Genomic DNA, 115,343 nt, shown 5'->3' with positions numbered 1-115,343 from the left:
AGTTGCTGCCCATCTCGCTGGGACTCTGCACCACCTCCTGGATTTGGGCTTCCAGAGTGTCCGCGCGACCATTCCAGAACTGTCGGAAATTCAGGCTGGCGTTGAACACGCTGGGGGTGTTGAGCGGCACCGGAGCGCCGGCGAATCCGATTGAAAAGGCTTTGTCATCGGCGCCGCCTTTGGCCAGGTGATGGCAGCTGGCACAGGACAGGGTGCCGTTGACCGACAGACGCGTTTCGTTGAACAGTTGGCGACCCAGTTCAACCCGCTGTGGATCTTGTTGGGGCCGCGGAGGCAGTGGTTTGAGCGGTTCGTCCAGGGGCGCTGCGCCAAGGCTCAAGCCCAGCCCGAGCATGGGCAGCAGCAACAGGTATGGAAGGCGGGATGACATCTGAGTGTTCCTTAGTGCGCGGCCAGGGTGTCGTTTAACTTTGTTCACGGGGTAACGGACCAGGAGGGCTTGAGCGACTGCATGTATTGAACGAATACCTCGGGCTCCACCGCTTTGCTGAAGTAGTAGCCCTGGCCTTCCTCGCAGTGCTGAGCCTTGAGAAAGTCCAGTTGCTCGGCGGTTTCCACGCCTTCGGCAATGATGGTCAGCCTGAGGCTGCGCCCCAGGCTGATGATGGCACTGACCAGGGCTGCGTCTTTGCTGTCGCTGCTCAAGCCGCGAATGAATGACTGGTCGATTTTCAGCACGTCGACGGGAAAACGCCGCAAGTAACTGAGGCTCGAATAACCGGTACCGAAATCATCGATGGCCAGGCGCACGCCTAATGCCTTGATCCGGTGCAGCGACGTGATCGTGGACTCGATGTTTTGCATCAGCACGCTTTCGGTAATTTCCAGCTCCAGGAGCGCAGGCTCCATACCTGTTTGTGCGAGGATCTGTTCGATGCCGTCGACAAAATCCCGCTGGCGGAAATCGATGGCCGACATGTTCACTGACATGCAGATCGATGGCAGCCCGGCGGCCCGCCACGCACAGCTTTGTCGACAGGCTTCGGCTAGCACCCATTTGCTCAAGGGGACGATCAGGCCACTGTCTTCGGCGACCTCAATGAATGCCGATGGGTAAACCAGCCCTTGCCCCGGTTTCTGCCAGCGGACCAACGCCTCGGCACCGACCACCTGGCCACTGCCAAGGTCGAGCTTGGGTTGGTAATGCAGGACAAATTCGTTGTGCGCCAGTGCCAGGCGGATACCGGTCTCGATGCTTTGCTGGTCCCGTGCGCGCTGGTTCATTTCGTCGATGAAAAAGCAGTAGTTGCCCGGTCCGCTTTCCTTGACGTTGCGCATCGCGGTTTCAGCTTTCTTGATCAGCGATAAGGCATCGAAGCCGTCGTCCGGATAGATGCTGATACCCAGGCTGGCGGTCACGCTCAGGTCGTGACCGGCAATATGTTGGGGCGCGCGAATAGCCTCAAGGAGCTTATCGGCGATGCCTTTGGTTTGCTGGGGGTGACGGATATCGGCGAGGATCACCACGAACTCGTCCGCGCCATAGCGAAACACGGAGTCGGACTCACGCACCGATGCCACCACATTGCGCCCCACGAGCCTGAGCATCTCGTCACCTGCCGGGTGGCCCAGGGCGTTGTTGATGCGTTTGAAGCGGTCCAGCCCGAAAAACATCACGGCCAGTTGTTTGTCATGGCGTCGGGACAGGGCCAGCGACTGGTTCAGCCGGTCTCCCAGTAATGTACTGTTGGGCAATTCGGTCAGGACGTCGTATTGCAGCAGATGTGAGACCTTAAGCAGTTCATGAACCCGCGCTTCGATGGTCTGCTCCAGGCTCAAGACTTTCAATGCCGCGTCCTGGGCCATCTGCCATTTCCAGGTCATGGTGCTGGCCATCTGGCGGATTTCCAGGCTGTCGAAAGGCTTTTTCAGCACGAGCAACTGGTCGCCGAACTCCAGTCGCTCTGCCATGTCTTCCCAGCTGTAGTCGGAATAAGCGGTGCACAGGGCGATTTGCAGTTGCGGGTCGGCCTTCCATAAATGCTCTATGGTTTCCAGGCCGTCCCAGCCCGGTGGCATGCGCATGTCGATGAACGCCATGGCATACGGGCGGCCCTCTGCCAGAGCGCACCGGACCCGCTCAAGCGCTTCCTGACCCTGGTAGGCCGAGTCGAGCTGGAACGTCAGGCGGTCGACCGGCGACGTGCCGAACAGGGCCTCTTCCGTGTCGGCCAGGGCCAGTTCAGTGTCGATGTCGGGGGCGAGGATCTTACGAAAGTCCTCGTGGATCGATGGCGCATCATCGATGATCAGAATGCGCCGGTTGGTCCGCGCTGCAGTCTTGATTGGCACGCGGGAGCCAGCACCGATCTGAGGAGGCGTATTCATAGGAGTGGCATCCTTTCCCTGATCACCTGGCGGACGTAAATAATGGATCCGAGTCCCGTGAGCATAGACCTCTGGCCAGTCTTTCGCTCAGGCGCGACGAAATCATTACCCGGGATGGGCGCAGTTTCATATAGCCTGTACGCCAGACCCCGGCAATATCGGACGCGCATCCGGCCCAGACGCGGCCAGATAGTCGTTTCAGTTGAGGTGACGCTATGGAAGAGCAAATGCCCACGACTTTGAGCCATAGACCCCAAGTGCTGCTGGTCGATGATGAGGAGTCCATCCTTAATAGCCTGCGGCGCCTGATGCGCGGCCAACCCTATGACGTGCTGCTCGCCACCAGCGGGGCCCAGGCCCTGGCGATCATGGCGTTGCAGCCGATCGATCTGGTGATGAGCGATGCGCGCATGCCCGATATGGACGGCGCCACGCTGCTGGCCTACGTCCATGAGCACTATCCCCACACCACGCGAATCATGCTCACCGGTTACGCCGACCCTTCTCCGATCATCAAGGCGATCAACGAAGGGCAGATTCATCGTTACCTCAGCAAACCCTGGCACGACGAAGAGTTGCTGCTGACGTTGCGCCAGTCATTGGCCTACCAGTATTCCGAGCGGGAGCGCCTGCGCCTGGAGCAGGAAACTCGGGAGCAGAACGAGCAACTGAAACGACTCAATGCGTCTCTGGAGCAGCACGTCGCGTCCCGCACGGCTGAACTGCAGCAGACCGCCGACATGCTGGATCTGGCCTACGAAGAGCTCAAGCACAGCTACGTTACCGGCACCGAGGTCTTTTCGCTGCTGGCCAACCTGCGGCTGCCTATCGCCAAGCAGACCAATCGGCAGATCATCGAACTGGTGCGCGTCTACTGCAAACGCCATGGTGTGGATGAAAGCAGCGGGCGCGACCTGACGATGGCCGCCGCGCTCTACAACATTGGCAAACTGAGCTGGACCGACAGCATGATGACGGCACCGGCAGACCTGCTGCATCATAACGATCGCGAGCGTTATCGCGGTTATCCGAAACAGAGCGAGACCCTGTTGATGACCCTCGATCCGATGAAGGATGCCGCCCGGCTGATTCTTCATCACCAGGAACGCTGGGATGGCAATGGGTTTCCGGACCGACTCAAAGGTGACGCCATTCCCTTCGGTTCGCGCCTGCTGAAACTGGCGGTGGATTTCATCGAGTTGCAACGTGGGCTGATTCTTGAGCGGCAGATGAACAGCGATGAGGCGCTGGTTTATATCCGCAACTATGCCGGGCGGCTCTACGATCCCGGGATGGTGGAAGATTTCGTCCAGGTCTGTGCCGCTTACCTGAGCGATGTCTCTTTGGCCGATCCTTTGGTCAAGGTACTGACGACTCGCGACGTGGCCGCGGGCATGATCCTTGCGCGTAACCTCAATGCCGACAATGGCATGCTGCTGCTCAATGCCGGGAAGGTGTTGAATGCGGCGCTGGTGGAAAAGCTGATCACTTTCGAAGCCATGGAAGGGGCGAAGTACAGCATTTTTGTGAAAGTGCCGCAGGCGCTGGCTGAGCCTCCCGCCATGTCGGACGGTGCCAAGTCGCAGCACTGATCCCATGTGAAAATTTACTGGCGCAGCGGTATCCTTGCGTTTTTTTTCAGGTCAGGAATTCATCCATGACGGTTACACCAGACTCTTCAACTCGCACCATCCACATCGCTGCAGCGCTGTTGATCGGCCCGGACGGGCGCACGCTACTAGTACGTAAGCGCGGCACCAACGCCTTCATGCAACCCGGCGGAAAGATCGAAGCCCATGAGAAGCCGATACATGCGCTGGCGCGAGAGCTGGAGGAGGAGTTGGGACTGGTGATTGATCCGACGCATGCCGCCTACCTCGGCCAGTTCAGCGCCCCTGCGGCCAATGAGCCAGGTTATGTTGTGCAGGCGGAGTTGTTTCAGCTGTCGATCAAGGCAGATGTGTCGCCGGCTGCGGAGATCGAGGAGGTGATCTGGATCGACCCTGCCACCGATGGCAAGGTCATGTTGGCGCCATTGACACGGGACCTGATCCTACCGTTTTATCGTGCCTCGATTGTTGCGCCTGCCTGATCGTTTACGAACAAAGGATTGGCCATGATTCCACTTCAAGACCTGCTGATTTTCGCCGCCGCGGCATTGCTGATGGTGCTCACGCCCGGGCCGAACATGATCTATCTGATCTCCCGTTCCATCTGCCAGGGGCGCAAGGCCGGCGTGGTTTCATTGCTGGGGGTGGTGGCGGGGTTCTTCGTGCACCTGTTCGCTGCCGCAGCGGGTCTGACTGCGGTATTCCTCGCAGTTCCCTTGGCTTATGAAGTGCTTAAGTGGGCTGGCGCTCTGTACCTGCTGTGGCTGGGCTGGCAAGCGGTCCGGCCCGGCGCGCGGTCACCGTTTGAAGCGCAGCAACTGCCGCCGGATTCTGCGCGCAAACTGGTGACGATGGGGTTTCTGACCAGCGCCCTTAACCCGAAGATCGCGGTGTTCTATCTCTCGGTGTTCCCGCAGTTCATCTCTCCTGAACATGGCTCGGTGTTCACTCAAAGTATCGTGCTGGGGCTGACTCAGATCAGTGTGAGTTTTTGCGTCAACCTGCTGATTGCGTTATTCGCGGCGGGCATCGCGTCCTGGTTCGTGCACAACCCGGGCTGGCTGGCGGTGCAGCGGTATTTCATGGGGTTTGTGCTGGCGGCGCTGGCAGTGCGGTTGATGCTGGAGCAGCGTAAGGTCGCCTGAAAAGCCCGCGGAAAGCGCCAGAACACTGTGGGCAGTCAGGCTTCCCGCGTCATCGTTGACGCCCATCGCGAGCTCGCTCCGTCAGGGGGGGGCGATTGTACTAACGAGCTGCGCTGACACCATCCAGGGTCGAGAACGAGGTGTCTTTTGCGGTTAGCAAAAAATCGCGCATGTAGGGCGCATCCAGCATGTCCGCACGAATCCCTGCATACAGCGTCGCGAACAATCCTTTCTCGCCAAGCCGCTTGGCCTTCACATAACCCCGTGAGCTGTATTCATGCAACGCCCAATGGGGCATGCCGCACACGCCACGACCGCTGGCCACCAGTTGCATCATCATCACCGTAAGTTCTGAGGTGCGGACCTGCGCCGGTTCGATGTCCGCCGGCTCCAGGAAGCGGGTGAAGATGTCCAGCCGGTCACGCTCCACGGGGTAGGTGATCAGGGTCTCAGTGAGCAGGTCTTCGGGAACGATATAAGCCTTGCTGGCCAGACGATGCTGGTTGGCCACTGCGAGCATTGCTTCGTAGGTGAACAGCGGGACATAGGTGATACCCGCCAGCTCCAGCGGGTCCGAAGTCACCACCAGGTCCAGATCGCCGCGCGCCAGGGCCGGCAGCGGTGCAAAGGAAAAACCCGAAGCCAGGTCCAGTTCGACTTCCGGCCACGCGTCGCGAAACTGGTCGATGGTTGGCATCAGCCACTGGAAGCAACTATGGCATTCGATTGCCATGTGCAAGCGTCCCGCAGTGCCGCCGGCCAGCCGGGCGATGTCGCGCTCGGCGCCACGCAACAGCGGCAGTGTGGCGTCAGCCAGTTGCAGCAGGCGCAGGCCCGCGCTGGTAAAGCGCACAGGCTTGGTTTTGCGTACGAACAACGGCATGCCCATGCGTTCTTCCAGCTCCTTGAACTGGTGGGACAGGGCCGACTGAGTCAGGTGCAGGCGATCGGCCGCATCGACCAGGCTGTCAGCTTCGCGCAAGGCGTGCAGGGTTTTCAGGTGGCGGATTTCAAGCACCGGGGGCTCCATGAGAAAAACTTGTGATCAACACGAAAAGGTTGAGTTTGTCTCATGTTGCTCTGTCTGTCGACAATAGCGCCATGTTTCACGTCCCCTTTTGATTGAGAGCATTCCCCATGGCGTTGGCCCACACACTTGGTTTTCCCCGCATCGGCGCAGACCGCGAACTGAAAAAAGCCCTTGAAGCCTACTGGAAGGGCGACCTTGATCTGGCTGCGCTGCAGAGCGTCGGCCGCCAGTTGCGCGCCACCCACTGGCAACTGCAGAAAGACGCCGGCATCGACTTGCTGCCGGTCGGCGACTTCGCCTGGTATGACCAGGTGCTGGCCCATTCCCTGACCTTTGGGGTGATCCCGCAGCGTTTCGACAGCGCCAAAGACGAGAACGGACTGCCGACCCTCGACACTCTGTTCGCCATGGCCCGAGGCGCCACTGCCACCTGCTGCGGCGGCGAGCATGGCAAGGCGCAATACGCCCAGGAACTGACCAAGTGGTTCGACACCAACTACCACTACCTGGTGCCTGAATTCAGCGCCGATCAGCAGTTCAAGCTCAGCTGGGAGCAGCTGTTCGATGAGGTCGACGAAGCCTTGGCGCTCGGCCACACCGTCAAGCCGGTGATCATCGGCCCGCTGACTTACCTGTGGCTGGGCAAGGCTAAAGGTGACGACTTCGACAGGCTCGATCTGCTCGAACGCCTGTTGCCGGTCTACAACGAAATCCTCAGTCGGCTTGCCGCGCAAGGCGTGGAATGGGTACAGATCGACGAACCGATTCTGACCCTGGACCTGCCCCAGGCATGGAAAAGTGCGTTCGAACGCGCTTACCACATCCTCCAGTACTCGCCGCTGAAAAAGCTGCTGGCGACCTATTTCAGCGGCCTGCAAGACAACCTCGGCCTGGCAGTCGGCCTGCCGGTGCAAGGCCTGCACATCGACGCCGTGCGTGCGCCGGATCAGCTGGGTCAGGTGCTGGATCGCCTGCCGACCTACAAGATTCTGTCCGTCGGCCTGGTGAACGGGCGCAATGTGTGGCGCTGCGAACTGGAGTCGGTGCTGGCGCAATTGCAACCGGCTAAGGAACGCTTCGGCGACAATCTGTGGGTCAGCAGTTCCTGCTCGCTCCTGCACAGCCCGGTGGACGTCGATCGCGAAGACAAGCTTGATCCGGAACTGAAAAGCTGGCTGGCGTTTGCCGTGCAAAAGTGCGGCGAGATCGCCGTGCTGCGTGACGCACTTAACGATCCACAAGCGCCCAAGGTGCGAGCGGCGCTGGCTGAAAGCAATGCGATTGAGGCCTGTCGTGCCAAGTCGCCGCGTATTCACAAAGCCGCCGTGCAGGCCCGTGTTGCGGCAGTAAATGCCGCTGACAGCCAGCGCCAATCACCGTTTGCCCAGCGTATTGAACAACAGCGTGCTCGCCTGCAGTTGCCGGCGTTCCCTACGACCACTATTGGCTCGTTCCCGCAGACTGGATCGATACGCCTGGCGCGTCAGGCATTCAAGCAAGGCAAGCTGTCGGCCAACGACTATACCGATGCCATGCACACTGAAATCCGGCAAGCCGTGCAAGTCCAGGAGCGCCTGGGGCTGGACGTGCTGGTACACGGTGAAGCCGAACGCAACGACATGGTCGAATACTTCGCCGAGCAGTTGGAAGGTTATGCCTTTACCCGGTTCGGTTGGGTGCAGAGTTATGGTTCACGTTGCGTGAAACCAGCGATCATCTATGGCGACCTCAGCCGCCCCCAGGCCATGACGGTGGACTGGATCACTTATGCCCAAAGCCTGACCGACAAGGTGATGAAGGGCATGCTGACCGGTCCCGTGACCATGTTGATGTGGTCGTTCCCCCGGGAAGATGTCTCGCGCAAAGTACAGGCGCAACAACTGGCCCTGGCCCTGCGTGATGAGGTGGTGGACCTGGAAAACGCCGGCATCAAAATCGTGCAGATTGATGAGGCCGCGTTCCGCGAAGGCCTGCCCCTGCGCCGCGCGCAATGGCAGGAGTACCTCGACTGGGCGGTGGAAGCATTCCGGCTGACCGCCTCGGGAGTGCGCGACGAAACCCAGATCCACACCCATATGTGCTACAGCGAATTCAACGACGTGATCCAGGCAATCGCGGCGATGGACGCCGACGTGATCACCATCGAAACTTCGCGTTCGGACATGGAGTTGCTGGAAGCCTTTGAAGCGTTCGACTACCCGAATGATATCGGCCCGGGTGTGTATGACATTCACTCGCCGCGAGTACCGGACACCGTTGAGATGATCAACTTACTGCGCAAGGCCGCCAAGCGGATCCCGGCCGAGCGCCTGTGGGTCAATCCCGATTGCGGACTGAAGACCAGGGCGTGGCCGGAGACTGAGGCAGCGCTGGTCAACATGGTGGCGGCGGCGCGACAGTTGCGCAGTCAGTTGGCGTAAACCTTCAAAGAGCGGGACCCTCACCACAGGGTTTGTGCATGCAGGTTAATCGGCGTCGGCTGGTTAATTGCGCGGTCGCCGGGCGGCTACTCTCTTCAAAGCCACCCCCAACCCGTGGCGAGGGAGCTTGCTCCCGCTGGGCTGCGCAGCGGCCCCAAACCGCTGCCCACCGTCTTCCAGACTCAACACGACCGAAGAAGCCGGAGGGCCGCTTCGCGCCCCAGCGGGAGCAAGCTCCCTCGCCACAGGGTTTGTGCATGCAGGTTAATCGGCGTCGGCTGTGTCACTGCGCGGTCGCCGGGCGGCCACCCCCTTCAAAGCCACCCCCAGCTCGTGGCGAGGGAGCTTGCTCCTTGAAGGGGTCAAAGGTTTTCGAAATGCTCAAGCGCAGTCGATCGTTTGCCGATGTCAGAGTAGGGGAGCTCGGCGTCGTCGGCGTGGGTCAGGAACCGGTGCTCCGGTAACTTCAAATGGGCTTTTTCGAACTCGGCGAAAACCGGCGCAGCTCTGGTGTAATGGAAGTGCGCATACCACAACAATGTCGGCGGCGTTTGTGTCAGGTCCCGGACTTCGTACTCCTGCATGTAGTCGTTACGACCGTCGCGACGTTTGCCCAGATGTTTGATCGGATTGGTTTTGCGAATATCCACTGCGTTGTTGCGCACCAGATCGTCGAGCATGCCATCGGTGGGTTTTTTACTGCGCAGTGACTGCCGGGTGCGTATCGAGCGACCGGTGATTTTCAGCTCGCCGGCCTTGTTGCGCAAATGCTGGATCAGCTCGTTGCCCGGGGCAATTGCCTCGATTGCAGTTGCACGGTGAGCAAGTTCCTCGGCCTCGCTGAGCATCATGTGTTCAAGGTCTACCGGCAGCATGTCCCTGTCTGCATAAGACTGCACCCTGGTTTGATAGGTCGCCTGGGATTGCAGGCGGTTGCGGGCGTCGGTCGCCAGCGACTCCAGATCCATGGGCGCAGAATGAGATGTCGGCGGCGGTGGGTTCAGCAGGCGGAATTTGCCGGGGCTGGATTGTTCCCAGATTTCCACGTGCCCACCCAACCCGGTCAGGGTGTATTGATGCCTCTGGGTGGTGGCTTCCCAGCGTTCGACCCCGATCAGCAACTGGTCGTCTTCGGTGGTGAAGATTTTCTTGGTGTTCTGGCCGGCAGGTCGTTCGGCTACGGGTTTGCCTATGCCTTTGCGAGCGCGCTCGGCAAGTTTCTCGATGTTGTTCAGCAACGGCTCGACGACGTTCAAATGGAAATGCTGGGGATATCCGCTGGTCCACGCCTGCATGCCACGTCGGAACTGAGTGTAGGACTCCAGGCAATCGGCGAGTATCTGGTTACGCTGGGCGCGGGAGGCGGCAGCTTCTGTCAACCCGTACTGTGCCAGCAGGGCACGCTCAAAACGGCTGCGAAGAGGGCGTGTCTGGCGCTGCAGGTCAATCCAGGACAGGTCGCTGGTGGTGCCAACGCGCTTGACCATCTCCAACAGATGTCCGGTTTTTACAATCAGCACCTTGGCTTCGCTGGAACGCTGGTTGATGGATTCGACAGACTTTTTCAGTTCGGCGAAAAGAGTCTCGTCATGTGCTGCGTTGACGCGGTTTTTTTTGGGCGGGATGATTTCGCCCAGCCATTGATTCATCTTGATCATCAATTCTTCGATGTGATCCATTTCGCGCACGATCTGCACCCGCACATTGCGCAACTCCTCCAGAATGCCCAAATATTCGTCGAGGCTACCCTGGGGTAATTCGTCCAGGCGGATCGAGAGCGCATCAGCTTTATCCACCCATGCGGAGATTCGGCCGCCGGCGAGGTGGACGCGGTTTACAAATCGGTCAGTCACCAGCCAGGCACAATCGCTTTGCATCTGCAGGGCGCTGGCTTTCTTGTTGCCGCTGCTCAGGCCGCGCAGTTCCGCCAGCGTCTCGTACCGCTGGATACCCAGTTCTATATCGTCAATGCACGCCGTTTCCGCCGCCCGCCCGAACTCGGGACGCTGTTCTGGTCTGCCTTCCCTGTAACGCTCAAGCGCCGCTTCGGTTTGTTTGCACTGTGCATTGAAACGACGCGCAAGGTTGTCGGCAGTGTCTTCCAATTGACCTTGCCGGCGATAAGCCTGGTCCACCCACCAGCGTGGCAGCCGTTGACGAATAACTCGAGGCCAGAGAGGATCGAGGGTCTCGGCCAGGTGCCCGAAAACCTGTCCGCCACCCAGGCCGCCGCCTTCGAACGTGACGCCGTAGACCCCGTAGTAAGTATCCCAGCGACCCTCTTCATCGAGCGCAAGGGGCTGCTTGTAGGTTTTCTGACGGTTGCCGCTCAAGCGCCAATTACGAGAATCTGCGCTGCGCTCTACCTTGAAGATTCGCCCTTGGCGCACGATGAAATCACCATCGCCATGACGATAGATGTTGCGATAGATCCCATGGGTTGCCGGTTGTAGGCCAGACAGTGATATTGGCTTTTCATACTCGTAATCGGCAAAGCGTTGCACGACCTGTTCAGCGTGGCGAAGGGAGGTGCTCTTGAGTGCGCCGGCATGTCGGGCCAGTCTTTTTAGCTGGCGCGCTCGCGTAAAAGAGCGTGCCGTTCGGGACAGCCCCGACGATATCGCTTCACCGGGCAGCAGGTCCATGGTGGCGTCGACCAGTGACGTCAGTACCGATTCGAGATCTGTCAGACCATCGGCCACTTCTCCGCGCAAGAGCGCGGCCACCGCCTTGTTGGCATCGGTCCAGGCATCATGAATGGAAATGACGGTGCCGACGTAGGGCACCACGCCCAGGGCCATTTTTATAAAATTGAAAGCACGCGGACCCTGCAGGGCGTAGCGCTCCATGTACAAGGCGTCATTGGAGCGGGAGGTGCCTCGGTGCGCTTCGATCAGGCGTCCCATGTGTGCATTGAGCAGGTGGGCCGCCAGCGAAGTGGTCGGCGGCCAGCGGGTGCCGACTCCGATCAAGCCATCGAAGTTGTTGAGCAGGCTCTGCGTGATGCGGCTTTTATGTGAGGCGACATCACCCAGAATTGCCCGGTCCGCCAGGTAGTTGGCCCACTTGTCATGCAGGCACAGGTTGAACAGGGCCCTGCGGGCTTCTTCCAGGCTGTCGTACCGGCGCAGGAACTGGCCATCGGGACTATCGGGGGCATATAGCAAAGTCGCCTTGCTGACTTGCTCCTCGATGAAGGTCACGCCTGACAGGGTAACGGGTCCTTCGCCAGGTGTGTCTCCTCCGCCTGGGGTCAGGCTAGCTGGCAACAGAACGATAGACTTACCTTCGGCTCTCCAGGCCTCGGCGGTGTTGGCGTCGATGGCGATTTTCAACACCTGCAAGTCGTCAGCAGTGATGTGCTTTTGCAAACGCGCAGCGTCGCCTTGTAGTTGCAGCATCAGGCTCCAGGGCTCAATGAGGCTTTCGCGGCGATGCTCAACCACGAATGCGGACTCGCTGGCCCCGCCATGGAACGCGTCGCGGATCAGCGTTTCGTAAGTCTTGGGCAGGTCGAGCTCCGGCAACACCCGTTTCAGGTAGGCCAGGGTGATGCCGTTTTTCAGCGTCTGGCGTTCGCTATCATCCTGCGCCGTCACTTCCACTTGCATGAAGCCCAGTCTCAGGAGCAGAGGTTCCAGGCTCATCGACGGGGTGTTATCAATGTTGTGCTGGGCCAGGTCCTCGAGGGGCATTTTGCTGCGTGCGGCACTTGGGACCAGCACCAGTTTCTTCGGAGTTCCCGGCGCTCCGGGAGCTTGCATGAAGTGATACTCCTGGCGCACCGAATCAGGCAGGTCGAGGGTCACGCTGAAACGGCCCCGCACGCTAAAATCCTTGCGCAGGCGTTCGTACAAATGTTTACGGGTGAAGTCGTCCCGAGGTTCAAGCGCCACCGTCATCAGTTCGTGGCTGCGATGCATTGACTGGATGTACGCTTCAATCAGGCTTTTGAGTCGATGGCGATCAACCTCGCTCAGGTTATTTAGCCAGTCGGGAATATTGGAGGTGAGGGCGCCGCTGCGGTCCTGCTCCTGCAGGTGGGTAAACGCCAGGCTTCTGGCGGCGTGCACCGGTACCTGCAAAAGGGCGCGGGTTTGTTTGCGCAGGATATCCAACTGTTCCGCACGCTGGGTAGCCTGCGCAGGATCGGCATGGCGTTGGCGTATCCCCGCAGCCTTCTCTTCAAATTCGCTGGTGAGTTGGTTCAGGCCATACAGGAGCGCGTCACCGTTGATTTTGTTCAGCGCCAGCGTCATCCCGGAACCTGATTTTGGAATGCGCAATAAGTCCCGTTCAAGCTCTCGACGGTTGGCAAAGCGCTGCAGGCCCCCACCGCTGCCTGGCCAGTAGAGCAGCACGCTGTGGGGTGAGTCGGCATCGGCAAGGGTTTCGGCCCGTGCCACCAGAATCACGCCTCGCAAGGCCTGGGCGGTGGTTTGGTCTGCAACTTGTTCAGTCAACGTCAGGGTAAGGCTGGCCGCAACCGGTTCAGTGCCGGGGGCGTCGGGAGTCTCCAGCAGGGCCTGGAGCAGGGCGTGTTCATCACTGTTCAACTGCTTGAGGGCTACTTGCATTGCGGCTTCAGCGTGCAGGCCGGCCTTGTGGGCGGAGTGCAGGGCGGTAAATGCCTGCTGGAAGGTGACAAGGTCCAGCGTCCGTGACCTATGTAGCAAGTCAGACGCCGCCAGGTCGGCGGCCTTTTCGGCGCTTTCCAGTGCGTTGAGCGGGTCTTTGAAAGGTTGCAGGCCTGCGCCGTCGCCCACGTCTTCAATCAATTTTTCGAGCGACTCGCGCTGGTGGGCCAGTGCGGCCTGACGCATCTCCCACAGGATATCGGGATACAGATTGCCGAACAGCGGCTGCTCGGCGTCCGTGATTTCTTCTGGGGACTCGATCGGTTTGGGCGGCAAGGCGACGAAGCTGGCGATGCGCATCTGTTGCTCGACCTGTTCCACTTGAACCAGCGATTGAGCGCCATATTCCGCCAGCCCGGGCTTGCCCCGCGTGCCATGACGCAGTGCGCTGACCTGGGCCTGTTGGCGAGCGGCCAGCAGATCGCTGGCTCCCTGCGTTATGGGGTCGGTCTGCGCGCTGTATTCGAACTGCAGATTGTCGGCGGACAGCCCGATAGGAATCAATGCCTGCTGCGCCAGCCAATCCTCCATGTCGCTGCGCTGGCTGAACGCCTGGATCGCTACCGGTCGACTGGGCAGGTACAGCAGGTTGGTGACGCTCGCCGGATCACCCACGGTAATGACCCATGCGCCGGTTAATTTCACGCGACTCTGGTTGCTCAGCACCAGTGCCAGCTGTTCGGTATGGATGGGCATACCGTTTAGCGTCAAGGCTCCGCCGGGCGGATCGATGATCAACAGAAGGGGCGCGAGTTGGTCTTTCGTGAGGGTTTTTTCAGCAAATGCCAGTTGGGCGGCGGCCTCGAAATGGTCGCGATAGTGCCGGGTGGTCCATGCCTGCCGCGATAGCGCGGTCCCGGTGGCACGCGCTTGCCAAAAAGCGCCCCAGCGCTCGGCCTGTGCCTGCACTGGGTTAAGGGTCTTGAGCCGCTCGAGCATTTGCAGGGGTGTCAGGCTCGCCAGTGGGTGTGTGCTCTCGAGGCCGCTGACCTGACACTGCTGATCCAGCGTGGTGTCCAGCGTCGGGTGCTGCACAACAAAAGCACAGGCATCGGTGAAGCTGACGAAGCTTTGTTGACGCCCTTGCGACGGTCCGAACAGCAGGCCGGCCTTCTGCCCATCCAGGCTCAGTTGGCTTTTGAACAACTGCTCAATCGTGTCCCTTACCCCTGGACTCGCGGTCAGCAACTCACGCCAGCCCTTGCTACTTTCGCGCCAGCGGGCCAACGCGCTGAGAATCAGGCTGGTGTCGCGCAAAGGAGGTAATGGCGATGAAGAGGGTATGAAGCTGGGGGGTACAGCAGTGAGGTCGAAATCGAGTTTTTCAGTCATGGAAACAGGGCTCGGTATGAGGAAGCGGTTGATCCACTTCAGGAGCAGGTCATTTAAAGAAAATTCTGCCTGGCCCTGGCACTACATAGTTACCGCATCGACCGCTCGGCGATGTTCATCAAACTGTCACGCAACTGTGGCAGCGCGCAGGCACAAATATCATCAAACTCGCGTCCTACTGGGGTTCTGCGTTTTGGTGTTTTTTCATGCGTGTATTGTGTTTTCTGGCTGTGTTGTTGTTTGGCCTGCCGTCTTTTGCGGCCGCTCGTTGCGATGTCAATGTTCCGACCGAACGGGTCAACCTGGCCCAGGTGAGCCTGGCGTATCAGAGCATCGGCCGTACGTCGGACCCAGCGCTGTTGCTGGTCATGGGGCTGGGCGGGCAGTTGATTCACTGGCCGGACGAGGTGGTCGTTGCGTTGTGTCAGCAGGGCTTTCGGGTGATCCGTTATGACAACCGCGATGTCGGTCTTTCGACGTGGCGGCAAGCGCCAGTGGATGCCAACCTGACCTTCGAAGTACTGCGCTACAAACTGGGCTTGCCGGTCGCGGCGCCGTACACCCTGACTGACATGGCGGACGATGGCTTCGGTCTGATGGACGCCCTGCACGTCGAGCAATTCCACGTGCTGGGTGCCAGCATGGGCGGAATGATCGCCCAGCATATGGCGGCCATGGCGCCGCAACGGGTGGAAAGCCTGACGCTGATCATGACCAGTTCCGGCGCTGAAGGATTGCCGGCACCGAATGCCGCATTGGTACAGCTGCTGTCGCGCCGCGGGGCACCCGATCGCCAGGCGGCGCTGGAGCAACAAGCCGATCTGCTGGCGGCGCTGGGCAGCCCGACGGTCAGCGATGATCGCCAGGCCCTGCTGCAACAGGCGGCCCAGTCCTATGACCGGGCCTTCAACCCCGAGGGCGTGAAGCGCCAGATCATGGCGATACTCGCCGAGCCGAGCCGGGTGGCGCTGCTCAATCAGCTGCGGGTGCCGACCCTGGTGGTGCATGGCACGGCGGATCCGCTGCTACCGGTCATGCATGGCGTACACCTGGCCGCGCACATTCGCGGCAGTCAGCTGAAGCTGATCCCGGGCCTGGCTCATCGCTTCCAGGAAGCGTTCAAGGCTCCATTGCTGGCGGCGGTGTTGCCCTACTTGCAGGCCCACCGCGAAGACACCTCGCATTGGGCGCAGATTGATCCGGTGGTTGAACACAACCTTCTGTAGGGGTGTATCTTTCTCACTTTCCGGCGCGTTCCAGTCTGTGAGGTGAGTGATGACTACCCCCCTGAAAATCGATTTCGTCAGCGATGTATCCTGCCCCTGGTGTGTCGTCGGTCTGTACGGCCTGACCCAAGCGCTGGATAGGCTGGGTGACGAGGTCCAGGCCGAGATACGTTTCCAGCCGTTCGAGCTGAACCCGAAGATGGGACCTGAAGGGCAGAACATCACCGAGCACATCACCGAGAAATACGGGTCCACGCCTGAGCAGTCGCAGAAGAATCGCGAGATGATCCGCGAGCGCGGCGCCGAGGTCGGCTTTGCCTTTCGCACTGACGGCAACAGCCGCATCTACAACACGTTCGATGCCCACCGCCTGCTGTATTGGGCAGGGCTGGAAGGGTTACAGTTCAACTTGAAAGAGGCGCTGTTCAAGGCGTATTTTACCGACGGAGGTAACCCGTCCGATCATCAGCAACTGGCGCAGATTGCCGCTGATGTCGGGCTCGATCGGCAGCGGGCCGAGGCGATCCTGGCATCGGACGAGTTCGCCCGGGAAGTTCGGGAAGAAGAACAGCTGTGGTTGTCCCGCGGAGTGAGTTCAGTACCGACTGTGGTGTTCAACGGTCAGTATGCGATCAGCGGCGGTCAACCTGTGGATACGTTCGTTGGCGCCATTCGGCAGATCATGAGTGAGGCCAAGGGCGGCACGGTGAATCAATAGATCAGGTTTGAAAGCGCACCCACACGCTGACCAACACGGTGGCCGCAATCAGCCAGGCCACCGCTGCCACCGCCAGTGAAGCCTCCAGCCGCATCTTGTCCACCATCACGTACAACGTGGCCAGGTAGATGAAGTAGGGGATGATCGACCACATGCCAAACACGATGGTGGTTTTCAGATCATCCAGCGAGCGGCCTTTGCCGACGATGTAATGCGCGATCAGGGCAAAGGTCGGGAACAGCGGTACCAACCCGGCGATGTAATAGTTTTTGGTCCTGGCCAGCGCGGCGAGGATCAGCACCACCGCCGCGCCCAGGCCCGCCTTGAGAATCAGATCCATCAGTGGCTCAACCCGTACTTCTTCACTTTGTCGAACAGCGTGGTCTTGGCCATGCCCAGCTCCTGGCTCGCCTGGGTCAGATTGCCGCCGCTGCGCTGCAAGGCATCCACCAGCAAATTGCGCTCGAAGGCCTCGACCGCTTCGGCGAACGCCAGGCCCTGATTGCTGCCGCTGGCGCCGGATTTCTTGAAGGCAGGCAGGCCGAGGGCGAAGCGCTCGGCGACGTTGCGCAATTCGCGCACATTCCCCGGCCAGTCATGGCTCATCAGGTTCGACAGGGTCTGGTTGTCCAGGTCCGGCACCGCACGGTCGAAGCGCAGGGATGATTGCTGCAGGAAGTGCTCGAACAGCTGCAGGATGTCCTCGCGGCGTTCTCGCAGCGGCGGCAGTTCCAGGGTGACCACATTGAGGCGGTAATACAGGTCGCTGCGGAACTCACCGGCTTTGCTCGATTCGTCCAGATCGGATTTGGTCGCTGCGATGACCCGGCAGTCCACCGCCACGCTCTGGTTCGAACCGAGGCGTTCCAGGGTACGTTCCTGCAGTACCCGCAGCAGTTTGATTTGCAGAGGCAACGGCATGCTTTCCACTTCATCAAGGAACAGCGTGCCGCCGTCGGCGTGTTCGATCTTGCCGATCCGTCGTTTGCCCGCTCCGGTAAAGGCATTGGCTTCGTGACCGAAGATCTCGCTTTCGAACAGATTCTCCGGCAGACCGCCGCAGTTCAACGCGACAAACTGCCTGGCGTGGCGCCGACTGAAATCGTGCAGGCAGCGCGCGACCAGCTCTTTGCCGGTGCCAGTCTCACCTTCGATCAGCACGTTGGCAGAGGTGTCGGCAACGTTGGCGATCAATTCCCGCAGATTCTGCATGGCAGGCGAGCGGCCGATGATTCGGCCTTCCAGAGAGTCACGTTCGGCCAGTTGGCGTCGTAGCGAGGAGACTTCCCGCGCAAGGCTGCGTTGCTCCAGCGCGCGACGGGCGACGTCGACCAGGCGCTCCGGAGAGAAGGGTTTCTCCATGAAGTCATAGGCGCCTTTTTGCATGGCGCCGACGGCCATGGAAATGTCGCCATGACCGGTAATTAACACCACCGGCAGGCTGCGATCACGGGCCTTGAGTCGGGTCAGCAGTTCCAGGCCGTCGATGCCTGGCAGGCGAATGTCGCTTATGACAATTCCGGCAAAGTTATCGCCGACCCGCTCCAGCGCTTCCTCGGCGCTGCCCACGCCTTCGCAGGGAATGTCTTCCAGGGTCAGCGCCTGCTGGCAGCCCAGCAGCACATGAGGGTCGTCTTCGACGATCAGCACACTAAGTTCGTGGTTCATATTGGCTCGGCGTGAAGGGGGCTTACCAGCGGTAAACTGAGGACGAAGGAGGTACCACCGTTGGCCGGGTGTTCGACACCCAGGTGCCCGCCGGTGGCGGCGGCCAGGCTGGCGGATAGAGTCAGGCCGAGGCCCAGGCCGTGTTCGCCGGGTTTGGTGGTGAAGAAGGGTTCGAATAGATGTTTGCGCGCCTCGGCGTCTATGCCGTGGCCGTTGTCACGCACTCTCAGGTGATACTTGCCATCGTGCAACTGACCTTCGAGCCACAACTGCGGCAGTGGCTGGGCCTGCATGGCATCCAGGGCATTGCCGATCAGGTTGACCAGAATCTGCTCAAGGCGCGTTTGGTCGATCTGTACCTGGACATCGGTGAACTCGCGGTGCAATTGCAGGTGCGCGCTTTCCAACCGGGCGCCGAGCAGTTGCAATGCTGCGTCCACCGCCTTGCCGAGGCTGGCCTGGCCCTTGTCGTCACCACGACGGGCAAAAGAGCGCAGGCTGGCAGTGATCCTACCCATGCGATCGATCAGCTCATTGATGGTCTTGAGGTTGGTACTGGCGACGTCAAGTTGGCCGCGCTCAAGGAAGCGCACGGTATTGCCGGACAAGGTCCGCAGCGCCGCGAGCGGCTGGTTCAGTTCGTGGGCGATGCTGGTGGACATCTGGCCGATGGCGGCCAGTTTGCCCGCCTGCACCAGTTCATCCTGGGCGCGGCGCAAGGTTTCTTCAGCCTGGCGTCTTTCGCGGATCTGGCCCTTGAGTCTTTCATTGCTGGCACGCAGGTCGCTGGTGCGTTCGGTAATCCGACGTTCGAGTTGATTGTTCGCTTCCTGCAGTGCCTCCCGGGCGGCGAGGCGGGTGGCGATGACTTTACGCCGTTCATTCCAGGCGATCAGCAGGAACGCCACGAGTGCAAACGCGACCGCCACCAGGATCCCCTGGTTGATCGCTTCGCGGCGCAAGTCCTGCAGGGGCGTGAGCAGGGTGAAATTCCACGGCGTGTCGCTGAGCGGGCGGGTTTGTGACAGGTAACTGATGTCCTCCTGGTCGGACTCCACCTCGCTGTTGGCGGGGAAGGTCAGTTTTTCCTCACCCTCGGCCAGCTTTTCCCGCGCCAAGGGTTGCAACTCATTCAATGGAAACCAGTAGTACTGCAGGCTGCGGGCGAGCTTTTCCTTGGTTTCGTCGCTTAGCGGGATGACAGACTTGAGCCGCCGTGCCGGGTCACTGGACAGGATGATAATGCCGTTCTCATCACTGACGAAGGCTTCCAGGCGTGCGCGCTGCCAGCGTTCTTCCATGGCTTCGAGCCGCACCTTGACCACGGCGACGCCGATGACCTTGCCCTGCTCTTCGAGGCCGTGGGCCAGGTAATAACCGGGTTCGCCGCTGGTGCTGCCAATTCCATAGAAGCGCCCCGGCTGGCCCCGCACCGCGTGCTGGAAATAGGCGCGGAAGGAGAGGTCTTCGCCCAAATAACTGTCGACATCGCGCCAGTTGCTGGAGGCCACGACGCGGCCAGTGGTGTCCATGACATAGATGGCCCGGCTGCGGCTGCGCCGGTTCAGGCCTTCAAGGTATTCATTGACAGTTTGCCGGTGTTCCGGTGATGGGTCGTCCAGCAGCTTTGACACACTGGATTCGAGTTCCAGCAGGCTGGGCAGGTAGGTGTACTTGCTGATCTCGCTCTCGACGGCACGGGCATGCAGTTCCAGCTGACGCTGGCCGTTATCGCTGAGGCTGCGGATGCCGAAATGTTCACTGACCCAGAAGCCGAGGTAACCCAGTCCGATCATCAGGGCGATGACCAGCGGCGGCAGGAACAGATGGCGAATCAGACGGGGTTTCACGGCGAGTGATGGCGGCGCGGCGCGATAGAGAGTGGGGTCGCATTTCATCACAGATGCCTTGGGTCAACCAGTGTGGCAACAGGCTTACTCTGGTTACCAGTCGAACGCGGACCTGTGGCGAGGGAGCTTGCTCCCGCACGGCTGCGAAGCAGCCGTAAAACCGACCAATGCGGTGTGTCAGACGGCAGGCATTTGCAGGTTTTGGGGCCGCTGCGCGACCCAGCGGGAGCAAGCTCCCTCGCCACAGAGTTCGCAGTGCTTCTTAGTGCTGCAGAATCTTGTTGAGGAAGTGCTGTGTACGCTCGGCACGGTGGCTGATGTCGCCGAAGAACTCCTCTTTCTTGCAGTCTTCGATAATTTTCCCCGCGTCCATGAAGATCACCCGATCCGCCACTTTGCGGGCAAAACCCATTTCGTGGGTCACGCACATCATGGTCATGCCTTCGTGGGCCAGTTGCACCATCACGTCGAGCACTTCGTTGACCATTTCTGGATCCAGCGCCGAGGTCGGTTCGTCGAACAGCATGACGATCGGGTCCATCGCCAGCGCGCGGGCAATCGCCACGCGCTGTTGCTGTCCACCGGAAAGCTGCCCCGGGTGCTTGTGCGCGTGGGCAGACAAGCCGACCCGCTCAAGCAGTTGCAGGCCCTTCTTCGTGGCTTCTTCCTTGCTGCGGCCCAGCACCTTGATCTGCGCGATGGTCAGGTTTTCGGTGATGGTCAGGTGCGGGAACAGTTCGAAATGCTGGAACACCATGCCAACGCGCGAACGCAGTTTTGGCAGGTTAGTCTTCGGATCGGCGATGGACGTGCCATCGACTACCACGTCACCTTTCTGGAACGGTTCCAGGGCGTTTACGCATTTGATCAGGGTGGATTTGCCGGAGCCGGAAGGCCCGCACACCACGATCACTTCGCCTTTCTTGACCTCGGTGCTGCAGTCAGTCAGTACCTGGAAGTCGCCATACCACTTGTTGACATTCTTGATAGAGATCATACGGCAAACCTTTTTTGCAGACGCTTGACCAGCAGCGAGGCGGCAAAGCTGATTGTGAAGTACACGAGACCTGCGAAGATCAGGAACTCATTGGAGCGGCCGATGATGTCGCCACTGGCGCGCGAAGCATTGAGGAAATCCACCAGGCCGACGGCGTAGACCAGCGAGGTGTCCTGAAACAGAATGATGCTCTGTTGCAGCAGCAGCGGGGTCATCTTGCGGAACGCCTGGGGCAGGATGATCAACCGCATCATCTGAGCGTACGTCATGCCCAGGGCCTGGGCCGCGCCCATTTGTCCCTTGGGAATCGACTGCACGCCGGCCCGGACGATTTCGCAGAAGTACGCCGCTTCAAACATCATGAATGCCACGATGCACGAGGCGAACGCGCCGATCGGGGTGTCTTCGCCGGTGATCCAGCGCAGCACGAATGGCACCGCCAGGTAGAACCAGGTGATGACCAGCAGCAGCGGGATCGAACGGAAGTAGTTAACGTAGGCGCCGGCAATGTTCGACAGCAGTTTGCTGTGGGACAGACGCATCAGCGCGAGGAGGGTGCCCAGAATGATCCCGCCGATGACGCCCAGCGCCATCAGTTGCAGGGTCATGACCATGCCGTTCCACAAGCCCGGCAGGGACGGGATGATGCCCGAGAAGTCCAATTCCATCATTTACCCCCTACGGAGATCAGGCCCGGCACGGCAACTTTCTTCTCGACCAGGCGCATCAGCAACATCAGGCTCATGTTCAGGGTGAAGTAGATCAGCGTCGCCAGGGTGAAGGCTTCGAACAGGTTGGCGGAGAACTCGGCGGTCTGCTTGGTCTGCGCGAGCAACTCCATCAGGCCGATCAGCGAGGCAACGGAGGTGTTCTTGAAGACGTTGAGAAATTCCGAGGTGAGCGGTGGAATGATGATCCGGTAAGCCTGGGGCAGCAGCACGTTCCAGTAGATCTGCGGCAGCTTGAAGCCCATGGCGCGGGCAGCGGCTTCCTGGCCACGGGGCAACGCCTGGATGCCGGTACGCACCTGTTCGCAAACGCGAGCAGTGGTGAACAGGCCCAGGCACACGACGACGCTCAGAAAGGCCGAAGTGGTCGGGTTGAGATCCTGCTTGTACCAGTCCTGCAGGTTCTGCGGCAGCAGGTCGGGCACCAGGAAGTACCAGATGAACAGCTGCACCAAAAGCGGCACATTACGGAAGAGTTCGACGTAGCAGGTGGCGATGCCCGATACGAAGCGGTTTGGTACGGTGCGCATGACACCCAGGATCGAGCCCAGTGTCAGGGCAATGATCCACGCCACGATGGCGATGGCAATGGTCCAGCCCAGGCCGGTGATGTACCAGTCGAGATAGATCTCGCTGCCCACACCGGTGGACTTGAAGAACACGCTCCAGTCCCAGTTGTAATTCATTCGGGTCTCCCCTCAGATCGATCGATGTACAAGTGCCCGCTTGGGGAAGCTCCGTTCCCGCCCTGACCATGATAGTCAGGCACACACGAGCGGCTCGACAACCACCGGTTCGAGTGTTTCCAGAAAATGCCAGCAGGGAGTGACAACCTCCTGAAGGGTTTTGGGCCCGTCAGGAGGTAAGGTTAGTCAGAAATCAGGATTTCTTGTCGTCAGCCGCTTTATCGGTCGGATTGGCGATCAGGGCCTTGAGTTCGTTGCTCATAGGGAAGTTCAAGTTCAGGTTTTTTGGCGGGATTGGCTGCATGAACCATTTTTCGTAGATCTTGTTGATCTCGCCCGACTTGTAAGTCGCCACGATGGCATCGTCTACAGCCTTCTTGAACGGCTCGTCGCCCTTGCGGACCATGCAGCCGTAGATTTCGTAGGACTGTGGAGTACCGGTGACTTCCCAGTCAGTTGCCTTCTTCGCCTTGGCTGCTTCACCGGCCAGCAGCGCATCGTCCATCATGAACGCAACGGCACGGCCCGATTCCAGCATCTGGAAGGATTCGCCGTGGTCTTTGGCGGAGATGATGTTCATGCCCATCTGCTTGTCAGCGTTCATCGACTTGATCAGGCGCTCGGACGTTGTGCCTGCGGTGGTCACGACGTTCTTGCCCTTGAGGTCGCCGAAGTCTTTGTACTTGGAGTCTTTCTTGGAGAGAAGACGAGTACCGATTTCGAAGATGCCAACGGAGAAGTCAACTTGCTGCTGGCGCTCTACGTTGTTGGTGGTGGAGCCGCACTCGAGGTCGACAGTGCCGTTCTGCACCAATGGGATACGGGTTTGCGAGGTCACCAGGTTGTACTTGACCTTCAGGTCCGGGAGGTCCAGGTCTTTTTTCAGCGCTTCGACGACTTTCATCTGGACGTCGTGGGAGTAGCCGATCGGTTTGCCGGAAGCGTCCGCGATGTAGGAAAACGGAATGGAAGCGTCACGATGCCCAAGGGTGATGGTGCCGGACTCTTTGATCTTCTTCAGTGTGCCGGTGAGTTCGGCGGCGAAAACTGGAGTGCTAATCAGAGCAGCAGCAATGGCTGCGCCCAGGAGGTGGGGAACGATACGCATCAAATTTTCCTCGACATTGTTTTTTTTATGGAGCCAGTTCATCGGCCTTTTTTGTGCTTCGAATGCCTGACGGCGAATGGTATAGCGGCACAACAGGCATTCGTCCAAGAGTGTAGAGCATGACTCGTGCCAGGCCAGGTTAAATAGATCAAACTATTGATTTATAAGGATATTAATTATTTATTGCGAATTTTCTGGAGCGCAATGATCCGGTTAACCGAATAGACCGACAGGTCTCGTTCGGAAAACCGAATGAGGTGCAGGGATTTACTGTGGTGCATGGCAGAATGCAAAAAGCCCCTGGATCTTTCGATCCAGGGGCTTTTGTTAAATCCAAATTGCGATCAGGCCGCTTCAATCTTGCTGCGGTTCTGCTCGACCTTGCTCAGATAGTCCGCCAGCTTCTGCTGCTCCGCCGGCGTCGTGAACAACCCCAGCTTGCTGCGGCGCCACAGGATGTCGTGCGCGGTGGTTGCCCATTCTTCGCTGCACAGGTAGTCCACTTCGCGGGTGTAGAGCCCCCCGCCAATGTGTTCGCCGAGGTCGTTCAGGTCGTGCACGCCTTCGAGCATGCGCCAGGTGCGGCTGCCGTAGGTGGTGGCCCAGCGGCGGGCGATCTCGGTGGGAACCCAGTCAAACTTGTCGCGGATCAAGGTGCACAGCGCCTGCGGGGTGCTCATGTCTTCGCCACCGGGCAGAGTTGCATGGGCGGTCCAGCTTGGCTTTATGTGCGTGAAATACGGGGTCAGTTGCGCCAGGGCCGACTCGGCCAGTTTGCGATAGGTGGTCAGCTTGCCGCCGAACACCGACAGCAATGGCGCTTCTTCGCCGCTGCCAGATAACGCCAGGGTGTAATCGCGGGTGACTGCCGACGGGTTGTCGGATTCGTCATTGCACAACGGGCGCACGCCCGAGTAGCTGTGCAGGATGTCGTCGCGGCCGACCTGCTTCTTGAAGTGCGCGTTGACCACTTTGAGCAGGTAGTCTGTCTCGCCTTCGGTAATCGCCACCGCAGCCGGATCGCCGGTGTACTCCCGGTCGGTGGTCCCGATCAGGGTGAAATGGTTCAGGTACGGAATGGTGAACACGATACGCTGGTCTTCGTTTTGCAGAATGTGCGCATGTTCGCCTTCATACAGTTTCGGCACGATCAGGTGACTGCCCTGGATCAGGCGGATGCCGTAGGGCGACTCCATCTTCAAGTCGTCACGAATGAACTTTGCGACCCATGGCCCGGCAGCATTCACCAGTGCCTTGGCGCGAATCGAAAACAGACTGCCGTCGGTGCGTTCCAGGTGCAGATGCCACAGGCCTTTGGTGCGACGCGCGCTGACGCAGCGGGTCTGGGTGTGAACGTGGGCGCCTTTCTCGCGAGCGGCCATGGCATTCAGCACCACCAGGCGAGCATCGTCGACCCAGCAATCGGAATATTCGAAGCCTTTGGTGATTTCGCTTTTCAGCGGGCTGTCGGGACCAAACTTCAGGCTTTTTGAGCCTGCCAGTTTTTCCCGTTTGCCGAGGTTGTCATAAAGGAACAGGCCCGCTCGGATCATCCACGCCGGACGCAGGTGCGGGCGGTGGGGTAGTACAAAGCGCATCTGCTTGACGATGTGCGGCGCCTTGGCCAGCAGCACTTCGCGTTCGGCCAGGGCTTCGCGTACCAAGCGGAATTCGTAATGTTCGAGATAGCGCAAGCCGCCGTGGATCAGCTTGCTGCTGGCCGAGGAGGTGTGGCTGGCCAGGTCGTCCTTTTCGCAAAGGAACACAGACAGGCCGCGACCGGCCGCATCCGCTGCGATCCCCACGCCATTGATGCCGCCACCGATGACGGCAACATCGTAGACCTCGGAGAGTGGGGGCGTAGGCAAGGTAGAAGTGGGCATCGGCTGGCCTCGGGCTTTTAATTATCTATATTTGAATTCGAACATTAATGTTCATTTGCGAAAATGGTAGCCCATAAAGACGCGCACAGCCAGTCAACTTCGATTGAAAATACTGATCGAAGGGCTGGGAAAGGAAAATTTACGAACATTTAAGCGCGCGATTAAGTCGCAAGAGGTGTGTTGCATGGGCGATCGTCAGCGCGGGCAAGCCCGCTCCCACAGGATTTGTGCATGACCTGTGGGAGTGGGCTTGCCCGCGATGGCGTCGGTACAGCCGATGAAGATGAAGGGGTTAAACGACTTCGAGTCGAATCTTGTGCTGACTCAGCAATTGCGCCAACGCCGGCACTGGCGGCTGATCCGTCACCAGGCAATCGATCAGGCTGATCGGCCCCAGGCGAATCATGGCATTACGCCCGAATTTGCTGGAGTCCGCTGCAAGTATTACCTGCCGCGCATTGGCAATGATCGCCTGGGACACCCGCACTTCCTGGTAATCAAAATCCAGCAGGCTGCCATCTTCATCAATGCCGCTGATCCCGACCAAGGCAAAGTCGACCTTGAACTGATTGATGAAGTCGACGCTGGCCTGGCCAACCACGCCCCCGTCTCGCCGAACGTTGCCACCGGTCAGCAGCACGTCGAAATCGTCCTTGGCGCTGAGCATCGAGGCCACGTGCAGGTTGTTGGTGATGATCTTCAGGTGGCTGTGATTGAGCAGGGCCCTGGCAATCGATTCGGTGGTGGTACCGATGTTGATAAACAGCGAGGCGTGATCGGGGATCTGTGCGGCAATGGCTTCGCCGATACGCTGTTTTTCATCGCGCATCTGGTCGGCGCGCATGGCGTAGGCGGTGTTTTCGACGCTGGAGTCGTAGGCTGCACCACCATGGTAGCGGCGCAATAAGTTGGCCTCCGCGAGCTGATTGATGTCGCGGCGGATAGTCTGCGGTGTGACGACGAACAGCGTAGCCATTTCCTCGATACTCACGTAGCCGCGTTCGCGGACCAGTTCGAGGATTTGCTGCTGACGGGGAGGCAGATTCATGGGGCTTCCTTTGGGCTGCCGGGCAAAATTTGCCCATGATGCCGCAGGAATCTGCTCCCGACCAGTTACATGCCGATACGGAGTACCTGGCCTGGTTTATTCATCGCCTTCGTGGGGTTCCCAATCGCGGGTGCGGCTCACGGCTTTTTTCCAGCCAGCGTAGAGTTTTTCCTTGGCCGCTTCGTCCAAGGTCGGCTCGAATTCACGCTCGATTACCGCCTTGCCGCGCAGCTCATCGAGGCTGCCCCAGAACCCGCATGCCAGGCCTGCCAGGTACGCAGCACCGAGCGCCGTGGTTTCGCGCATTTGCGGACGCTCGACCTGAGTGCCGAGGATGTCGGCCTGGAACTGCATCAGGAAATTGTTCGCTACCGCGCCGCCGTCTACTCGCAGGGCTTTGAGGCGTTCGCCGGAATCCTGTTGCATGGCGTCCAGAACGTCGCGGGTCTGGTAGGCAATCGACTCCAGCGCGGCACGGATTATGTGATCCACGCGCACGCCACGGGTCAGGCCGAACAACGCGCCACGGGCATACGGGTCCCAATACGGAGCGCCCAGGCCGGTGAAGGCCGGGACCAAGTACACGCCATTGCTGTCCTTGACCTTGTTGGCGAAGTATTCGGTGTCGTGGGCGTCATTGATGATTTTCAGTTCGTCACGCAGCCATTGAACAGTCGAGCCGCCGTTGAACACGGCGCCTTCCAGGGCGTAAGCGACTTCGCCGCGCGGGCCACAGGCGACGGTGGTCAGCATGCCGTGCTTGGATTTCACCGCCTTGTCGCCGGTATTCATCAGCAGGAAGCAGCCGGTGCCGTAGGTGTTTTTCGCCTGGCCGGGCTCGACGCACATCTGGCCGAACAGGGCCGCCTGCTGGTCACCGGCGATGCCACCAATGGCGATGCCGCTTTTGGTGTGGCCATAGATTTCGGAAGATGACTTAACTTGCGGCAGCATCTCGCGCGGAATATCCAGCACCTCCAGCATTTTCGCATCCCACTCCAGGGTGTGGATGTTGAAAAGCATGGTGCGCGAGGCGTTGGTGTAGTCGGTGACGTGCACTTTGCCGCCGGTAAATTTCCAGATCAGCCAGCTGTCGACAGTACCGAATAGCAATTCACCATTGCGCGCACGCTCGCGGCTGCCTTCGACGTTGTCGAGGATCCACTTGAGCTTGGTGCCGGAGAAGTAAGGGTCGGTGACCAGGCCGGTGGTGTCGCTGATGTATTGCTCGTGGCCGTCGCGCTTGAGCTGCTGGCAGATCTCGGTGCTGCGGCGGCATTGCCAGACGATTGCGTTGTAGATCGGCCGGCCAGTGGTCTTGTCCCAGACCACCGTGGTTTCGCGCTGGTTGGTAATGCCGATGGCGGCGACCTGGTCATGATGCAGGCCGGCTTGCGCCAGCGCCTCGACCATCACGGCGCTCTGGGTGGCGAAGATTTCCATGGGGTCATGTTCGACCCAACCGGCTTGCGGGTAATGCTGCACGAATTCGCGCTGGGCGGTGCACACCACGTTCGCATCACGGTCGAAAATGATCGCGCGCGAGCTGGTCGTACCCTGATCAAGGGCAATGATGTAGTTCTTATTCTGAATGTCGGTCATGTCGATTGCCTTGGGACGAAAATAAGGGAGTGAGTTCAGGCGCGAGACCAGATTGGCAGGATCACGCGCCTACGGTATCAAGAAGTGCGCGGTTTGCCGTCAATGGCCGGTGATGCATCCGTTGTCTCGGACACGGCACTGGGCAGATGACGGGCAATCAGCCCGCGATAAGCAGCAGCGCCGAGGCACGCACCGACAATCGGTGCAAATATCGGAATCAGGAAATAGGGGATGTCACGCCCTCCGGTGAGCGAAATTTCACCCCAGCCGGTGAAAAAAGTCATCAGTTTGGGACCGAAGTCTCGGGCCGGATTCATCGCAAAACCGGTGAGGGGGCCCATCGAGCTGCCGATCACCGCGATCAGCAAGCCGATCAGCAGTGGCGCCAACGGGCCTTTGGGCAAGCCATTGTTGTCGTCGGTCAAGGACATGATCACGCCCATCAGGATGGCGGTGATGATCACTTCAACCAGAAACGCCTGGGCCGTGGACAGGGCCGGATGCGGGAAGGTCGAGAAGACCGAGGCCAGTTCCAGGCTCGCTTGAGTGCCGCGAACCATATGGTGTGTCTGTTCGTAATCGAAGAACAGGTTGCTGTAGAGCGTGTAAACCAACAAAGCGCCACAGAAGGCGCCGGCTACCTGGGCGAGGATGTAAAAGGGCAGTTTGCGCTTTTCGAAGTCGGTAAAAATGCACAGCGCGATGCTGACGGCAGGATTGAGGTGAGCCCCGGAAACTCCGGCGGTCATGTAGATCGCCATGCTCACGCCTACACCCCAGATGATGCTGATTTCCCACAAACCGAAGCTGGCACCCGCGACCTTAAGCGCAGCTACGGAACCGGTGCCGAAAAAGATAAGCAGGGCAGTGCCCAGAAATTCGGCCATGCATTGGCTCGAGAGCGGCGGTTGTTGTAAAGCAGTTGTCATTGAAACCTCGTTGTTGTTTTTGTCTGGGTGTGGCGAAGGACTATTCGTACAGTATTCGTATTCGAAAAAATATAGACAAGAAACACTGCTGTCAAAGGTCGAAAGTGAACCGTCAGTCACATTTTAACTATTAGTCATGTGAATGATCCTATTGTTCACCGCTAGGGTTGAATGCGGACGAGTGGTAAAAAGCTGCACAACCCCTATGAAACAGTGGCGCAATAGAGCCTTTTAGGGGGCAATGGCCTAGAATTCGTCAGAGGATTTTTCTGCTGCTGCTCAGTCTGGAGCTGTTATGACCCCCGCATTGGATTTGTTGAAAAAAGTTCGAGCCGAACATCGTGTGCACAGTTACGAACATGATCCCAAGGCCGCTTCTTATGGTTTGGAGGCCGCAGAGAAGCTCGGCCTCGATCCGGCACAGGTGTTCAAGACCTTGCTGGCGGCCAGTGAAAAAGGCGAACTGTTGGTGGCCGTGGTGCCGGTCGTCGGAAGTCTTGACCTGAAGGGTTTGGCCCAGGCTGCGGGGGTGAAGAAAGTGGAGATGGCGGATCCGGCTGCGGCGCAGCGCTCAACCGGGTATTTGCTGGGGGGGATCAGTCCGCTGGGACAGAAGAAGCGCTTGCGCACTTTTATTGATAATTCAGCTCAGCCCTTTGCCAGCATCTTTGTCAGTGCGGGGCGCAGGGGGCTGGAGGTGGAGTTGACGCCGGCGGTGTTGGCCGAACACACCCAGGGCACGTTCGCCGATATAGGGCGCGCCTGATCCCTGTGGGAGCTCGCTCGCGATGGTCGCCAACGATGACGCGGGAAGTCTGGCAACCCGCGGTGTACTCAAGTGCATCGCGAGCGAGCTCGCTCCTACAGTATTGAGATGTACTTAAAGGGCTCAGCTAGCTGTGCTGTACCGGCGCACGCCGGTCTCCGTTGCCGGAATCTGCGCCGCCGTGCTGCCGGATGCCTGGAATAACACCAAGTGTTCCGCCGCGACACGAATGCCAACCTCGGTACCGACCAGATGATCAGCATGGCTGGGGAAAATCGACTCCAGCTGCGCGCCAGTCGACAACTGCAGGCGATACAAGGTCGATGCCCCCTGGAACGACTTGCCAACAATCCGCGCTTTCAAGCTACTGTCCGGTGCATAAACGATATCGTCCGGACGCAATAGCACATCCACCGCGCCCCCCACTGGCCAGGTATAAGCCCGGTTGCCGCGCAGCTCTCCCAGCTCGGTCTGCACCGACTCAGGACTGTCCATCCTGCCGCGGATGAAATAACCCTGGCCGATGAAGCTCGCGACATAAGGCGTCAGCGGTTCGTGATACAGATTGTAGGGCGTATCCCACTGCTCCAGGCGCCCCTCTTTGAACACCCCGACATGATCGCTTACAGCGAAGGCTTCTTCCTGGTCGTGGGTCACCAGAATCGCGCTGGTGCCACGGGCCTTGAGAATGTCGCGCACCTCGTGGCTGAGCTTGCGTCGCAACTCGCCGTCAAGGTTGGAAAACGGTTCATCGAGCAGCAGCAATTGCGGCTCCGGCGCCAGGGCGCGGGCCAGCGCGACACGCTGCTGCTGACCACCGGAAAGCTCGTGCGGGAAACGTTTGCCGAGGTTTTTCAGGTTGACCAATTCCAGCAGCTCTTCGGTCACTCGGTCCTTTTGCGGATGCTTGCGAATGCCGAAAGCGATGTTCTCGGCGACGCTCAGATGCGGAAACAGCGCGTAATCCTGGAACACCATGCCGATCCGGCGTTTCTCCGGCGCAAGGGTGAACCCGGCGCTGGAGATCGTCTCGCCAGCCAGGGTTATTTCCCCTTCGTGCACCGGTTCGAAGCCGGCGATGGCGCGCAGGGTGGTGGTCTTGCCGCAGCCCGAAGAGCCCAGCAGACAGCCAATGTCACCGGCATTCAAATGCAGGTTGAGGTTCTGCACGACTCGCTGGTCTTGATAGCCGCAGGCGAGGTTGCGCAGGTTTAGCAGTAATGGCTGGCTCATGCGTGGTGGTACGCCGGTTCGACGAGAAATTCGAGCAGGGCCTTCTGTGCGTGAAGACGGTTTTCTGCCTGATCCCAGGCGACGGAGCGCTTGTCATCAAGCAGGTCGAGGCTGATTTCCTCACCACGGTGGGCCGGCAGGCAGTGCATGAACAGCACATCCTCAGCGGCCAGATCGAGCAGCGCCCGGTTGACCTGGAAAGGGGCGAACAGCTTGAGGCGCTTGGCGGTTTCTTCTTCCTGGCCCATAGAGGTCCAGACGTCGGTGCTTACCAGGTGCGCGCCGCGTACGGCGTCTTGCGGATCGCGGACGATGGTCACTCGATCGCCGGCCTTGGCCACGAACTCAGGGTTGGGCTCGTAGCTTTCCGGACAGGCAATGCGCAGCTGGAAGTCGAACTGGATCGCCGCTTCTATATAGCTGTTGCACATATTGTTACCGTCGCCGATCCAGGCCACGGTCTTGCCCTGGATCGAGCCGCGGTGTTCGAGGAAGGTTTGCATGTCGGCCAGCAACTGGCACGGGTGCAGGTCATCGGACAGGCCATTGATGACCGGCACGCGGGAGTTGGCGGCGAATTCGGTCAGGGTGCTGTGGGCGAAGGTGCGGATCATGACCGCATCGAGCATGCTCGACATGACGATCGCACAGTCACTGATCGGTTCGCCGCGGCCCAGTTGGGTGTCGCGCGGCGACAGGAAGATCGCCTGCCCGCCAAGCTGGATCATGCCGGCTTCGAACGAGATACGGGTGCGCGTCGAGGACTTCTCGAAAATCATCCCGAGTACGCGGTTTTTCAGAGGCTCGAACAGTACGCCGCGGTTACGCAGGTCCTTGAGCTCAACGCCTCGACGGATCACGCTGACCAGCTCTTCGGGCGTGCAATCCATCAGGGAGAGAAAGTGCCTTGCGCTCATCATTGACTACCTTTTTGCAACAGACCGCAGATACTCAAAGCCTTGTTTAACTGAAAAACGGGCGAGACCTGCGGCGTAAGCCGCACGGGGCGACGAAATAGGGGAAGGCGCGATCTTATAATTAAATGTCGCGTCTTACCAATAGGGCTACGGTGTTTAGGGGATTCGGAGGGGCTACGGGATAACCGCAGTAGCGCTTTTGAAGCCTGTTTCCTGACAGCAGCGAACCATTTGTACACTGCGGCCCCGGGGCTTTGCAATCAAACCGGGAGGGCCTGGTCGATTTTCGACCTTTCATCCAGCTGCAATAAGACGCCTGTTTGTGCTCCGAAAGATTTGATAATACAAAGTGCTGGGTTATAACTATGCCACGAACGACGCAGGAAGCCCTTCGGAATGGAATCGAAAGAAAAGCAACTCATGGAACTGCTTGGCCTCACGGCCCGCTCCCTCACTCACCTCACTGCGTCCATGACTTCAATGTCCTTTGAACTGCTGCGCAGCAATGACGAGGTCACCAAGGCCGCCGGCCGACGCATGATCGACCGCATGGCCACCATCAGCAGCGGCCTGGACGAACACTGGCGCCTGATAGGCGAGCTCACCGGCGTGCATGTTGCCCATGAGCAGATTGAAACCGTGCAGGAAATCCAGCTGCAACTGCCGCCCAAGCTCCCGTCGAACTGAGCCCCAGGGTGCATCGGCTGACCTGATGGCGGCCGATTCACAAAACGAACGTCGCTGGCGCAGAGGCGGGGCAGGCGCCATAGTTTTGTTCCCGCGGTCGCTATTGCCCGCCCAGAACAAGACAGAGACTGGCCATGACCAAGACTCTCCACCACCGTGCGTGCCACCTGTGCGAGGCCATCTGCGGCCTGACCATCGAGACCACTGAAGTCGAAGGCATGGACGTGCAGATCACCTCGATCAAAGGCGATGCTCAGGATACGTTCAGTCGCGGCCACATCTGCCCAAAGGCGGTGGCGTTGCAGGATATCCAGAATGATCCGGACCGCCTGCATCGGCCGATGCTGAGAGTGGGCAGCGAATGGCAGCCGATCGAGTGGGATGCGGCGTTCAGTCTGGTGGCCGAGCGCCTGGCGGTGATTCAGGAGCGTCACGGACAGAACTCGGTGGCGGTCTATCAGGGCAACCCCAGTGTGCATAACTACGGGTTGATGACCCACAGCAACTACTTCCTCGGCCTGCTGAAAACCCGCAACCGTTTTTCCGCGACCTCGGTCGACCAGCTTCCCCATCACCTGACCAGCCACCTGATGTACGGCCACGGTTTGCTGTTGCCGATTCCGGATATCGATCACACCGACTTCATGCTGATCCTCGGCGCGAACCCCCTGGCCTCCAACGGCAGCATCATGACGGTGCCGGACGTGGAAAAACGCTTGAAGGCGATTCAGGCCCGAGGCGGCAAAGTGGTGGTGGTCGATCCGCGGCGCAGTGAAACGGCGGCGATTGCCGACCAGCATCTTTTCGTGCGTCCCGGGGGCGATGCGGCGCTGCTGTTCGGCTTGCTCAACACCTTGTTCGCTGAAGGCCTGGCCCAGGGCAGTCACTTGCCGGTGGATGGCCTGGACGAAGTGCGTGCGGCGGTTGCACCTTTCACGGCCGAAACCATGAGCCCGCTGTGCGCGGTGCCGGCCGAATCCATCCGCCAACTGGCACGGGACTTCGCAGGCGCGCCAACGGCTGTTTGCTACGGGCGCATGGGGGTGTCGACGCAGGCGTTCGGCACACTGTGCCATTGGCTGGTGCAGTTGATTAACCTGGTCACCGGCAACCTTGATCGGGTGGGTGGGGCGTTGTGCACCGAGCCCGCAGTGGACCTGGTGGCGTCGACTTCCGGTGGGCATTTCAACTTGTGGCAGAGCCGCGTGTCCGGCCGTCCAGAGTACGCCGGGGAGCTGCCGGTATCGGCGCTGGCCGAAGAAATGCTCACCGAGGGCGAAGGGCAGGTGCGGGCGCTGATTACGGTGGCGGGCAATCCGGTGTTGTCCACGCCTAACGGCCGTCAGCTTGAGCAGGCGCTGGACGGCCTGGAGTTCATGGTCAGTGTCGACCTGTATATCAACGAGACCACACGTTATGCCGACCTGATCCTGCCGTCGACCTCGGCCCTGGAAAACGATCACTACGACACCACGTTCAACCTGTTTGCGGTGCGCAACGTCAGCCGCTTCAACCGGGCCATTCTTGCCAAGCCCGAAGGCGCGCTGCACGATTGGGAGATCTTCGTGGGCCTGGCCCAGGCCTTTGCCGCCAGGGCCGGCAAGGAGCTCAAGCCGACGATCGCGCCCGCGCAGATGATCGACCGCGGTTTACGCATGGGCGCCTATGGCGACGCTTCTGAGCACAAATTGTCCTTGGCCACCTTGTTCGATCATCCCCATGGTGTCGACCTGGGGGCGTTGAAACCCAACCTGGCGCCGCGCCTGAAAACCGCCAACCAGCGAATTCAGGCGGCGCCAGCCGTGATCCTCGCTGACCTGGTGCGTTTCGCCGCTCTGCAGGCGCCGGCCGCCGACGAGCTGCTGATGATTGGCCGCCGCCATGTGCGCAGCAACAACTCCTGGATGCACAACTATCACCGGTTGGTGAAAGGCAAGCCGCGCCATCAGTTGCTGATGCACCCTGAAGACCTGAGCAAGCGCGGGCTGATTGATGGGCAGCGCGTGCGCGTGAGTTCGCGAGTGGGGGTGATTGAAGTCGAGGTGTCTGCAAGCCTGGACATGATGCTAGGCGTGGTCAGCCTGCCTCACGGTTGGGGCCATGCGCGCCCTGGCGTACAGATGACAATCGCCAGTGGCCAGCCTGGCTCCAGCGCCAATGACCTGACCGATGAATGTCAGCTCGACGAACTTTCAGGTAACGCGGCATTGAACGGCGTGCCGGTGACGGTGGCGGCGGCTTGATCGTGTCTGTCGGGGAGACCGAGCATGGCGCTCAGGTTTCCGTTACAATGCGCCACCGTGCCGACCCTTGAGTCGGAAAGTTCAGCCGAGGTGCTCCATGGATATCATCGAAACGATTAAAGAGCAGATTGCTAACAACACCATTCTGCTTTACATGAAAGGCTCGCCGAATGCCCCCCAGTGTGGCTTCTCCGCAAAAGCTGCGCAGGCTGTGATGGCGTGTGGTGAAAAGTTCGCCTACGTGGACATCCTGCAGAACCCGGAAATTCGCGCTAACCTGCCAAAATACGCCAACTGGCCAACGTTCCCCCAACTGTGGGTCGGTGGTGAACTGGTCGGCGGTAGCGACATCATGACCGAGATGGCTACTGACGGTTCGTTGCAGACCACGATCAAGGCTGCTGTCGAAGCGGCTGCTGCGACCAAGACCGAAGCCTGATTGGTCTGGAGATGGCGTCAACGCTGATGCCGCTGTACGTTGTAGGAGCGAGCTTGCTCGCGATGGAGGATAACGATAACCCGTGCTGCCTGGGTTTACGCGTTGTCTGAGCGTTTCTCGCGAGCAAGCTCGCTCCTACAGTTTGTTTGCGCAGTTCTGCCGGCGCAGGCAAGACCAGTGTTCGGTAACAAAAAAGCCCCGCCTCTGGAAAGAGAGCGGGGCTTTTTAACGTTTCGTGTTCAGCAGGCGCCGAATTATTCTTCGCCCATTTGCGACTGCAGATAATTCTCAAGGCCAATCTTGTCGATCAGGCCCAACTGCGTTTCCAGCCAGTCGATATGTTCTTCTTCAGATTCAAGAATATCTTCAAGCAGTTCGCGGCTGCCGAAGTCGGCAACGGTTTCGCAATGAGCGATTGCCACCTTGAGATCCGCATGCCCGGTGCGTTCGATGCGCAGGTCGCACTCAAGCATTTCCCGGGTGTGCTCGCCGATCTGCAGTTTGCCCAGATCCTGGACGTTCGGCAGGCCTTCAAGGAACAGGATGCGCTTGATCAGCTTGTCGGCGTGCTTCATCTCGTCGATGGATTCTTTGTACTCGTGCTTGCCAAGCTTGTTCAGGCCCCAATCTTCGTACATGCGCGCATGCAGAAAATACTGATTGATCGCGACCAGCTCATTGGCAAGGATCTTGTTGAGATGCTGGATGACTGTAATGTCGCCTTTCATGATGGGGTCCTGCCCTATATTAACTGTCTATAAGGGCGAGTTTGAGCTGCACAACTAAGAGTGTCAAACCTAAGTTGTTGAAAGTTAAATGAAAATTAATCGGAATAAGAATGTTTGTGTTCCGCGTCTAGCGTCTAAGCAATTGATTTTCAGGCATAAAAAAACCGGACTTGAAGTCCGGTTGTTTGAAATAGGGTATTTACGCGGCAGTAAATTCTACCGGGAAGGGGATCGCCGCCTGGGCGGTTTGCAGCTTGGTCAGGGTTTCACGCACCACTTCCTTGGCAAGGCAGGCGCATTTACCGCATTGGCTGGCAACGCCGGTAGCCTGACGGACTTCCTTGTAGCTGCAGCAACCTTCATAGATTGCATCGCGGATTTGACCGTCGGTGACGCCAGTGCAGAGGCAGACATACATAAGTGAGAACCGTCGCTGGTTGTGACTCAATTGCGATGGATCTTAATGTTAACGAGAATGATTGTCAAAGTAGTTTCTGAAAGCATCTCATTTTACGGGCTTGGTACTGACGAACGGTTCGCAACGGGCAATATCCCCAGGGCATATTTTGCCGGTGCTCAGGGAAATCCGTTGGGGACAGGTTAAAAACCCAGTGTATGATGGCCGGTCCTTATGAAGCGGGTTCGTGTCACAGGGCTGTCGCCTGAAGGTGGCAGGCTGGCACCGACCCGGAACTTCACGTTTTTACACCAGGAGATATCAATGAGCGTACTCGTAGGCAAACAAGCCCCTGACTTCACCGTACCGGCCGTACTCGGCAATGGCGAAATCGTAGACAGCTTCACCCTGTCGTCGGCCATCAAAGGCAAATACGGCCTGGTGTTCTTCTACCCACTGGACTTCACCTTCGTTTGCCCGTCCGAGCTGATCGCTCTGGACAACCGCATGTCCGACTTCAAGGCACGTAACGTAGAAGTGATCGCGGTGTCGATCGACTCGCACTTCACTCACAACGCATGGCGCAACACCCCGGTGAACAATGGCGGTATCGGCCAGGTTCGCTACACCATGGCTGCCGACATGAAGCACGAAATCGCCAAGGCCTACGACGTTGAGTCCGAAGGCGGCGTGGCTTTCCGTGGCGCGTTCCTGATCGACGACAAAGGTGTTGTCCGTTCGCAGATCATCAACGACCTGCCGCTGGGTCGTAACATGGAAGAACTGATCCGTCTGGTCGACGCTCTGCAATTCCACGAAGAGCACGGCGAAGTCTGCCCTGCCAACTGGAAGAAAGGCGACAAGGGCATGACGGCTTCGACTGAAGGCGTTGCTGCTTACCTGACCGAGAATGCTGCTGCCCTGTAAGGCGCATTCGAGGCACAAAAAACCGGCCATTGCGGCCGGTTTTTTTATGGGTGGGATAAACCGATGCTGTCCACTGCACAGTGAGCTGTGGCGAGGGAGCTTGCTCCCGCTGGACTGCGCAGCAGTCCTTTCCTTAAAGCTCAGGAGCGGGGCCGCTTCGCGACCCAGCGGGAGCAAGCTCCCTCGCCACACACACACACACACACAGGTTGTATCAGTCGTTGAAGTCTTCCCAGCCACCCATCTGTTTCCAGCGATTGACGATGCCGCAGAACAGCTCAGCGGTTTTCTCGGTGTCGTAACGAGCCGAGTGCGCCTCACGACCATCGAAATCGATGTCGGCGGCCTGGCAAGCCTTGGCCAATACCGTTTGGCCGTAGGCGAGACCAGCGAGGGTCGCGGTGTCGAAGCTGGAGAACGGATGAAACGGGTTACGTTTCATGTCCAGACGCGCAACGGCTGCGTTGAGGAAGCCCAGGTCGAAGCTGCTGTTGTGGCCGACCAGGATCGCGCGCTTGCAACCGTTGGCTTTCAGGGCCTTGCGGATGCCACGGAAAATATCAGTCAGCGCAGCTTCTTCGCTCACCGCCATGCGTAGCGGGTGATCGAGCTTGATCCCGGTGAACTCCAGTGCTGCCGCTTCAATGTTCGCCCCTTCAAAAGGCTCTACACGGAAGAAGTAGGTGTGATCGGGATATACGAAGCCTTTTTCGTCCATGGCAATCGTGGTGGCGGCGATTTCCAGCAGGGCGTCAGTGGCAGAGTTGAAACCACCGGTTTCAACGTCGACAACGACTGGCAGGTACCCACGGAAGCGGGCAGCCATCGGGTGGCGTGAACCACCGCCGCCTTGACCTTCCTGTTCGTCGTCGTAATGGTCTTCACTCACGCGTGTTCCTCCAGCAGGCGCCAGCGCAGTTTTTCACCGGCGCGCAGCGGGATAACGGTCAGCTCGCCAAATGGCAGGCTGGTAGGGGCGGTCCACTCCTCGCGGACCAGGGTGATGCGATCGGTATTCGCCGGCAGGCCATAAAACCTCGGGCCGTTAAGGCTGGCGAAGGCTTCGAGCTTGTCCAGCGCGTTGCGTTGTTCGAAGGCCTCGGCGTACATCTCGATGGCCGCATAAGCGGTGTAGCAACCTGCGCAACCGCACGCTGCTTCTTTTGCGTGCTGGGCGTGCGGCGCCGAATCGGTACCCAGGAAGAACTTGGCGCCGCCACTGGTGGCGGCGTCGAGCAGGGCTTCCTGGTGCGTATTACGCTTGAGGATCGGCAGGCAGTAGAAGTGCGGCCGAATACCACCCACCAGCATGTGGTTGCGGTTGTAGAGCAGGTGATGCGCGGTGATGGTTGCACCAACGTTGGCCGGGGCCTCGTTGACGAACTGCACGGCGTCTGCGGTGGTGATGTGTTCGAACACCACCTTGAGGGTCGGGAAACGCTCGACCACTCGACGCATGTGCTCGTCGATGAAGATTTTCTCGCGATCGAAGACGTCGACATCGCTGCGGGTGACTTCGCCGTGGATCAGCAAGGGCATCCCGACTTCGGCCATGGCCTCTATCGCCGGGAAGATTTTGTCGATGCTGGTGACGCCAGAATCCGAGTTGGTGGTGGCGCCGGCCGGGTACAGCTTGGCGGCGTGCACGAATCCGCTGGCCTTGGCCTCGCGAATTTCTTCAGGCTGGGTGCGGTCGGTCAGGTACAGCACCATTAGCGGTTCGAACAGATTGCCGGATGGACGTGCGGCGAGAATCCGCTGGCGATAGCCATCGGCTTCAGCCGCATTGCGCACCGGAGGTACCAGGTTGGGCATGATGATGGCGCGACCAAAGGTGCGCGCGACATCCGCGACGGTATTGGTCAACACGGCACCATCGCGAAGATGAATGTGCCAGTCGTCGGGACGCAGCAGGGTCAGGCGGTCGGACATGAGGGGATTCCAGGCGGGTCAAACTGAGGGGAATGCTACCGGAAAAGACTCTTCCAGGCACTCGCTATCAAGTTTTGCGACAACCTTCCGATATCCAACAGGTATGCCGTAAACAAGTCGGCGTCCGTCTTTCAGTTGTCGAAGCCAGTGGAGCCTCCCGTGCGCCAGCGTTATTTAGCCTTGCTCAGTGTGTTTGCCAGCGTCCCCGCGATGGCGCTGACTTTCCAGACCCGCCTGGAGAACACCGAGTGGACGGTCGCAGGCGACAAGTTCGAATGCCGTCTTGCCCAGCCAGTCACTGACTTCGGTTCGGGTGAGTTCGTTCGCCGGGCGGGCGAGCAGGCGGTGTTTCGTCTGACTGCCTACAACTCGATGATCGGCGGTGGTTCGGCGACGTTGTTGGCTGCTGCGGCACCCTGGCAGCCGGGACGTGGCGACATCAATCTGGGTTCGGTGCGGATCGGTAGTGGCAACGTTCTGTTCAATACGTCCCAAGTCCAGGCCGGCCGCCTGCTCAGTGGTTTGCTCGACGGCCGCAGCCCGGTCATCCGGCATTCGTCCGGCGATGGGCGCATGTCGGAAGTGCGGTTGTTGCCCGTCAGGTTCAGCCAGGCGTTTAACGAGTACCAAGGGTGTGTGGCGAAGTTGCTGCCGAAGAATTTCGAGCAGGTGAGGGAGTCACAGATCGGTTTTCCCGGGGAAGGCATGGACCTCGACGCCCGCGCCAAGGCCCAGTTGCAGGTGATGCTGGAGTACATGAAGGCCGATCCAACGGTCAATCACATCGAACTTGATGGGCACTCCGACAACAGTGGCAATCGCCTGACCAACCGTGACCTGTCACGCCGTCGAGCGCTGGCAGTGATGGAGTTCTTCAAGGCCAATGGCTTCTTGGAGTCGCAGGTGACCCTGCGTTTTCACGGCGAACGGTATCCGCTGGTACCCAACAGCAGCGCCGCCAACCGGGCGAAGAACCGGAGGGTGGCCGTGCGCCTGGAGCGCGTTGCTGCGCAGAAGCCCAACCCTCAGGTCGCCCCCCAGACCACCGTACCCGGTACCGCGCCGGCAACTTCCTGACCGGCCGGTCATCGTCGCGCTCTCGACAGAATCTGTCGCTTCGTCGTCATAAGCTGTCGCGCCTCTGTAAATTAGCGCGCATGACCGGTAGACTCGACGGCTTTCCGTAGAACCCCGTGGAGTGATGGCATGGCGGACGTAAACAAGGTCGTTCTGGCGTATTCCGGCGGCCTGGACACTTCGGTGATCCTCAAGTGGCTGCAGGATACTTATAACTGTGAAGTGGTGACTTTCACCGCTGACCTGGGGCAGGGCGAAGAGGTCGAACCTGCACGCGCCAAGGCTCAGGCCATGGGCGTCAAAGAGATCTACATCGATGACTTGCGCGAAGAGTTCGTGCGCGACTTCGTTTTCCCGATGTTCCGCGCCAACACCGTTTACGAAGGCGAGTACCTGCTGGGTACTTCCATCGCTCGTCCGTTGATCGCCAAGCGCCTGATCGAAATCGCCAACGAAACCGGCGCCGACGCCATTTCTCACGGCGCCACCGGCAAAGGTAACGACCAGGTTCGTTTCGAACTCGGCGCCTATGCCTTGAAGCCTGGTGTGAAAGTGATCGCTCCGTGGCGCGAGTGGGACTTGCTGTCCCGTGAGAAGCTGATGGATTACGCCGAGAAGCATGCGATTCCGATCGAGCGTCACGGCAAGAAGAAATCTCCATACTCGATGGATGCCAACCTGCTGCACATCTCCTATGAAGGCGGCGTCCTGGAAGACACCTGGACCGAGCACGAAGAAGACATGTGGAAATGGACCGTCTCTCCGGAGAAGGCTCCAGACAAGGCGCAATACCTGGAACTGACCTACCGCAACGGCGACATCGTCGCGCTGGACGGCGTCGAAATGACCCCGGCCACCGTGCTGGCGACCCTCAACCGCATCGGTGGCGAACACGGCATTGGTCGCCTGGATATCGTCGAGAACCGCTACGTGGGTATGAAGTCCCGTGGCTGCTACGAGACCCCTGGCGGCACTATTATGCTGCGTGCCCACCGGGCGATCGAATCGATCACCCTGGATCGTGAAGTGGCTCACCTCAAAGACGAGCTGATGCCTAAATACGCCAGCCTGATCTACACCGGTTACTGGTGGAGCCCTGAGCGTCTGATGCTGCAACAGATGATCGACGCATCCCAGGCCCATGTGAATGGCGTCGTGCGTCTGAAACTGTACAAAGGCAATGTGATCGTCACCGGTCGCAAGTCTGACGAATCGTTGTTCGATGCCAATATCGCGACGTTCGAAGAAGACGGCGGAGCCTACAACCAGGCCGACGCAGCGGGCTTTATCAAGCTCAACGCGCTGCGCATGCGCATTGCCGCGAACAAGGGTCGCAAGCTGTTCTGAGCCTTGTAAGCCAATGAATCAAAGGCCTTGTCATCGACAAGGCCTTTTTTTTGAAATGGTTTCTGCCTGACCTCAGCGGCATCCGTTGGGTTGCGTGTATTCATTGCCGTCTCGCCCTATTTGCCTGAGAACTCTGCAGCGCTGCTGCCCACTTCGGTTGACGGGGCAGGCTGGGCTATTACCCGCAGTTCTTTCGAACTCGAGTTGAAGGATATGCAGCTCATGCTGCCGCCGTATTTCTTCGTGGGTTTCATTATTAAGCACTTGCTCAGCAATGCCTGCGAGGCCGTCGATGTAATGCAGACGACCAGATGCGCACGTTTACCCTGTATCTGTTGAATGTCCTTGAGTCTGGAGCGGATCTCGGCCTTGCGGTTGTCCGTGCGCATATCGACCACGTACAGGTCCTTGATCCGTTCGGACAGGCGGACAAAGCATTCCGCCAGGCACGATGCCTCAGGTATTTCTGGCTCTCTGTTGGGAGGTAGGGGGTCAGGGCGTTCATCGCCTGTCAGTTTCATGAAGTGTTCATCCGACTTGAAATCGGAAGGCGCGTAGAGTGAGCGGTAGTTGAAGTTTAATGTGGCAAAAAACAAGAACAGCAAGTAGAACGGAAAGCTAATCAAAAACCAGACATATATCTCTCGATCATCATCGTCGAGAAAGGGCAATGACACTACGGCGGAGGCTTCAGACAATGTTGCGAATATCGCAATTATTGACATGGGGTTGGTCAGTTGTTGCTTTAGTCTGTCCATGGCTTTTACTCGTTTGGTTGTATATTTACTCAGTAAATGGTTTAAAAATTGTGGGTGTTGGACGTTCGATCAAGTGCGTGCCGTGTCGTTGTTTTAATATGCCCGTTTTTTACCATGATCGATTGAGGAGTTTGTCGGTAATTATTGCTCATTGTTGCCTATATATCGTGGTCGACACTCATTGAGCTTCACGTGTCTTTTGTTTTAGTGCAATTTGGAAAAGCTGCAGTAAACGCATCAATATCTGGAATTGTTATAAATCGCCGATCTCGCATTCCGATACAAAAAACTTCGGGAAAACGGATTTTGGTGGTCGGTATCATCATTCTGGTTCGATCAACTCAAGGATTTTTTGTAGGAATTTTCCTTATGTTTTGTAGGGCATGTCTCTTGGTGAGGGTGCGCGGGGGGCGCACTGTGCCACGGGTGAAACGACTAGGCTATTGTGCTGGCTCTAAAAATTCGAACAGCGAAAATTGGACCTGCCCATGAATAAAGTGCTGATCGTGGATGATCACCCCGTCATTCGTCTTGCGGTGCGTATGCTGATGGAACGTCATGGCTACGAAGTCGTTGCAGAAACGGATAATGGCGTCGACGCATTGCAACTTGCCCGAGACCATATGCCTGATATTGTCATCCTGGATATCGGAATACCGAAGTTGGACGGGTTGGAAGTCATTGCGCGCCTGGCATCCTCTTCAATGCCGATGAAAGTACTGATATTGACTTCACAGGCACCAGGGCATTTTTCCATGCGTTGCATGCAGTCGGGCGCTGCCGGATATGTCTGCAAACAGCAGGATCTCACGGAGCTGCTAAGTGCGATCAAGGCTGTACTGTCGGGCTACAGTTACTTTCCCAATCAGGCGCTGCATACCGTGCGCTCCAGTCTGGGCAATGCCAGTGAAGCTGATATGGTGGACAGACTATCGGGGCGTGAAATGATGGTCTTGCAACAATTGGCAAAAGGAAAAACCAACAAGGAAATTGCCGATGGAATGTTTCTGAGCAACAAGACCGTCAGCACTTATAAAACCCGCTTGCTCCTTAAACTCAATGCACGCTCGCTGGTCGACCTGATCGAGTTGGCTCAACGCAATGGCCTGGTGTGAAGGCACGGGCGCTGGAAGGCTTCACGCAAAGTAAAAAGCCTCCGTTTCGGGAGGCTTCAGGTTTCACAAGTCAAAATCGTAATCGGCCAATTGCTTTTGCAGTCGGCGCTCCTCCAGCAAATTATCGATGGTGCGGCGCTTGCTGAGGTTGGTCTTTGCCACCTCCACCACCGGTTCGGCGTCATCAGCCTCCACAGAGGTAAAATCGTCTTCGACGTCCAATTGCTCTTTGCCAGTGCTCATAAGTTAACTCCAGGCTAAAGATGCCTTTGGCGCCTCTTATATCGATAATCTCTCAGCGGGTAAAAAAGATTTTTTCAATCGGTCGATAAAGAAAGCTAATAGCCACTCAATCGTCCGAAGTCTTGTGCTTGTATTCGCACAGGTCTTCGATGCGGCAACTGCCACACCGTGGCTTGCGGGCGAGGCACACATAGCGACCATGGAGGATCAGCCAGTGGTGGGAATCGAGCAGGTATTCCTTGGGCACAAATTTCATCAACTTTGTTTCGACCTCCACCACGTTCTTGCCCGGAGCGATTCCCGTTCGGTTGCTGACCCGGAAAATGTGAGTGTCCACAGCCATGGTCAGTTGCCGAAATGCGGTGTTGAGCACCACATTCGCAGTTTTGCGACCCACGCCGGGTAGCGCCTCAAGTTCCTCGCGGGTTTGCGGTACTTCGCCACCGTGGCGTTCCACCAACAAGCGACAGGTCTCGATGACATTCTTCGCCTTGCTGTTGAACAGGCCGATGGTCTTGATGTACTCCGACAGACCCTCGACGCCCAACGCATGGATAGCCGCCGGGGTATTGGCGACGGGATAAAGCCTGGCTGTGGCCTTGTTGACACCCACGTCGGTTGACTGCGCCGAGAGGATTACCGCAATCAGCAGTTCGAACGGGGAAGAGTAGGCTAGCTCGGTTTTCGGCTCCGGGTTGTCTTCGTGGAGCCTGCGGAACATTTCCAGACGTTTTGCGGCATTCATGGGCTGTGCGTTTCCTCGCAGGGTCAATTCGATGGCATTGGTCGGGCCCAGGCTTGCCAGGCAGCGATCAGCAGTCCCAGCAGAATGAACCCGCCGGGGGCCAGTGTGGCCAGGCGTAGTCCGCTGTCGCCAAGCAGTTCGCGCAGCAGGCCCAGGCCGACCATCAATGCGCCAAATACCGCACCTTGGCGTAGTCGATCACGCCATGGGCGCTGATGAAATCCGGTGTGTTCCAGCACCACGCATTGCAAGGCAATCAGTCCTGAGTACAGTCCAATCTGCTGGTGCCACTGCAGGGCCCAAGCCTGCATGGCCAATCGCATGCAGCTGGTGAGCGTCGCCGCAAGGATCACTGCGGCTATCAGGCGGCTCGCGGGTACCAGTCGGTTGCGCAGCCCTGCCATGGCCAGGCCGAATGCGCTGCTGACTACGACGAATATCAGCCATACGCCCAGAGCTGGCATCCACGAATGTGTGGCACCGATCAGCGGCGTCAACATCAGGGCGTTCAGCAAGGATGACCTGGTCATTGGCCACTACCTCCAATCAATGCCTGTCGATGTTCATCGAAATAGCCTAAAGCGTCGTGGATGGCATTGATCGCCGCCCGTGACGTGATGGTTGCGCCAGCAATCTGATCGAACTGCCCCTGATCCTTTTTCAGTGCCCATCCCGTGTCGACGGGGTCGGTTCCAGACCTGCCGGTAAAAACCTGCAGCCACCCCTGCGGCCAGTCTGCGATGTGAGCGCCGAGTCCCGGGGTTTCCGAATGCTTGAGCGTCTTTACACCCAGCAGCCTGCCATCGGGACTGATGGCGATCATCAAATCAATGCTGCCCGCATAACCCAGGGTCTGGCTGCGCAGCAACACGGCGATGACCTGGTCGGATCGCGTCGCGCGATAGCCACCGAGCAGGGTGCTATGGGCCAATTTAACGTCGGCGAGGCTAAGCGGTTGCTCCAGTGGCTGATTGTCATAACTGTCAGGTGCGAGCATATCGAGCAGCGTATGAGTGTCGAGCATGCGTTGCTGCTCGGTAATATGCGGTGCTGCAGTCTGCTGGACAAGCCAGGTGATGCCCGTGCCCAAGGTCGCCAGTAACGCCAGGGTCGCAACGCTCCTGGTTCTATTCATGGCGCAAGCCTTCCCTGCCGGGACGCGACAAGTCGCTCCAGCGCGGGCACGCATAGATTCATCAGCAGCACGGCAAACGCCACGCCATCGGGATAGCCACCCCAGGTTCGAATCAGATAGGTCAACAGCCCCACGCCCGCGCCAAACAGCAGGCGTGCACCAGGGGTCCTGGGTCCGGACACCGGTTCGGTAGCGATGAAAAACGCACCCAGCATGCTCGCGCCGGTCAGCAGGTGGAACAGCGGCGAGCCGTTGGAATCAGAGCCTGAGCCGTTCCAGCACAGCAGGCTGATGACGAACAGACTCGCCAGCATCCCCGCCGGCGCGTGCCAGGTGAACACCCGGCGTTGCAGCAAAAAAACGCCGCCGGCGAGGAAGGCCAGGTTGACCCATTCGACGCCGTGGCCGCCGTAGTGGCCGAACGCCGGATTAGCCGTGAACAGCTCGTCCATGGTCAGGCTTTTATTGATTCGCAGACTGTCCAGCGCAGTGGCTTGAGCCCAGGCATCCGGCGCTTGATCCAGGCCGACACCGAAGACGTGCTGCATGCCTTTCAACAGGTCCATGCCATGTGAGGCCGGCCAATGGGTCAGATGTTGCGGGAAACTTACCATCACCAAGGCAAAGCCGAGCATTGCCGGGTTGAATGGATTACTGCCAACGCCACCATACAGGTGCTTGCCGAAGATCATTGCGCAGAGGGCGGCGCTGACGGTCACCCACCAGGGACAATACGGTGGCAGGGTCAGTGCCAGGAGTGTCGCCGTGACTAGCGCGCTGCCGTCTTGCAGGGTTGGCCACAGCGGGCGTTTGCGCAGTCGCAGCACCAGCGCTTCAGCAAACAGCACGGCAATGCCTGCCAGTACCAGGTTGATCAGCGTGCCCCAGCCGTACAGCCAGAACATCACTGCCATACCGGGCAGCAGCGCCGACAGCACCAGCTTCATCGCCTGCTGCAAGCGCCCATCGACCGGTTCAAGGGGTGGCATGGGCGTGCACCAGTTTGGCCAAGGCCTGCTCGGCGGCTTCGAACTGCTGCTGCAGTACGATCAACTGCGATTGCTGATCAAAGGTTGGGGGATGCCCAAACGCCTTCAGTGATTTGTTCAGTTGCGCGCGGCTCATGGCCACTTCAATCTTGGCCTTTTTCAACGCCGCATCAGCGCCTGCTGCCTTCTGCGCGCGAACCCGCTCGAGGGCGGCCTGTACCGGATCTTGCGCAACCTCGTTAGTCTGGGGCGCGGCCTTTTGTGCACGGGCTTGTCGTTCGGCGATTCTCTGTTGTTCCTCTCGATGCAAACGCGCATTGCGCTGTTCGAAGCGGCCGCGTGCGTGATTGCGTTTGGCGGCTCGTGTGCGTTGTTCTTCAAGGCTTATGGCCAGCCCACCGACGACCGGCACGATAGTTTTCAGTGGCAACGGCCGCATCTCGATGCAGTCCACCGGGCAGGGCGCCACGCAGAGGTCGCACCCGGTGCACTCGTCGATGATCACGGTGTGCATCAATTTCGCTGCACCGACAATCGCGTCGACCGGGCACGCTTGGATGCACTTGGTGCAACCAATGCACTCGGCTTCCCGGATGTAGGCGATTTGCGCAGGCGCCGAGCCGCGGCTGATGTCCAGCTCCAGCACTGGAACCTTTAGCAGATCGGCGAGTGCGGCAATGGTCTCGTCGCCACCGGGCGGGCATTTATTGATCGGCTCGCCGGCGGCGATGCCTTCGGCGTAGGGCTTGCATCCTGGATGGCCGCACTTGCCGCATTGGGTCTGCGGCAGAAGGGCGTCGATGCGTTGAATCAGACTCATGTTTTGATCAGTCCGCTGAATCCGAGAAAAGCCACTGCGATCAGTCCGGCGCCGATCAGGTCGATCGGCAGGCCGCGGAAGGGCAGGGGGACATCATTATCAAGTGTACGTTGGCGCAAGTCGCTGAACAGGCTCAGTACCAGCCAGAAGCCCAAACCCGCGCCCAGGCTGAGTGCGCTGGCGCGCCAAATACCCAGGTCGTCCCGGGCGTTCATCAGCATCAGGCCCAGAATGGCGGCATTGCTCAATATCAGTGGCCACAATCGGTCAAAGCACAGCTGCGGTAATGCAGCAGACAGCAGCTTCAATAGCGGGCTGATCAGCAACACGCTCAGCGGCAGGAATACCAACAGTTCCAGCGAACTCAAGTGCAAGGGCGCCATCAGCCACCAATGGAGCGCATGAGCGAGCATGCCGGCGATCAACATCAGGCTTGTCGTGGCTATCCCCAGCGCATGCACCTGGCGGCGCTCGGCTGCCAGCAGCGGATCGACGCCCAGCGGCCAGTGCAACACGAAATTGTTGATCAGGGCTGCGCTGACAAGCGTAAGAATAATCTCGGTCATGATCGTCCGATGTTGCAGGCTGCTGAGTATCTGCGTAGGAGCCGATTTCAGAGACAGTATGGGCCAGACATGAAAATCCCACAGTCATGCCGGGCACGACTGTGGGATCGGTCGAGCAGATCGAATCCTACTTGATGCGCTGACCCGGCTTGGCGCCGCTGTCGGGGCTCAGCAGGTAGATTTCTTCACCACCAGGACCGGCCGCCATCACCATGCCTTCGGAGATGCCGAACTTCATTTTTCGTGGCTTGAGGTTGGCGACCATCATGGTCAGGCGACCATTGAGCTTGGACGGATCCGGATAAGCGCTCTTGATCCCGGAGAACACATTGCGCTGCTCATCACCGATGTCCAGGGTCAGGCGCAGCAGTTTGTCGGCACCTTCCACGGCTTCGGCCTTGAGGATTAGCGCGACTCGCAGATCGACTGCGTCAAAGGCACCGAACTCGATTTCCGGCGACAACGGATCCCTGGTCAACTCGCCATTGCCGACCGGTGCAGCTTCGCCGGTGTCGGTGGCGCTGGCGGTCAGGTCTTCTTTCGAGGCGTCGGTCATGGCTTGCACTTTTACCGGGTCGATGCGAGTCATCAACGGCTTGAACTCGTTCAGTTGGTGGTTGCTGAGCAGGGTGGAGTGATCGTTCCAGGTCAGCGGCGCGACGTTCAGGAACGCCTCGGCGTCGGCGGCCAGCAACGGCAGCACCGGTTTGAGGAATATCACCAGTTGGCGGAACAGGTTGATGCCCAAGGCGCAGATGGCCTGGACTTCGTCCTGCTTGCCTTCCTGCTTGTTCAGCGACCACGGTGCCTTGTCGGCGATCCAGGCGTTGGCGCGGTCCGCCAGGCCCATGATCTCGCGCATGGCGCGGGCAAAGTCGCGGGCCTCGTAGGCCTCGGCGATGCTTGGCGCGGCCGCCAGGAAGGCGTCGGTCAGTTCCGGCGCGGCATTACCCGCGACCAGCACACCGGCGTTGCCTTTCTGGATGAAACCGGCGCAACGGCTGGCGATGTTGACGACTTTGCCCACCAGGTCGGAGTTGACCTTTTGCACGAAGTCTTCGAGGTTCAGGTCCAGGTCATCGACGCCGCGGCCCAGCTTGGCCGCGTAGTAGTAACGCAGGTATTCCGGCGACAGGTGGTCCAGGTAGGTCCGGGCCTTGACGAAGGTCCCGCGGGACTTGGACATTTTCTGACCGTTGACGGTCAGGTAGCCGTGCACGTTGATGCCGGTCGGCTTACGGAAACCGGCGCCTTCGAGCATCGCTGGCCAGAACAGGGCGTGGAAGTTGACGATGTCCTTGCCGATGAAGTGGTACAGCTCGGCGGTGGAGTCCTTGGCCCAGAACGCGTCGAAGTCCAGGTCTGGACGCCGGGCGCAGAGGTTTTTGAAGCTGGCCATGTAGCCGATTGGCGCGTCCAGCCAGACGTAAAAGTACTTGCCTGGCTCGCCCGGGATCTCGAAACCGAAGTACGGCGCATCGCGGGAAATGTCCCACTGTTGCAGGCCGGCATCCAGCCACTCGGCGATCTTGTTCGCCACGGCGTCCTGAAGCGTGCCGCTGCGGGTCCAGGTCTGGAGCATGTCCTGAAAGTCCGGCAGCTTGAAGAAGAAGTGCTGGGAATCCTTAAGCACCGGGGTCGCACCGGAGATCGCCGACTTCGGATCCTTCAGGTCGGTCGGTGCGTAGGTCGCGCCGCATTTTTCACAGTTGTCGCCGTACTGGTCTTCAGTGCCGCATTTCGGGCAGGTGCCCTTGATGAAGCGGTCGGCCAGGAACATTTTCTTTTCCGGGTCGAAATACTGGGTGATCGAGCGCTGGGCAATGTGCCCGGCGTCACGCAACTTCAGGTAGATCTGGCTCGACAGCTCACGGTTTTCTTCGGCGTGAGTGGAGTGGAAGTTGTCGAAGTCCACCAGGAACTCGGCAAAGTCGGCGCTGTGTTCAGCCTGGACGTTGGCGATCAGTTGTTCCGGGGTAATGCCTTCCTTTTCCGCGCGCAGCATGATGGCCGAACCGTGGGCGTCGTCGGCGCAGACATAGATGCATTGATTGCCGCGGTGCTTCTGGAAACGCACCCACATATCGGTCTGGATATATTCCAGCATGTGGCCAAGATGGATCGAACCATTGGCATAGGGCAGGGCGCTGGTGACGAGGATCTTGCGTGGCTCGGACATGGGGCTCGGCTACTTGATGAAACGGAGGTCGGCCACTATAAAGCGCTGGCGCAGAATTTTCACCCCGTCAGCCTGTTTCCGGTTGCATCAAATGCCCGATCCTGTGAACAAGCATTTTGAGCTCGAAAATGCTTTTGTGGCCAGGGAGCTTGCTCCCGCTGGGTGGCGAAGCCGCCCCAAACCCTGCAACTCAGCTGTGTCAGAAGGATCACGCCAACCTGATTGCACCTGCTGCGCGGTCGAGCGGGAGCGAGCTCCCTCGCCACAGGAAGTATTCCAGTCACAGCAATCTGTTCGCCACAAATGCATGTCCGGCGTACGATACCCGCCTGTTTTTCCAGTCTTGCTATCGGAGTTGCCCATGAGCGCCGTCAATCGCGCAGCGGTGGAAGCCGTCCTTCGCCAATACACCGACCCTTACCTGAATCAGGACCCGGTCAGCGCCGGGTGCGTACGCCACATCGATATCCAGGGTGATCGCGTCAGCGTGCAGCTCGAACTGGGCTATGCCGCCGGTCTGTTCAAGAGTGGCTGGTCGCAGATGCTGCAGATGGCGATCAAAGGTCTCCATGGAGTCGCCAGCGCCCGCGTTGATATCACCAGCGTCATCGCCGCGCACAAGGCTCAGGCGCAGATTCCAGGCCTGGCCAATGTGAAGAACGTCGTTGCCGTAGCCTCTGGCAAAGGTGGCGTAGGCAAGTCAACCACTGCCGCCAACCTGGCGCTGGCGCTGGCGCGTGAAGGCGCCAAGGTCGGGATTCTCGACGCGGACATCTATGGTCCGAGCCAGGGCATCATGTTCGGTATTGCTGAAGGCACCCGCCCAAAGGTCAAGGATCAGAAATGGTTCGTGCCGATTGAGTCCCATGGCGTTGAAGTGATGTCCATGGCGTTCCTGACCGACGACAACACGCCGATGGTCTGGCGCGGCCCGATGGTTTCCGGGGCCTTGCTGCAACTGGTGACTCAAACCGCCTGGGGCGACCTGGATTACCTGATCATCGACATGCCACCAGGCACCGGCGACATCCAGCTGACCTTGGCGCAGAAAGTCCCGGTGGCCGGTGCCGTGATCGTCACCACGCCCCAGGACCTGGCTTTGCTCGATGCACGCAAAGGCGTCGAGATGTTCCGCAAGGTCAACATCCCGGTGTTGGGTGTGGTAGAAAACATGGCCGTGCACATCTGCTCCAACTGCGGGCATGCCGAGCATCTGTTCGGCGAAGGCGGTGGGGTGAAGCTGGCCAATCAGTACGGCGTTGAATTGCTGGCCTCGTTGCCACTGGCGATGGCCATCCGCGAGCAGGCCGATGGCGGCAAGCCCACAGTGATCGCCGAGCCGGACAGCCCGATTGCGCTGGTTTACCAGGAACTCGCCCGCCACGTTGGCGCGCGGATTGTGCTGCAGGAAGCCGTGACACCGGCGATGCCGAACATCACCATCAGCGACGATTGATAAGCTGAAACAGGCCCCCTGTAGGAGCGAGCTTGCTCGCGATGGACGTAAACGAAGACGCGTTCTTTCTGATAACACGCGCCGACTTTGGGTTCATCGCGAGCAAGCCCGCTCCCACAGTTATTTTTGCGTCGGTCTTAGATGCGCAACCCGCCATCCATCTCCAGAATCCGACCGGTGTAGTAGTCGTTCTCGAAAATGTACGCCGCCGAATGGGCGATCTCGTCCGGTTTACCCATGCGCTTGAGTGGAATCCCGGCGGTCATTTTCTCCAGCGCTTCCGGCTTCATGCCCAGGGTCATCTCGGTTTCGATAAAGCCTGGCGCAATGCCCGCCACCCGAATACCGTAGCGCGCCAGTTCCTTGGCCCAGGTCACTGTCGCCGCGGCGACACCGGCCTTGGCGGCGGAGTAGTTGGTCTGGCCGACGTTGCCAGCCCGGGAAATCGACGAGATATTGATGATCGCACCGTTGTTCTTCAGCTCGACCATTTTTGCCGCGACCTCACGGGTGCACAGGAACACGCCGGTCAGGTTGACGTCGATGACGGCTTGCCACTGGGCCAGGCTCATCTTGGTCATTTCGCCATCCTTGACCTTCAACAACAGCCCGTCGCGCAGGATACCGGCGTTGTTGATCAAGCCATGGATTGCACCGAAATCCTCGGCCACCTGGGCGACCATGTGTGTCACCTGCTCTTCATTGGCGACGTTGCACAGGTAGGCACGGGCCTCGATCCCTTTGGCCTTGCATGCGGCGACAGCGGCGTCGAGTTTTTCCTGGTTCAAGTCCACCAGCGCCAATTTGGCGCCTTTTGTTGCGAAATACTCAGCCATCGAACGGCCTAAACCCTGGCAACCGCCAGTGATAATGATTACTTTGTCAGTGAGTTGCATTCGCATGCCCCGGTTGCAGTTGGAGTGGTCTTCCTTCTAGAGAGCCTCTCTCATACCTGCACCGGTCGTGGACGGGTTGCACATGAGAATTGCCCGATGGCGAACTGGAAACTTATCCCCAGGCGCCCGTCCGTTTTTTCGACGGATTCTATATAAGGAGTCATAAATTGAGCGTTGAAGCGGCCAAGAATGCCCGAGAATTGCTTCTCAAGGAATACCGTGGGGTGCTGTCGACCCACTCCAAGGCCATGCCCGGGTTCCCGTTCGGCTCGGTCGTCCCATATTGCCTGGACGAGCAGGGCCGGCCGCTGATCCTCATCAGTCGCATCGCCCAGCACACCCATAACTTGCAAAAAGATCCGAAATGTTCGCTGTTCGTGGGCGAGCGTGGCGCTGAAGACGTGCAAGCCGTCGGTCGCCTGACCTACCTCGCCGAAGCCGAAAAGCTGGAAGATTGCACGGCCATCGAGGCCGCTGCCGAGCGTTATTATCGCTATTTCCCGGATTCGCAGAATTATCACAAGGCGCATGATTTTGACTTCTGGGTGCTCAAACCCGTGCGTCATCGTTACATCGGCGGTTTTGGGGCGATTCATTGGGTGGATCAACTGACCTTGGCCAACCCCTTTGCGGGCAAGGCGGAAGTGAGCATGGTCGAACACATGAACGCCGATCACAGCAAAGCCATCGCGCACTATGTCGAACTGGCCGGTTTGCCGAAAACCGAGCCCGCCCTGCTGGCCGGTATCGATACCGAAGGCATGCACCTGCGTATCGCACAGAGCGTGTATTGGCTGCCGTTCCAAGCGCCGTGTAATACGCCGACACAAGTGCGCGAAGCCTTGGTTTTTCTGGCTCACGCCGAGCATTGGCCAAAAAATGCAGAGGCCAGCGCTTGAATTCACGAAACCGCGACGTCATCTAGGGATTACTGGCAAGGCATTCTTGCGTTGAGGAACCATTTGATGCGCCCTTTTTTATTGCTCTTTGTACTGTTTCCGGTGTTGGAGCTGTTCGTATTCGTCAAGGTGAGTGGGGCGATCGGGTTTTTCCCGGCCCTGCTCCTGGTGATTCTCGGCTCGATGCTCGGCGTGTTCGTGCTGCGTATCGCCGGGCTGGCCACTGCGTTGCGTGCTCGTGAAAGCCTGAACCGCGGCGAACTGCCAGCGCAGACGATGCTTGAAGGCTTGATGCTGGCACTGGCCGGCGGTCTGTTGATCCTGCCGGGTTTCGTCACCGACGTTCTGGGCCTGATCATGCTGTTGCCTATCTCCCGTCGATTGCTGGCCAACAAAATGCGCCAGCGCGCCGAAGAAGCGGCGATCCGTCAGCGCGCATTTGCTGACGACCTGCAGCCTCGGGGCGGTCCCGCCCCACAGCAGCCGTTGGGCCGTGAGCCCGATGTGATTGAAGGCGAGTTCGAACACCGCGATTCCAAGTAACATCTTCAAACGATACGGCACCCTCGGGTGCCGTGTTCATTTACAGGGTCAAGCAAAAAAATTTTCGATGCCCGCCCTTGTAATAAGCTTGTGCGCCCTTATGTAACGGTCACCGCAAGGTTTCTGGCGATCACGCCAGACAGACTTCCGCGTCACGCTCGTCGAGACGCACCCGGCACCGCCGGATTTGTTAAACCCGCCGGGACTACACCGGCCGATGAAAACCACAATTAGGAGAGATCGACAATGAAGCTTCGTCCTCTGCATGACCGCGTCGTCATCCGTCGCAGCGAAGAAGAAAAGAAAACCGCTGGCGGTATCGTCCTGCCAGGTTCGGCTGCTGAAAAAGCCAACAGCGGCGAGATCCTCGCTGTCGGTACCGGCCGCGTGCTGGACAACGGTGAAGTGCGTGCACTGGCCGTGAAAGTGGGTGACAAGGTTGTGTTCGGTCCGTACTCCGGCAGCAACACCGTGAAAGTCGACGGCGAAGACCTGTTGGTAATGGCTGAGAACGAGATTCTCGCTGTTATCGAAGGCTGATACCCCGCTCATTTTCCCGCTACTACAAAGTATTTAAGGAATATCGATCATGGCTGCTAAAGAAGTTAAATTCGGCGATTCCGCCCGCAAGAAAATGCTCGCCGGTGTGAACGTCCTGGCTGACGCGGTAAAAGCGACCCTGGGCCCTAAAGGCCGTAACGTGATCATCGAGAAGAGCTTCGGCGCTCCGACCATCACCAAGGACGGCGTGTCCGTTGCCAAAGAAATCGAGCTGAAAGATCGCTTCGAAAACATGGGCGCGCAGCTGGTCAAAGACGTTGCCTCTCGTGCCAACGATGACGCAGGCGACGGCACCACCACCGCTACCGTTCTGGCTCAGTCGATCGTCAACGAAGGCCTGAAAGCCGTCGCTGCCGGCATGAATCCGATGGACCTCAAGCGCGGTATCGACAAAGCGACCATCGCTATCGTCAAAGAGCTGAAAGCCCTGTCCAAGCCTTGCGCTGACACCAAGGCGATCGCTCAGGTCGGCACCATCTCGGCCAACTCCGACAGCTCCATCGGCGACATCATTGCCGAAGCCATGGAAAAAGTCGGTAAAGAAGGTGTGATCACCGTTGAAGAAGGCTCGGGCCTGGAAAACGAACTGTCGGTTGTTGAAGGCATGCAGTTCGACCGCGGCTACCTGTCCCCGTACTTCGTCAACAAGCCAGAGACCATGACTGCCGAGCTGGACGGTCCGCTGATCCTGCTGGTCGACAAGAAAATCTCGAACATCCGCGAAATGTTGCCAGTACTGGAAGCCGTTGCCAAAGCCGGCCGTCCACTGCTGATCGTGGCCGAAGACGTTGAAGGCGAAGCCCTTGCGACTCTGGTTGTGAACAACATGCGTGGCATCGTTAAAGTCGCAGCCGTCAAGGCTCCAGGCTTCGGCGACCGTCGCAAGGCCATGCTGCAGGACATCGCTGTCCTGACCGGCGGTACCGTTATCTCCGAAGAGATCGGTCTGAGCCTGGAAAGCACTACCCTGGAACACCTGGGTAATGCCAAGCGCGTGATCCTGTCCAAAGAAAACACCACCGTAATCGACGGTGCTGGCGTTGAGGCTGATATCCAGGCTCGCGTTCTGCAGATCCGTCAGCAAGTGGCCGACACTTCGTCCGACTACGACCGTGAAAAACTGCAAGAGCGTCTGGCCAAGCTGTCCGGCGGCGTTGCAGTGATCAAGGTTGGCGCTGGTTCCGAAGTAGAAATGAAAGAGAAGAAAGCCCGCGTTGAAGACGCCCTGCACGCTACTCGTGCAGCCGTTGAAGAAGGCGTGGTACCTGGCGGCGGCGTGGCACTGGTCCGCGCTCTGCAGGCTATCTCCGAACTGAAAGGCGACAACGCCGATCAAGACGTTGGTATCCAGTTGCTGCGTCGCGCTGTTGAAGCGCCGCTGCGCCAGATCGTTGCCAACTCCGGCGACGAGCCAAGCGTAGTGGTCGACAAGGTCAAGCAGGGTTCGGGTAACTACGGTTACAACGCTGCTACCGGTGAATACGGCGACATGATCGAAATGGGCATCCTTGACCCGGCTAAAGTGACTCGTTCGGCGCTTCAGGCAGCAGCTTCCATCGCCAGCCTGATGATCACCACCGAAGCCATGATCGCCGAGATCAAGGACGACGCTCCAGCTGGCGGCGGCATGCCAGACATGGGCGGCATGGGCGGCATGGGCGGCATGATGTAATCCAGCCTTACCCCTTACATAAAAACCCCGCCTGCGTGAAGCCGGCGGGGTTTTTTATTGGCTGTTATAAAGACAAAGTCGTTTGATCTTGTGTCAGGTGCCTACAGGTGCTGTCTTGGCAACCGCTTCAACCCCGGAAGCCGGCCTGTACAGAATGTAGTAATACGAACCCAGACATATCAGCCAGCAGAAAATCGCTGTCCACACGTTATGCGAAAAGAAGTGTGCGCCCTGCATCATCCGGCCCAGCGAAAAAACCATGCCCAAGCCAAAGGCGAATATAAATGCCTGCCGCGCCAGGCGCGGGCGACGATCACGCAGTGCGAAGAACAAGGCGAACAAGGTAAAACCGGTGGCCGCATGCCCACCCGGCCAGCACCGGCCAGGTTTGTTGGTGGCAGGCCGCGGGCTGAGCAGTTCGCTATAGGTCTCGTGCCCGCCGAACTGCTCCAGGCTCCAGGGGCACTGCACGGCCGTGACCGCTTTCATGGGAGTGACAAAGGAAGTTGCCAGCGCCAGTGACAGGACCAGACAGCCCAGCTCGCGCTTGAACGGCTTTAGCCTGTCTATGAAAAACGTCCCGATGAAGCCCAATATGGCGAACACCGAAAAGCCGATAACCACCTGCTTGGCGCGGTCATGCAGGATGTTCTCCAGCCAGTAGCTATGACGTCCGATGAAGTCCCCGGCTACAGGATCGTAAAACAACCTGGCCAGGTCCATGTCCAGGGACGTCAGTTCGAGCAACACCAGAACGATCGCCGCAATGGCGGGAACCCCCAGGCACACCCAGAAATTGAGAGGGCGCGAGATGGGGCGAACAACAGTTGATGGCATGGGTGGATCCTGAACAAAGGAAAAAGCCCCGGGGCATCAGCCCGGGGACATTCGGTTAAGGTTCGCCGACTTGGAGGTCGCCCTCCTTGGGCACTTTCCAGCCAAGCAGCTGTTGCTTGAAGCCATAGCTGGCGGTTTGGTAATAGGTAATGGCGCGAGTGATCAGCGGGTCGCTGGCTTGTGCCTTCGACTCGCGGCTTTCGGTCAGCGCATCGTCATGCCGGCGCAGCCCTTGGCGCGGGCTGAGGATCGCCAGGTCTTTACCGTCGAACAGCCCCAAGTGTTGATAGTTGCCGACGACCACCCGAGGTGGCAGCGGATTGTCCTGCAACAGATTGCGGCCAAAGAATGTCGATTGGTAGTCCATGTTCAGCAGACCCAGCAGGGTGGGTGCCAGATCAATCTGGCTGGCCAATTGCGCGTTTTCCCGGGCGTCAATCAGTTTCGGCGCATAGATGAACAAGGGAATCTGATAGTTGCTGATCGGTAAGTCTTCTTTGCCGGCGCTGCCCGCTGTGTGGTCGGCGACGAACACGAAAATCGTATTGTCGAACCAAGGCTTCTGGCGCGCTTGCTCAAGGAACTGGCCGATGGCGTAGTCAGTGTACTTCACCGCGCCGTCGCGTCCGTTGCCGGACTTGATGTCGATCCGGTTATCAGGGTAGGTGTAAGGGCGATGGTTGGAGGTGGTCATCAGTTGCAGCAGGAATGGCTGCTGCTTGGCGTAATCGGCGTCGGCCAGTTTCAGAGTCTGGTTATAGAGGTCTTCGTCGGCCATCCCCCAGGCGTTCTTGAAGTGAATCTCTGCTTCATCGACGCTGCTCTGATCGACCACGCGATAACCGTTGCCGCTGAAAAACGCATTCATGTTGTCGAAGTAACCGCGGCCGCCATAGACGAACACGCTGTCGTAACCGATGGCATTGAGCTGTTGGCCCAGGCTGGCGAAACCGCTTTCGCGGCCTACGCGCTTGACGATGGAGCGCCCCGGTGTCGGCGGGATGGCCAGGGTGATGGCTTCCAGACCTCGGTCGGTGCGGGTGCCGGTGGCGTAGAAATTGTTGAAGTACAGGCTCTGTTTACGCAGGGCATCCAGATTCGGCGTCAGATTTCGTTCGTCGCCGTTGCTGCCCATGTACTTGGCACTGAAGCTTTCGATGGTCACCAGCACGATGTTAGGCGTGCGCGCGGTGCCCGGGTTGTCGATGTTGCGGCGGATGTCTTGCGGGTCCTGGCCAACGAAATGCGCGTTTGGCTCGCTCAACTCTGCACGGATCTGCTGGGCAACAACATCGGGAGGCAGGGTTTTATAGAACTGTGGGTAATCCAGTTCGTTGTTCCGGAATGCGGCGAAGAACTGGTACGGGCCATTGCTCGCCAGCTCGTTCTGATAGGCGTTGCCGCCTTGGGCGCGCGGTGCGTCCTGGCTGAGCAGTTGCAGGCTCAGGCCGGCGGCGACCAACAGGCCCAAGGCATTGAGCAGGCGTCGGCGCGGCGGGGGCAGCGGGGCGTCCAGCGCGGCATTGAATGGCTTGCGCAACACGAAACTCAGGACCACGGCGAGCACCGCGAGGATGCTCAGCAACGTGCCGATCGGGTACGACTCCAGCAAGTTGTTCAACACTTCGTCGGAGTACACCAGGTAGTCCACCGCGATGAAGTTGAAGCGAACACCGAATTCGTCCCAGAACAACCATTCGGCGACGCCGGTGAACAGCATGGCGAACAGGCTGATCGTCAGCAGCCCTTGTAAAAACCACCGATGGCCCCGGCGGCGCCACAAGGCTGGCGGGCACAGAAGCAGATAAAGGCCCATCGGCAATACCGCATAGGCAAGGAAACCAAGGTCGTAAAGAAGACCGATCCCAAAAACCGACACAAAGCCGCTACCTGCCTCATCCAGGTGAGTGAGCAGCAGAACTGTTCGGGTCAAAAAGAAAATCACCAGCCAAGCACCGGTGACGAGCATTAAAAATCGTATTGGCGCAGTCTTGAAAACATCCATTAGTTACATTCCTTTTATCATCAGCCGCGCGAATTTAGCCGCATCACTGTAATGGACTTGTGAGCTGATAGTGAAAAACTTGTCAACCCCGGCCTTTGGTTGAGCGAATTGATGCCAGCGATACCCCTAGCCCTTAGCCACTTGAGGCCTTAAGCTGCGCGGGCCACGACGGCTGTTACTGTGTACCGAGGAGTACCCATGCGAATTCTGGTGGTTGAAGACAACCGCGATATCCTCGCCAATTTGGCCGATTACCTGGGGCTCAAGGGCTACACTGTGGATTGCGCGCAGGACGGTTTGTCGGGTCTGCACCTGGCCGCCACCGAGCACTACGACCTTATCGTGCTCGACATCATGTTGCCCGGCATCGACGGCTACACCCTGTGCAAACGGCTGCGTGAAGACGCGCGCCGCGACACCCCTGTGATCATGCTCACCGCCCGCGATCAACTGGACGACCGGCTGCAGGGCTTCAAGTCCGGCGCCGATGATTACCTGGTCAAACCCTTTGCCTTGTCCGAACTGGCAGCACGAATCGAAGCCGTCATGCGCCGGGCCCAGGGCGGTGGTCGCCGGACCCTGCAGGTGGGTGATTTGCAGTACGACCTCGATACCCTGGAGGTCACTCGAGAAGGGCGCCTGCTCAAACTCAACCCGGTGGGCCTGAAATTGCTCGCGGTGCTGATGCAAAAAAGTCCTCACGTACTGCGCCGGGAAATTCTCGAAGAAGCGCTGTGGGGTGATGATTGCCCGGACAGCGACAGCCTGCGCAGTCATGTCCACCAGTTGCGCCAGGTCATCGACAAGCCGTTCGCCAAACCCTTGCTGCAAACAGTGCACGGTGTCGGCTATCGCCTGGCCGAAGGTCGAGATGGAGTTTAGACAGAGCCTCGCTCAACGGATCATCATCGCCTTTGCGTTGATGAGTGCGCTGGTGGCCGGCGCCTTTGCCATGGGTATCGTCGCGACTGTGCACCTGGTCGAGGAGAAACTGATATCTGCGGGGCTGGGCGGTGACCTGCAACGCCTGCTGTTGATGGACAGTGTGGCGGACTGGAGCCACCGGCCGGAGCCAGACCAGTTGTTCTACTTCAGCGGTGGCCCGGGTGATTTTGATGTGCCCAAGGACCTGCGTCACCTGGACCCTGGATTCCACGAAGTGTTTCGCGAGCAGCTGTCGTATCACGCAATGGTTGAGGTCGTCGACGGCCGGCGGTATGTTTTGCTGCAGGACCAGAGCGATTTCGAAGAACGCGAACGGGTACTGTTTGCCGTAGTGCTGGTGGGCTTTGTCCTGAGTCTGGCGCTGGCAGTATTTCTTGGCTGGGTGCTGGCGCGCAAGGTCATGGCACCGGTGGTGCGCCTGGCCCGGCAAGTGCGCCACCGCGATCAACTGCTGGGCATGGCGCCGCCGCTCGCGCCGGACTATGCGGCTGATGAAGTGGGCGAGCTGGCCGTGGCATTCGACGCCACGCTCGGGCGCCTGCGCAAAGCGTTGACCCGGGAGCGGTTATTCACCAGTGACGTCAGTCACGAACTGCGCACGCCATTAATGGTGCTGGCCAGTTCCTGTGAACTGTTGCTCGAAAATCCCGCAATCGACCAGCGGGGGCACGCGCAGGTCGAGCGCATCGCCCGCGCCTGCGCAGAAATGCGCGAGCTGGTGCAAACCTTCCTCGTATTGGCTCGCGCGCAACGCGAGGATGCCAGCATGACGCCCCAGCAAAACCTCAGCGAAGTGGCTGACGGGTTACTCAACCTATGGCGCGAGCCGATCGAGAATAAAGGGCTGGAGCTGATTTTTGAGCCGGGCGCTCCGGTCAGCACCCGCTACAACGCCACCCTCCTGCATGCGGTGATGGGCAACTTGCTGCGTAATGCACTGCATTACACCGAACAGGGGTTCATTCGCCTGACTTTGACCGAAACGGGGTTCCTGGTGGAAGACAGTGGGGTGGGTATTCCCGAAGATAAACGCGAGGCAATGTTCGAGCCGTTTGTGCGTGGTACCGAGAAACGTGGAGAAGGCCTGGGGCTGGGGCTTTCGCTGGTGCAAAGGATTTGCGAGAACCAGGGCTGGAGCGTCAGCCTGACTAATATGGAGCCCAACGGCTGCCGATTTGAAGTAGAGCTGCATCCAGTGGATGTGAGCTGACAGACCCCTTCCTGCAACAGTGGGCCATCGCCATTATGCGCCCTATGTAAAACCCTGAAATATATCAGGGCTTGCATAACAAATCTTTCACAAAGCCATGACCTGACGCTGACACGGCCCTACCTAAGGTGATCGTCATCAGCCGTTAGGAGACTTGGTAATGGACAATCCGATCAAACTCGATTTTTCCAAAAAGTATGACGATCAACATGCTTTAAGATACCTTCAGAAACATAAGAACGGTTTAGGTCGCCGCCTGTCTCATTGGCGGGATATTCAGGTGGCGCGTAAAGCGCTGACGCTGGCGGGCGAGCCCGGACTGGTCCTTGATTTGCCCTGTGGCGCCGGACGTTTCTGGCCCTTGCTGGCTGAGAAAAGCAATCGAGTCATTATCGGGGCCGACAACTCCGAATCGATGCTGAAAGTGGCAATGCAAGCGCAACCGGCTGAAGTGGTGAAAAGGGTACAACCCTTGCAAACGTCTGCATTCGACATTGCCTTACCCGATAACGCTGTCGACAGCATTTTTTGCATGCGCCTGCTGCACCACATCGGTGAGGCCGAGCATAGATTGGCCATTTTGCGTGAGTTCGAGCGAGTCACCCGTGACAGCGTGATCATTTCGCTGTGGGTGGACGGCAACTTCAAGGCCTGGAAACGCAAGCGCTCTGAGAGCACGCGTGGGCAGGAAGGCTACCAGAACCGTTTTGTGTTACCGGTTGCTACGGTCGAAAAAGAGTTTGAGCAAGCGGGTTTTCGCATCCAGGAACGACTGGACTTTTTACCGCTCTATGCCATGTGGCGAGTTTACGTATTACGCAAGAGGTAACAGGATGGCAGTGCAATGTGCACCAGAAGCGGGTGTCGATGCCGAAGATCGGTTTGACTATTTCTGGAATCAGCGCGGTGAATGGGTAGAAGAACCCAATGTGCGTCGCGGTGGTGAAAGTGGCGTGCAGCGGGTCAGGGCCAGCGACGGGCAATTGTTGTATGCCAAGCGTCAGACCGGGCACATCTACCGCAGTTGGTTGCACCCCTTTGGTCGGCCGACAGTATTGCGCGAGCAGGATGCGCTGACCGGTCTGCACAAGATCGGCGTGCGGGTTCCGCAGATCGTGTTTTGCGGTGCCCAACGCGACCCCGTTCACAAGTGGCGTGCATTGCTGGTCACCAAGTCGCTGGATGGTTTTGAGGAAATCGAACACTGGTATGCCGGCGGTGGCCGTGCACACCATGGCGAGGCAGTTCATGACCGGGTCCTGAAGGATCTGGCGGATAACCTGGCACGCATGCACAAGAGACGCTGGCAACACAGTTGCATCTACATCAAGCACGTTTTTGTGCGTGTTAGCGGCGAAGGCGAAGCAGCCAAGGTCGAGGTCGCTCTGATCGACCTGGAGAAATGCCGACAGCGCCTGACCGCTCGTCAGGCCGCGGCCCATGACATGAAGCAATTGCGGCGCCATTCGTCGTTCAACTCGACGGACTGGCAGAAACTCGTCTATTTTTATGAGACGGCGTTTGGCAGCGCTATCAAGGGTTTATAGCGATGAAACTCGAAATTGCACGAGGTTTTTTTCTGGTAGGAGCCTTGGCAGTTGCTTCGATAGCGGTGGCGGCTTGGGAGCAGCCCCGCCCACAGGTCCTCAGTTCAGTGAGCGGTGAAGCTCACTGTCCATTGCCACGGGTTGCCAAGGCAGTCGTGGCCTCCCAGCCTGATCATGACCTGTTGCTGTTCATGTTCGGACTTTCACAGGGAATGAGGCCGCAAAGTTGACTGGATTGAAACCAAAATAAAAGGCCTCGCGTACGCGGGGCTTTTTTTTGACCTTTTTCCGCAACGACGCCGCTCCCACAAGGTTATCTGTCGTGTCAGGGTTTGTCGGGTTTGGCCAGCAACGTGTACACGCATGGCAACACAAATAGCGTAAACAACGTCCCAATCGACATACCCGTGGCAATCACCGTACCAATGTCGAACCGGCTCACAGCCCCCGCCCCCGAGGCAATGATCAACGGCACCATGCCAAAGACCATCGCGGCAGTGGTCATCAGCACCGGTCGCAAGCGAATCGCCGCAGCTTCTTCCACCGCCTCGCGTGGCGACAAGCCTTTTTCCTTGCGCAGCTGGTTGGCGAATTCAACGATCAGGATCCCGTGCTTGCTGATCAGCCCGATGAGCGTCACCAGCCCCACCTGGGTATAGATGTTCATGCTCGACCATCCCAGGAACAACGGAATCAAGGCCCCGCAAATCGACAGCGGCACCGTCACCAGAATCACCAGCGGATCGCGGAAACTCTCGAACTGCGCGGCCAGCACCAGGAAAATAATCGCCAGGGCCAGGGCAAAGGTTATCCATAGTGCGCTGCCTTCCTGGATGAATTGCCGTGAGGCACCTGCGTAGTCCACGGAAAACCCAGCCGGCGCCTCTTCCCGGGCGATCTGGCGCACGGTGTCGAGGGCTTCACCCATGCTCACCAGTGGCACTCCGGACAGGATCGCCGAGTTGAGTTGCTGGAACTGGTTGAGTTGTCGCGGACGCGCGCGGTCACTGACGGTGATCAGGGTCGACAGCGCCAGCAGCTCGCCCTTGGTGTTTCTGACATAGTAGTTGTTCAGCCAGTCGGGGTTGTCGCGGAACGGGCGCTCGACTTGGGCGATAACCTTGTAGCTGCGTCCTTCGATGGTAAATCGGTTGATCTCCGCTTCGCCGAGCAAGGTCGCCAGTGTTCCGCCCAGGTCTTGCATCGACACGCCCATCTGCGCCGCTTTGGCGCGATCGATATCCACCACCACTTCAGGTTTGTCGAACGCCAGGTCGACGTCGACAAAAGCGAACTTGCCGGACTCCATGGCTCGTTTCTTCACCCGGTCCATTACCTGCAGCAGTGACTCATAGTCGTTGGAAGAGTTGATCACGAACTGGAATGGCAGACCCTGGCCTGTACCCGGCAGGGAGGGCAGGTTGAAACCGAACACCTGCAAGCCGGAAATCCCCTCAAGCTTGGCCTGGACTTGCGGCAGGATCTCCATCTGGGTGCGGCTGCGCTCATTCCAAGGTTTGAGCAGGAACCCACCAATACCCGACTGCACTCCGTTGAAGCCATTGATCTGGAACGAAGAGTAGTACTCGGGAAATTCCTTGAAGATCTTGATGAATTCGTCGGTGTAAGCGTTGAGGTAATTCAGGTTGGTCGGCTGCGGCGCGTTTGCCAGCATGAAGATGATGCCCTGGTCTTCGTCGGGAGCCAGCTCGGACTTGGTGAACTTGAGCAATACCGGTATCAGGCACAGCACGATGACCGCGAACACCAGCACCACGGGCCGGGTGTTAAGCGTGCCGTGCAACGTCTTCTGGTAACGGCGCTTGAGGCCTTCGAAAATCCGGTCCAGACGATGAGCCAGCCCGCTGGGATTCTCATCGTGGCGCAGCAAAAACGCGCACATCATCGGTGATAGGGTCAAGGCGACGATACCCGAGATGACCACGGCGCCTGCCAGTGTCAGGGCGAATTCCTTGAATAGTGCCCCGGTCAGCCCGGTGAGGAAGCCGATAGGCGCATAGACCGCTGCCAGGGTGATCGTCATGGAGACCACCGGCATGGCGATTTCCCTGGCGCCCTCAAGCGCGGCATCCATCGGCGTCTTGCCTTCCTCGATATGGCGGTGAATGTTTTCCACCACCACGATGGCATCGTCCACCACCAGGCCGATAGCCAGAACCATGGCCAGCAGGGTTAGCAGGTTGATCGAATAACCCATCATCTGCATGAAGAACATTACGCCAATCATCGATAGCGGGATGGTGACCACCGGGATCACCACCGAGCGCAACGCACCAAGGAACAGGAATACGACCACTATCACGATGAGCACGGCTTCAAACAGGGTTTTCACTACCTCATCGATCGAGGCCTGGATGAACAGGGTCGCGTCGTAGGCAATCTCGGCCTTGAGGTTCGGCGGCAGCTGGGCCTCCAGGTCCGGCATGATCTTGCGCACTTCCTTGATCACGTCGAGCGGGTTGGCGCCGGGCGTGGCCTTGATGCCGATGTACACCGAAGGCGTGCCACCGAATGAACTGATGGTGTCGTAGTTCTCCGCGCCCATCTCGACCCGTGCGACATCGCTGAGCAGCACGCGGCTATCGCCGTCGATCTTCAACGGAATCGCGGCGAAAGCTTCAGCAGACTTGAGCTCCGTGTTGGCATTGATGCTGGTGACCACATACTCGCCTTTCACTTCACCGGCTGCGGAGAGAAAGTTGTATTGACGCACCGCGTTGGTCACGTCGCTGGCGGTCAGGCCGAAACCGGCGAGCTTGACCGGGTCTAGCCACAGGCGCATGGCGAACACCTGATTGCCGAGAATCTCGGCTTCTGCCATGCCGGGGAGTGTCGCCAGTTTCGGCTGGATCACCCGCGACAGGTAATCGGTGATCTGCGGGTTGTTCAGCTCCTTGCTGAAGAAGCTGATGTACATCAAGGCTGAGGCATCGGCGGCTTCCTTGCTCAATACCGGGTCTTCAGCGTCCTGGGGCAGTTGGTTCTTGACCTCGTTGGCCTTGGCCAACAGTTCGGTAAACAGGCGGTCGCTGTTGGCGCCGATGCGCGCATAGATCGAGATCACCGAGAAGTTCTGGCGACTGACCGAGGTCATGTAGTCAATGCCTTCGGCGCTGGCCAGACTTTGTTGCATCGGCTGGGTGATGTAGCCCTGGATGGTCTCGGCGTTGGCCCCGGGGTAGGCGGTGGTCACCGTGATGAGGGCGTTTTCCATCTGCGGGTACTGGCGCAGCGGCAGCTTGCTCCAGGCCTGAAAGCCCAGCAGTACAATCAACAGGCTGACCACGGTGGCGAGCACCGGGCGGCGGATGAACGGGTCGGTAAAAGCCATGGGGATTCCTTGATCAGTCCGCGCGCGGCGGGCTGTTCTGCTCGGCTAAAGTCTTGTCGTCACTGATGGCGATGGGCGTGCCGTTGTCCAGTTTGATCTGGCCGGCGGTGACCACCTGCTCGCCGTTCTGCACACCTTTGGTAATCATCACCCGCCCGTCGCGACGCTCGCCGGTTTCGATGAAACGCCGCTCGGCGATGAGGATCGGCTGATCCTTGTTATCTTTTTCAACGGAGCCGTCTTCGGCTTTTTTCTGTGCCACGACGTACAGCGAGTTGCCGTAGAGCGTATAGGTGATCGCACTCTCCGGCACGACGATGCGCACCTGTGGGTTGGGCAGCAAAACCTGCAGGCTGGCGAACATGCCCGGCAGCAGCTTGGCCTCGGGATTGGCCAGGGTGGCGCGCACTTGTACGTTGCGGGTGGTGTTCTCGACTTTTGGATTGATCGCGCTGATGGTGCCGGGGAAAGTCTGCGCCGGGTAAGCGGAAACGACGATCTGCACCGCTTGGCCAATTGCGATTTTCGGCACCGATTGTTCGGGCAGGAAAAAGTCGACGTACAGGCTGCTGAGATCCTGCAAGGTGGCGATCACCGTGCCACTGGCCACATAGTCGCCAACGTCCACCTGGCGGATGCCGATGGTGCCGCTAAAAGGCGCAAGAATGCGCTTCTTCGCCAGCGAAGCCTTGAGCTGATTGACCGTGGCCTTGTTCTTCTTGAAAACGGCGGAGAGCCTGTCGAACTCGCCTTTGGAGATAGCCTGGCTGCCCACCAGCTGGCTGCCGCGGTTGTAGTCCAATTGGGCCAGCCCGAGGTCGGCCTGGGCGGTTTCCAGCAGCGCGCTTTCGACGTCGTTGTCGAGTTGCACGATTGGCTGCCCGGCCTTGACCTTCTGTCCAGACTCGAACTGCACCTCGGTGACGGTGCCCGCAATTTCCAGACTCAGGTCAACGCCCTGCAGCGCCTTGAGGGTGCCAACGGTAGGCAGGCGGACTTGCCAAGGCTGCTCGGTGGCGGTGGCCACGGCAACACGGGTCGGCGGTTTGGGCGCAGAAAAGCCCTGGATCATCGTGTAGATGGAGAAGGCCTTGTAAGCGGCCAGGACCAGCACGATCAACAGTACAACACCCAACATGATCAGCATGCGACGGCGCAGCATATTTCCACTTCCTTGGAGAAAATCAGGGCATACAGACCGGCACATTACTCCGAGTGCGCGGGGGATTCCAATGGGTAGCGATCACATGAATAACCTGTGGCGAGGGAGCTTGCTCCCGCTGGACTGCGCAGCAGTCCCATCTTGGGGCCGCTTCGCAGCCCAGCGGGAGCAAGCTCCCTCGCCACGGGTAATGAGCTCAAATCAGGTGCAGATGGTTATCCCAGAGCCCTGCCGGCAGGTCCAGCGGTTTGGCCAATAGTTCCGCCTGGCGGCAATCGTAGTACCGGCAGCGCCCCTGGCCTGAGGTCACGACAAACCCATCAGCCACCGCACCGACCCCGGCGCAATCGGGAAGCGGTGCATCCAGGCGCACTTCGCCGCTGTCCAGGTCCCAGATGAAAAAGCGGTTGCCCCGTGGCGCTGTCAATGCCACCAGGCGCAAGTCACTGTGCACCGCAACGCTCGCGGTGTAATGACCCATCGCTTGCAACTGGTGCTCAGGCACCGGGAACGCCAAGAATGGCCGGCCGGGACGCTTGATCGCCAGCAACTCCGAGGACTCGTGTGAGGGCCCCATGAACTGCTGGCCCGCGACGATGGTACCGTCGCTGGCGATGCCCAAGTGTCGCACGCTGTTCATCTGCTGGGCGAGGGATTCCTTGCTTAGCAGGGTACCGTCCCGCTGCATCAGCACCAGGCTTGGCTCCATGGCGTTCAGATTCATCTCGACGCGGCTTTCGGCTTCGGTGCGAATGCCGCCGTTGGCCACCACCAGGGTCTCGCCATCGGGCATCCACGACACCTGATGCGGGCCGATCCCGTGAGTGGATATCTCGCCGCTGTGGACCAGTCGCTGATCTTCGAACCTGTACACCCCGAGCAGGCCTCGGCCTGGATCGGAGGTATCGTTTTCGGTGGCATACAGCCAGTCACCACTGCTGTGGATCACCGCGTGACCGTAGAAGTGCCGGTTTGGCAGCGACGTGACGGTTTGCAGCAGAGTGCCGTCGCGCAGGTCGATCAGGTAGCTCTCGGTCCCTGGACGGCGCGCCACGAATAAAGCTATGGGCTGTGTCGGGTGATTGATGATGTCATGGCAACGTTGGCCAACCTGCGTGGCGAACACCCGCGTGCCGTCCAGACGATAACCGACCGCATAGTGCTTGCCATCGGTGTCGTCCCGCGCCGAGAGCAGCAGTGGGCTCTTGTCCTTTTGCTTGAACAGCGTCCAGCCGCCCAGTGTCACTGCTCCCAGCAGCAAGCTACCTAAAGTCAGAGCCTGACGTCGCAGCATCGCAGTCGCCCTCATCAGTCACCGTCGTTGGCGTTGAAGCCCAGTTGAATGCCCAGTGCCTTGGCCAGTTCGCCTTCGTGCAGGCGATGGACGACGTTGAGGCTGTCGTAGATATCGTTGAGTTGCTGGCGACCGGCGTCGTCATTGAGCATTTCGGCCAGCGAGCGCTGATTGCTGGCGAACAGTTTCAGGGACGCGGCGTAAGCGGCGTCGATCTTGTCGGCCAAGGCTTTATGCTCGCTCGGCAACAGGCCGCGCAAGCCCTTGTTGTCGACACCTTCCCAGACGGTCCTGGCAGCGGCAAGGCTGGCTTGCATGCCGCTCAAGGAGGACTGGCTGCGCCATGCATCGGCCTGGAATGGTTGCGGCACACCCTTGCTCTGGCGCCCCATCGGCGTGCCGAGCTTTTTCTTCAGGCTGTCGAGGGCGGTGACTTGCACTCGCAGTAGATCGGCGATGGCTTCATGGGAGTCGGCATAGCGCTGGTTCGGGAACTTGCTCATCTGTGCGAGCATGCCGTCGGTGTTGTTCCAGCTTTTGAGAATGTCTTCGGCCAGCAGTTTCTGATGTTCGCCGATCGCCTTGAGCAGTGGGCAGTACTTGGCTTTCTGCGCATCGTTGGCGACGTCAGGCTTGCTGTCGAACAAGATGTATTCGTAGGCCGATAGGCCTTGTACCACCACGCTCGACTTGGCCAGGGCGGCAGCGTCGATCTGCGGTTGTGCGGTGACCAGTTGCTCGACCTGGCGGCCGACCAGGTTTTTCTTGTCTGGCCAGAACTGCACCTGCCAGGCACGGTTGCCCTCGGCCAGCGGACCGATCAATAGCGGTTGCAACTCGGCCCAGGCCTTTTGCGCATGCAGGAAGTCCTTGCGTGCCGTATCGAGATTTTCTTTACCTTCGCAGTAGGCGAGGGCACTGACAGCCAGTTGGCGGTCGGCTTCCACCCAGCGGGTATAAGTTGGCAAGATCACCGATTTGGCGATTGCCGCCGACGTGACGGCTTGCGGGTCCTGCGGGGAGCAGGCGCCCAGGGCGAGGGCGGCAAGGCTGGTAAACAACAGTTTGGGACGGAACATGTAAGGCTCCCGCTGGGTGAACGCTTATTAAAGAGAATTCAAAAACGCCAGCAACGCAGCGCGCTGCTCGGCATTGAAAGACAGAACCTGTTGCTGCGCCGCTGTCGCTTCGCCGCCATGCCAGAGCACGGCTTCGAGCAGATTGCGGGCGCGGCCGTCATGCAAAAACTGGGTGTGGCTACTGACCGTCTCCGTGAGGCCGATGCCCCACAGCGGTGGGGTGCGCCATTCGCGGCCACTGGCCTGGAATTCGGTGCGGTTATCGGAAAGACCTTCGCCCATGTCATGCAGGAGCAGATCGCTGTACGGGCGGATCACCTGATTCGCCAGTTCAGGTTCTGCGGCAGTCGCCGCAGTGGTGAATTTCGGGGTATGACAGGACTGGCAGCCGGCCTGGAAAAACAGGCTCTTGCCTGCCAGCACCTCGGGCGCGTTGACATCACGACGGGCGGGAACGGCCAGGTTGCGGCTGTAGAACAGTACCAGACGCAGGATGTTGTCGCTGACTTCCGGCTCGCCATCAGCGCCATTGCCGTTGGGCGCCTGCTTGCACGCGGTTTGCGCATCGGTGCAGTCATCGATTGGCCTGAGGCTGGTCGTGAGGCCCATGTCCCCGGAAAACGCGTGGATGTTTTGTTGGTTGAGGTTCGGTTGCCCGGCTTTCCAGCCAAATCGCCCAAGTACGGCTTTGCGCTGCACATCGTCCCAGACCAGGTTGGGCCGCCCGCTGACGCCGTTGTTGTCCTTGGCCTGCGCTTGGGCGTTGGCCAGGATCGCAGCTTGCGGGATGGCTTCCAGCAGACCCAGGCCAATCATCGGCGGTGCGATCCGTGCCGAGAAGCGCGTGTCGGGGTGCATTGGGCCGTAGCCGAGTTGGCTGATCTGCAGGGTCGGTTTGCGCAGCTCGATCTCAGTGCCGTCCTTGAAGCGCACGGGCACTGGCGTGTAATCGACCCGCACCTTGCCCTCAGGGACCACGCCGGGCACTGACATGTCCTGGAACTGGCCGCCATAAACGGGCTCTGGCACCATGCCGAGCTGCTCTATGACCTTGGCATAGGCCGGCGCATTCGGAATCGACAGCCGCACTAGCATGGACACGGCATTGGCCGCATCGGGCGTGGGCGGGTGACCGCGACCGTCCTTGATGTGACAGTTCTGGCAGCCGTTGGTGTTGAACAAAGGCCCGAGGCCATCCCGTGCTGTGGTGGTCGCCGGGGCGATGACCCAGGGGTTGCGGAAGAAGCTGTTGCCGACGCTGAAGTCCAAGCGCCGTGAGGGCGCAAGGTTGGCGGAGGGCAGGGAAAAGGCATTCTGATCAGTCTTGCGCACAGTCGTGCTGCCACCGGACTGGGCTTCTCCGGGTTCGGCCTTGGTAAAACGCGGGGCGTCATCGCACGCACTCAGGCACAGGGCCAGAAACAGTGCGGATAAGCGAAGAAGCAGCGAGGGCATCGGACATCCTGCAGAACGAGCAAAACACGGGCGCAAAGTCTAACAGGGCGACGAAGATTGAATAAGAGGAATTATCGTTTGGTTGATGCAGGGCATCCGAAACGCTTCCACAATGGACCGCGTCCAGATGTGAATGAAAAAGGCGACTCGAAGGTCGCCTTTTTCATTCAGCCAGCGTTGATCAGAATTGGTGATCAGCGTTGTCCGGGTTCAGGTCGCTGATCCCCAGTGTGCCAGCGGTGGCTTCGATCGAACCGGTCTGCTTGACCAGGGCAGCGATAGCGTCGCGGACGATCTGGTTACCAGCGGTGTTGCCTGCCGCGATCAGTTGGTCGTAGTGCTCACCCTTGTTGGCGTGGTCCACGATGACCTGCATCTTGGCCTCAGTGGCTTGCAGGTCAGCTTTCAACGCACTGTCGGCAGCCGGATCAGCTTTGGCCACCAAGGATGACAGGCTGGCGCCGGTCATCTTGGTACCGTCGGCGCGGGTGTATTCGCCCAGGTACACGTTACGAATGCCTTTGGCGTCGTAGAACTGCGAATTGTGGGTGTTATCGCTGAAGCAGTCGTGTTCATCTTCAGGGGAGTTGGCCTCCAGCGAAACCTTCATGCGCTCGCCCGCCAGTTCACCCAGGGACAGGGAGCCCATGCCGAACAGCATTTTGCGCAGGCCGGTTTCACCAGATTCGGCTTCCAGTGTTGCACGGTAGTTGTCGGTCACGTTCGGCTTCCAATTGCCGACCATTTCTTCCAGGTCGCTGACCAGCAGCTGGGTCACGGATTTGAGGTAAGCACGACGACGTTCGTTGTGACCACCGGTGGCGCCAGTGCCTTCCAGGTAGTCTGAAGCCGGACGGTTGCCAGCGCCAGGGCCGGTGCCATTCAGGTCCTGGCCCCACAACAGGAATTCGATGGCGTGGTAGCCAGTTGCGACGTTGGCCTCGGAACCGCCGAGCTCATTGAGGCTGGCGAGTTTTTCCGGGGTGATGTCTTTGACATCGATCTTGTCTTCGCCGACCTGAACTTCAGTGTTGGCAATGATGTTGGCAGTCGCGCCCGGGTTGCCCAGTGCGTGCTCGTAGGACTTGTCGACATAGTCGATCAGTCCTTCGTCCAGTGGCCAGGCGTTCACCTGACCTTCCCAGTCGTCGATGATGGTGTTACCGAAGCGGAATACTTCGCTTTGCAGGTAAGGAACGCGAGCGGCAACCCAGGCAGCTTTTGCCGCTTTCAGGGTGTCAGCGTTCGGCTTGGCGAGGAAGGAGTCGATGGCGGTCTGCAGGGTTTTTGCGGTGGATTCGGCATCGCTGTAGACGGCGAAGACCATGTCGGCGTAATGCGCGACAACGGCTTTGGCAGCGGCTTCGTCGACCTTGGCTGCAGCAGCAGGCGCCGTGGTGGTGGCGGCTGGAGTCGGCGTTGGAGCGCCAGCTTTGTCTTTACCTTCGCCACAACCGGCAAGGGAAATGGCGATGGCCAACAGACTGGCGGTAGCCAGAGGCATACGAATCATGGCGAACATCCTGCTTCGAGAAGGGGTGGAATGGCGCAGCAAGCGCGCAAAGCTGCAACATAATGCAAATCTTTCGCATTATCTGTAAAGGGTTGCAGCTGTAAATATTTCTTATTCACCCATCTCTGCAGGAGCGAACTTGATTGCGATGGGCGTGAACGATAATTCGTGCAGTCTGGATAGATGCGGCGCTCTCACGTTCATCGCGAGCAAGCTCGCTCCTACAGGATCGCCGCATTACTGCGCTTGGCCAGCTTGAGGTAAGCGCTCAACTCCCGCGCTGGCAACGGCTTGCTGTAGAAATAGCCCTGCCCCTCGTGGCAACCCTCGGCGATGATGTAGGCCTCCTGCTCGGCGGTTTCCACGCCTTCGGCAATCACCTGCATGCCCAGGCTCTTGCCCAGCTGGATGATCGCCCGGACGATCGTTGCATCGTCGTCATCGTCCAGCAGGTCCTGGACGAAGCTTTTGTCGATCTTGATCTTGTCCAGCGGCAGGCTTTTCAGGTAGCTGAGCGACGAATACCCGGTACCGAAGTCGTCGATGGCGATCAATGCGCCGGAGCGGCGCAAGCTCAGCAGGTGCTGGGCGGCGGTGCTGATGTCTTCCATCAGGCCGGTTTCCGTCACTTCCAGCTCCAGGCTGCGCGGTGGCAGGCGGTACATTTGCAGCAGGTTGTTGACCACCCTTGGCAGCTCGGCGTGGTGCAGTTGCACCGTCGACAGGTTCACGGCCATGCGCAGGTCGATGAACCCCTGGTCATGCCAGTCACGTAGCTGCTTGCAGGCTTGATCCAGCACCCACTCCCCGATGGCGATGATGGTGCCGTTCTGCTCTGCCAGCGGGATGAACAGGTCTGGCGGGACCAGCCCGTGCTCGGGGTGCTGCCAGCGAATCAACGCTTCCACACCCACCACGCGGTTGTCCCGGTAACTGATTTGTGGTTGGTAAACCAGGTAGAACTGGTCGCGGGCCAGGGCGTCGCGCAGGTCTTTTTCCAGCTCACGACGGCGGCGCATCTCGGTGTCGACGCTGGCGATATAAAACTGGTAGCGGTTGCGCGAGCGGGTCTTGGCCAGGGTCATGGTTTGCTCGGCTTTCTGCAGCAGTTTTTCAGTACTGTCGCCATCCTCGGGGAACAGCGTGATGCCGATGGTCGCGCGCAGGCGAATTTCCTGATGATCAAGGGCAAACGCTGCTTCGAGATCGTCGAGAATACTCTGGGCCAGTTCGGCAGCTTCGTAGGGTTGTTCAATATCCGCCTGGACCAGGGCGAACTGGTCGCCGCCCAGACGGGCCAGTGCACCGAGACGTCCGCTGTGGGCCCGCAGGCGATCGGCCAGGGCCAGCAACAACTGGTCGCCGGTCTGATAGCTGAACTGTTCGTTGATGCCCTTGAAGTCATCGAGGCCCACACACAGGACCGCGACCCGACGCTGCAACTTGCCGGCGTCGACCAGGATTTTGTCCAGTTGATGCTGCAACTGCTGGCGGTTTGGCAGGCCGGTGAGGAAATCGTACTGCGACATGCGCAGCAGGCTGTTTTCCGCCTCGTGGCGCAGGTGCGTGTTGCGCTCGATGGACTCGAGCAACTGGTTGGCGGTGCTGATCCAGATGCCCAGTTCGTTCTTTTCGTGCCCCTTGATCTGCGGAATCTTGTGTTCGCTGGGCCGGTCCGGGTTGATCTCGGTCAGGTGCTCAATGATCCGCGACAGTGGTTTGGTCAGCAGCCAGTGATAGACCAGATACAACACCAGGGCCATGGCCAGTGCACGCAAGACCCCGGAGATGAAGATGATCACAGAACTGATAATGAAACCCTGGCCATAGGTGGCGGTGTCGAGGGTAATGCTCAGGTCGCCGTAGTACTCGCTGTAGGGACCGCGACCCACCAGTTGCGTGGTGAAAGTGCGTTCCTTGCCAAGGATCAGGTCGGTCAGCCAGCGGCTTTCGGAATGCTGCAGGTCCCGGGATTTCTGCGCCAGCATCGCCTCGTTGGGATGGCCGATGGAGGCCTGGCGCACGGCGTCGTCCTGAAACAGGCCTTCGATGACCTGCATGCCCATCTCGCGATCCAGGCTGTAGACGGCCTGGGTCGAAGGGTCACGAAACATGTCGAGGATGCGCTCGGCATCATTGGCCACTGCCTGGTGTGTTTTATAGGCGTCGAAGACGATCTGCGCGCAGCTCAAGACCACGCCGACGATCAATGCCGACAGGAGCACGACCCGGAGCAACTTCACCGACAAGCTGTTCTTGAGTTCCAGCTTCAAAAGGCTATTCCTTGTTCCGTGCGGGTAGCATCAAGTTGCCATGAGTATTGGCAATCCCGTGACGGCAGTCAAAGGGACATTCATCCACAGGAGATTTTGCCTGCAGCTTGGTCAAAACGCAGTTGTCTGAAGTTTTCTGCTTATTGGCACTGTGTCGTCAGGCCGGCCCTTGAACTTGAGGGTGGCTGAACAAATTTTTCCTCTGGTTGATGTTAGACCGGTCTTTTGCGCACACATAAAAAAACCGGCCGAAGCCGGGTTTTCTGTACTGGACCGATCGGCGGCAAGATCCACCGCGTTATCGTTCTTCGCCAGCCAGCCAGCCAGCCGGCTGCTACAGAACTGCGGTGAGGGTAATTGCAGGCTAACAAACCGGAAAATGAGCGTCACAGTCGGCTTCCCTTGCTGTGCGCGAGAGTGATTGCGCTGTAAGACGATTCTGAAATTGTCCGGTTGACCATCGTCCCCATTTCCGGGTTCGCCCCAGTATTCACGCCGCTTCTGCCCTCCAAACTACAAAAAAACCATACAGGGCCACCACGTCGCTACGATTGTGCCCGTCAATCCGTGCACGCTAACGTCCAGCCGCATTGCTCATTTGCGACTCGCGGTCTGATGCCCCGGCCGGTTTTGCAGATGCTTTTCGGAACTCTCCAGGAGCTTTCGCCGGAGTAAACGTTAAATGGACCTGACAACGATATTTGCGCTGCGCAATCGGCGCCTGATCAAGTGTGTAACCACCAGAAAAGAGGCGATGCGTGGCAGCGACTCGACAGGTGGCGGCCAATGAGTAGCGAAGATTCTTACGGCGTGGCGAAATCCTCGTTCCGCCTTATCCCCAACTGTAACACCGTGCGGTACATGGAAGTGCCCGCCGACCTGCCGGGGGTGGTGATCTTCCTGCATGGCGTCAATGACCCCGGGGCGTCCTATGAATCGGTTGAAACCGGGTTGTGCCAGGGGGTTAACGAGCGCCTGGATCGGCCGGATCTGAAGGCGGGGCGATATGGGGCCAAATACCACGACGCCAAGCAAGCGCCTCGGGAAACGTTGAAAGATAAAGAAGAACAAATACTCGACGACCCGGACACTTATCTTTATCAGCGCGACACGGACGATCCCAAAACCCGCAGCCTGATGATCCCTTTCTATTGGGGCTATCGAGCCGCACCGGAACACGTCAAGCGTGATGATGCCGGTGATCCGTTCAGGATGCGCAACCAGTTTCAGGATGTCCGGGGCAATCGCCTGGATCGCCACTTTGCCAATGCCACCAATAACCTGGAGCAGATGTATGGCGAGGATTTCAAGGCTAACTGGAAAACCGCCACCGTCGAACACGCGAAGCCGAACAATTACCTGCTCTTCGCCAATGCGCCGCTGCGGCATTACTTTGTATTGGCCGCTCACCGTCTGGCGATGCTGGTCAGTGAAATTCGCCGGGTATCCCCTGATGAAACCATCACTATCATGGGCCATAGCCAAGGCACCCTGATCGCGTTGTTGGCGCAGGCCCTGTTGGTGGACAAGGGCCTGCGCTGCGCCGACACCCTAATTCTCGTGGACTCGCCTTACAGCGTGCTGCCCAAGGTCACCCCCCAAGACCATGACAAGTTGGGGAATGTCGATGAGGGGTACGACATCGTGCGGCGTCTGGGCAATACCGGCGTCAGTGGGGCGCTGGTCGAAATCAGCCTGGCGACCATTGCCAGCTACCTGGACGGCGGTGCCAGCGCGGTGGTCTACGCCGGCCAGGACGGCAGCTTGACGGTCCAAATGATCCACCCACCGGACGAGGCGCGCAAAGAGAGGAACCGCGAGAACCGTGGTGCCGATCCCTTCAAGTTCGGCTCCCCTAGCGGCGGCGCTCCCAGAACATGAGGCACAAAAAAGCCGCGTATCAAACGCGGCTTTTTATTGGATGCCGATCTTAAGCGGTGAAGGTTTTGCCTTCGAACTGCTCAGCCACGAATGTCCAGTTGACCAGGTTCCAGAACGCTTCGACGTATTTCGGACGAACGTTGCGGTAGTCGATGTAGTAAGCGTGTTCCCAGACGTCGCAAGTCAACAGCGGGGTATCGCCATTGGTCAGCGGGTTGCCGGCGCCGATAGTGCTGGCCAGGGCCAGGGAACCGTCAGCCTTTTTCACCAGCCAGCCCCAACCGGAACCGAAGGTGCCGATGGAAGTCTTGCTGAACTCTTCCTTGAACTTGTCGAACGAACCGAACGAAGCATTGATGGCTTCAGCCAGTGCGCCGGTAGGTTGACCGCCGGCGTTTGGCGCCAGGCAGTTCCAGTAGAAAGTGTGGTTCCAGACCTGAGCGGCGTTGTTGAAGATGCCGCCCGAGGAAGATTTGACGATTTCTTCCAGGGTCTTGCCTTCGAACTCGGTGCCTGGCACCAGGTTGTTCAGGTTCACGACGTAGGTGTTGTGGTGCTTGTCGTGGTGGTATTCCAGAGTTTCCTTGGAAATGTGCGGCTGCAGGGCATCGTGTGCGTAAGGCAGCGGCGGCAATTCGAAAGCCATGATGATTCTCCTAATCAGGTCAGTTGCGGTGAGCGCAAGGCCGATCACGGGCGGCCAGACAAGCGCCGGGGAGTTTGTACTCTTTGCGGCGCATCGGACCGGATCATAGCACCGGGGGTGCGGCATAACCACGCAACAACTGTGTGGGATAGAGGTTCCAGAAATATTCAGGGCGCAGTGATGAGTTGAAACGCTACGGTGAACATCATCACTGCCACCAGCAGGTCGAGGATCCGCCATGTACTCGGTCGGGCCAGCCAAGGCGCAAGCCATGCGGCGCCCAATGCCAGGGTAAAAAACCACAGCAATGATGCGCTTGCTGCGCCCATCACATAAGCGCCGGGCTCGGTCTGCTGCGCACCGAGCGAACCGATCAGCAGTACGGTGTCGAGGTAAACATGCGGGTTGAGCAAGGTCACGGCCAATGCGCTGAGCATCACCGCCCGCAGCGAACGTACGGTCTGACCTTCGCCCTGTTGCAGGCTCTGTTTCGAACAGGCCCGGCGCAACGCCAGGCTGCCATACCAGAGCAGGAACGCTGCGCCACCCCAGCGGGCGACCGCCAGTAAGGTCGGGTTGTGCGCCAATACTGTCGCCAGGCCGAACACTCCGGCGGCGACCAGCAGCGCATCACAGACCACGCACAGGGCGGCCACCGGCAGGTGATGTTCACGTCGCAGGCTTTGGGCCAGCACAAACGCATTCTGGGTGCCGATCGCCATGATCAGCCCCGCGGCCACTAACAGGCCGTTTACATAGCTCTGCCACATTGATGGTTACTCCGCGCTGGCTGCCAGGTCCCGTAACACGCCCATGGCGCGCTCGGCATCGGCCTGGCCGACGAATAAATGGTCGTGGTAGTAACCGGCGATCACATTGCAACTGATCCCAGCCTGTCCCAGTGCGGTTGCGAAGGCCGCTGTCAGGCCGACGGCCTGCAGGGCCGAATGCACGTTCAGGGTGATCCAGGCGGCGATGTAGTCAAAGTGCAAGCCGGCTTTTTCGGCATGGCGACGCTCCAGGATCACCGTCAGCCCTTCTTGCTCGCGAAAGCTGCCGATCAACTCAAGACCTGCCGGCAGATGGCCGTCGTGAAGGGTACAGAACACGTATTCGCCGGCGTTGAGTTGCGGGCTCATGCTGCGCAGCAGGGTTGCCAATGAAGTTTCGCCAGCCATGTGGGTGATCCTTGTCGATGAGTTCTTGCTGGCCATTCTCCCCGTGGAAGCGGTATAAGAAAAACAAATCTTACTGATCGCTCATTAGGAAAACTGATGTTCGACTATAAATTACTTTCCGCCCTGGCGGCCGTGGTCGAGCAGGCCGGGTTCGAGCGCGCTGCGCAGGTGTTGGGGCTGTCGCAGTCGGCGATTTCCCAGCGCATCAAACTGCTGGAGGCGCGGGTCGGCCAACCGGTCCTGGTGCGGGTCACACCGCCAGCGCCAACCGAAATCGGCCGGCGCCTGTTGAACCATGTGCAGCAGGTGCGTTTGCTTGAGCGCGACTTGCAGAGCCTGGTGCCAGCGCTGGACGAAGAAGGCCTGCCGGAACGCCTGCGCATTGCCCTGAATGCTGACAGCCTGGCCACCTGGTGGGCCGCCGCCGTCAGCGACTTCTGTGCCGAGCAACACCTGCTGCTGGACCTGGTGGTCGAAGACCAGACGGTCGGCCTCAAGCGCATGCGCGCCGGCGAAGTGGCCGCGTGTATCTGCGCCAGCGAGCGTCCGGTGGCGGGCGCGCGCAGTGTGTTATTGGGTGCGATGCGTTACCGCGCCCTGGCCAGCCCCGCGTTCATCGCTCGGCACTTTCCCGAAGGCGTGCGCGCTGATCAGTTGGCGAAAACCCCGGCGCTGGTGTTTGGTCCGGACGATTTCCTGCAGCATCGCTACCTGGCGTCCCTGGGTGTCGATGGGGGGTTCGAACACCATTTGTGCCCGTCCTCCGAAGGGTTCATCCGCCTGACCGAAGCCGGCCTTGGTTGGGGCCTGGTGCCTGAACTGCAGGTGCGCGAACAACTGCAGCGCGGCGTATTGGTCGAGCTTCTGCCAGATAAGCCCATCGATGTGCCGCTGTACTGGCATCATTGGCGCAATGGCGGGCAGTTGCTGGGGTTGCTGACCGAACAACTGGTGCGTTCATCCAGGCAATGGCTGGTGCCGTTGGACTGACGGGCAGCGTCAAGACTTACGCATTACGCAAAATGAAACACATCGGAGCACTACATGAAGATTCTGGTCACCGGCGCAAGCGGCTTCATCGGCGGGCGCTTTGCGCGTTTCGCCCTGGAGCAGGGCCTGGACGTGCGGGTCAATGGTCGCCGGGCCGAAAGCGTCGAACACCTGGTGCGCCGTGGCGCCGAGTTTATCCAGGGTGATCTCGGCGACCCGCTGCTGGCCCGCGACCTGTGTGTGGACGTCGACGCCGTAGTCCATTGTGCCGGCGCGGTGGGGCTGTGGGGGCGCTATCAGGATTTCCATCAGGGCAACGTCCAGGTCACCGAGAACGTGGTCGAAGCCTGCCTGAAGCAGCGAGTCCGGCGCCTGGTGCACCTGTCTTCGCCCTCGATCTATTTTGATGGCCGCGATCACCTCGGCCTGACCGAAGAGCAAGTGCCCAAGCGCTTCAAGCACCCCTACGCCGCGACCAAGTACCTGGCCGAGCAAAAAGTGTTTGGCGCCCAGGAATTCGGTCTCGAGACCCTCGCCCTGCGTCCGCGCTTCGTGACCGGTGCCGGTGACATGAGTATTTTTCCGCGCCTGCTGAAGATGCAGCGCAAGGGGCGGTTGTCGATCATCGGCAACGGCCTGAACAAGGTTGATTTCACCAGCGTACAAAACCTCAACGAAGCCTTGCTCAGCAGCTTGCTGGCCACCGGCTCGGCGTTGGGCAAGGCCTACAACATCAGCAACGGGACCCCGGTACCGCTGTGGGATGTGGTCAATTACGTGATGCGCCGGATGGAAGTCCCGCAGGTCACCCGCTACCGTTCCTATGGTCTGGCCTACAGCGTCGCCGCGTTGAACGAAGGCGTGTGCAAACTCTGGCCGGGCCGGCCCGAGCCGACCCTGTCGCGTCTGGGCATGCAGGTGATGACCCGGGATTTCACCCTGGACATCAGCCGCGCGCGGCATTATCTGGATTACGATCCAAAGGTCAGCCTCTGGACCGCCCTCGACGAATTCTGCAGTTGGTGGAAGGCTCAGGATATCCACTGACGGGGTCGTTACTGAACCGAGTTCGGGGTTCAAGGTCAATCGATGCGGTTGTGGGGGGTATACTGCGCCGCATCAAGCCATCACCGCGTTCACAAAGGTTGACTCAATGTCCATGCGTAACGATGCCAACGACGACTTCGACGATGTACCGAGCCTGCGCGCCGACAGCCTCGACGACGATGATTTTGTGCCTGCCGCGCGGCATTCCATGCATTCGCGCACGCCACCGGTGGTCAAGGTCAAAGGCCCGAGTACCGGCCCTCTGTGGGCACTGGTCGGCGCGTTGTTCATTGCCTTCGCTGGCCTTGCCTGGTGGAGCTTCCAGCAGATTTCGCTGATGGAACAACAGCTGGTAGCGACCCAGGAAAGCTTCGCGCGCATCAGCGAGGAGGCGGCAGGGCGCCTGCAGGATATTTCCGGCAAGGTGGTCGCCAGCCAGACCAATGTTTCCAGTGACAGCGAGGCGTTGAAGCTGCAGATCAAGCAACTGGAGAGCAAACTCCTGGATCAGGGCAGGCAGCAGCAAGGCGTTGTCGGCCAGACCACCGAACTGGACAAACGCCTGGCGCAGATGACGGCGCAAACCGCCGAGCTCGACAAGCGCCTGGCCCAGGCGACCGCCCAAGCCACTGAACAACAGAGCGTCAACACGCAGTTGCAGGCCCAGGTCAAAACCCTGAGCAGCGAACTCGCCACGCTGAAAAGCGCCCCCGCAGACACCAGCAAGGTCGACGCCCAGCTCAAGAGCCTCAGCGCCGATATCGCTGCGTTGAAGAAGCAGGGCAACCCGGGCGCGGCCATCGAACGACTGGAGCAGGACATGATCGTGCTCAAGAGCCAGCAGGATAATCGTCCGCCAGCGAGCGCCATTGGCAACACTGCGGAATTTGATGCGTTTCGCACTCAGATCAGCCGCAATATCAACACCCTGCAGGCGCAGATCCAGAATCTGCAAAAGCAGCTCAACGCCAGGCCATAAGGCCGCAACGCGTCCCATAGCGGCTGTGCTCGTCTACGCTCCTTGAACACCAATAGGAATGAGGAATGCGCAATGGGGGTTTGGCACAAGTTGATGTTACTGGGGGGCCTGCTGTTAATAGGGTTGGGCCAGGCACAGGCGGCCGGCACGGAAAAAGACGACAGCCAGGCCGCGAAGGCCTTGCTGGAAAAGGCCTTGGCCTACTACCACGACAATGGTGACAAGGCGTTTGCCGCATTCAGTCGTCAGGGTGAGTTTGTCGACAAGGACCGGTACGTGTTTGTGGTCGACACCAAGGGCGTGATGCTCGCCAGCGGTGGGCCGTCTTCGGCGTTGATCGGGCGGGATGTGTCGGATGTGCTCGGGCCGGACTTGCAGAAAGCCTTCAAGGACGCGTTAAAAGTGCCCGAGGGCAATGGCATTCAGCAGGCCGAATATCGCTGGCAGAACTGGTCCGACGGCAAGGTCGAGCGCAAGCACGTGTTCTACCAGCGTATCGGCCAGCGCATTCTGGCAGTGGGTTATTACCTTCCTCGCGCGTCAGCGGAGCAGGCCATGGCGTTGCTGAACAAGGCCGCTGGCGATCTGGCCAAGGATGAGAAGGGCACGTTGACCGCCATCAATTCGCTTAAAGGCGGTTACCTGCAGGATGATCTTTACGTATTCGTGGTGGACCTGAACACCAGCCGTTACGTCGCCCACGGCACCAACCTGCGCTTGATCAACACCGACTTCAGCAAGATCAAGGATCCTGAAGGCAAGCCGGTGGGAGAGCCAATCCTGGCGTTGATCGCCAAACAGGATTATGGCGAATACGAGTATCGCTGGAAGAACCCGGTGACTGGCAAGGTTGAGGCCAAGCATGCGTACCTGAAAAAGGTCGGGCATTTCCTGGTGGCTGTGGGGTATTACAGTCCATAAGATCAAAAGATCAAAAGATCAAAAGATCGCAGCCTGCCGCAGCTCCTACGCAAGCTGCGATCTTTTGCGTTAGCGAACCTTGTCCTCGCGGCCGCGCAACAACATGTTCGGCATCGCAATCGCCGCCGCCAACCCCAGCAGTGATACCGCCGCACTGACCATCAGCAAGTGTCGGAACGTCAACAGCAACTCTGCGCGCAAGGCATTCTGAGCATCCCCTGGCGCCGCGTTCAAACCGTCCAGCAGGACATTCCCCGAGTGGCCTTCGCCAAGCAGGGTTGAACTGCCCAGGTGGGCGAAGCTTGAGTCCTGCAACAGTGCCAACAGCAACGCCGACATCAAGGCCACACCGACCGCGCCACCCAGGGAGCGAAACAGGTTGGTGGTGCTGGTGGCCACGCCGATGTCCCGTTGTTCTACCGAGTTCTGCGTCCCCACCAGCGAGGTCGGAAATTGCATGCCGCCAGCGATGCCGCTGAGCAGCATGAACAGGCTGCTCCAGATCATCGACTGGGGCGGGCTGAAAGCCATGCCGAGAATCGAGATTGGCATCAGCAGCGCGCCGCTCAGGATCATCGGTTTGTAGCGCCCGGTCACCGAGGTGCGACGACCGGCGAAATAGGCGCCCATGGGCAGCCCCATGGCCAGCGGCAGCAGGTGCAGGGCGGCACTGTCGGCGCCGGCGCCGGTGACACTTTGAAAGCGCAGCGGCATCAGGACGATCAGCGAGATCGCCTGGAAGCTGGTGAAGAAAATCGTGCACCAGCACAGCAGGGCATTGCGGTTGGCGAACAGGTGCATCGGCAGCAACGGTTCCCGCGCCCGGCGTTCGTGCCAGACGAGCAGCCCCAGGACGACTACCGCACACGCGAGCAGCCCCATGACTTCGACACTGTTCCAGGCATGGCCCTGGCCGACCTCGGTAATGCCCAGCAGCAAGGCCGTCAGGCCGATAATCATCAGCACGGTGCCGAGGTAGTCGATCACCGGTTTGCGCTGCGGTACTGGCAGGCCGACCAGCGTGCGATGGGCCACCACCAGGGCGCCCACGCCCAGCGGCAGATTGATCAGAAACACCCAGCGCCACGACAGGTACTCGGTCATGTAGCCACCCAGGACTGGCCCGGCAACGCTCGCCACCGCGTACATGCTGCTGAAGTAACCCTGGTAGCGACCGCGCTCGCGTGGCGGCACGATGTCACCGATGATCGCCTGGCTCACCGAAATCATCCCCCCGGCACCAATGCCCTGGAGAATTCGCGCCAGGACCAATTGCTCCATGCTCTGGGCCATACCGCAGAACAGCGAAGCCAGGGTGAACAGGCCCATGCCGAACAGCATCAACTTGCGGCGCCCGTACAGGTCACCCAGCTTACCGTAGATCGGTACTGCCACCGTCATGGCCACCATGTACCCGGAAATCACCCAGGCCAGCAGGCTGACGTCCTTGAACTGGGCGGAGATGGCAGGCATCGACACCGCAACGATGGTCTGGTCCAGCGCGCCAAGGAAGATCGCCAGCATCAGGGCAATCAGCACGCTGCGAATCGCTGGTTTCGGCGTGTCGGGCTGGGTGAGGTTGGTCACGGTCAAACCTGCGGGCTATGGGTGATCCGCAGGCCTCGAGGCGAGCGGGGATGCTCGCCAGTGTAAATCGATAGCAGGCTATTCGATAGGCTCGTAGGGAAGGCCGACGTAATTTTCCGCAATGGTCTTGCGGCCGGCTTCGGAGTCGACGAAGTACGCCAGTTCGGATTCGGCAATGCGCTGGCTGAACCCATCGTGGTCGTCGAAGCGGTGCAGCATCGAGGTCATCCACCAGGAAAACCGCTCGGCCTTCCAGACCCGCCGCAGGCAAATTTGCGAATACTTTTCCAGCAGGTCGAGGCGGTCTTCGCGATACACCTTCAGCAAAATCTCAAATAGCGTGCTGACATCGCTGGCCGCCAGGTTCAAGCCCTTGGCGCCCGTGGGCGGAACAATGTGCGCGGCGTCGCCGACCAGGAACATGCGCCCATACTGCATCGGCTCGACCACGAAACTGCGTAATGGCGCGATGCTTTTCTCAATGGACGGCCCGGTGATCAGCGTCTCGGCCAATTCCACCGGCAGACGGGATTTGAGTTCGTCCCAGAAACGCTGATCGGACCATTGTTCGACCTTCTCGCCGGCCGGCACCTGCAGGTAATAACGGGTGCGGGTCGACGAACGCATGCTGCACAGGGCGAACCCTCGTTGATGGCGGGCGTAGACCAGTTCGTCATGCACCGGCGGTGTGTCGGCGAGGATGCCTAGCCAGCCGAACGGATACACCCGTTCAAAAATCTTCAGGTTCTCGGCCGGTATCGATTGCCGTGCCACGCCATGAAAGCCATCGCAGCCGGCGATGTAGTCGCAGTCCAGTCGATAGCTCTGGCCATCTTTCTCGAATGTGACGAAGGGTTCAGCGGTCTTCATCCCGTGGGGGACGACGTTCTCGGCGCCGTAGAAAGTGGTGGCGCCCGCGACCTGACGAGCGGCCATCAGGTCGCGAGTGACTTCGGTCTGACCGTAGACCATCACGGTTTTTCCGCCGGTAAGGGCGTGCAGGTCGATGTGCACCTGGCGGCCGTCGAGCGACAGGTCAAAGCCGTGGTGGACCAGCCCTTCGGCATCCATGCGCTGTCCAGCACCGGCCTTGCGCAGCAGCTCTACCATGCCTTGTTCAAGCACGCCGGCACGAATGCGCGCAAGGACGTAGTCCGGGGTCTGGCGTTCAAGGATGAGGGTGTCGATGCCAGCGTTGTGCAGCAGTTGGCCGAGGAGCAATCCGGATGGACCTGCGCCGATAATGGCGACTTGGGTTTTCAGGGTTTTCATTGTTCTTATAACTCGCAAGCTTCACTCGGCCAGGGCCGGTAAATGATTTTTATGGATCGAGTGCTTGCATTTTTCACTTGCGAGTCTGTCAATTGAAGGTGAAAACTGAGCCGATACCTGTACATTCTGCCAATCGGTGCGATTATCGCCCGCTACCCTCTCCGAGGCCTGATTGAAGTATGAACAAGCCTGCCCTACCTTCCATTCCGGTGTTCAAGCTTTACGGAGAAAGCCTGGACTGGCCAACGCCGGACCTGTTGCATTGTGAAACCATATCCAAACGCAGCCGCGAGCATCAGTGGGAAATCAAACCCCATCGTCACGCTGATCTGTGCCAGTTGCTCTTCGTCTTCAAAGGTCAGGCAGAGCTTGAGATCGAAGGACAGCGCACGTTGCTCACCGAATCGGCAATCCAGATCCTGCCGCCTCTATCCGTGCACGGCTTCCGTTTTTCCGAGGACGTCGAAGGGTTTGTGGTTACGCTGGCTGCGCCGCTGGTCACGCACCTGCAGGCGCAGTTGGGCAGTTCGATGAATGCCCTGGGCCAGGCCGAGAGTTACCCGGCGGGCAAGGACGGTGACTACCTCAACAGCCTGTTTACGGCGCTTCAGGAGGAGTACACCGGTCACCAACCGGCGCGGGAAATGCTCATGCATTCGCTGGTCAGCGTGATCATGGTATGGACCAGCCGCCAAGCTCTGCAGCGACGGTCTGCCAGCCAGCGTCCACAGCGGGCGCGCGAGTATCTCAACGGCTACATCCAGCTGGTGGAAGAAACCTATCGCCAGCACGTCAAGGTTGAAGACCTGGCGCATCGGCTGGGCATTTCTGTTTCGCACCTCAATGGCACCTGCCGCGAGTTGGCGGGGCAACCGGCGTTGCAGATCATGCACGAGCGACAGCTACTCGAAGCCAAGCGCCTGCTGACGTACACCAGCATGACGATCTACGAGATGTCCGACGTGTTGGGATTTTCCGATCCGACCAATTTCACCCGACTGTTTCGACGCCGGGTGGGCATTTCGCCCAAGGCGTTTCGCGACCGTTTGAAGGCCGATCAAGACAACGAAGCCTGATGCCTTTCGTCAGCGAAGGGCGTTGAGGCTGGCGTTGTGAGGAATGCAGCGCTCAAAGTTGCAGCTCGCATAATCGCGGGGCAATTGCCGCAGCTGTTCGACCCGCCAGGCAGCGGTGCCATAGAGCGCCAGCGTCGCCGCGCAGGTGATGAAAATGGCGAGGTATCTTCTTGTTTTGATGTTCATGGCGTTGACCTCTGAACGAATACCTGGAGGTACTACATTGAGCATAGGTCAGTGGTGGGGAGATGCCACTATGTCGCGGTATTCAAAATACTGATGAACGTGCTGGGAATGTAAACACTTGATGGAGTGAGCGCACCCACAAGGGTCCACATGGTTTATTCCCAACGTTGGGCCGGGTTACAGGCCGACGTCCCACTCTGGCTCTTCAGGAAACCTCAGTACCAGAAAATCCAGCATGCAGCGCAGGGTTGTCGGCATGTGCTTGCGGGACGCGTAGACCGCGTAGATGTTCATCTGCCGGGGTTCGGCCTGGGGCAGCAGCCGGATCAACTCGCCACTGAGTATGTGCACCCCGGCCTGGTAGCTCGGCAACATCGCCACCCCGGCGCCAGCCAGGGTGGCGCGTAGCAGGGTGCTCGCCTCGTTGGCGCTGATGTTGCCCTGCACCGCCACCGACACCGGCTCGCCGTCCTGCTCGAAGTGCCAGAGGCTTTTGCCGAAGTAAGAGTGGGTCAGGCAATTGTGCTGGCTCAAGTCCTCGACCCTCTGCGGAGCTGGGTAGTCGCGCAGATACGCTGCAGCGGCGCAAATGACCGAACGGCACACCGTCAGCCGCCGCGCGATCAGGTTCGGGTCCAGGTCGTTGCTGGTGCGAATGGCCAGGTCGATGCGTTCATCCACCAGGTTTACCGTACGGTCGAGCATCTGCAGGTCGATGCTGACGCCGGGGTAGCGCCTGACGAACGCGACCATGGCGTCTGCCAGTTGCGCCTGGCCGAACGAAGTGCTGACGCTGATGCGCAGCAAACCGCGCGGCGCCTCGTCCGGCGCATTGACCGCCGCCTGCATGTCGCTGGACAGCTCGAGCATTTGCCGGCAGCGCGGCAGGATCTCGCTGCCCGCAGCGGTCAGGCTCAACTTGCGCGTGGTGCGGTGCATCAGCCGCGCGCCGACCCAGTCCTCCAGCTCCGCCAGATAGCGTGAGACCACCGGCCGCGAAAGGTCCAGATGGTCGGCGGCAGCCGACTGACTGCCCAGGTCGACCACCGAGACGAACACCCGCATTGCTTGAAGACGATCCATGATTTGCTCGATTTTAGAAACAAACTATGTCTCAGCATCGCATTTTTTGTATCAGGTCAGGCAACTAAGCTCTGTCACATCGCCAATACGGCAATCAGCATCGGAGCAATACATGATCGGTTTCACTTCCCTCAAGCGTATCTTGCTGGCCGGCGCCACGTTCACTCTTGCGGCTCACGCGCTCGCGGCCCCCCTCACGCTGGATGTCTATAACCCGGGTACCCAGGCGATTTTCCCGGTCAGTTCGGTACTGGTCAGCGGTGAGAAAGAGGCGATTCTGGTGGATGCGCAATTCGGCAAATCCCAGGCTGCGCAAGTGGTGGAGAAGATCCGCGCCAGTGGCAAGCAACTGACCACTATCTACATCAGCCACGGTGATCCGGATTACTACTTCGGGCTCGACACCCTGACCGCTGCGTTTCCGAAAGCCCGGGTGCTGGCATCGCAGTCGACCGTGGATCACATCAAGCAGACAGTCGACGCAAAGCTGGCTTTCTGGGGGCCGAAAATGGGGGCGGATGTGCCGGCTAAAACCATCGTGCCGCAGGTGCTCAAAGGCGACAGCCTGATACTTGAAGGGCAGAAATTGCAGGTGGTCGGCCTTGAAGGCAAGCAGCCGGATCGCAGCTTCGTGTGGATCCCGTCGATCAAGGCGGTAGTGGGTGGCGTCGTCGTCGCGCAGAACATTCATGTCTGGATGGCCGACACCCAAACCCCGCAGTCCCATGCCGATTGGCTTGCTACGCTGCAGTCCATCGAGACTTTGGAACCGCAGACCATAGTGCCCGGCCATTACCTGGGCGAGAGCACCCGGTCGCTGGCTGCCGTGCAGTTCACCGCCGACTACATCCGGGCCTTCGACGAAGAAACCGCCAAGGCCAAGGACTCAACTGCTCTGATCGCCGCGATGAAAAAACGTTACCCGACCTTGGGCGAAGAGAGCTCGCTGGAGCTCAGTGCCAAGGTCGCCAAGGGCGAGATGAAGTGGTAAGCCATTAATTCTCCCAGGAGCAGCCTACACAGCGGCTATGTAGCAATCACCGCGATTGTGCCTGCTCCACCAACCACCCCATCATCTCGCGCAGCTTCGGCGATGGTTCTGGTTTCTCCGGGAACACCAGGTAATACGCCAACCCGGTTTTGACCTTCAGCTCAAAAGGCATCACCAGTCTTCCTGCGCTCAGGTCATCGCCGATCAACGACCAATCCCCAATCGCCACACCAGTCCCCTGTGACGCCATCGACATGGCCAGGTCCAGGGTTTCGAAATGCTGACCCTTGCCCACGTTGTTCAAGCGAATATCGGCGTTGGCCAGCCAGGCTTTCCAGTCGCGTTCGTCCTGCGTCGGGTGCAGCAACAGATGCTGTTGCAGATCATCAGGGGACTGCAGCGGTATCGGGCCTTCCAGCAAAGGCCTGGAACATACCGGGGTCAGCTGTTCGTCGAATAGGTGAAAGGACACCAGTGCTTTGTCTGGCGGCGCTCCGTACATCACCGCGGCATCGAACTGTTCGCGATGAAAATCCACTCCGTGTTTCACCGTGGTAGTCAACTCCACCGGTACATCCGGACGCTCTCTTTGCCATTGCATCAGCCGTGGTAACAACCACCGCATGACGCAGGTCGGCGCCTTCAGCTGCAGGGTCTCGCGCTTCTCGCCGATCTGGTCCACGGCCTCGTCGATCAAGCGGAAAATCTTCTGCACCCGTGGCAGCCATTCGCGCCCCTCGGCCGTCAGTTCCAGGCCCCGAGCCTGACGAATGAACAGCTCATAACCCAGGTGATCCTCCAGCCCTGCGATCTGCCGGCTCACCGCGCCCTGGGTGATGTGCAGCTGTTCGGCGGCACGGGTGAAGTTGCAGCACTGCGCGGTAATCAGAAAGGTGTGCAGCGCCGGCAGGGGAGGCAATCGTTTCATTGGGATCCAAGGTATGACGTAAGGACATGGCTAGTATGACTTTTTATCCATTGTTGAGGCGACGTGTCGCCCGTTCCAATGAGGCCATCCCTGGACCTGCCCACGCATCATAAACACTGCACAGGTCCGGCGTCTCAAACGAATAAAAAGGGCAATGACATGGCGACGTGTGGCGAAGTATTGGTCAAGTTACTCGAAGGTTACGGGGTCGAACAGGTGTTCGGTATTCCCGGGGTTCACACCGTGGAGTTGTACCGCGGGCTGGCCCGTTCGAGCATCAACCATGTCACTCCACGTCATGAGCAGGGCGCCGGATTCATGGCTGACGGGTATGCGCGTACCAGCGGCAAGCCTGGTGTGTGCTTCATCATCACCGGCCCTGGCATGACCAACATCACCACGGCCATGGGCCAGGCCTACGCCGATTCAATCCCGATGCTGGTGATCTCCAGCGTGCAATCGCGCAGCCAGTTGGGTGGCGGTCGTGGCAAGCTCCACGAACTGCCGAACCAGGGCGCGATGGTCGGTGGTGTGGCAGCGTTCTCCCACACCCTGATGTCGGCCGCTGAGTTGCCCGTCGTACTGGCCCGTGCGTTTGCGCTGTTCCAGGCCGGCCGTCCGCGTCCTGTGCATATCGAAATTCCGTTGGACGTGCTGGTCGAAGAAGCAGACGACTTGCTCGCCAGCGCGCCGGTCAATATTGACCGCGCAGGCGCTTCGCCGAGCGCGATCAGCCGTATGACCGCGCTGCTGGCCTGTGCCAAACGCCCATTGATTCTTGCCGGTGGCGGAGCCATCGATGCGGCTGCCGAACTGACCCAATTGGCCGAGTTGCTGGACGCGCCAGTGGCCTTGACCATCAATGCCAAAGGCATGCTCGAATCCGCGCATCCGTTGCTGATCGGCTCGACCCAGAGCCTGGTGGCCACGCGTGCTTTGGTCGCCGAGGCCGACGTAGTGCTGGCCATCGGCACCGAACTGGCCGAGACCGATTACGACGTCACCTTCGCTGGTGGATTCGAGATTCCCGGTGCACTGCTGCGGGTCGACATCGATCCGGATCAGACCGTACGCAACTACCCGCCACAGGTCGCGCTGGTATCCGATGCACGCAACGCCGCGCAGGCGCTGCTGAGCGCGCTGTCGCACAAGTCCCTGGCTGAACGTCGCAATGATTGGGGGCAGGTTCGCGCCGCGCGTCTGCGTGAAGAACTGGCCTCCACTTGGGATGCCTCGACGCTGGCGCAAACGCGCTTTCTGGAAATCGTGCTGCACGAACTGCCAGACGCCGTATTCGTCGGCGATTCGACTCAGCCTGTCTACACCGGCAACCTGACGTTCAACCCTGAGCGTCCGCGCCGCTGGTTCAACTCATCCACCGGCTACGGCACCCTGGGCTACGCCTTGCCGGCAGCCATTGGTGCCTGGCTCGGTGGCAGCGTTGAGAGCGGGGCACGGCCTCCGGTGGTGTGCCTGATCGGTGATGGCGGCCTGCAGTTCACTATGCCGGAACTGGCCAGCGCCGTGGAAGCACGCACTCCGGTGATCGTCCTGCTGTGGAATAACCAGGGCTATGAAGAGATCAAGAAATATATGGTCAACCGCGCTATCGAGCCGGTGGGCGTGGACATCTATACCCCGGACTTCATCGGCGTCGCCAAGGCGCTGGGCTGTGCCGCCGAAGCGGTGGTTGGCGTCGAGCAACTGCGCGCTGCGCTGCGTGTCGCCAGTGATCGCCAGGGCCCGACGCTGATTGAAATCGACCAGGCTTCGTGGATGAAGGCGGTGTCGAAATGAGTTTTCCGACAACGTTAGACGGCCTGTTCATCGACGGCCAATGGTCGGCCGGCAGCGAGCATTTGCGCGTGATCAATCCGGCAACAGAAGCGCTGTTGACCACCGTAAATGGCGGCGATGCGCAGTCGGTCGATCAGGCCGTCAGTGCGGCTGCCAATGCGTTCAGAGACTGGTCGCAAACCACCGGCGCCGAGCGTGGCGCAATCCTGCGCAAGATCGCCGCGGGCGTTCGGGCCGGTCGTGAACAGTTGATGCATGTGCAGTCCAGCAACAATGGTAAGCCGCTGTTCGAAGCGGCCATCGACGTCGACGACGTGATCGCCACCTTCGAGTATTACGCCGGCCTGGCCGAAAGCCTCGACGCTAAACAGGACAGTGCAGTAGAGCTGCCAAGCGACGATTTCAGCGCTCGGGTACGCCGCGAACCTTGCGGCGTGGTCGGCCTTATCGTGCCGTGGAATTTTCCGATGGTGACCACCGCGTGGAAACTCGCACCGGCCCTGGCTGCCGGTTGCTGCGTGGTGCTCAAGCCGTCCGAAGTCACGCCGCTGCCAGAGCTGGAACTGGCGGCAATCATCGCCGAGGCTGGTTTACCCAAGGGGGTGTTCAACCTGGTGTGTGGCACGGGCCTGGCGGTGGGGGCGCCGCTGTCGGCCGATCCACGCATCGCCAAGATTTCCTTTACCGGCAGCAATGCGGTCGGCGTGCAGGTCATGCAACGCGCGGCAGAAACCGTCAAAGGCGTGAGCCTGGAACTGGGCGGCAAATCTTCGCTGCTGGTGCTGGCCGATGCCGACCTCCAACTGGCCGTGGAAGTGGCCTGTGGCGGCGCCTTCTTCAACGCCGGGCAGATGTGTTCCGCCACCAGCCGAGTGTTGGTCGCCGATGAACTGGCGGATGAATTTCTCATCCGTTTGAAGGCTCGTGCCGAAGCCATTCGTGTGGCGGACCCGTTCGATCCGGCGGTGGAAATGGGCGCACTGGTCAATCAGGCGCAATACCAGCGAGTACTCGGTCACATCGACCGTGGTTTGAGCGCTGGCGCGAAACTGGTCTGCGGCGGCAATCGTCCGGCAGACCTGCCGCGCGGATATTTTTTGCACCCAACGATCTTCACCGAAGTGCCCCAGGGCAGTGCGCTTTGGTGTGAAGAGATTTTCGGTCCGGTGATTTGCGTGCGCAGTTTCGCCTCCGAAGCCGAGGCGATTGCCCTGGCCAACGATAGCCAATTCGGTCTGGTGGCCAGTGTCGTCACACGCAATGCCGAAGTGGCGGATCGCGTCGCGAACGCTTTGCAGGCGGGGCTCGTGTGGATCAACGCGCCGCAGGTGATCTTCCCGCAGACTGCCTGGGGTGGTTACAAGCAGAGCAGCATTGGCCGCGAATTGGGGCCGTGGGGATTACAGGCTTTCCAGGAAATAAAACACGTGATTCGAGCCATCTGATTGCTCGAAAAAGGTGAGTGCGTGCCTCTTGTCGAGGCATGCGCTGGTGTCATGGCTTCGATGAGTTTTTATCGATAGTCAGGTGTTTTGCACGACCTCAGGATGAACTCACTGGTTGCGCCAAACCCCCGAAAATACGAGGGATAACGCTGATTCGACCGCGCGGATTCAACAGTTTCAACCTGCCTTATACCTACAAAAACAAAGGGAGTCCGTAATGGGCGAGCATGATCTGAACAGACGTCAATTCATCAAGACCGTGGGCGTAGCCTCGGTAGCCGCGGCGGCCATGAGCATGCCGTTCATCAAGGCCAACGCCAGCGACACCCGCTTCCAGGGCAAAACCCTGCGCCTGCTGACCTGGTCCGACGATACCGGCCTGGCCGCGTTGCGCAACATCGCGGCGACCTTTGAAGACAAGTACGGCTGCAAGGTTATCGCTGACCGTACCGGCAGCACCTCTGAGATGGTCGCCAAACTCAAGGCCGCTGGCGATCGTCCGCAGTACGACATCATCACCCTGGCAGGGGTCGGCGCCGAAGGCCTGGCCGCAGCCAACCTGCTGGAAAAACCCGACCTCAACCGCATCCCCAATCTGGTTGATGTGCCGGAGAAATACCGCACGGGTGCCAATGGCCACGGCATCGGATATCTGCTCTGGTGCAATAGCCTGGTCTACAGCACCCGCACCATCAAGCAAGCGCCGGACAGCTACGCCGCCCTGTGGGACGCGGACCTGTCGCCAAACATCTTCCTGCCGCCGCCGAACTGGACCGAGGCCATGGACCTGATCATCATCGCCGCTAAACTGGCCGGTGGTGACGAGCACAACATCGAGCCGGGCTTCAGGAAACTCGCCGAGCTCAAGGACCGCGTGGTAACTCTGGGTGAGAACCCGAACCAGATCGCCGAGCTGTTCCGCACCGGTTCCCTGGATATGGGTGGCCTGTACGCGCCGGCGTTTTTCCCCAAGCAAATCCGTGATCCGGCCTACGGCCTGGGTGCTACCTTTGGCATGAAAGAAGGTTTCTACACCGACCTGATGCTCTCGGTGATGCCAAAAAATCGCCCCGGCGACACAGACCTGACCTACGCCTTCATCAACCACTCCCTGGACCCGCTGGTGCAGGGAAAAATGGCCGAGGACATCTACAACGGCCCGGTCAACGCCAAGGCAATCATCTCCGCCGAGGCACGCAAGAGCCCGTACATTCTCACGCCGGAGCAAATTGCCGAGAAGGCGATCATGCACGACAACGCCTTCCTGGCCTCCGTGCATGACCAATGGATTCGTCGCTACACGGAAATCTTTTCTTCCTGATCGAGTGGCGAACGCCAAACCTGAAACACCCCGAATCCTCTGTGGGAGCGGGGTGATCCGAGTCTTGTGTTTGCCAGCTGCTTTCCATTGACGAGACCCTAGCCATGGAACACCAACCTCTGACCCACCCCGGCAGCGTCGCGGCATCACCGCCAAAGCGCGGCGTGTCGCCCACCGCCCGTGCCTGGCTTTTCCTCACGCCATCGATGCTGTTCCTCGGCGTGTTGATCGCCGCCAGCCTGCTGGTGCTGCGCATGAGCGTGGGCACCAAAGGCGCGGAATGGACCGGCTTCAGCCTGGCCAGCTATGCCCAGTTGCTCGAACCCTACTACCTCAAGTCCTTGCTGCTGACCCTGCGCCTGGCGCTGATCAGCGCGGTGATCGCCGTAGTGCTGGCGATTCCGGTGGCCTACACCATGTCACGCCTGACCTCACCCTTCATACGCAGGATCTTCCTTGCTGCAGTGTTGCTGCCTCTACTGGTCAACTTGCTGCTGCAAAGCTATGGCTGGCTGGTCATCCTCGGGCCAGGCGGAATGCTCAATCAGGCGCTGATGGGCCTGGGTTTGATCAAGCGTCCGATCATGCTGCTCTACAACCAGAACGGCGTGCTGATGGGGCTGGTGCAAACTGCGTTCCCGCTGGCCGTACTGCCGATCGCCAGTGCCATGCGCGGAGTCGCTCGCACCTACGAAGAAGCTGCGGCCACCCTGGGCGCCAGTCGCCTGCAGGTGTTCCGCCAGGTGGTGCTACCGATGAGTCTGCCGGGAATCATCACCGGCGCAACGCTGGTGTTTGCCTACAACGCCAGCAGCTTCGTGGTGCCCTTGTTGCTGGGTGGCCGACGCGTGCCGATGCTGGCGGTGATGGTCCATGACCAGATCGCCCCGCTGATGAACTGGCCCGCCGCCTCCGCCGCCGGGGTGGTGTTGATTGTCACCACGCTGGCGATCATGACCCTGTCGGAATATTTCACTGGCCGTCGTCGGCGCAGGATGGAGGCTTCGCAATGAGCACTGTGATCAAGAAACGTCATATGTTGCTGCCGGGCGATACCGGCAAGTTTGCCGGCGTCTTGTCGGGCTTCATCCTGCTGCTGGCGGTGTTGCCGATCCTGACCATGATCGTCATGTCATTCAGCGGCGCCTCAAACCTCGACTTCCCACCCGAAAGCTACAGCCTGCAGTGGTACAAGGCGGCGTGGAAGACCTTTGTCTCGCCGGACTCCAGTGACGTGCTGAGCCTGGGCAAAGCGATGACCACCAGCCTGATGGTGGCCTGCCTGACCATGGTTTTTGCCACGATCATCGCGGTGCCGGCCGCTTATGCGCTCACCCGTTGCGAGTTCCGGGGCAAGGCCGTGGCGCTGCAACTGATGTCGTTGCCGCTGGTGTTCCCCATGGTGGTATTGGGCCTGGCATTGCTGCTGGTGTTTGACAGCCTGCCGTTTCAGATGACCACCTCGCGCCTGGTGATTGCCCACGTGATCCTGGCATTGCCGTTCGTGGTGAAGAACTGCACCGCGGCAATGCTTTCCATCGGCAGTGAGGTCGAAGAGGCTGCGCAGATGCTGGGCGCATCGCCCACCCGGGCGATTATCGACGTGGTGGTGCCGTTGATGAAGTCGGGAATCCTCGCGGGGATGCTCCTGGCGTTCATCGTCTCGTTCAACGAGTTCACCGTGACCTATTTCCTCTACACCATCGATGTCATGACCGTGCCGATCTGGATGTACAGCCGCACTGTGTCATCGCTTGACCCTACTGTCTTCTCCTTTGCCGTACTGATCGTGCTAATCGACTTCGTCCTGATCTGGGCGTTGGAGAAGCTGGTGGGCGAGGGCGGCGTTTCCTTTTGATTTGAGGTGCAATATGACTGGTCTGATTCTGGAAAACGTCGAGAAGCATTACGGCTCGGCCTGCGCAGTAAGGGATGTGAATCTGCATTTGCCCGAGGGCAAACTGGTGTGTTTTCTCGGTCCCTCGGGCTGCGGGAAAACCACGCTGCTGCGCATGATCGCCGGGCTCGAAACCCTCACGGGTGGCGAGATCCGTCTGGACGGTGAAGACATTGGCCACACCCCGGCGCATCAGCGCAATTTCGGCATGGTGTTTCAATCCCTGGCCCTGTTTCCGCACATGACAGTGGGGGAGAACATTGCTTATCCGCTGAAGCTGCGTGGGGTCAGCAAGGCTGATCAGCAGGCGCGGTTGGTGGAGTTGCTGCAGCTTATTCAGTTGCAGGAAATGATTGACCGTCCGGTGTCCAAGCTGTCCGGCGGGCAACGCCAGCGCGTGGCGATCGCCCGGGCAATTGCCGCGCGCCCGAAAATCCTTTTGCTTGATGAACCGCTGTCGGCGCTGGACGCCAAGCTGCGCGAATCGATGCAGGTAGAAATCCGCCAACTGCAACAGCGCCTGAATATCACCACCATCATGGTCACCCACGACCAGCGTGAGGCCATGACCATGGCCGATATCGTCGTCGTGCTGGGTGAGCATCGGGTGCAGCAGGTGGGTACGCCAATCGAGATTTACCGGCATCCAGCCAACGAGTTTGTCGCGGATTTCATCGGCTCGGGCAACATCTTTCCGGCTACGGCACTGGGGGACGGTAAGGTTGGTTTACCCGGAGGAGACGCGCTGCAAGTGCCAATCTGCAGCAGCATAGTGGCGGGGGCGAGGGTGAAGATGCTGATTCGTCCCGAGGACCTGCAACTGTCCCAGCCCCAGGCCACGGCGGGGAACCGTTTGCTGGGCAGGGTGACGTTCGTGCGCGACATTGGCGCGACGATTGAAACCACGGTGGAATGTTCGGGGGTGTCGTTTACTGCCTTGAGTACACCGTGCCAGGGCTTTGGTTTGACCATCGGCAATCCGGTGTCGGTGACCTTGCCAGCAGAGGCTTGCCGGGTACTCGGCGCCTGATCCAGATTCGATGTTAGCCTTTCTGGCCTCATCGCGGGCAAGCCCGCTTGTGATCTGTGGCGTTCACAGAACCTGTGGGAGCGGGTTTGCCCGCGATGAGGCCAATGCCACGCAACAATATTTGGATTACACCGACAACCGCAACCGCGCCAAATCCCGCAACGGCGGCGCACCGAACAGCCGGCTGTACTCCCGGCTGAACTGCGACGGGCTTTCATACCCCACCCGATACCCCGCCGCCGACGCCTCCAGCCCTTCGGCCAGCATCAACCGCCGAGCCTCCTGCAAACGCAGCTGCTTCTGATACTGCAACGGACTCATCGCTGTCATCGCCTTGAATCGGTGATGCAGCGTCGACACGCTCAGGTTCACTTCCTTCGCCAGATCATCGATGCGCAACGGTTGCTCGTAATTGCCATTGAGCCATTTGATCGCCTGACTGACGCGGTGGCTCTGGCTGTTGGCAATGGCAATCTCATACAGCCGATACCCCTGCGGGCTGCGCAGCAGGCGGTACAGGATCTCCCGGCGGATCAACGGCGCAAGCATGCCGATGTCCTTGGGCGAATCGAGCAGGCGGGCCAGACGCACTACAGCGTCAAGCATCGCGGTGTCGATTTGCTCGACGTACAGGCCGCGACCCGTGGGGCGGGTCGGCACGCCAAGGGGGCCGGCATCGGCGATCAGTGCGCTAATCTCCGCCGGGTCGATGTCCAGGCGCACTGCCAGGATTGGTTCCTCGGCAGTGACATTCACCACCCGCCCACTCAACGGCATCGAGACCGATACCACCAGATAATTCAGCGGGTCGTAATTGAAAAATTCATCGGCCAGCCGCACCTCTTTACGCCCTTGGGCCATGATGCACAGCGCCGGTTGCGCGAGCACCGGGGCAAAATCGTGGGACTTGCTGTGGCGCGACATGAACAGCGAGCCGACGGCCGTGGCGTAGGTGCCATCGTCCAGGGTATTGCGGCGGATGATCGCGGCCAGTTCCGCCCGCTGCTTTTCCATGTCGGAATCCAGCGGGGCTTCAAAGTGATCGAGCGACGACATGCACGACTTCCTCGGCGAAGTGATGGGATGAGCGGAGCTTAAGTTTGTGCAAGGAGCAACGGTAGACACATCCTGCGAAATGCTTGCCTGATTCTGCACGAGGCTCAAGTGTTGCACAGGGGCGGCCGGCGCTCACCCGGCAAACTTGCTCGAAAGTCTTATTTCATCGGTGTGGCAGGATTTACAGGTTGTACAGCTACCCAAGGCCGCTTCGCAGGATCGTGCAACAAGCCGGCAGGAATCGACTAACCGCGTCGTCCCGGGCGAGCTTAACCTTTGATCCTGTCGCAGCCCGTCCCACGGCTGCCACTCGAGTACCTGGGAGGGTTGAACATGTCTACGCAAATCCCCGTGAGCCATATGGCCTTTGTTCGTGCTCGTGCCGGGCGTTCGGCGGAACTGGGCGCGCGTCTCAGCGCCCTGATAGAGCCGTCGCGCAGTGCACCGGGCTGCCTGAGCTTTGCCTTGCAACATTCGCAATGTGATCCGCAGTTGTGGCTGGTGTCCGGTTTCTGGCGCGATCAGCAGGCCATGACTGCTTACTTCAGCACTCCGGCGATGCAGATTTTTGCCGAACTGGTTGAAGGATTAATGGTTAACAGCCTGGATTTTCATACCTTCAAGGAAGTATCAGCCGCCCAGGCGATCGGACAGACCCGGTCCTGGGTACACAAAATGGCGGGATGAGGGTTTAATGATGGCATTCTCAATCAGCCAGGATGCCCGACATGGCACGTAAAGCCTTTGAAACCTTCGAAGCCGTATCGGCCGTCGTTCCTCGCGAGGGCGGTTACTACGCGGCGATCGCCACCAAAGCCATCGGTGGCTCGGGCGCGCCGCGCTTCAACAAGCTGCTGGAAGAACAGACCTTCAAGACCGCCAAGGAAGCCGACGAGGCGGCCGCCATGCAACTGACGCACCTCAAGGACGTCGGCGAAGAGGGCGAGTTGATCTGGTAACTGACGGGTCGCTACCTGACCGCCCCCGGGCGGAACATCTTGAACAGTGCCTCCGGCCCCAGCTGGAAGTAATCCGCCGGCCCGCCGCCGCGCAGAATCGGTTTTGCCGCGGCGGTGTCGTATACCCCATCCTTCAACAGCCATTTGGCAATGTGCACGGCCACCACTTCGCCGAGAACCAGCCAGCTGGGCACCACATTACCGTCAGCGCGTTGCAGTTGAATGATCTGCGTGACCTTGCATTCGAAGGACACCGGGCTTTCGGCGACCCGCGGCACCTGGATCACTTTAGAGGCGGCCGGTGTCAGCCCGGACAACTCGAATTCATCGACCTCAGGCCCAACCATCGCGCAACTCTGATTCATCTGCTCGGCCAGCGGGCGAGTCGCCAGGTTCCAGGCGAACTCGCCGGTCTGCTCGATATTGTTGAGGCTGTCTTTGCGTCCGACGCTGGAGAACCCAATGATCGGTGGGATGTAGTTGAAGGCGTTGAAAAAACTGTAGGGCGCCAGGTTCAGGTGGCCGCTGGCATCCTGTGAAGAAATCCAGCCGATGGGCCGCGGCCCGACGATGGCGTTGAACGGATCGTGGGGCAGGCCGTGGCCGTTGGCGGGTTCGTAGAAGTGGATGTCGTCGGGCATGGAGTGGCGTTCCTGTGGGGCGAGCGTGCTCGCGATAATCTGTCGGTCAAAAGCAATGTATCTGACCCGGAATCACGAGCAAACCCGCCCGCCATAAAATCTTCCCATTTGCTTAAGTGACAGATTTTTCATAAAGCCCTTACCTATTTTTCACCGCGCCCCCGCCAGTCTGCGTGCGAAACCAAGAAACGGCCGCCACGCACACTGGAGCTTTACCCTCGATGAACAAACTTCCTCAAATTACCCTCGCATTCTGGGTGATGAAAATCTGCGCGACGACCCTGGGGGAGACCGCAGGCGATTTGCTGTCGATGACTCTCAACGTCGGCTACGCCATCAGCTCGCTGATTCTGATCAGCGTGTTCGTGCTGACGTTGATCACCCAACTGATGTCCAACTCCTACAAACCGGTGCTGTACTGGATCGTGATCCTGTCGACCAGCACGGCGGGCACCACGATGTCGGACTTCATGGATCGGACCCTTGGTCTGGGCTACGCCACCGGTTCGATGATTTTGATTGCCATCCTGATCGGGATTTTTGCCGCCTGGCGCTTGAGCGGTGATTCGCTGAACGTGACCAAGGTCCAGACCTTCCGTGGCGAAATGTTCTACTGGATGGCGATTCTGTTTTCCAACACCCTGGGCACGGCACTGGGCGATTACCTGGCCGACGACTCGGGCCTGGGCTTTGCCGGTGGCGCGCTGTTGATCGGCTCGACCATTGCGGTGGTGGTGCTGCTCAAGTACTTCACCAGGATTTCATCGGTGTTGCTGTTCTGGCTGGCGTTTGTCCTCACCCGGCCGTTCGGCGCGACCTTAGGTGATTTCCTGACAAAGCCGCATGGAAAGGGTGGGCTGGATTTCGGTACGGTTGGCTCCTCGCTGGTGTTGGCGGGGATTCTGGTGGTGATGATTGCGGGTGCTTCCTACGCGCAGAACAGGTACGCGAAGCCGGCGGCTGCCGAGTTGAGCTGATAGATCTGGGGGGGGGCGTCGTAACGCCGCCTGGAGCGAGCAAGCTCCGGACGGCGTTCCGACAAAGAGGCCGGCTTAGCCGACCTGAATGTGACGGTCAGTCAGTGGTAATGCGCGAGTGCTTGCGGGTGTCTTTCATGGTGATGTACACCAGCAACGACACTGCGATACATCCAGTCACATACCAGTAGTAGCCGGTTTCCATGCCACTGGCCTTGAACCACAGCGCGATATATTCAGCGGTACCGCCGAAAATCGATACGGTCAGCGCGTAGGGCAAGCCAACACCCAGTGCACGAATTTCGGTCGGGAACAGTTCGGCTTTCACCACCGCGTTGATCGAGGTGTAGCCGCTGACGATGATCAGCGCCGCCATGATCAGGAAGAACGCGCCCCACCAGCTCTGCACAGTATGCAGGGCTGTCAGGATCGGCACGGTAAACAACGTACCCAGGACGCCGAAGGCGATCAGGATCGGCCGGCGCCCGACTTTATCCGACAGCCCGCCTACCAGCGGTTGCAGGCACATGAACAGGAACAGCGTGGCCGCCGAAATCGTGGTGGAGTCGGAGATGCTCATGCCGACCGTGTTCACCAGGTACTTCTGCATGTAGGTGGTATAGGTGTAGAACGCCAGGGTACCCCCCATGGTCAGGCCAACTACGGTCAGCAGTTCCTTGGGGTGGCGCATAAGCGTGCGCATGGCGCTTTCCTTGGCCTTTTCTTTCTTGGTGAACGACTCGGTTTCTTCCATGCCGCGACGCAGGTAGAGCGCGACCACGGCACACAGCGCGCCGATGGCGAACGGGATGCGCCAGCCCCAGGCATAGAGCTCCTCGGTGGTGAGGATGTTCTGCAGGACGATCAGCACGCCCAGCGCAATGAGCTGGCCGGAGATCAGGGTCACGTACTGGAAGCTCGAGAAGAACCCGCGACGTTCCTTGGTCGCCATCTCGCTGAGGTAAGTGGCCGAGGTACCGTACTCGCCACCGACCGAGAGGCCTTGCAGCAAACGAGCGAAGATCAGCAGGATCGGTGCGCCGATGCCGATGGTTTCATAGCCCGGGCTTAGGGCAATAACCAACGAGCCGAAGCACATCAGGTAAACCGACGCCATCAGCGCCTTTTTACGGCCGACCTTATCGGCGTATAGGCCCATCAGCCAGCCCCCGATCGGACGCATGAGGAAGCCCACGGCAAAGATCGCTGCAGTATTCAGAAGCTGTGCGGTGGTGTCGCCTTTAGGGAAAAAGGCTTTGGCGAAGTACAGCGAGAACGCAGCGTAGACGTACCAGTCGTACCACTCGACCATGTTGCCGACCGAACCGCTGAAGATCGATCTGATGCGACTGGAGGTGGTTCGAGGCTTGGCCGGCACGGCAGCCGATCCTGCGGGCAGGGTGTTGGAGTTATCCATTGAAGGATCCTTAATCTAATTGTTTTTTTTGAGCGCATTAAAACGCAGCCTGCCGGGGCTATAGCAGGAGCTGTGCCAACAAGGGAAGGGCCGGTTTAGAGGGGTTTGGACGGGTGGGTAAGCGGATTACCGCTTATTGGAAAATGGGGGGTGAGCGGAAAATCGCTTATCAGCTTGTAGATTTGTATTGGCAGCAATGGCCTCATCGCGGGCAAGCCCGCTCCCACAGGGATCAAGGTGGACCACGGATATGTGCTCGGCCACAAAACTTGCGGGCTTGCCCGCGAAGAGGCCGATCCAGACGCTACAAAAACATCTCGCGAGTCAGCCCATGCCGCTGCATCTTTTCATTGAAGGTCCGACGCGGCAGCTGCAACTCTTCGAGCACCGCTTTCACATCGCCTTTGTGCCGGGTCAACGCCGCCCGCAGGCAGTGTTCCTCGAAAGCCTCCTGTCGAGCTGCCAGTGACTGTCCCGGTTCGCTACCCGCCAGGGCCGGCTCATCCAGCCCCAGCACTTGGCGCTCGGCAACGTTGGCCAGTTCACGGACGTTGCCCGGCCAGTCATGACTCAGCAAGTGGCTCAACTGGGCGCCGGTCAGCGGTGGAAATGTACGGCCCAGGCGCTCGGCGGCGCTCTGGGCGAAGGTCTCAAATAGCAACGGAATGTCTTCGCGCCGATCACGCAGGGGCGGCAGCCGCAGCTCGGCGACGTTCAGGCGGTAGGCCAGGTCTTCGCGAAAACGCCCTGCTCGGGCTTCGTCCAGCAGGTCGGGCTTGGTCGCGGCGATGATCCGCAGGTCTACGCGGATACTCTGGTTCGAACCCAGGCGCTCGAGTTTCTGTTCCTGCAGCACTCGCAGCAATTTCACTTGCTGGGCTAATGGCATGCTTTCGATTTCATCGAGAAATAGCGTGCCGCCGTCGGCGTATTCAAGCTTGCCGATGCGCTTTCCCTGGGCGCCGGTGAACGCGCCACTTTCGTGGCCGAACAGTTCGGCCTCGAACAGTTGCTCGGGGATCGCTGCGCAGTTGAGCGCCACAAAGGGCTTACTGGCCCGAGGCCCGAAGTCGTGCAGGCAGCGGGCAACCAGCTCTTTGCCACTGCCGGTTTCTCCGCGGATCAATACATTGACCGGCAATGCCGCCAGATCCAGCACCTTGCTGCGCAACGTCTGCAATCCCCGGGATACGCCCAACAGGGTGGCATCCAGCTTGGCGCGGTTGTCGGCTTGTTTATGCAGGGCTCGGTTCTCCAGCACCAGCCGGCGCTTGTCGAGCGCGCGCCGCAGGCTGCCAAGCAACGTCTCGGGACTGAAGGGTTTTTCGAGGAAGTCGTAGGCGCCGTCGCGCATCGCGTCCACTGCCATCGGAACATCGCCGTGGCCGGTCAGCAGGATCACCGGCAAGTCGGCATCACGCCGCTGGACCTCGGCTAACAGCTCCAGGCCGGTCATACCGGGCATACGCACGTCGCTGAGAATCACCCCGGGGAAGTGCCTGGGCAACTGCGCCAGGCACTCTTCGGCGCGACTGAACAATTGTACTTCGAACCCAGACAGGCTCAACCATTGTTCGACGGCGCTGCGAATGCTGCTTTCGTCGTCGACGACGATCACTGAGTTGAGCATGGGCCCTGGGTCTCCTGGTCTATCGGCAGGGTGAGGGTGAAAGCGGCGCCCAGCTCCTGGTTTTCCGCGCTCAGGCGCCCGCCGGATTCGTGGATGATGGCAAAGGATACGGCCAGTCCGATGCCCAGGCCATCACCGACGGGTTTGGTCGTGAAAAACGGATCGAAGACTTTTGCCAAGTGTTCTTCGGCGATGCCACCGCCGTTATCCGACACGGTCAGGCGCCACAGCTGTTCATCATCTTCCAGACGGATTTCCAGGCGCTTGCAGGGTTTGTCGTGCATCGCGTCCAGGGCGTTGCGCAACAGATTGATCAGCACCTGCTCCAGGCGAATCGAGTCGCCACGGACCCAGGCCGGCCGCGTCAGGTGCAGTACTGTGCTCACCTGTTCGTCCCGCAGGCGGGTTTCGAGCAGTTGTAGCGCCTGATCAACGACGGTCGCCAGGTCCAGGCGTTCGCGCAGGCCGCTGGGGCTCTTGCGGGCAAAGGTCTTCAGGTGGCCGGTAAGGGCGGCCATGCGCGTCAGCATGTCGTCCACTGGCTTGAGTGCCTTGTAGGCGTCATCTACCCGTCCGTGGTCGAGCAACAGGCGCAAGGTCGCCAGCTGCATGCGTTGGGCGGTCAGCGGCTGGTTGATTTCATGGGCCAAGGCGGCAGACATCTGGCCGAGGGCGGCGAGCTTGGCCGATTGCACCAGGCCGTCCTGGGCGGTGCGCAGGTCGCGGGTACGCTCTTCCACCAGGCGTTCGAGCTCTTCGCGACTGCGCTGGCGCATCTTTGCCAGGCGCCAGCGTTGATTGAGAAACAGCAGCAGGAACACCAGTGCCAACCATGACCCGGCCGCCGCCAGCGCGGCGGTACGGCTGTCTTCGAAGGCGACCTGTGGGCGGCGGAGCAGGTGCAGGGTCCAGCCTTCGGCGGCCAGGGGCAGGGATTCCCACAGGTAATCACGTTCGCCGTCCGGGCCATCTATCCGCATCAGATGGCTGTTGTCGTCGAAACTTTGCAGGGGCTGATACTTCAGCAGCGACAGTGGCTGCTTATCGTACTGGCGGGTGGCCTTGAGTTCGGCGTGATCGCTGTCATTCAGCGGTTTGAGCAAGCGATACCGCCAGCCTGGCTGATTGGCGATGAAGATCACCCCGCGCGCATCGCTGACCAGCAGTGTGTCGCTGCCCTGGCGCCATTCTCGTTCCAGCTCGGGGAATTCGAGCTTGACCACCATGGCGCCCAGAAATCGCCCATCGTCGGCAGTCACTGCTCTGGACAGGAAGTAACCGGGGATCCCGCTGGTCACCCCCACTGCATAGAAGCGCCCGGCCCCCAGGGTGCGTGTCTGGCTGAAGTAGGGGCGAAAGCCATAGTTGTGACCGACGTAGCTGCTGGGCAGGCGCCAGTTGCTCGCGGCCACGGCGAGGCCAGTGGGATCGAGCAGTTCCAGGGTCGAGGACTCGGCTGCGCCGTTGATTTTTTCCAGCTTGCGGTTGAGCAGGTCCTGCTGTTCGGCGGTCAACGGCCCCTCGAGTGCCGAACGCAACTCCGGGTCCAGGGCCAGCACGGCGGGCAGGGCGCGGTAGCGTTCGATCAGGGTGTGCAGCGAGCTCGCATACAAGCCCAGTTGCTGATTGGCGCGAGCAGCGTCCTCTACCAGCGCCTGACGCTCGGCGTGGCGCATAGCCAGGGTGGCAGCGATGATGGCGCCGGCAACAATCACAAGGGAGTAGAGCGTCAGGCGCAGGGGGCGAGATGACTCGAGCATGCTGGGCGTTACACACGGGGACGGTGGGCGCGCACCATAGCATGAGCCATAAAAAAGGCGACAGGAGCATGACACCTGTCGCCTTTGCTAGACATGTCTGAAATGCTTACTGCACTTCCACCGCCAGACTCTCACTGATCTTTTTCTGCCAGATGGCAGGACCCGTGATGTGTACCGACTCACCCTTGCTGTCTACCGCAACGGTCACCGGCATGTCCTTGACGTCGAACTCGTAGATCGCCTCCATACCCAATTCGGCGAAAGCCACCACGCGGGATTTCTTGATGGCTTGCGCCACCAGGTAAGCCGCGCCGCCAACAGCCATCAGGTAGACGGCCTTGTGGTCCTTGATCGCTTCGATGGCGGTCGGGCCGCGCTCGGATTTGCCGATCATGCCCAGCAGGCCGGTTTGCTCGAGGATCTGCCGGGTGAACTTGTCCATCCGCGTGGCGGTGGTCGGACCCGCAGGGCCCACGACTTCTTCGCGCACCGGATCAACCGGGCCGACGTAGTAGATGAAACGACCCTTGAGGTCGACCGGCAAGGTTTCACCCTTGTTCAGCATCTCGACCATGCGCTTGTGCGCCGCGTCGCGACCGGTGAGCATCTTGCCGTTAAGCAGGACGGTTTCGCCCGGCTTCCAGCTTTGCACGTCCTCCGGGGTCAGGGTGTCGAGGTTGACGCGACGGGCCGATGGGCCGGCTTCCCAGACGATTTCCGGGTAGGCGTCCAGCGGTGGCGCTTCCAGCGAGGCCGGGCCGGAACCGTCGAGCACGAAGTGCGCGTGACGAGTAGCTGCGCAGTTCGGGATCATGCACACCGGCAACGAAGCGGCGTGGGTCGGGTAGTCCATGATCTTCACGTCGAGCACGGTGGTGAGGCCACCCAAACCCTGGGCGCCGATGCCCAATTGGTTGACCTTCTCGAACAGCTCCAGACGCATCTCTTCGATACGGTTGGACGGACCGCGCTTCTTCAGCTCGTGGATGTCGATGGACTCCATCAACACTTCCTTGGCCATTACCGCGGCTTTCTCGGCGGTGCCGCCGATGCCGATGCCGAGCATGCCCGGTGGGCACCAGCCGGCACCCATGGTAGGAACGGTTTTCAAGACCCAGTCGACGATTGAGTCGGACGGGTTGAGCATGGCCATCTTCGACTTGTTCTCGGAGCCGCCACCCTTCGCCGCCACGTCCACTTCTACGGTGTTACCCGGGACAATGGAGTAGTGGATAACTGCGGGGGTGTTGTCCTTGGTGTTTTTGCGAGCGCCCGCCGGGTCGGCGAGGATCGAGGCGCGCAGGACGTTTTCCGGCAGGTTGTAGGCGCGACGTACGCCCTCGTTTATCATGTCGTCCAGGCCCATGGTAGCGCCATCCCAACGCACGTCCATGCCCACACGGACGAACACGGTGACGATGCCGGTGTCCTGGCAGATCGGGCGGTGGCCGGTGGCGCACATGCGCGAGTTAATCAGGATTTGCGCCATCGAGTCACGGGCCGCTGGCGATTCTTCGCGCAGGTAGGCTTCGTGCATCGCCTGGATGAAATCCACGGGGTGGTAATAGGAAATGAACTGCAGGGCGTCGGCAACGCTCTGAATCAGGTCGTCTTGCTTGATCACGGTCATGAGTCGCGCTCCTCTTAAAGACGGGAACATTCAATAAGGTGCTTGCAGCTTGGGTGCATCGGTCGGTTGCAAGCACCTTTCAAGGCACGCCGGGGCTGCTGGCGCGACGCTAAAAAGGCGCGGCAGTATACCGCGCCTCGGTTTGGTAAACACCCGGCAGAGGTCATTCGTTGGTCGCATAGGATGCGGGCGTTACGTAAGACAGGATTTATCGGGATGTCGAGTCATGGTTTTGACGCCAGTTTTTTGATCTTAGAATTGATTGGTCATTTATCCGGCTCGCCACTAAAGTGGCATCCGGACTGTAGAGTAGGACACTCAAACAGCGTTTTTTTCGCACGGTGAGTCAACGATTGACCCATAACGCCATCCAACGACTTTTACTCAAACGCTTCGCCCTCGCCGCCGGTACCTATGCCCTGGCCTTGCTGCTACTGTGGCTGGCTTTTTTTACCGGTTATTACGATGCCCCCCTTGCCAGTGTCGTCATTGGCAGTGCGCTTGTAGTCATCAGTCAGGTGGCGCTGTTCGGTTTTTTTTACAGCGGCCGCAACCAGCGCCTTCCCGACCCCAGCTTGACCGAAGCGCAAGTGCTGCTGGGACTGGGCTGGCAAACCTGGCTGATTGCCCACCTGGACGAGGCTCGCGGCACGTTCCTGGTCTTTTACGTACTGGTCCTGCTGTTTGGCCTGTTCCATCTGTCGCGTTACGCGTTTATTCGTTGCGCGCTGCTGGTGTTCTTCAGTTTCAGCGCTATCACGCTATGGGACGGTTACCATTTTCAGCTGGCTGACCCGGCACTCGCCGTCCTGCAGGTCTGCCTGCTGTTCATCGTCCTGATCTGGCTGGTGTTCTATGCCCGCTATGTCCAGGCTTCGCGACAACGTATGCGCCAGCGCCGTTTTGCCTTGCAGGCGCACCAGGACACCCTGCGCGGAATGATGCGCCAGCTCGAAAACCTGGTAGCCACCGATGAACTGACTGGCCTGTTCAATCGTCGGCACTTCCTGCGCCTGGCTACCCGCGAGTTGGACACGATGGATGCTGATGTCGTGCATGGCCTGGCCCTGATCGACCTCGATCACTTCAAGCGAATCAATGACGTCCACGGCCATGCTGCCGGCGACCAGGTGCTGCAGGCCTTTGCTGCCGTCGCCAGCGCCTGTCTGCGCGAAGGTGACGTGCTGGCCCGGTATGGCGGTGAAGAGTTCGTAGTGCTGCTGCCTGACTGCAATGCCGAACGGCTGACTTCATGTTGCGAGCGGCTGCGCATCGCCTTTACCGACGTGGAGTTGATAGGCATCAGTGTCAGCCATCTCAGCCTGTCGGCGGGTATGACATTGCTTGAGCTGGGTGACGATCTCGATGACGCCTTGCACCGGGCTGACCAGGCGCTCTATCGCGCCAAGCGCGATGGGCGCAATCGCTGCGCGGCGGCATGGGAGAACGCCGATGCCTGAGTTACGGGTTGGCGAGCGGCGTTGGTCGGTGCCAGTGGGCAGCAACCTGCTCGATTCATTGAATCAACACGGTGTGTCCGTTCCCTACAGTTGCCGTGCCGGCAGTTGTCATGCATGTCTGGTGCAATGTACGCAAGGATTGCCGAGTGACAGCCGCCCTGATGCCCTGAGTGCAGAACAGCGTCAGCAAGGCTGGCGCCTGGCGTGCCAGTGTCAGGTGATCGAGAATTTGCAGGTGCATGCCTTCGACCCGCACCAGGACGGCCGCCCGGCCGAAGTCGTCGCCGTCGATTGGTTGAGCAGCCATGTGTTGCGTTTGCGTCTGATACCTCAGCGCCCGTTGCGCTACAGCGCCGGGCAACATCTGGTGTTGTGGGCCGGTAACGTGGCGCGGCCTTACTCCCTCGCCAGCCTGCCGGGAGAAGACCGCTTTCTGGAGTTTCACCTTGATTGCCGCCAACCCGGCGCATTCAGTGATGCCGCGCGTCAGTTGCAGATTGGCGACTCGTTGCGACTGGGTGAACTGCGTGGCGGCGCACTGCATTACGACGCCGACTGGCACACCCGGCCACTCTGGCTGCTGGCCGCCGGCACCGGGCTGGGCCCGTTGTTCGGCGTCTTGCGTGAAGCCCTGCGGCAGGATCACCAGGGCGCCATCCGGGTTATTCACCTCGCCCATGACGCCGGTGAGCATTATCTGGCCAAACCCCTGCAAGCCATGGCCGCCAGTCGCCCGAACCTCAGCATCGAACTGTGGACGCCGACCGAGTTGCCCGCGGTTTTAGCGCAACTGCGCCTTGTTTCCCGGCAAACCCAAGCCTTACTCTGCGGGTCGCCCGACAGCGTCGATGCCTTTGCCCGGCGCCTGTACCTGGCGGGGCTGCCGCGCAATCAACTGCTGGCCGACGTCTTCCTGTCTCGCGGTTGAGATAACAACCTCCATTCACATAGTGCTGCTCGTAATCAGGGCATCAGGCCTCGTGCAATAGCGCGGTGAATTTTACTGTCGTATTCATCATCCACTGCAAAAATGATTTTGTTGTTTTTTATGGTTGACGCTTCGAGGGTAAAGTTTTTCGCCGCCCTGTAAACCAGCCACCCGGCGCCATTTCCATAGTCCTCGTCAATAACCCCGTTGTGCAAGAAACGAGCGACTGCGTAATGGCGTTCGCGCGATACTACATCGACAAGTGCAGTGGCCAATAAATTTCCGCCGGGCAAAAAGTCGGCGTTGATCAAGAAGGTCGTGGCGGTATTTACGTTGGTGAATACAGGCTTTCCTCTATTAAACTGAATGTTGCTGGAGCCGTCTGCTTCCCGGCTTATCAAAAAACCGGAAAGCTCACCAAAAACTTTAGAGAACCTGAAACCTAAGCACAGAACGCGATTGTTAGGCTGTTTCACGGTTTTTATAAGTCGTAATCCATAGTTTGGGTCTTCATCTTGAATCTGCAAGAATCCTTCCTGCTGAAAGGAGGTATCCAGCCTGCCATCTTGTCCGTGTTTTACCAGAATGATGAACTCCGGTTGTGCGTAGTAATCCGCTCGGACGCTGCCTGCACTGATGTAATTTCCTGTGTCGTCGACTGACACACTGTAAAGTTCGAGGAAGGAAAATTGGTCATAATTGACACGGACATACCCGGAGCCATTGAATGTTGGATCAAGGGCCCCGTCCTCTGTCAGGCGGATGATGAGTGAGTCCGTCCATTCAAAGGTGCCTGTGGTGTGGAGCAATATGATGTGATCGCTCTGGAGCGAGCAAACTCCCTGTGAATTGGGCTGAAATTGGTTGGGATGGGCGGGCGCTGCGCATTTGGATCGGGCAATCTTCAGGCGCTCTTCGTTGTAGCCAGACGCCGCGATATCATTGCCAGGAAAGTGAAAAATATACTTCCCGTTTTCTCCAAATTCTTCGTCAAGCGTGCCGTTGGATAAAAAGCGAACGGCAGCTTTATCAGCGTTCATCACACCATTTTCCTGGTAAAACAAATTACCGGTCAGGATGATTCTGTCATTCTTGAAAATAATCTGTTCGGCATAGAAGTGAGAGCGGTCAGACCGGTAAAAATAATCATGAAAATGGCCCTGTTCGCCGAAGCTGGTATCGATGGACCCATCGTCATTTAGTCGGGTCAAGGTATAGATCGAGTAGTTCAATCCTTGCGCCGCTTCTCCCGCAATATATATCCTATTGTCTGGGCCGATGGCGGTTACTCGTGAAGCAAAATCTGGATAGTCAGGGTCAGGTGAAGGCATGGGCACGAAGCCGTTTTCACCGAAGTGGGGGTCCAGTTCACCTGTGCTGCTGTCGTTCTGCGTATTCATCTGTCTGGCTCCATTAGAGGCAAAGCATTTCTCTGGGTGCCAAGCATCAATCCTGGCAGGCCTCTAGTGAGTCATGGTTTGGCGTATCCATCTACTGTAAGAGTTGACAGCTAACGCGGGTTTTTACCCTTTTTCAGACGAAAAAAAACCGCCGTTAACATGGCGGTTTTTTTCGTAGCAATCGCTTACTCAGACCTGCGGATCACCCACGTGCAGGATTTTCATCCCGTTGGTGCCACCGGTGGTGTGGTAGCTGTCGCCCTTGGTCAGAATGACCCAGTCACCTTTCTCGACGACGCCGCGCTTGACGAGTTCGTCGATCGCCTTCTGGCTAACTTCGTGTGGCTCAAGCGAAGCCGGATCGAACGGTACGGTGTAGACGCCGCGGAACATGGCCGCGCGGGCCTGGGTTTCGCGGTGCGGGGAGAACGCGTAGATCGGCACCGAAGAGCGAATGCGCGACATGATCAGCGGCGTGTAGCCACTTTCGGTCAACGCAATGATCGCCTTTACACCCGGGAAGTGGTTGGCCGTATACATGGTCGCCAGCGCAATGCTCTCGTCGCAGCGAGTGAACTCTTTGCCGATACGGTGGCTGGAGGTCTTGCCGGTGGGGTGTTTTTCCGCGCCGACGCAGATGCGCGCCATCGCTTGCACAGCTTCCAGCGGGTACAGACCGGCAGCACTTTCAGCCGACAGCATTACGGCGTCGGTGTAGTCGAGCACGGCGTTGGCCACATCGGACACTTCGGCACGGGTCGGCATCGGATTCTGGATCATCGACTCCATCATCTGGGTCGCCACGATCACTGCCTTGTTGTGGCGACGAGCGTGCAGAATGATTTTCTTCTGGATACCGACCAGCTCGGCGTCGCCGATTTCCACTCCGAGGTCGCCACGGGCAACCATCACCGCGTCGGAAGCCTTGATCAGGCCGTCGAGTGTTTCATCGTCCGCCACGGCTTCGGCGCGTTCGATCTTCGCCACCAGCCAGGCGGTACCGCCAGCTTCGTCGCGCAGTTGGCGCGCATATTCCATGTCCGCCGCGTCACGCGGGAAGGAAACGGCGAGGTAATCAACCTCCATTTCAGCAGCCAGCTTGATGTCGGCTTTGTCTTTCTCGGTCAGGGCCGGTGCAGTCAGGCCGCCACCGCGACGGTTGATACCTTTGTGGTCCGACAGCGGGCCGCCGATGATCACGGTGCAGTGCAGCTCGGTGGCGGTGGCGGTATCAACGCGCATCACCACACGACCGTCGTCGAGCAGCAGCTCGTCGCCCACGCCGCAGTCCTTGACCAGATCCGGATAGTCGATGCCGACGATCTGCTGGTTGCCTTCGGTCAGGGGATGGCTGGTGGAGAAGGTGAATTGATCACCGATCTTCAGCTCGATCTTCTTGCTGGCGAATTTGGCGATACGAATTTTCGGGCCTTGCAGGTCTCCCAACAGCGCGACAAAGCGGCCGTGCTTGGCAGCGAGGTCCCGCACCAGCTTCGCGCGAGCCTTGTGCTCGTCGGGGGTGCCGTGGGAGAAGTTCAGGCGGGCGACGTCCAGGCCAGCCAGAATCAGCTGTTCGAGAACTTCCGGCGAGTTACTGGCCGGGCCAAGGGTAGCGACGATTTTGGTACGACGGACGGACATGCAAAGACTCCTGAGTTCAAGCGCTGAGTGAGGCTACTATGCTCTTCGGTTGTAGTCATTGTTCCCGTGCACTACTTATTCGTTTGTCTCATGAAACGAACATTGCTGAAGATTTTCGCCGATGGGTCGATACAGAGCTCAAGACAGGAGAACCCTAATGCGATTCGTGCTCATAGCCGCCCTGGCCCTCAGTGTCACGGGCTGCACCCGTTGGTCGATGAACCATCATTTGAATAACGCCTACAGTGCCTACGACCGGGGCAATTGCGAGCAAGTGACGCTCGAGCTGTCGAAAGTCGAGCGCGCCAGCCGCGCGCGGCCTTACGTGTGGCCGGAAGTGTCGATGTTGCGCGGTTTGTGTCTGGAACGGCAGAAACTGTTTGTCGATGCGGCGCAAACCTATCAATTCATCGTTGCATCGTACCCGCAAAGCGAATACGCGTTCCGCGCCCGTGCTCGCCTGGAGACCCTACAGTCACTGGGCCATTACCCGCTGCGCAGCACGAGCGCCGTGCGTGCGACCCGTTTCTGATTGCACTTGTCATCCCAAACCTGGCTCACCGACGCCGGTGAGCTATAGTCCAATGGCTCGAGTCTGGGGCCCTGTCTCCAGGCCAGCGTCACACCTGTGATCGGCAGAAGTAAGCGGCAGCGGTCCACGGACTGTCGCACCAGGATCGGGGAGAGCGTACCCATTGCCCAGACAGGCAGGTCCGTTCCGAAGCATTAGTGCGGCTCTGCTTAAGGGCCTGGCATAGCGAATTCAGCATGTTCACCGACCGCCGGATCGAACGGCATCAGCTGCCGTATTTTCTGAAAGTGTTTAACAGCGTGACTGACAAGCCCATTGGATTCCTGGGTAACGTGTCCGAGGACGGGCTGATGTTGATTAGCCAGTTGCCCATGATGGTCGGCGCGGATTTTGATTTGCGTCTCAAGATCCCGGCCAGTGATGGCAGCCAGCAGATCATTGATGTGCGGGGATGTTGTCTGTGGTGTCATGAAGACGCGACACCCCATCATTACGATGCCGGTTTCAGCCTGCAGAGCGCGCCTGCGGAATATGGGGAACTGGTCAGTGCTCTGAGGCAGTACTTCAGTTTTCAGCCGTTGCCGGCCTCGGCCTGACAGGCGCCGGGTATCTCAGGTGCTGCCACTGCGCTTCAAGTTTAAATAGTGCGTCACCAGCGCCGCGCCCAGATCCCCCGGCCGGACATCCACCACCGGAACGCCATGGGCACTCAATCCCTCGTGTTGCCGGGCTCGTGAGTTCATGTAGTCCACCGTACCGCAATAGGTGAGTGATTCCTCGAAAGTCTGGACCGGGGTCTGCAGCACCCGGTCGAGCACCTCTTCGCGCAAGCTTGCCAGCAGCACCCTATGCTGTTTGCTCAAGCGTTGAACGGCACTGAGCAACCCCTCATCGTCCTCGTCCCGCAGATTGGTTACCAGCACCACCAGGCCACGGCGTTTCTGCCGGGCCAGTAGCTGGCTGGCGGCTGCCTGGTAATCGGCAGGGCGCTGGGTGGTATCAAGGTCATAAACTGCATTGAGCAATACGTTGAGCTGCCCGCTGCCTTTGACCGGTGCCAGATAACGCGGCTGATCGCTGGCAAAGGTGCACAGGCCAACGGCATCGCCCTGGCGCAAGGCGATATAGCTCAACAGCAGGCAGGCGTTGAGGGCGTGATCGAAGTGCGTCAGTTCGCCGTCCTGGCTGCGCATGCGCCGACCGCAGTCAAGCATGAAAATGATCTGCTGATCGCGTTCGTCCTGATATTCCCGGGCAATCGGTGTGCGTTGGCGCGCGGTGGCTTTCCAGTCGATCTGGCGCAGGCTGTCGCCTTCGCGAAATTCGCGCAGTTGATGAAACTCCATGCCGAGCCCCCGCCGTTGCCGCTGACGCACGCCGAGCTGGCTGAGCCAATTGTCCACTGCTAGCAGTTGGCCGCCGTAGAGGCGGGCGAAGTCGGGGTAGACGCGGGTGCTGTCGATAAGGGTTAACAAGCGCTTGTCGGTCCACAGGCCCAGTGGACTCGCCAGGTTTACTTCGCAGTGTTCAAAGCTGAAGTGGCCGCGCTTGAACGGGCGTACACGATAGCTGACCTGGCTGCGATGTCCGGGTTGAAGCTCGACCGACAGTGGCAGGCTCTCGACGCTCAGGCCATCGGGGGCGTGGTCGTGCAGCTGAAAGATTCGTGATTGCGGTGAGGCATGTTCGACCTCCAGTCGAACTTCGCTCCAACGCCCCAACGCCAGGCTCGTGGGCATGTGCCGCGTAACCTGCGGCGACGGTTGGCGTTTGGCGCGGACTGCGTCGAGTATTGCCAGCATCAGCAGAGCCAGGAGCAATCCCCAGCTGATCGGTGTCAGGCTGGCGGGCACTGCGAGGCCCAGTACGCGTAAAGTGCCCAGCGCAATACCAATGGCCAGCAGCAGTGCCAGCCAGATCAGCAGTAGGCGCGAGGGTTTCACAGTCGCGGTGCCGGCACTTGATCGAGCAGTTGGCGCAGTACCTGATCCACGTCCAGCCCTTCGATATCCAGTTCTGGCGCGATGCGTACCCGATGGCGCAGTACTGCCAGGGCGCAACCTTTTATATCATCAGGAATCACAAAATCACCGCCGCGCAACAAGGCCCGGGCCCGGGCGCAGCGCACCAGGGCAATGGAGGCTCGTGG

The 115,343-nt window shown here is 59.4% G+C and carries 100 protein-coding genes and 2 pseudogenes (1 of these 102 running past the window's edge); 44 read left to right on the top strand and 58 right to left on the bottom strand.

The annotated features are described in order from the left end of the window. Nucleotides 1-391 carry the 5' portion of a cytochrome-c peroxidase gene (locus tag L9059_RS14760; protein WP_247291747.1) on the bottom strand. 569 nt of this gene lie to the left of the window's left edge, so only the first 391 of its 960 coding nucleotides appear in the window; it begins with the start codon at nt 389-391; its stop codon lies off the left edge, out of view. A gap of 44 nt (nt 392-435) precedes the next feature. Further along, on the bottom strand, nt 436-2,349 hold the full coding sequence (locus tag L9059_RS14755) for a putative bifunctional diguanylate cyclase/phosphodiesterase (protein WP_282615477.1): 1,914 nt from the start codon (nt 2,347-2,349) through the stop codon (nt 436-438). Between the two features lie 215 nt (nt 2,350-2,564). On the opposite strand from L9059_RS14755, the gene nosR reads away from it, so the two are divergent. From nosR to L9059_RS14740, 3 genes are all read left to right on the top strand, one after another. Next, nucleotides 2,565-3,941, top strand: coding sequence for a response regulator c-di-GMP phosphodiesterase, NosR family (gene nosR / locus L9059_RS14750; RefSeq protein ID WP_247291746.1), 1,377 nt, complete (start codon nt 2,565-2,567; stop codon nt 3,939-3,941). Nucleotides 3,942-4,006: 65 nt separating this feature from the next. Then, nucleotides 4,007-4,441 (top strand): NUDIX hydrolase, encoded by a 435-nt coding sequence (locus tag L9059_RS14745; protein ID WP_247291745.1) that lies wholly within the window; start codon nt 4,007-4,009, stop codon nt 4,439-4,441. Between the two features lie 24 nt (nt 4,442-4,465). Beyond that, a complete protein-coding gene (locus L9059_RS14740) occupies nt 4,466-5,104 on the top strand; it encodes a LysE family translocator (protein WP_247291744.1) in 639 nt (212 codons plus the stop codon). Nucleotides 5,105-5,204: 100 nt separating this feature from the next. On the opposite strand, the gene metR is transcribed toward L9059_RS14740, so the two are convergent. Further along, a complete protein-coding gene (metR, locus tag L9059_RS14735; RefSeq protein WP_247291743.1) occupies nt 5,205-6,122 on the bottom strand; it encodes a transcriptional regulator MetR in 918 nt (305 codons plus the stop codon). Nucleotides 6,123-6,241: 119 nt separating this feature from the next. On the opposite strand from metR, the gene metE reads away from it, so the two are divergent. Further along, nucleotides 6,242-8,554, top strand: coding sequence for a 5-methyltetrahydropteroyltriglutamate--homocysteine S-methyltransferase (gene metE / locus L9059_RS14730; protein ID WP_247291742.1), 2,313 nt, complete (start codon nt 6,242-6,244; stop codon nt 8,552-8,554). 362 nt (nt 8,555-8,916) lie between these two features. Here metE and L9059_RS14725 read toward each other — a convergent pair whose 3' ends face one another. Further along, the gene (locus L9059_RS14725) at nt 8,917-14,523 is read right to left on the bottom strand and encodes a dermonecrotic toxin domain-containing protein (protein ID WP_247291741.1); all 5,607 of its coding nucleotides are present in this window, start codon (nt 14,521-14,523) and stop codon (nt 8,917-8,919) included. Nucleotides 14,524-14,729: 206 nt separating this feature from the next. Here L9059_RS14725 and L9059_RS14720 point away from each other — a divergent pair, with 206 nt between their 5' ends. Both L9059_RS14720 and L9059_RS14715 read left to right on the top strand, forming a co-directional pair. Further along, nucleotides 14,730-15,749 (top strand): alpha/beta hydrolase, encoded by a 1,020-nt coding sequence (locus L9059_RS14720; RefSeq protein WP_247291740.1) that lies wholly within the window; start codon nt 14,730-14,732, stop codon nt 15,747-15,749. A 49-nt stretch (nt 15,750-15,798) separates the two neighbouring features. Next, nucleotides 15,799-16,467 (top strand): DsbA family oxidoreductase, encoded by a 669-nt coding sequence (locus L9059_RS14715; protein WP_247291739.1) that lies wholly within the window; start codon nt 15,799-15,801, stop codon nt 16,465-16,467. 1 nt (nt 16,468) lies between these two features. Here the strand turns inward: L9059_RS14715 and L9059_RS14710 are convergent, their stop codons facing one another. The 11 genes from L9059_RS14710 to L9059_RS14660 form a co-directional block, all read right to left on the bottom strand. Continuing rightward, complete coding sequence (locus tag L9059_RS14710; protein ID WP_247291793.1) at nt 16,469-16,798, bottom strand: GlpM family protein; 330 nt, start codon at nt 16,796-16,798, stop codon at nt 16,469-16,471. A gap of 8 nt (nt 16,799-16,806) precedes the next feature. Next, a complete protein-coding gene (gene aauR, locus L9059_RS14705) occupies nt 16,807-18,135 on the bottom strand; it encodes a two-component response regulator AauR (RefSeq protein ID WP_282615474.1) in 1,329 nt (442 codons plus the stop codon). Next, on the bottom strand, nt 18,132-20,033 hold the full coding sequence (gene aauS / locus L9059_RS14700; protein WP_247291738.1) for a two-component sensor histidine kinase AauS: 1,902 nt from the start codon (nt 20,031-20,033) through the stop codon (nt 18,132-18,134). Before aauS ends, aauR begins: the two co-directional genes overlap by 4 nt. 214 nt (nt 20,034-20,247) lie before the next feature. Continuing rightward, nucleotides 20,248-20,982 carry an amino acid ABC transporter ATP-binding protein gene (locus L9059_RS14695; RefSeq protein WP_045058016.1) on the bottom strand — a complete coding sequence of 245 codons (735 nt, stop codon included), beginning with the start codon at nt 20,980-20,982 and terminating at the stop codon, nt 20,248-20,250. Then, nucleotides 20,979-21,650 carry an amino acid ABC transporter permease gene (locus tag L9059_RS14690; protein ID WP_247291791.1) on the bottom strand — a complete coding sequence of 224 codons (672 nt, stop codon included), beginning with the start codon at nt 21,648-21,650 and terminating at the stop codon, nt 20,979-20,981. Before L9059_RS14690 ends, L9059_RS14695 begins: the two co-directional genes overlap by 4 nt. Continuing rightward, nucleotides 21,650-22,396: an amino acid ABC transporter permease gene (locus L9059_RS14685; RefSeq protein WP_247291737.1), complete on the bottom strand. Its 747-nt coding sequence runs from the start codon at nt 22,394-22,396 to the stop codon at nt 21,650-21,652. Before L9059_RS14685 ends, L9059_RS14690 begins: the two co-directional genes overlap by 1 nt. A gap of 193 nt (nt 22,397-22,589) precedes the next feature. Further along, nucleotides 22,590-23,504, bottom strand: coding sequence for a glutamate/aspartate ABC transporter substrate-binding protein (locus L9059_RS14680; RefSeq protein WP_247291736.1), 915 nt, complete (start codon nt 23,502-23,504; stop codon nt 22,590-22,592). A 344-nt stretch (nt 23,505-23,848) separates the two neighbouring features. Continuing rightward, entirely contained in the window at nt 23,849-25,387 is a 1,539-nt protein-coding gene (gene glpD / locus L9059_RS14675; RefSeq protein WP_247291735.1) for a glycerol-3-phosphate dehydrogenase, read from the bottom strand. Nucleotides 25,388-25,679: 292 nt separating this feature from the next. After that, nucleotides 25,680-26,435, bottom strand: coding sequence for a DeoR/GlpR family transcriptional regulator (locus L9059_RS14670; protein ID WP_045058012.1), 756 nt, complete (start codon nt 26,433-26,435; stop codon nt 25,680-25,682). Nucleotides 26,436-26,531: 96 nt separating this feature from the next. Then, nucleotides 26,532-28,037, bottom strand: a complete 1,506-nt coding sequence (gene glpK, locus L9059_RS14665) for a glycerol kinase GlpK (RefSeq protein ID WP_247291734.1) — start codon at nt 28,035-28,037, stop codon at nt 26,532-26,534. Nucleotides 28,038-28,114: 77 nt separating this feature from the next. Continuing rightward, nucleotides 28,115-28,966, bottom strand: coding sequence for an MIP/aquaporin family protein (locus L9059_RS14660; RefSeq protein ID WP_247291733.1), 852 nt, complete (start codon nt 28,964-28,966; stop codon nt 28,115-28,117). A 295-nt stretch (nt 28,967-29,261) separates the two neighbouring features. On the opposite strand from L9059_RS14660, the gene ybaK reads away from it, so the two are divergent. Continuing rightward, complete coding sequence (ybaK, locus tag L9059_RS14655; RefSeq protein ID WP_247291732.1) at nt 29,262-29,732, top strand: Cys-tRNA(Pro) deacylase; 471 nt, start codon at nt 29,262-29,264, stop codon at nt 29,730-29,732. A gap of 123 nt (nt 29,733-29,855) precedes the next feature. On the opposite strand, the gene L9059_RS14650 is transcribed toward ybaK, so the two are convergent. Together L9059_RS14650 and argF are read right to left on the bottom strand one after the other, a co-directional pair. Next, entirely contained in the window at nt 29,856-30,965 is a 1,110-nt protein-coding gene (locus L9059_RS14650) for an ABC transporter ATP-binding protein (RefSeq protein WP_247291731.1), read from the bottom strand. After that, a complete protein-coding gene (gene argF, locus L9059_RS14645; protein WP_247291730.1) occupies nt 30,962-31,882 on the bottom strand; it encodes an ornithine carbamoyltransferase in 921 nt (306 codons plus the stop codon). Before argF ends, L9059_RS14650 begins: the two co-directional genes overlap by 4 nt. Nucleotides 31,883-32,278: 396 nt before the next feature. Between argF and L9059_RS14640 the strand changes: the two genes are divergently transcribed. The 3 genes from L9059_RS14640 (at nt 32,279) to grxD (ending at nt 35,251) form a co-directional block, all read left to right on the top strand. Next, entirely contained in the window at nt 32,279-32,569 is a 291-nt protein-coding gene (locus tag L9059_RS14640) for a hypothetical protein (protein WP_247291729.1), read from the top strand. A 134-nt stretch (nt 32,570-32,703) separates the two neighbouring features. Continuing rightward, on the top strand, nt 32,704-34,812 hold the full coding sequence (locus L9059_RS14635) for a molybdopterin oxidoreductase family protein (RefSeq protein WP_247291728.1): 2,109 nt from the start codon (nt 32,704-32,706) through the stop codon (nt 34,810-34,812). A gap of 97 nt (nt 34,813-34,909) precedes the next feature. Beyond that, nucleotides 34,910-35,251, top strand: coding sequence for a Grx4 family monothiol glutaredoxin (grxD, locus tag L9059_RS14630; protein WP_247291727.1), 342 nt, complete (start codon nt 34,910-34,912; stop codon nt 35,249-35,251). Between the two features lie 254 nt (nt 35,252-35,505). On the opposite strand, the gene bfr is transcribed toward grxD, so the two are convergent. Both bfr and L9059_RS14620 read right to left on the bottom strand, forming a co-directional pair. Continuing rightward, entirely contained in the window at nt 35,506-35,979 is a 474-nt protein-coding gene (bfr, locus tag L9059_RS14625) for a bacterioferritin (protein WP_045058003.1), read from the bottom strand. 199 nt (nt 35,980-36,178) lie between these two features. After that, entirely contained in the window at nt 36,179-36,397 is a 219-nt protein-coding gene (locus L9059_RS14620; protein ID WP_008057530.1) for a bacterioferritin-associated ferredoxin, read from the bottom strand. Between the two features lie 303 nt (nt 36,398-36,700). Here L9059_RS14620 and L9059_RS14615 point away from each other — a divergent pair, with 303 nt between their 5' ends. After that, the gene (locus L9059_RS14615; protein ID WP_017340570.1) at nt 36,701-37,303 is read left to right on the top strand and encodes a peroxiredoxin; all 603 of its coding nucleotides are present in this window, start codon (nt 36,701-36,703) and stop codon (nt 37,301-37,303) included. Nucleotides 37,304-37,517: 214 nt separating this feature from the next. Here the strand turns inward: L9059_RS14615 and rnt are convergent, their stop codons facing one another. Beyond that, nucleotides 37,518-38,192, bottom strand: a complete 675-nt coding sequence (rnt, locus tag L9059_RS14610; protein WP_045058002.1) for a ribonuclease T — start codon at nt 38,190-38,192, stop codon at nt 37,518-37,520. Then, nucleotides 38,189-39,235: a dihydroorotase gene (gene pyrC, locus L9059_RS14605; RefSeq protein WP_247291726.1), complete on the bottom strand. Its 1,047-nt coding sequence runs from the start codon at nt 39,233-39,235 to the stop codon at nt 38,189-38,191. Before pyrC ends, rnt begins: the two co-directional genes overlap by 4 nt. Nucleotides 39,236-39,394: 159 nt before the next feature. Here pyrC and L9059_RS14600 point away from each other — a divergent pair, with 159 nt between their 5' ends. Further along, the gene (locus L9059_RS14600; RefSeq protein ID WP_247291725.1) at nt 39,395-40,312 is read left to right on the top strand and encodes a flagellar protein MotY; all 918 of its coding nucleotides are present in this window, start codon (nt 39,395-39,397) and stop codon (nt 40,310-40,312) included. A 129-nt stretch (nt 40,313-40,441) separates the two neighbouring features. Then, on the top strand, nt 40,442-41,659 hold the full coding sequence (locus tag L9059_RS14595) for an argininosuccinate synthase (protein ID WP_008032151.1): 1,218 nt from the start codon (nt 40,442-40,444) through the stop codon (nt 41,657-41,659). Between the two features lie 116 nt (nt 41,660-41,775). On the opposite strand, the gene L9059_RS14590 is transcribed toward L9059_RS14595, so the two are convergent. Beyond that, nucleotides 41,776-42,417: a hypothetical protein gene (locus L9059_RS14590; protein WP_247291724.1), complete on the bottom strand. Its 642-nt coding sequence runs from the start codon at nt 42,415-42,417 to the stop codon at nt 41,776-41,778. A gap of 488 nt (nt 42,418-42,905) precedes the next feature. On the opposite strand from L9059_RS14590, the gene L9059_RS14585 reads away from it, so the two are divergent. Next, a complete protein-coding gene (locus L9059_RS14585) occupies nt 42,906-43,532 on the top strand; it encodes a response regulator transcription factor (RefSeq protein WP_247291723.1) in 627 nt (208 codons plus the stop codon). Between the two features lie 63 nt (nt 43,533-43,595). Here L9059_RS14585 and L9059_RS14580 read toward each other — a convergent pair whose 3' ends face one another. From L9059_RS14580 to metG, 8 genes and pseudogenes are all read right to left on the bottom strand, one after another. Next, the gene (locus L9059_RS14580; RefSeq protein ID WP_247291722.1) at nt 43,596-43,775 is read right to left on the bottom strand and encodes a PA3496 family putative envelope integrity protein; all 180 of its coding nucleotides are present in this window, start codon (nt 43,773-43,775) and stop codon (nt 43,596-43,598) included. 106 nt (nt 43,776-43,881) lie between these two features. After that, nucleotides 43,882-44,520, bottom strand: coding sequence for an endonuclease III (nth, locus tag L9059_RS14575; protein ID WP_247291721.1), 639 nt, complete (start codon nt 44,518-44,520; stop codon nt 43,882-43,884). A gap of 23 nt (nt 44,521-44,543) precedes the next feature. Continuing rightward, the gene (locus L9059_RS14570; protein WP_247291720.1) at nt 44,544-45,050 is read right to left on the bottom strand and encodes an Rnf-Nqr domain containing protein; all 507 of its coding nucleotides are present in this window, start codon (nt 45,048-45,050) and stop codon (nt 44,544-44,546) included. Beyond that, nucleotides 45,047-45,655, bottom strand: a complete 609-nt coding sequence (locus L9059_RS14565; RefSeq protein WP_247291719.1) for an RnfABCDGE type electron transport complex subunit G — start codon at nt 45,653-45,655, stop codon at nt 45,047-45,049. The genes L9059_RS14570 and L9059_RS14565 overlap by 4 nt, the downstream gene beginning before the upstream one ends. Continuing rightward, nucleotides 45,652-46,644, bottom strand: a complete 993-nt coding sequence (locus L9059_RS14560) for an RnfABCDGE type electron transport complex subunit D (protein WP_247291718.1) — start codon at nt 46,642-46,644, stop codon at nt 45,652-45,654. The genes L9059_RS14565 and L9059_RS14560 overlap by 4 nt, the downstream gene beginning before the upstream one ends. Before the next feature lie 424 nt (nt 46,645-47,068). Next, a pseudogene (rsxB, locus tag L9059_RS30935) lies at nt 47,069-47,443 on the bottom strand (electron transport complex subunit RsxB); the annotation flags it as partial. A gap of 17 nt (nt 47,444-47,460) precedes the next feature. Then, entirely contained in the window at nt 47,461-48,030 is a 570-nt protein-coding gene (locus L9059_RS14550; protein WP_247291717.1) for an Rnf-Nqr domain containing protein, read from the bottom strand. Nucleotides 48,031-48,157: 127 nt separating this feature from the next. After that, complete coding sequence (gene metG / locus L9059_RS14545; protein ID WP_247291716.1) at nt 48,158-50,209, bottom strand: methionine--tRNA ligase; 2,052 nt, start codon at nt 50,207-50,209, stop codon at nt 48,158-48,160. Between the two features lie 361 nt (nt 50,210-50,570). Between metG and apbC the strand changes: the two genes are divergently transcribed. Then, a complete protein-coding gene (gene apbC, locus L9059_RS14540; RefSeq protein ID WP_247291715.1) occupies nt 50,571-51,665 on the top strand; it encodes an iron-sulfur cluster carrier protein ApbC in 1,095 nt (364 codons plus the stop codon). A 137-nt stretch (nt 51,666-51,802) separates the two neighbouring features. Here the strand turns inward: apbC and L9059_RS14535 are convergent, their stop codons facing one another. Continuing rightward, nucleotides 51,803-52,561 carry an SDR family oxidoreductase gene (locus L9059_RS14535; RefSeq protein WP_247291714.1) on the bottom strand — a complete coding sequence of 253 codons (759 nt, stop codon included), beginning with the start codon at nt 52,559-52,561 and terminating at the stop codon, nt 51,803-51,805. 167 nt (nt 52,562-52,728) lie between these two features. On the opposite strand from L9059_RS14535, the gene L9059_RS14530 reads away from it, so the two are divergent. The 4 genes from L9059_RS14530 (at nt 52,729) to groL (ending at nt 56,236) form a co-directional block, all read left to right on the top strand. Next, nucleotides 52,729-53,460: a HugZ family pyridoxamine 5'-phosphate oxidase gene (locus L9059_RS14530; RefSeq protein ID WP_247291713.1), complete on the top strand. Its 732-nt coding sequence runs from the start codon at nt 52,729-52,731 to the stop codon at nt 53,458-53,460. Between the two features lie 66 nt (nt 53,461-53,526). Then, complete coding sequence (locus L9059_RS14525) at nt 53,527-54,003, top strand: FxsA family protein (RefSeq protein WP_247291712.1); 477 nt, start codon at nt 53,527-53,529, stop codon at nt 54,001-54,003. A 246-nt stretch (nt 54,004-54,249) separates the two neighbouring features. Beyond that, nucleotides 54,250-54,543: a co-chaperone GroES gene (locus L9059_RS14520; RefSeq protein ID WP_019827816.1), complete on the top strand. Its 294-nt coding sequence runs from the start codon at nt 54,250-54,252 to the stop codon at nt 54,541-54,543. Nucleotides 54,544-54,592: 49 nt separating this feature from the next. After that, nucleotides 54,593-56,236, top strand: coding sequence for a chaperonin GroEL (gene groL, locus L9059_RS14515; RefSeq protein ID WP_045057988.1), 1,644 nt, complete (start codon nt 54,593-54,595; stop codon nt 56,234-56,236). A 93-nt stretch (nt 56,237-56,329) separates the two neighbouring features. Here the strand turns inward: groL and L9059_RS14510 are convergent, their stop codons facing one another. After that, complete coding sequence (locus L9059_RS14510) at nt 56,330-57,073, bottom strand: phosphatase PAP2 family protein (protein WP_247291711.1); 744 nt, start codon at nt 57,071-57,073, stop codon at nt 56,330-56,332. A 55-nt stretch (nt 57,074-57,128) separates the two neighbouring features. Further along, nucleotides 57,129-59,078, bottom strand: a complete 1,950-nt coding sequence (locus tag L9059_RS14505) for an LTA synthase family protein (protein WP_247291710.1) — start codon at nt 59,076-59,078, stop codon at nt 57,129-57,131. Nucleotides 59,079-59,276: 198 nt separating this feature from the next. Between L9059_RS14505 and colR the strand changes: the two genes are divergently transcribed. The 5 genes from colR (at nt 59,277) to L9059_RS14480 (ending at nt 63,010) form a co-directional block, all read left to right on the top strand. After that, entirely contained in the window at nt 59,277-59,960 is a 684-nt protein-coding gene (gene colR / locus L9059_RS14500; RefSeq protein WP_045057985.1) for a two-component system response regulator ColR, read from the top strand. Next, on the top strand, nt 59,950-61,233 hold the full coding sequence (locus L9059_RS14495) for a sensor histidine kinase (RefSeq protein ID WP_247291709.1): 1,284 nt from the start codon (nt 59,950-59,952) through the stop codon (nt 61,231-61,233). The genes colR and L9059_RS14495 overlap by 11 nt, the downstream gene beginning before the upstream one ends. A 160-nt stretch (nt 61,234-61,393) precedes the next feature. Next, entirely contained in the window at nt 61,394-62,062 is a 669-nt protein-coding gene (locus tag L9059_RS14490; RefSeq protein ID WP_247291708.1) for a class I SAM-dependent methyltransferase, read from the top strand. Nucleotides 62,063-62,066: 4 nt separating this feature from the next. Continuing rightward, nucleotides 62,067-62,780: a lipopolysaccharide kinase InaA family protein gene (locus L9059_RS14485; protein WP_247291707.1), complete on the top strand. Its 714-nt coding sequence runs from the start codon at nt 62,067-62,069 to the stop codon at nt 62,778-62,780. 2 nt (nt 62,781-62,782) lie between these two features. Further along, nucleotides 62,783-63,010, top strand: a complete 228-nt coding sequence (locus L9059_RS14480; RefSeq protein ID WP_247291706.1) for a hypothetical protein — start codon at nt 62,783-62,785, stop codon at nt 63,008-63,010. Between the two features lie 95 nt (nt 63,011-63,105). Here L9059_RS14480 and L9059_RS14475 read toward each other — a convergent pair whose 3' ends face one another. From L9059_RS14475 to L9059_RS14445, 7 genes are all read right to left on the bottom strand, one after another. Beyond that, nucleotides 63,106-66,132 (bottom strand): multidrug efflux RND transporter permease subunit, encoded by a 3,027-nt coding sequence (locus tag L9059_RS14475; RefSeq protein WP_247291705.1) that lies wholly within the window; start codon nt 66,130-66,132, stop codon nt 63,106-63,108. Between the two features lie 13 nt (nt 66,133-66,145). Further along, nucleotides 66,146-67,294, bottom strand: a complete 1,149-nt coding sequence (locus L9059_RS14470; RefSeq protein WP_247291704.1) for an efflux RND transporter periplasmic adaptor subunit — start codon at nt 67,292-67,294, stop codon at nt 66,146-66,148. 196 nt (nt 67,295-67,490) lie between these two features. Then, nucleotides 67,491-68,588, bottom strand: coding sequence for a DUF1513 domain-containing protein (locus L9059_RS14465; protein ID WP_247291703.1), 1,098 nt, complete (start codon nt 68,586-68,588; stop codon nt 67,491-67,493). A gap of 14 nt (nt 68,589-68,602) precedes the next feature. After that, nucleotides 68,603-69,667 carry an imelysin family protein gene (locus tag L9059_RS14460; RefSeq protein WP_247291702.1) on the bottom strand — a complete coding sequence of 355 codons (1,065 nt, stop codon included), beginning with the start codon at nt 69,665-69,667 and terminating at the stop codon, nt 68,603-68,605. A gap of 27 nt (nt 69,668-69,694) precedes the next feature. Next, entirely contained in the window at nt 69,695-71,122 is a 1,428-nt protein-coding gene (locus L9059_RS14455; RefSeq protein ID WP_247291701.1) for a di-heme oxidoreductase family protein, read from the bottom strand. 181 nt (nt 71,123-71,303) lie between these two features. After that, nucleotides 71,304-72,635, bottom strand: a complete 1,332-nt coding sequence (locus L9059_RS14450; protein ID WP_247291700.1) for an imelysin family protein — start codon at nt 72,633-72,635, stop codon at nt 71,304-71,306. 221 nt (nt 72,636-72,856) lie between these two features. Beyond that, entirely contained in the window at nt 72,857-74,908 is a 2,052-nt protein-coding gene (locus tag L9059_RS14445; RefSeq protein WP_247291699.1) for a putative bifunctional diguanylate cyclase/phosphodiesterase, read from the bottom strand. Between the two features lie 786 nt (nt 74,909-75,694). Here L9059_RS14445 and L9059_RS14440 point away from each other — a divergent pair. Next, nucleotides 75,695-76,789: a T6SS effector phospholipase Tle3 domain-containing protein gene (locus tag L9059_RS14440; protein ID WP_282615473.1), complete on the top strand. Its 1,095-nt coding sequence runs from the start codon at nt 75,695-75,697 to the stop codon at nt 76,787-76,789. Between the two features lie 49 nt (nt 76,790-76,838). Here the strand turns inward: L9059_RS14440 and L9059_RS14430 are convergent, their stop codons facing one another. The 3 genes from L9059_RS14430 to L9059_RS14420 all read right to left on the bottom strand — a co-directional run bounded on the left by L9059_RS14430 (nt 76,839) and on the right by L9059_RS14420 (nt 78,613). Next, nucleotides 76,839-77,435, bottom strand: coding sequence for a superoxide dismutase (locus L9059_RS14430; protein WP_247291698.1), 597 nt, complete (start codon nt 77,433-77,435; stop codon nt 76,839-76,841). Nucleotides 77,436-77,602: 167 nt separating this feature from the next. Continuing rightward, complete coding sequence (locus L9059_RS14425; protein WP_247291697.1) at nt 77,603-78,205, bottom strand: LysE/ArgO family amino acid transporter; 603 nt, start codon at nt 78,203-78,205, stop codon at nt 77,603-77,605. A 6-nt stretch (nt 78,206-78,211) separates the two neighbouring features. Next, nucleotides 78,212-78,613, bottom strand: a complete 402-nt coding sequence (locus tag L9059_RS14420) for an ACT domain-containing protein (RefSeq protein WP_247291696.1) — start codon at nt 78,611-78,613, stop codon at nt 78,212-78,214. A gap of 96 nt (nt 78,614-78,709) precedes the next feature. On the opposite strand from L9059_RS14420, the gene L9059_RS14415 reads away from it, so the two are divergent. From L9059_RS14415 to L9059_RS14400, 4 genes are all read left to right on the top strand, one after another. Beyond that, complete coding sequence (locus L9059_RS14415; RefSeq protein WP_247291695.1) at nt 78,710-79,603, top strand: LysR family transcriptional regulator ArgP; 894 nt, start codon at nt 78,710-78,712, stop codon at nt 79,601-79,603. Between the two features lie 54 nt (nt 79,604-79,657). Next, nucleotides 79,658-80,650: an NAD-dependent epimerase/dehydratase family protein gene (locus tag L9059_RS14410; protein WP_247291694.1), complete on the top strand. Its 993-nt coding sequence runs from the start codon at nt 79,658-79,660 to the stop codon at nt 80,648-80,650. 106 nt (nt 80,651-80,756) lie between these two features. After that, nucleotides 80,757-81,629 carry an ATPase gene (locus L9059_RS14405; RefSeq protein WP_247291693.1) on the top strand — a complete coding sequence of 291 codons (873 nt, stop codon included), beginning with the start codon at nt 80,757-80,759 and terminating at the stop codon, nt 81,627-81,629. Nucleotides 81,630-81,701: 72 nt separating this feature from the next. Further along, nucleotides 81,702-82,550 (top strand): cache domain-containing protein, encoded by an 849-nt coding sequence (locus L9059_RS14400; RefSeq protein WP_247291692.1) that lies wholly within the window; start codon nt 81,702-81,704, stop codon nt 82,548-82,550. 69 nt (nt 82,551-82,619) lie between these two features. On the opposite strand, the gene L9059_RS14395 is transcribed toward L9059_RS14400, so the two are convergent. Together L9059_RS14395 and pobA are read right to left on the bottom strand one after the other, a co-directional pair. After that, the gene (locus L9059_RS14395) at nt 82,620-84,137 is read right to left on the bottom strand and encodes an MDR family MFS transporter (RefSeq protein ID WP_247291691.1); all 1,518 of its coding nucleotides are present in this window, start codon (nt 84,135-84,137) and stop codon (nt 82,620-82,622) included. Nucleotides 84,138-84,215: 78 nt separating this feature from the next. Beyond that, complete coding sequence (gene pobA, locus L9059_RS14390) at nt 84,216-85,409, bottom strand: 4-hydroxybenzoate 3-monooxygenase (protein WP_247291690.1); 1,194 nt, start codon at nt 85,407-85,409, stop codon at nt 84,216-84,218. Nucleotides 85,410-85,588: 179 nt separating this feature from the next. On the opposite strand from pobA, the gene L9059_RS14385 reads away from it, so the two are divergent. Beyond that, nucleotides 85,589-86,485, top strand: coding sequence for a helix-turn-helix domain-containing protein (locus L9059_RS14385; protein ID WP_247291689.1), 897 nt, complete (start codon nt 85,589-85,591; stop codon nt 86,483-86,485). 9 nt (nt 86,486-86,494) lie between these two features. Here L9059_RS14385 and L9059_RS14380 read toward each other — a convergent pair whose 3' ends face one another. Together L9059_RS14380 and L9059_RS14375 are read right to left on the bottom strand one after the other, a co-directional pair. Further along, nucleotides 86,495-86,671 carry a hypothetical protein gene (locus L9059_RS14380; protein WP_247291688.1) on the bottom strand — a complete coding sequence of 59 codons (177 nt, stop codon included), beginning with the start codon at nt 86,669-86,671 and terminating at the stop codon, nt 86,495-86,497. Between the two features lie 177 nt (nt 86,672-86,848). Then, entirely contained in the window at nt 86,849-87,754 is a 906-nt protein-coding gene (locus L9059_RS14375) for a LysR family transcriptional regulator (protein WP_247291687.1), read from the bottom strand. Nucleotides 87,755-87,866: 112 nt separating this feature from the next. Here L9059_RS14375 and L9059_RS14370 point away from each other — a divergent pair, with 112 nt between their 5' ends. Next, nucleotides 87,867-88,745: an MBL fold metallo-hydrolase gene (locus tag L9059_RS14370; protein WP_247291686.1), complete on the top strand. Its 879-nt coding sequence runs from the start codon at nt 87,867-87,869 to the stop codon at nt 88,743-88,745. A 46-nt stretch (nt 88,746-88,791) separates the two neighbouring features. Here the strand turns inward: L9059_RS14370 and L9059_RS14365 are convergent, their stop codons facing one another. After that, the gene (locus L9059_RS14365; protein ID WP_247291685.1) at nt 88,792-89,673 is read right to left on the bottom strand and encodes a LysR substrate-binding domain-containing protein; all 882 of its coding nucleotides are present in this window, start codon (nt 89,671-89,673) and stop codon (nt 88,792-88,794) included. A 159-nt stretch (nt 89,674-89,832) separates the two neighbouring features. On the opposite strand from L9059_RS14365, the gene L9059_RS14360 reads away from it, so the two are divergent. The 6 genes from L9059_RS14360 to L9059_RS14335 all read left to right on the top strand — a co-directional run bounded on the left by L9059_RS14360 (nt 89,833) and on the right by L9059_RS14335 (nt 97,163). Then, nucleotides 89,833-91,470: a 5-guanidino-2-oxopentanoate decarboxylase gene (locus L9059_RS14360; protein WP_247291684.1), complete on the top strand. Its 1,638-nt coding sequence runs from the start codon at nt 89,833-89,835 to the stop codon at nt 91,468-91,470. Next, nucleotides 91,467-92,915 (top strand): aldehyde dehydrogenase family protein, encoded by a 1,449-nt coding sequence (locus tag L9059_RS14355; protein WP_247291683.1) that lies wholly within the window; start codon nt 91,467-91,469, stop codon nt 92,913-92,915. Before L9059_RS14360 ends, L9059_RS14355 begins: the two co-directional genes overlap by 4 nt. 217 nt (nt 92,916-93,132) lie before the next feature. After that, a complete protein-coding gene (locus L9059_RS14350) occupies nt 93,133-94,236 on the top strand; it encodes an extracellular solute-binding protein (protein ID WP_247291682.1) in 1,104 nt (367 codons plus the stop codon). A 104-nt stretch (nt 94,237-94,340) separates the two neighbouring features. Further along, entirely contained in the window at nt 94,341-95,249 is a 909-nt protein-coding gene (locus L9059_RS14345; RefSeq protein WP_247291681.1) for an ABC transporter permease, read from the top strand. After that, entirely contained in the window at nt 95,246-96,094 is an 849-nt protein-coding gene (locus L9059_RS14340; RefSeq protein WP_247291680.1) for an ABC transporter permease, read from the top strand. Before L9059_RS14345 ends, L9059_RS14340 begins: the two co-directional genes overlap by 4 nt. Nucleotides 96,095-96,107: 13 nt before the next feature. After that, the gene (locus L9059_RS14335; protein WP_247291679.1) at nt 96,108-97,163 is read left to right on the top strand and encodes an ABC transporter ATP-binding protein; all 1,056 of its coding nucleotides are present in this window, start codon (nt 96,108-96,110) and stop codon (nt 97,161-97,163) included. Between the two features lie 126 nt (nt 97,164-97,289). Here L9059_RS14335 and L9059_RS14330 read toward each other — a convergent pair whose 3' ends face one another. Beyond that, the gene (locus L9059_RS14330; protein ID WP_247291678.1) at nt 97,290-98,219 is read right to left on the bottom strand and encodes an AraC family transcriptional regulator; all 930 of its coding nucleotides are present in this window, start codon (nt 98,217-98,219) and stop codon (nt 97,290-97,292) included. 333 nt (nt 98,220-98,552) lie between these two features. Between L9059_RS14330 and L9059_RS14325 the strand changes: the two genes are divergently transcribed. Both L9059_RS14325 and L9059_RS14320 read left to right on the top strand, forming a co-directional pair. Beyond that, nucleotides 98,553-98,906 (top strand): putative quinol monooxygenase, encoded by a 354-nt coding sequence (locus tag L9059_RS14325; protein WP_247291677.1) that lies wholly within the window; start codon nt 98,553-98,555, stop codon nt 98,904-98,906. Nucleotides 98,907-98,947: 41 nt separating this feature from the next. Beyond that, the gene (locus L9059_RS14320) at nt 98,948-99,178 is read left to right on the top strand and encodes a hypothetical protein (protein ID WP_247291676.1); all 231 of its coding nucleotides are present in this window, start codon (nt 98,948-98,950) and stop codon (nt 99,176-99,178) included. 11 nt (nt 99,179-99,189) lie between these two features. Here the strand turns inward: L9059_RS14320 and L9059_RS14315 are convergent, their stop codons facing one another. Next, entirely contained in the window at nt 99,190-99,819 is a 630-nt protein-coding gene (locus L9059_RS14315; protein ID WP_247291675.1) for a flavin reductase family protein, read from the bottom strand. 221 nt (nt 99,820-100,040) lie between these two features. Between L9059_RS14315 and L9059_RS14310 the strand changes: the two genes are divergently transcribed. Beyond that, on the top strand, nt 100,041-100,796 hold the full coding sequence (locus tag L9059_RS14310; RefSeq protein WP_247291674.1) for a COG4705 family protein: 756 nt from the start codon (nt 100,041-100,043) through the stop codon (nt 100,794-100,796). 97 nt (nt 100,797-100,893) lie between these two features. Here L9059_RS14310 and L9059_RS14305 read toward each other — a convergent pair whose 3' ends face one another. From L9059_RS14305 to L9059_RS14290, 4 genes are all read right to left on the bottom strand, one after another. Continuing rightward, complete coding sequence (locus L9059_RS14305) at nt 100,894-102,213, bottom strand: MFS transporter (protein WP_247291673.1); 1,320 nt, start codon at nt 102,211-102,213, stop codon at nt 100,894-100,896. A gap of 304 nt (nt 102,214-102,517) precedes the next feature. Then, a complete protein-coding gene (locus tag L9059_RS14300) occupies nt 102,518-103,843 on the bottom strand; it encodes a sigma-54-dependent transcriptional regulator (protein WP_247291672.1) in 1,326 nt (441 codons plus the stop codon). Next, a complete protein-coding gene (locus L9059_RS14295; RefSeq protein WP_247291671.1) occupies nt 103,828-105,603 on the bottom strand; it encodes an ATP-binding protein in 1,776 nt (591 codons plus the stop codon). Before L9059_RS14295 ends, L9059_RS14300 begins: the two co-directional genes overlap by 16 nt. 106 nt (nt 105,604-105,709) lie before the next feature. Continuing rightward, nucleotides 105,710-107,233: a fumarate hydratase gene (locus L9059_RS14290; protein ID WP_057960547.1), complete on the bottom strand. Its 1,524-nt coding sequence runs from the start codon at nt 107,231-107,233 to the stop codon at nt 105,710-105,712. A 353-nt stretch (nt 107,234-107,586) separates the two neighbouring features. Between L9059_RS14290 and L9059_RS14285 the strand changes: the two genes are divergently transcribed. Together L9059_RS14285 and L9059_RS14280 are read left to right on the top strand one after the other, a co-directional pair. After that, entirely contained in the window at nt 107,587-108,693 is a 1,107-nt protein-coding gene (locus tag L9059_RS14285) for a GGDEF domain-containing protein (RefSeq protein ID WP_247291670.1), read from the top strand. Further along, nucleotides 108,686-109,621 carry an iron-sulfur-binding ferredoxin reductase gene (locus L9059_RS14280; RefSeq protein WP_247291669.1) on the top strand — a complete coding sequence of 312 codons (936 nt, stop codon included), beginning with the start codon at nt 108,686-108,688 and terminating at the stop codon, nt 109,619-109,621. Before L9059_RS14285 ends, L9059_RS14280 begins: the two co-directional genes overlap by 8 nt. Before the next feature lie 35 nt (nt 109,622-109,656). Here L9059_RS14280 and L9059_RS14275 read toward each other — a convergent pair whose 3' ends face one another. Further along, nucleotides 109,657-111,021 carry an NHL repeat-containing protein gene (locus tag L9059_RS14275; RefSeq protein WP_247291668.1) on the bottom strand — a complete coding sequence of 455 codons (1,365 nt, stop codon included), beginning with the start codon at nt 111,019-111,021 and terminating at the stop codon, nt 109,657-109,659. A gap of 189 nt (nt 111,022-111,210) precedes the next feature. After that, a complete protein-coding gene (gene pyk, locus L9059_RS14270) occupies nt 111,211-112,662 on the bottom strand; it encodes a pyruvate kinase (protein WP_247291667.1) in 1,452 nt (483 codons plus the stop codon). 157 nt (nt 112,663-112,819) lie between these two features. Here pyk and L9059_RS14265 point away from each other — a divergent pair, with 157 nt between their 5' ends. Next, entirely contained in the window at nt 112,820-113,194 is a 375-nt protein-coding gene (locus tag L9059_RS14265; RefSeq protein ID WP_247291666.1) for a tetratricopeptide repeat protein, read from the top strand. A gap of 236 nt (nt 113,195-113,430) precedes the next feature. Next, nucleotides 113,431-113,790: a PilZ domain-containing protein gene (locus L9059_RS14260; RefSeq protein ID WP_247291665.1), complete on the top strand. Its 360-nt coding sequence runs from the start codon at nt 113,431-113,433 to the stop codon at nt 113,788-113,790. A gap of 15 nt (nt 113,791-113,805) precedes the next feature. On the opposite strand, the gene L9059_RS14255 is transcribed toward L9059_RS14260, so the two are convergent. Both L9059_RS14255 and L9059_RS14250 read right to left on the bottom strand, forming a co-directional pair. Further along, complete coding sequence (locus L9059_RS14255; RefSeq protein ID WP_247291664.1) at nt 113,806-115,137, bottom strand: DUF58 domain-containing protein; 1,332 nt, start codon at nt 115,135-115,137, stop codon at nt 113,806-113,808. Then, a pseudogene (locus L9059_RS14250) lies at nt 115,134-115,343 on the bottom strand (AAA family ATPase); the annotation flags it as partial. The gene L9059_RS14255 and the pseudogene L9059_RS14250, both read right to left, overlap by 4 nt.

This window comes from Pseudomonas violetae, assembly GCF_023072615.1.
GTDB lineage: Bacteria > Pseudomonadota > Gammaproteobacteria > Pseudomonadales > Pseudomonadaceae > Aquipseudomonas > Aquipseudomonas violetae.
This window is presented reverse-complemented; position numbering and strand designations above follow the sequence as displayed.

What these genes read in the sequence shown, in the direction of transcription:
- L9059_RS14755 (WP_282615477.1), bottom strand. Translation starts at nt 2,349, where the DNA reads ATGAATACGCCTCCTCAGATCGGTGCTGGCTCCCGCGTGCCAATCAAG.
- nosR (WP_247291746.1), top strand. Translation starts at nt 2,565, where the DNA reads ATGGAAGAGCAAATGCCCACGACTTTGAGCCATAGACCCCAAGTGCTG.
- L9059_RS14745 (WP_247291745.1), top strand. Translation starts at nt 4,007, where the DNA reads ATGACGGTTACACCAGACTCTTCAACTCGCACCATCCACATCGCTGCA.
- L9059_RS14740 (WP_247291744.1), top strand. Translation starts at nt 4,466, where the DNA reads ATGATTCCACTTCAAGACCTGCTGATTTTCGCCGCCGCGGCATTGCTG.
- metE (WP_247291742.1), top strand. Translation starts at nt 6,242, where the DNA reads ATGGCGTTGGCCCACACACTTGGTTTTCCCCGCATCGGCGCAGACCGC.
- L9059_RS14725 (WP_247291741.1), bottom strand. Translation starts at nt 14,523, where the DNA reads ATGACTGAAAAACTCGATTTCGACCTCACTGCTGTACCCCCCAGCTTC.
- L9059_RS14720 (WP_247291740.1), top strand. Translation starts at nt 14,730, where the DNA reads ATGCGTGTATTGTGTTTTCTGGCTGTGTTGTTGTTTGGCCTGCCGTCT.
- L9059_RS14715 (WP_247291739.1), top strand. Translation starts at nt 15,799, where the DNA reads ATGACTACCCCCCTGAAAATCGATTTCGTCAGCGATGTATCCTGCCCC.
- aauR (WP_282615474.1), bottom strand. Translation starts at nt 18,135, where the DNA reads ATGAACCACGAACTTAGTGTGCTGATCGTCGAAGACGACCCTCATGTG.
- aauS (WP_247291738.1), bottom strand. Translation starts at nt 20,033, where the DNA reads ATGAAATGCGACCCCACTCTCTATCGCGCCGCGCCGCCATCACTCGCC.
- L9059_RS14695 (WP_045058016.1), bottom strand. Translation starts at nt 20,982, where the DNA reads ATGATCTCTATCAAGAATGTCAACAAGTGGTATGGCGACTTCCAGGTA.
- L9059_RS14690 (WP_247291791.1), bottom strand. Translation starts at nt 21,650, where the DNA reads ATGGAATTGGACTTCTCGGGCATCATCCCGTCCCTGCCGGGCTTGTGG.
- L9059_RS14685 (WP_247291737.1), bottom strand. Translation starts at nt 22,396, where the DNA reads ATGAATTACAACTGGGACTGGAGCGTGTTCTTCAAGTCCACCGGTGTG.
- L9059_RS14680 (WP_247291736.1), bottom strand. Translation starts at nt 23,504, where the DNA reads ATGCGTATCGTTCCCCACCTCCTGGGCGCAGCCATTGCTGCTGCTCTG.
- glpD (WP_247291735.1), bottom strand. Translation starts at nt 25,387, where the DNA reads ATGCCCACTTCTACCTTGCCTACGCCCCCACTCTCCGAGGTCTACGAT.
- L9059_RS14670 (WP_045058012.1), bottom strand. Translation starts at nt 26,435, where the DNA reads ATGAATCTGCCTCCCCGTCAGCAGCAAATCCTCGAACTGGTCCGCGAA.
- glpK (WP_247291734.1), bottom strand. Translation starts at nt 28,037, where the DNA reads ATGACCGACATTCAGAATAAGAACTACATCATTGCCCTTGATCAGGGT.
- L9059_RS14660 (WP_247291733.1), bottom strand. Translation starts at nt 28,966, where the DNA reads ATGACAACTGCTTTACAACAACCGCCGCTCTCGAGCCAATGCATGGCC.
- ybaK (WP_247291732.1), top strand. Translation starts at nt 29,262, where the DNA reads ATGACCCCCGCATTGGATTTGTTGAAAAAAGTTCGAGCCGAACATCGT.
- L9059_RS14650 (WP_247291731.1), bottom strand. Translation starts at nt 30,965, where the DNA reads ATGAGCCAGCCATTACTGCTAAACCTGCGCAACCTCGCCTGCGGCTAT.
- argF (WP_247291730.1), bottom strand. Translation starts at nt 31,882, where the DNA reads ATGAGCGCAAGGCACTTTCTCTCCCTGATGGATTGCACGCCCGAAGAG.
- L9059_RS14640 (WP_247291729.1), top strand. Translation starts at nt 32,279, where the DNA reads ATGGAATCGAAAGAAAAGCAACTCATGGAACTGCTTGGCCTCACGGCC.
- L9059_RS14635 (WP_247291728.1), top strand. Translation starts at nt 32,704, where the DNA reads ATGACCAAGACTCTCCACCACCGTGCGTGCCACCTGTGCGAGGCCATC.
- grxD (WP_247291727.1), top strand. Translation starts at nt 34,910, where the DNA reads ATGGATATCATCGAAACGATTAAAGAGCAGATTGCTAACAACACCATT.
- bfr (WP_045058003.1), bottom strand. Translation starts at nt 35,979, where the DNA reads ATGAAAGGCGACATTACAGTCATCCAGCATCTCAACAAGATCCTTGCC.
- L9059_RS14620 (WP_008057530.1), bottom strand. Translation starts at nt 36,397, where the DNA reads ATGTATGTCTGCCTCTGCACTGGCGTCACCGACGGTCAAATCCGCGAT.
- L9059_RS14615 (WP_017340570.1), top strand. Translation starts at nt 36,701, where the DNA reads ATGAGCGTACTCGTAGGCAAACAAGCCCCTGACTTCACCGTACCGGCC.
- pyrC (WP_247291726.1), bottom strand. Translation starts at nt 39,235, where the DNA reads ATGTCCGACCGCCTGACCCTGCTGCGTCCCGACGACTGGCACATTCAT.
- L9059_RS14595 (WP_008032151.1), top strand. Translation starts at nt 40,442, where the DNA reads ATGGCGGACGTAAACAAGGTCGTTCTGGCGTATTCCGGCGGCCTGGAC.
- L9059_RS14590 (WP_247291724.1), bottom strand. Translation starts at nt 42,417, where the DNA reads ATGGACAGACTAAAGCAACAACTGACCAACCCCATGTCAATAATTGCG.
- L9059_RS14585 (WP_247291723.1), top strand. Translation starts at nt 42,906, where the DNA reads ATGAATAAAGTGCTGATCGTGGATGATCACCCCGTCATTCGTCTTGCG.
- L9059_RS14580 (WP_247291722.1), bottom strand. Translation starts at nt 43,775, where the DNA reads ATGAGCACTGGCAAAGAGCAATTGGACGTCGAAGACGATTTTACCTCT.
- nth (WP_247291721.1), bottom strand. Translation starts at nt 44,520, where the DNA reads ATGAATGCCGCAAAACGTCTGGAAATGTTCCGCAGGCTCCACGAAGAC.
- L9059_RS14570 (WP_247291720.1), bottom strand. Translation starts at nt 45,050, where the DNA reads ATGACCAGGTCATCCTTGCTGAACGCCCTGATGTTGACGCCGCTGATC.
- L9059_RS14565 (WP_247291719.1), bottom strand. Translation starts at nt 45,655, where the DNA reads ATGAATAGAACCAGGAGCGTTGCGACCCTGGCGTTACTGGCGACCTTG.
- L9059_RS14560 (WP_247291718.1), bottom strand. Translation starts at nt 46,644, where the DNA reads ATGCCACCCCTTGAACCGGTCGATGGGCGCTTGCAGCAGGCGATGAAG.
- L9059_RS14550 (WP_247291717.1), bottom strand. Translation starts at nt 48,030, where the DNA reads ATGACCGAGATTATTCTTACGCTTGTCAGCGCAGCCCTGATCAACAAT.
- metG (WP_247291716.1), bottom strand. Translation starts at nt 50,209, where the DNA reads ATGTCCGAGCCACGCAAGATCCTCGTCACCAGCGCCCTGCCCTATGCC.
- apbC (WP_247291715.1), top strand. Translation starts at nt 50,571, where the DNA reads ATGAGCGCCGTCAATCGCGCAGCGGTGGAAGCCGTCCTTCGCCAATAC.
- L9059_RS14535 (WP_247291714.1), bottom strand. Translation starts at nt 52,561, where the DNA reads ATGCAACTCACTGACAAAGTAATCATTATCACTGGCGGTTGCCAGGGT.
- L9059_RS14525 (WP_247291712.1), top strand. Translation starts at nt 53,527, where the DNA reads ATGCGCCCTTTTTTATTGCTCTTTGTACTGTTTCCGGTGTTGGAGCTG.
- L9059_RS14520 (WP_019827816.1), top strand. Translation starts at nt 54,250, where the DNA reads ATGAAGCTTCGTCCTCTGCATGACCGCGTCGTCATCCGTCGCAGCGAA.
- groL (WP_045057988.1), top strand. Translation starts at nt 54,593, where the DNA reads ATGGCTGCTAAAGAAGTTAAATTCGGCGATTCCGCCCGCAAGAAAATG.
- L9059_RS14510 (WP_247291711.1), bottom strand. Translation starts at nt 57,073, where the DNA reads ATGCCATCAACTGTTGTTCGCCCCATCTCGCGCCCTCTCAATTTCTGG.
- L9059_RS14505 (WP_247291710.1), bottom strand. Translation starts at nt 59,078, where the DNA reads ATGGATGTTTTCAAGACTGCGCCAATACGATTTTTAATGCTCGTCACC.
- colR (WP_045057985.1), top strand. Translation starts at nt 59,277, where the DNA reads ATGCGAATTCTGGTGGTTGAAGACAACCGCGATATCCTCGCCAATTTG.
- L9059_RS14495 (WP_247291709.1), top strand. Translation starts at nt 59,950, where the DNA reads ATGGAGTTTAGACAGAGCCTCGCTCAACGGATCATCATCGCCTTTGCG.
- L9059_RS14490 (WP_247291708.1), top strand. Translation starts at nt 61,394, where the DNA reads ATGGACAATCCGATCAAACTCGATTTTTCCAAAAAGTATGACGATCAA.
- L9059_RS14485 (WP_247291707.1), top strand. Translation starts at nt 62,067, where the DNA reads ATGGCAGTGCAATGTGCACCAGAAGCGGGTGTCGATGCCGAAGATCGG.
- L9059_RS14480 (WP_247291706.1), top strand. Translation starts at nt 62,783, where the DNA reads ATGAAACTCGAAATTGCACGAGGTTTTTTTCTGGTAGGAGCCTTGGCA.
- L9059_RS14475 (WP_247291705.1), bottom strand. Translation starts at nt 66,132, where the DNA reads ATGGCTTTTACCGACCCGTTCATCCGCCGCCCGGTGCTCGCCACCGTG.
- L9059_RS14470 (WP_247291704.1), bottom strand. Translation starts at nt 67,294, where the DNA reads ATGCTGCGCCGTCGCATGCTGATCATGTTGGGTGTTGTACTGTTGATC.
- L9059_RS14465 (WP_247291703.1), bottom strand. Translation starts at nt 68,588, where the DNA reads ATGCTGCGACGTCAGGCTCTGACTTTAGGTAGCTTGCTGCTGGGAGCA.
- L9059_RS14460 (WP_247291702.1), bottom strand. Translation starts at nt 69,667, where the DNA reads ATGTTCCGTCCCAAACTGTTGTTTACCAGCCTTGCCGCCCTCGCCCTG.
- L9059_RS14455 (WP_247291701.1), bottom strand. Translation starts at nt 71,122, where the DNA reads ATGCCCTCGCTGCTTCTTCGCTTATCCGCACTGTTTCTGGCCCTGTGC.
- L9059_RS14450 (WP_247291700.1), bottom strand. Translation starts at nt 72,635, where the DNA reads ATGATTCGTATGCCTCTGGCTACCGCCAGTCTGTTGGCCATCGCCATT.
- L9059_RS14440 (WP_282615473.1), top strand. Translation starts at nt 75,695, where the DNA reads ATGAGTAGCGAAGATTCTTACGGCGTGGCGAAATCCTCGTTCCGCCTT.
- L9059_RS14430 (WP_247291698.1), bottom strand. Translation starts at nt 77,435, where the DNA reads ATGGCTTTCGAATTGCCGCCGCTGCCTTACGCACACGATGCCCTGCAG.
- L9059_RS14425 (WP_247291697.1), bottom strand. Translation starts at nt 78,205, where the DNA reads ATGTGGCAGAGCTATGTAAACGGCCTGTTAGTGGCCGCGGGGCTGATC.
- L9059_RS14420 (WP_247291696.1), bottom strand. Translation starts at nt 78,613, where the DNA reads ATGGCTGGCGAAACTTCATTGGCAACCCTGCTGCGCAGCATGAGCCCG.
- L9059_RS14415 (WP_247291695.1), top strand. Translation starts at nt 78,710, where the DNA reads ATGTTCGACTATAAATTACTTTCCGCCCTGGCGGCCGTGGTCGAGCAG.
- L9059_RS14410 (WP_247291694.1), top strand. Translation starts at nt 79,658, where the DNA reads ATGAAGATTCTGGTCACCGGCGCAAGCGGCTTCATCGGCGGGCGCTTT.
- L9059_RS14405 (WP_247291693.1), top strand. Translation starts at nt 80,757, where the DNA reads ATGTCCATGCGTAACGATGCCAACGACGACTTCGACGATGTACCGAGC.
- L9059_RS14400 (WP_247291692.1), top strand. Translation starts at nt 81,702, where the DNA reads ATGGGGGTTTGGCACAAGTTGATGTTACTGGGGGGCCTGCTGTTAATA.
- pobA (WP_247291690.1), bottom strand. Translation starts at nt 85,409, where the DNA reads ATGAAAACCCTGAAAACCCAAGTCGCCATTATCGGCGCAGGTCCATCC.
- L9059_RS14385 (WP_247291689.1), top strand. Translation starts at nt 85,589, where the DNA reads ATGAACAAGCCTGCCCTACCTTCCATTCCGGTGTTCAAGCTTTACGGA.
- L9059_RS14380 (WP_247291688.1), bottom strand. Translation starts at nt 86,671, where the DNA reads ATGAACATCAAAACAAGAAGATACCTCGCCATTTTCATCACCTGCGCG.
- L9059_RS14375 (WP_247291687.1), bottom strand. Translation starts at nt 87,754, where the DNA reads ATGGATCGTCTTCAAGCAATGCGGGTGTTCGTCTCGGTGGTCGACCTG.
- L9059_RS14370 (WP_247291686.1), top strand. Translation starts at nt 87,867, where the DNA reads ATGATCGGTTTCACTTCCCTCAAGCGTATCTTGCTGGCCGGCGCCACG.
- L9059_RS14365 (WP_247291685.1), bottom strand. Translation starts at nt 89,673, where the DNA reads ATGAAACGATTGCCTCCCCTGCCGGCGCTGCACACCTTTCTGATTACC.
- L9059_RS14360 (WP_247291684.1), top strand. Translation starts at nt 89,833, where the DNA reads ATGGCGACGTGTGGCGAAGTATTGGTCAAGTTACTCGAAGGTTACGGG.
- L9059_RS14355 (WP_247291683.1), top strand. Translation starts at nt 91,467, where the DNA reads ATGAGTTTTCCGACAACGTTAGACGGCCTGTTCATCGACGGCCAATGG.
- L9059_RS14350 (WP_247291682.1), top strand. Translation starts at nt 93,133, where the DNA reads ATGGGCGAGCATGATCTGAACAGACGTCAATTCATCAAGACCGTGGGC.
- L9059_RS14345 (WP_247291681.1), top strand. Translation starts at nt 94,341, where the DNA reads ATGGAACACCAACCTCTGACCCACCCCGGCAGCGTCGCGGCATCACCG.
- L9059_RS14340 (WP_247291680.1), top strand. Translation starts at nt 95,246, where the DNA reads ATGAGCACTGTGATCAAGAAACGTCATATGTTGCTGCCGGGCGATACC.
- L9059_RS14335 (WP_247291679.1), top strand. Translation starts at nt 96,108, where the DNA reads ATGACTGGTCTGATTCTGGAAAACGTCGAGAAGCATTACGGCTCGGCC.
- L9059_RS14330 (WP_247291678.1), bottom strand. Translation starts at nt 98,219, where the DNA reads ATGTCGTCGCTCGATCACTTTGAAGCCCCGCTGGATTCCGACATGGAA.
- L9059_RS14325 (WP_247291677.1), top strand. Translation starts at nt 98,553, where the DNA reads ATGTCTACGCAAATCCCCGTGAGCCATATGGCCTTTGTTCGTGCTCGT.
- L9059_RS14320 (WP_247291676.1), top strand. Translation starts at nt 98,948, where the DNA reads ATGGCACGTAAAGCCTTTGAAACCTTCGAAGCCGTATCGGCCGTCGTT.
- L9059_RS14315 (WP_247291675.1), bottom strand. Translation starts at nt 99,819, where the DNA reads ATGCCCGACGACATCCACTTCTACGAACCCGCCAACGGCCACGGCCTG.
- L9059_RS14310 (WP_247291674.1), top strand. Translation starts at nt 100,041, where the DNA reads ATGAACAAACTTCCTCAAATTACCCTCGCATTCTGGGTGATGAAAATC.
- L9059_RS14305 (WP_247291673.1), bottom strand. Translation starts at nt 102,213, where the DNA reads ATGGATAACTCCAACACCCTGCCCGCAGGATCGGCTGCCGTGCCGGCC.
- L9059_RS14300 (WP_247291672.1), bottom strand. Translation starts at nt 103,843, where the DNA reads ATGCTCAACTCAGTGATCGTCGTCGACGACGAAAGCAGCATTCGCAGC.
- L9059_RS14295 (WP_247291671.1), bottom strand. Translation starts at nt 105,603, where the DNA reads ATGCTCGAGTCATCTCGCCCCCTGCGCCTGACGCTCTACTCCCTTGTG.
- L9059_RS14290 (WP_057960547.1), bottom strand. Translation starts at nt 107,233, where the DNA reads ATGACCGTGATCAAGCAAGACGACCTGATTCAGAGCGTTGCCGACGCC.
- L9059_RS14280 (WP_247291669.1), top strand. Translation starts at nt 108,686, where the DNA reads ATGCCTGAGTTACGGGTTGGCGAGCGGCGTTGGTCGGTGCCAGTGGGC.
- L9059_RS14275 (WP_247291668.1), bottom strand. Translation starts at nt 111,021, where the DNA reads ATGAATACGCAGAACGACAGCAGCACAGGTGAACTGGACCCCCACTTC.
- pyk (WP_247291667.1), bottom strand. Translation starts at nt 112,662, where the DNA reads ATGTCCGTCCGTCGTACCAAAATCGTCGCTACCCTTGGCCCGGCCAGT.
- L9059_RS14265 (WP_247291666.1), top strand. Translation starts at nt 112,820, where the DNA reads ATGCGATTCGTGCTCATAGCCGCCCTGGCCCTCAGTGTCACGGGCTGC.
- L9059_RS14260 (WP_247291665.1), top strand. Translation starts at nt 113,431, where the DNA reads ATGTTCACCGACCGCCGGATCGAACGGCATCAGCTGCCGTATTTTCTG.